Source organism: Corallincola spongiicola (genome assembly GCF_004284785.1).
GTDB classification, from domain to species: Bacteria; Pseudomonadota; Gammaproteobacteria; order Enterobacterales; family Neiellaceae; genus Corallincola; species Corallincola holothuriorum.
This window is the reverse complement of the sequence record NZ_SHLY01000001.1, coordinates 981,265-1,096,607: the sequence shown is the minus strand read 5'-3', so window position 1 is coordinate 1,096,607 and position 115,343 is coordinate 981,265. Positions and strand designations below refer to the sequence as shown.

The following is a 115,343-nucleotide window of genomic DNA, read 5'->3' as shown; positions in this document are numbered from 1 at the left end:
TCATAAGCTTGCTGGGGCGCTAACCCTTCCTCTATGGCTTTCATCTGTCTGGCCATAAATTGGTCTTCGCCAAGTATGTGGTAGGCCAGCCAATGAATGAGAAACTGCAGCAGGCGCTCTGCTTCTTGGATGTTGTCTTGAGTGACTTCAGTGTAAATAGCGTTGACTTCGTTGAGAAACTGGCCATGAACCAAGTGATGGTGGGCTATGTATTCAGGAATAAGCTTTGCTTCCTGCATCAGCGACTCTTCAGATTGAAAGTGCTCAATGGCGTAGCTAGAGAGTTGATTGTATAGCTTGTCAACATCCTCAATATCGATGACATCATCAGTTAACAAATTGCCAAACTGGTTGATTGTTTCGACCAACTGGTAATGCTGCGTGTCTACTTCAGGAACGTGAGTGACAAAATGCTGGTCCCAGTGAAACGATTTCATCTTTAACTATCTCGTTTTCATTTCAATGCTGAAAAAGTTGAACTATTTCTTCAGCATATCTTTTAGGTTGGCGAATGGGTTGTGGGTCGCGCTTTTTTCTTGCAGATCTTCGCCAGCTTGCACGCGGGTACCGTAGGTGTCGGCTTCGGTGTACTTCTCGTGTTCATGATCATGGCAGAACAAGCACAACAGTTCCCAATTTGAGCCATCGCTGGGGTTATTGGTGTGGTCGTGATCGACATGATGCACGGTCAATTCACGCAGGTTAGAGTATTGAAATTCACGTGCGCAGCGGCCACAGACCCACGGGAACAGCTTTAACGCTTTATCTCGGTAGCCTTGCTCTTGCTGAGCATAGTTTTTAGGGATGATTGCCACGATATTCTTCTCCGACCACGTTTTTGCTGAGTATACCTGTGTTGGGCGGGTATCGGATCAGCAGGCAAGCTGACCAGTTCACATTTCTAAGATTGGTTTTGCTGCTTGTGCGACAAAGGTGATGGCCGTGTTACTGAGTGCTACTTTGTGGCTGTTGCGGAAAGCTAAGCTTGCGCACTTGCTCTAGCTCGATGGTGACTCTCGCGATATCCCCGTGTTGCAAAAACTCGGCAAGTAGCGGAATCGCTAATACTTCAAAGTTATGCTTGGTATCCCGGTCAAAATACTGTGAAATCCCAGACGCACTTTTTAATAGCTCGGCGCCAGCCTGAATGAAGCGATCGTCACTGTGAATGCTGTTGCTATTGGGTGACAAGTAGCCTAGCTCGCCATTAAGTTTTGACTGTACTTCTGGCCTTGCCATGTAACGAATAAATGCCTCTGCATTCTGACGTTGGTCGGTGTTCGCTGCGATCATAAATACTTCCATCGGCGCTTCTTCTGCTCTAGCGATGCTGGCTATCTTGGGGAAGGGCATAAAACCAATATTATCAATGATATGTTGCGGCCACTTTGGCGCGACAAAGTTACCTATGAGCGTAAATGCGGCCTGTTGATGATAGAGGAGGGGAACGACTTCGTCCCAGTCGAAATCACTCGTAGCAGGGTTAAATAGATCGGCATCAATCAGTTGCTTCCAGTACTCAAAGACGGCAATAATTCGCTTATCCCGAAATGAGATCTTGCCGTTTAGTAGCTGTTGGTGAAAGGCCAAGCCATTCACTCGCAAATTGATATAGTCAAACCAAGCCGCCGCAGGCCACTGATGCTTGGTTCCGATAGCTAAAGGGGTGATACCGTCGCGCTTAATACGGGCACAGATCTCGATGAACTGGTCCCAGGTTTCAGGGGGAGGGCCATAGCGTTCTAGCAACGACTTATTGTAATAGATCCCCCAGTGATAGTAGGACAGCGGCAACGCATAAACTTCACCTTTGTCCTCGACGGCGTGTTTTACCTTGCTGAATTGGCTATCTAAACCCTCTGCGTTCCACAACTCGGTTAACGGATGAAGCACACCTTGGCGACTGAAAAAATAAAGCCTTTCGGATGCTTGCCAGTGGAGTATGTCTGGTGTGTCTTTCCCAGCGATCAACCATTGAGTGAGCATGTATTTGTATGCCGCGTCTTTTTTTAACACGGCTTTGACTGCTATTCCTGTTTCTTTGCTAAAGTCAGCAAATACTGTTTCATAAGTTGACCGCTGGTTTGGTGTCAGTAGCACTGACACCGTCAGGGGATCTGCAATCGCAACACTCACTGTCAGTGATAGCAGAAGTAAGATAAGTTTACGCATGTCGCTCCATTGTGCCCGCTCTCCCTGTTCTGTTTAGGTTATGACTTCTTACACTTTGCAGGAACGTCTGCATGTTTTAGCCAGTTTGATGGAACCTGTATTGCCATTATAGTTGCGCGAGCATACGGTGTACTCGGTGCCTCAGTCACACTCATAAGTTCGCAGCTAAGGATCATCTTTTTCCCTGACACGTTTTCAACTTTGGCGACTAATTTGATCGCTTCGTCTATCGGTGTTGGCGCTAAATACTGAATGTTGAGCTCTCCGGTAACGTACCAGATCGGTTGTCCTTGGCCTATTTCTCTGCCAGCTAATGCATAAGCGTGAGCCATCGCTGTGCAGATGCAATGGCAGTCAATGAGGGTGGCAATGATGCAGCCATTAACAAAGCCTGTTGGGCCAGCACATTGATGTGGTTGGGGCAGGTAAACGCATTCGCTGCTGCCATCGTCACGCCAATAGCTTTTTAGTTTTAGTCCTTCGCTGTTTTGCGGACCGCAACCAAAACAGTGATTGTGCGGGATAAGATCCTGAAATGCTGGCTTCATCGAAAAACCACTTCCTGAGTAATATCAGTTCAGCGTAGCAGGAGAATTCTGCCTCGTAGTTTTCACCAATAATAAAGCGTGTAAGGGGCGTTGTTAGTTGCATGCCAAAGGAGTCAGTCTTACGACCCCTTTGGCTAACAAGCACTCAGTTAACGGCGGCCTTCGATCCGAAGTGCATTGGGCACAAAGGTGCGGTCATCTAAGGTGACCGAAAAATCGCAGACCTGTTCCTGGTTATCCAAACCGACGGCGACATAGCGGCGCGCATTGAGATCGTGGAAAACATCTAATGTTGTCCACACTGTCGGTACTTCGTAGTAATTAATGCTGTGTGCCATAGCCACTCGGAACAGGGTCTCACTGTCGTCATAAAGATCGGCGACCACGATCTGCCAGCTGTCTTCATCCAGATAGTAAACACGTTTGCTGTATGTATGGTAATACTCTGGTTTCAAGGTCGCTTCGACGACCCAAACCCGGTGTTTTTCATAGCGGACTAATTCGGGGTTGATATGGCCGATAAATAAAATATCTTCGTCGCTCAGTTTGTCCGAGTGGAGCTTGTAACTGTTGTAGGGGATTAACATCTCCTTCTTGCCTTTGAGTGTCCATTGAAACTTGTTGGGGGCACCGTTATACATGTCGAAATCGTCACTGGTACGTAAACCGTCGCTCATACGTCCTGGCGTGTCATAGGCGACGCTGGGCTCGCGCTTTACCCGGCGTTTGCCAGGTTCATAGCTCCACGACTGACGGGGCTCATATGTCTGATCCAAGGTTTCATGTACCAGCAGAGATGAACCTGCTAAGCGAGCTGGTTGTATGACATCTTGTTTAAACTTGAATAGGATATTTTGATCTGTCAGCTGTTCAGGGCTGGCATCGTTTTGAGCATATATAAACTTAACCTGCTCCTGGGTCTGGATCATCGTGTATTGACCGCTCTCGGTTGGTATAGCCATGGTGCCTGAACGCTTCACGTTTTCTCCACGGAAGCGAACAATATGGTTCCAGATCGCTTCCAAGCCGTTCTCTGGCGTTGGAAATGGCACACCAATGGCTGCGCCCTGAATACCATTGCCGTCGGGAAGCAGCTCAGCATTAGCATCATTTTGCTTACTCCATTGATATATGTTTTCCGGATAGGATGCACTGCGACGAGTCGGGTAAACCATCATGGCAAAGGTGGCGGGGTAGGTATCGAACATCGCCTTTTGGCCATCACTAAGTAGGTGGCCATATTGATCGAAATTCTCTTCTGTCACCGTATAAATGGGCACATCTTCGGCAAATGGATCTGGATGAAAATCTCCCGTTTTGTAGTTTTTGGGCACGGTGAGTATGCCGCCGCTCCAAGCAGGGATTGAACCATCTGCGTTTCCTGATTGTTGTGCGCCGATCGGCGTTAGTTTCAATGCTTTCCCTGTCTCTTTACTGTCCAAAGTTTGTGCGGCAGTGGTGGCGAGGGCTGCGGGACTGATGATTAAACAAAGAACAGTACAAATAGAGCAACTGAAGTTGATATGAGTGTTCATGGTCTGATCCTCTCTCATGAACGTGGTTAACCAATATGGTTGTGTTTGACTAGGTCTGTCAGTTAACTGATTGCCATAGTCACCCTGCTGCCCGCATTTGCATCAGGTTTTAAAGGTTATCCATAACCGTTACCCGACAAGCCACGCGTGGCAGACTTGACTACTTTTTGTATACGTGATGACAGCAGCACGGCGAAAACATTGAGCAGAAAAAATAGCGATTCTGCTGCTCTGTATTCGCTTGCTGTTTCTACGACTGGCTCACCAAACAATGCCTGATGAGCGAAAGTGGATCCCATGAGTCAGAGCGCACCTGTGTTAGGTCGACTGACTGCGTGCGAAGAGCCAAGCGAAAAGAGATGGCCTGACTAATAAGTGAGCTAAGTATGTACCTTATTAGAGGGGGGGGCGAATAAAATTTATTTACATTTGTAACCGTGCTTCGTTATTCGTTATTAAATAAAACAATGGGTTAGTTGTATTTGTGCTGTTTTTTTAGATCAAATAGCTCCCATCTATAAGATTATTCCTTATCAGCGACCAGCTTGCTTACCTTCTTCTTAACTCGCCAAGCACTATCGAGATAGCTTTCTTGCTATCACCACTAATAAGGTGACCTTCTCTGTGAGAAATCTTATCGGTTACTTGTGTTAAAAACCTGCCTTGTATCTGGCATTCTCTGCAAACAGGGTATGGTCATCAACATGCACATCCACCAGCAATATTTCGTTGGGGGTGATAAATATTCCAAAGGTCTTACAGAGTTTGAGGCTATTTGTGTCGCGATAGATGGGCGATACGACCATGCGTTGTTGCTTTATTCGCTGCAGGGCGATCAGTGTTGGGAAGTAGGGACGATGACTCCAATTATAGCCAATACACTCGTTGCAGGTTTCAATACCTGATTCTGTGACTTCAAAATTTGCTGAGCGTTGAGTCCCCCCTGAATCACAAAGGTAGTAGCGCGCTACGCCCAGTGCGCGAAGGCGTTCGGCATCGATAGTGGTTGGGCGATTTGCCATCACACTGCTGCGCAGGCGATAGACAGCATCTTTCACTTCAATGTTATGCATCATCGTATCCGACAGTCGGATCGTTTTGCGGGAAAGATATGTTTTACGCAGCGTCGACATCTGTTCGTGGCAGCTCTGCTTGGCTAGCAAACCCGGCGCGGCAGGTTGAAATAACCAGCCTTGCATATAGTGAGCACCACATTCTAAGCCAAAATGGAACTCATCCTCGCTTTCTACCCCTTCGCAAACGATGCGACTGCCAGCGCGTTGAGCCAGTGTGGTGACAGAGAGAGCAACGTCGGCATGGGCACCGCCTTTAGCGGCCTGTTTGAATAACTGCATATCTAATTTAATGATGTCAGGTTGCAGTTCGATGATGCGATCAACCTGTGATGCCCCAGCGCCAAAATCATCGATAGCGATCTTCATTCCTGCCTGATGGTAGGATTTTACCAACCGTTTTAACGCTTCAATATCTCCCCCTTGCTCTGTTATTTCAATAATCACACGGGATGGGTCAATACCTAGCTTTTCGACCATGGCGACGGTCATACTGGTGTGCTGGCTAGACAGATGTTGCAACCATTCGGGAGAGATATTGAGGGTGATAAATCCGGCGTCTGACTGCTGCGCAAACAGGGTTAACGCTTGTTGCCGAAGATAGCGGTCGATCGTTAGTTTATTGGGGAAGCTTACCGTTGGATCGCTAAATAGCGGCCCGGCACTGATCATCTGGCCATCTCTGTTTTTAGTGCGCGCTAATGCTTCGTAGCCCGCTATTTCACCGCTGGCGACATGGATAAAAGGTTGGTACCAAGGAAAAAAGTGCTCCGGATGGAGCTGATGCCATGGGTCAGCTTGATAAGCCGACGGGCTTAGGGAGTAATTAACGGCTGTGTTTGGCATAACGGCGGCTCCTGCTGATTTTTGCATCAACCATTCCTTGGTGAATTAGTGAAGTACAGGCAAGCCAATGCATAACGTATGCCACATGCCTTTAATATATACTTTGCAGTTATCATCCGATCCAGATCGATGTCCGCAGGAAAAGTGTGACAATAAGTCGATTAATAATTATCCAGAACTGAACCAGAATGAGCCAGTTGCACCACTCTCGCTCAGAAGGCTTCACTGATATATCCCCATTGGGATAGTGGTTTTTTTACCGATTTGAACACAAGAGGAGTTGTGCATGCCCCATCTAAGGTTTCGTGGCGTGAGTGAGCAAGCTATTCAGAATATGAGTCAAGCTTTGGTCGATGATCTTTCGCAGCTACTTGGCAGTGGCCGTGACCATTTCACATTGGAGTGCGTGTCGTCGAGTTTTATATTTGATGGTGACAAGGTTTCTCCTGAGCCAATGGTGGAGGTGCTTTGGTTTCCTCGACCACAGACGGTACAGGATCAGTTTGCTCATCTAGTTACGCAAGCGCTACGTGATCAGGGGGAGACGCAAGATATCGCGGTGTTTTTTCAAGTGCTATCAGCCGAAGCTTACTATGATAATGGCGAACATTATTGAGCTGTCTTAATCGCCGTTCTAGCTAAGAGAAAGGGTAAGACCAAACGCCGCTGCGCCAGCGGCGTTTTATTTGCCTTACGTAGGGCCGTTTACTAATGGCTCAGCGCAGAATCATGGGATGACTTTACTGGCTTAGTTTGAGTCGTCTGTTTGTGCTCTTTGCAGCAACCCGCTAAATGCAGCCATTCATCGCCATCAGCTAAAATCACAAATTGTTCACCACGTAGGGTTTTGATCTCTGCGGCAACGGTGACCTGTTTTTGAAAAATCGCCAAATAGATAGCCAACGGGATCCCCATGACGGTAAGAGCCAATACCAAGCTCATCATCATTTGTCGGTGGGTGCGGCGCTCATCTCTGCTGATGAGGCTCAGATGGCAAATGTCTTCAGGAATACGAATACGACGGTGGCATAAAAATCCATCACTCACCTCGATGGCAGTGGATTCTTTTGGCATGTTTCGGTTCGACATGTGACTCGCCAGACCGGTAAAGTCACCAGATACAATGTTCATAGGCGTCCCAGCCCTGTTTTTTTTCTACCCCCAGTATGGTTCATCAGCCAAGTAGCGGCTAATAAAAAGTGTAAAAAACTGATGCTTTTTTAATCTAACGCATTAACAGTTTTTTATGGTGCGGTCTATCCCATCATTAGTCGCTGGCCGCTATCTCATACAGCTTGTAAATCGCACCTTACAACACAGCGTCCTGCTATCCGGCCCTGGTTACATGACACTTTGCGCTGATGCCTTACATTTACGTAAAGGTAAACTTTGTTGTTAAGTGAGTGGCGCACTCACCAAGCAACCGTGGAGGTGGAATGACCGAGGCAGGATATACAACGGCCGCGCGCACCAGTGAATTTGCGTTTGTCGCTCAAGAATCGTTAGCGATACCTATGTTCAGTGTGCTGGCGCAAGATGGTACTGCCTGTTGTGGGGCGGATCTCTCCGTGGTGGAGCAGACGGTGGCATTAAGGATCTATCAAGCCATGTTGTTCACCCGTGTATTAGATGAGCGCATGGTGGCGGCTCAGCGGCAGGGACGGATCAGTTTCTATCTCACCTCTACAGGTGAGGAAGCCGCTAGCGTTGCCAGCGCCGCCGCGTTATCTGATCAGGACATGTTGATGGCGCAGTATCGTGAGCAGGGGGCGTTGGCTTTGCGTGGGTTCAGCAGTGAGCAGTTCATGAATCAACTGTTCAGCAACGAATTGGATCTTGGGAAGGGGCGGCAGATGCCTGTTCATTATGGCTGCAAAGCGTTGCACTACATGACCGTATCATCGCCGCTGGCCACGCAGATCCCGCAAGCGGTTGGCTACGCGTATGGCCAAAAGCTGGCTGCTGGTGAACATGTCACTCTTTGCTACTTCGGTGAGGGAGCTGCTTCTGAGGGCGACTTTCATGCGGCGCTAAATTTTGCTGCCGTATTGCGTGCCCCAGTGATCTTCTTTTGTCGTAATAATGGCTATGCCATCTCGACGCCAGCGGAAGAACAATACGCCGGTGACGGCATCGCCGCTCGGGGTGTCGGTTATGGCCTGCAGACTATACGTGTTGATGGTAATGATGCCTTAGCGGTTTATCTTGCAACGCAAAAAGCCCGTGCCTACGCCATAGAACATTGCGCTCCGGTGTTAATCGAGGCGATGAGTTATCGCCTGGGCGCTCACTCCACTTCTGACGACCCGTCTGGGTATCGCTCGAAAGATGAAGAACAAAAGTGGCGTGAATATGACCCGCTAGTTCGTCTGCGTGCCTGGCTATACCGCCAGCAATGGTGGAGCGAAGCAGAGGATAAGGCGTTAGATGAATCTCTGCGCGCTGAAATGTTAGCGGCGATGAAAGTGGCGGAGAAGATCCCAAAACCGAAACTGCGGGAACTAGTGACGGATGTTTACGATACCCCCAGTGTCGAATTGCGACGTCAGCAAGAGGATCTTGAGCAGCACCTGAAGCGTTATCCAGAGCATTATCCAAGAACAGCAGGGAGAGCATAACGATGCAGATGAACCTGCTGCAAGCAGTTAATAACGCCTTGGATCTGGCGATGGCGAGTCAGGCGAAAATGGTCTGTTTTGGCGAGGATGTGGGTCACTTCGGTGGGGTATTTCGCGCCACCAGTGGTTTACAGGAAAAATATGGCCGGGAGCGTTGCTTTAACACGCCGCTGTGCGAGCAGGGGATCATTGGCTTTGCTAATGGTTTGGCGGCGCAAGGCAGCGTGGCTGTCGCCGAGATCCAGTTCGGCGATTACATTTTCCCTGCATTTGACCAGATAGTGAATGAGTCGGCGAAGTTCCGCTATCGTTCCGGCAACGAGTTTAATGTTGGTGGCCTAACGATCCGTACCCCTTATGGTGGTGGTATTGCCGGTGGTTTGTATCACTCGCAATCACCGGAAGCCTATTTTACCCACACGCCGGGGTTGAAAGTGGTGGTGCCGCGAAACCCTTATCAGGCAAAAGGCCTGCTGCTGGCAGCGATCCGAGATCCCAACCCGGTGTTGTTTTTAGAGCCAAAACGGATCTATCGGGCATCGGTGGGGGAAGTGCCGGAAGGCGATTATGAGCTGCCGTTAGGTAAAGCCGAGTTGGTGCGGGAGGGCTCCGATGTGACTTTGCTGGCTTGGGGCGCGCAGATGGAAGCAATAGAAAAAGCCGCAGAATTGGCGCAAGCCGAAGGTATTAGTTGCGAAATTATCGACCTGCGCAGCTTGCAGCCGTGGGACGCAGATACTGTTTGCGACTCCGTCATAAAAACGGGTCGCTTGGTGGTGAATCATGAGGCTCCGCGGACCTCAGGTTTTGGCGCTGAGATTGTGGCGACCGTGCAGGAGCGCTGTTTTCTGCATCTGGAGTCGCCGATCACCCGAGTCACCGGTTTGGATACGCCTTTTCCTCTGGTTCATGAAGCTGAATATATGCCAGACCATTTAAAAACCTTTGAAGCGATTAAGCAGGCTGTCCGCTTCTAAATCTGACAACCCATAACAAAAAGAATAACGGATTTAAGGATTGAGGAAAGACGATGTTTAAAGAGTTTATGTTACCGGATCTGGGGGAAGGGATCGTTGAGTGTGAGCTGGTGGAATGGCTGGTGAAAGAGGGCGATTTGGTGGTCGAAGATCAGCCCATAGCCGATGTCATGACCGATAAAGCGCTGGTGCAGATCCCTGCGGTGCATCCGGGCTGTATCAGCAAACTGTATTACAAAGTAGGTGAACTGGCCCGTGTTGGTGCCCCGCTATTTGCCATCGAAATAGAGCAAGCCGTTGTTGCTGATTCGGTTGCCAATGCAGTTGAAGCGATAGCGACCGAAGTGGCTGAAAAGGTAGTTGAGACACCAGAGGCAGGCGCACTGATTGAGGTTTCTGAACCTCAGAGCGGTAAAGCGGTTGCCAGCCCAGCGGTGAGGCGAATGGCAAGGGAGTTAGGGGTTAATATTGCAGAGGTGCCAGGCTCCGGGGAGAAAGGACGGGTATATAAAGAGGATCTGTTTGCATATAGTGGCAACAGTTCAGTTTCGGCACTGCCGGGGCAACTGGCGCGGGTCACTGGCCAAGGCGAGAGCAGCCACAAAGAGCCTCTGCGTGGGGTACAGGCGGCGATGGCTAAGCAGATGAGCTTATCGGTTACCACCATTGCCCATTTCACTATGAGTGATCAGATTGATTTGACCGAACTCACAGCAATGAAACGAGCGTTGGCGGCGGAGATTGAGCAGCCCAAGCTAACCCTGATGCCATTTATGATAAAGGCATTGTCGGTGGCGCTGGCGGAATTCCCTATCCTAAATAGTCACTTACATGAAGAGCCGCAAGAAATAGAGTTCTTTCACCACCACCATATAGGGGTGGCCGTGGATACGCCGCAGGGTCTATTGGTGCCTGTGCTGCGTCATGTAGAAGACTCTTCCGTATTGTCTTTGGCTCATCAATTAAGTGAATTATTGGCCGATGCCAGAGCGGGTAAGCTATCGCGCGCTCAGCTCAGTGGCAGTACCTTTACGGTGTCGAATGTCGGTGCCATCGGAGGTACGACGGCAACACCTATCATCAATTATCCCGAGTCGGCGATCCTCGCTGTGGGACGCATTCAACGCCTGCCGAGGTTTGATGCCAACGATAAGGTGGTGGCGCGGCAGATCGCCGATATCAGTTGGTCAGCAGATCACCGGATTATCGATGGTGCAACTATGGCCAAGTTCAGTAACCGTTTCATTCAGTTACTACAGCAGCCCAGTAATTTGTTGATTAACTTGAGGTAATCTAAGCTGGAAAAGGGATCCCCTGCAGCAGTGAGCGGCGATGGCTGAATTCGCCCTTAAACATTTTTATATCGCTGAAGAGCAGTCTATTTATCTGCTCAGTCAAAATGATGCCCGAAAGCTCAAGCAGTGGGTGCAGCTGTGTATGCGGCAACTGGAGCAGCTTGGCTATCAGCAGATAAGCTTGATCGGTAAAGGTGCTTACGGCTTTGTTTTTGCTGGCACTAGCCGTGATGGCGCGCAGAAAGTGTTTAAATTCTCGCGTATCACCTTACCGGAAAGCGTGCAGGCTAGATTGGAAGATGAAGCCTACATGCAGCAGCAGGTCGTGCATCCTCAGGTGCCTCGCATGTTGGCGTTTGAGCGCGTCGGCAAGCAATCGATATTGATGATGCAGCGTGCGCCTGGTGAAGATTTGGAAAAGGTCTCTCTGCAGTTAGGACCTTTGCCAGCACGCTGGGTGCTGCAGATCGCTGCACAGCTGGTACAGATCTTAAACGCACTACGGCAGCTCCCCCGAACTCAGGTGCACGGTGATATCAAGCCCTCTAATATTGTGTTTGATCGTGATTCTGAAGCCATTAGCCTGATTGACTGGGGCTCATCGGTATTCGCCCAGTTAGAGTCCGATGGGCAGCCGGCGGTGACAGATGTGCAATCATTGATGTCTGGCGATGTTAATCATAGCAATGCTCGGTTGGGTGACGTTTATTTTATTGGCGCGGAGCAGCTCAACGGTGCGCTCTCCAGCCCACGTTTTGATGAACAGGGCGTGGCTTCGACCTTATATGCGCTGGCGTCGGGGCAGTCTTGTCGCTTTGGCCATCGTGCTATACCTGCGTCATCTTTAGGTTTACCGCAAGAGTTTGCCCGTACGCTCGATAACTTATTAGCCGATGACGAGGTACTTAAGCGTCAAGCGGGTGATTACCTTCTGCAGCATATGGAGCGTATGCGGCGCCACTATTTTGCTTCAGATACGTGGCTGATTGAGCCTCCATTAGTACCGGTATGGCTGCGTGAAAGCGATGAGGCCATCGACACTGTCGTATACAGCTCCCGTCGTTCGTTCTTGATGGCGGACGGTGATAATCGTGAATTGATGTACATGGATGATGTCCAGCTAGAGAAGTACTATAAAAACTACTTGGTTGGGATGGGAGAGATTGAAAAAGCTTTTATCGCAGCGGTTTCTCGGCTGGGACAATACCCGGTAGTGGGCGGGCTGGCTCTGCATTGGAATGAGGAGGGCGTCGCGATTGATGCCAGTTTGAACCTATATGATGAGCGCTATCAGCGGGCGTTCCATGCAGCCGTCAATACCATGGTTAAGTTAGCGCGGGCATTGTGTCATCAAGGCACGTTTAAAAGCTGTATGTTTAACGCCAGAAATACACTGCATATTGATCGCAATCACCCCAGCCACCCATTTGTGCCATTGCCAGGAACCAGCTTAGCTTTTGAGATCCAACCGGCCCCCCCAGTGAATGAACGCAATCGCCACTCCTATTTTGAGGATGGCCGCGATCCAGATGAACAGTTAACCCTGCCGGACGCCATTATTGAAGCGGTTGAGCAGCTTAATCAGATCCATCACACCGGCTGCATCATTTTTGAAAGCTTGGATACACATTTACGAATACATAGCTATTACATGCTACTTGAGCCGGAGAAAGCGGACGACTTTACTGACTTATTAGCAGCCATCATAGACGCAGTGCCTTTGATTAAAGGCACCGGTACTGCGGGTTATATGAAGTTGCCCTATAAAAACACCCGGCAGTTTGAGCGTCAGGAACAGCAAGCAGAGCGATTTTATCCTAAGGATCCGCGCTAGGATCTTCCGCGTTCGGCCCTGCAAAGATGAAATTAGCCTGCCAAACCTCTATGATGCCGCCCAAGTTTAGCTAAGCGGTTATCAGGTTCGTTTTGAGTAAACAGCCCATCAGAAAGAAGCATGCAATTCACCGATTGCATGACTATCGGAAGTCGTTAAGTTCGCGGCCTTTTCGCAGTCGTGGTTGCAGTGTGGTGCGTTGTGACTATTGTCGCCTCGCCGCCGATTTCTGCACCTGTGCTTCGGTGCCCGATACTGATTCTGATGCCAGTTTTGTGCTGTTGATGTACGACGATGAAGTGCTTAAACCGAGTAACACCGCCCGTTTGATCGCTGATCTTGTGCCTGACACTCACGCATTTTTGTGGCGCCGCACTGAAGTTGATCCGGCATTGATTGCTTTGCTGCAGCAACCGCAATGGCAACCGTTTGTCGTCTTTCCTGGCCATTATGCTGAACCTGAACGGCCAGTGCATGAACTGTTGCCGAGCTTGGCGAAGGGAAAGCGCCCGCTGTTTATTATGTTGGATGGTAGTTGGCGTGAAGCATGCAAAATGTTTCGTAAAAGCCCCTATCTGGATGGCTATCCATTGCTATCGTTCAGTCCAGAGCAAGCGTCCGGTTACCAGATCAGAAAAGCGGCGCACAGTAACCAGCTGGCTACCGCCGAAGTGGCTGCCAGAGTACTTGCGGCGGCCGGTGAGCCCCATAATGCTCAGCTGATGCAGCTCTGGTTCGAGCTGTTCAGTTACCGTTATCAACAAGCTGTACATCAAATAAATCAGGGTAGGGAAGACGCACTTGAGCGCTTAGATGAATACATAAATAGTACGGAAAGCCTATAGTGTTTAGTGGCTTACGCTGTACTGCTATGATAATGCCATGATGCCTTATTAAATAAATCTACGTTGGGAAATTAGCCATGCAATCTGCTCACGCTGTCCATATCCTTGTCAAAACCCAAAAAGAAGCTGCCGATCTTAAGCAACAACTTGCCAAAGGGGGCGACTTTGCCAAGCTGGCGAAGAAGCACTCACTCTGTCCATCGGGCAAAAAGGGAGGCGATTTGGGCGAATTCCGCCGCGGTGAGATGGTCAAGGCATTTGATGATGTGGTGTTTAAGCGCGCTATTTTGGAAGTTCATGGTCCAATCAAAACCCCTTTTGGTTATCACTTGATCAAGACGCTCTACCGTTCGGGTCGTTAGTTTTCTTCTAAATAGGGCGTGACCAGCGCCCTATTTTTCACCAATGCAACAAGCTATTTCTCGTTGGACTGTGCAAACTAAGCAATATATCAAGCACCTAGCATAAGCAACTAGGCTCAATATAGAGAAGCGTTGTATGACGGTTAGAAGCATTCTCTGGCGCGCGACAGCGTTGCTTTCCTTACTCTTGCTGCTCAATGGCTGTGAGCCATCAGATTCCCCTGAAAAAGCCGGTGCCTCGGCAGATCTGGCGATGGATGGTGATGATCTTTTACCCCTCAGTGAAGTTAAGCCGATTGATATCGCCGAGCTGGCCGATAATGCATTCAAGGAACTCTGGCCGCAGCTAACCGATGCACGTAGTGGTGATTTGGATGAACTGCTAACCCGTGGCGAAATCCGCATTTTGACCACGTTTTCGCTGGGTCAGTACTATATCGATAAAGGCACCCAGCGCGGTCTGACGTTTGAATCTATCCGTGAGATGGAAGCTTTTTTCAAAAAGAAGCTGGGCAAGAAAAAGACCCAACTACTTAAATTTACCATTATCCCGGTACGTCGTGATCAGTTGATCCCGTTCTTGATGGAGGGCTATGGCGACATCGCTTTTGCCAATCTGACCATTACTGAGCACAGGGAACAGGTCGTCGATTTTTCTCTGCCGTTCTCTTCCCGTGTCAGAGAGATGTTTGTCACACATAGCGGTGAACCGCCGTTAACTTCCCTTGATGAGCTGTCAGGTCGGGAGATCCATGTCCGTTTTAGTTCCAGTTACTACGAAAGTCTGGTGGCGTTAAACCGTGATTTTGAGCAGCGCCGAATGCCCTTAATCCGTATTGTTCCGGTTGACCCCCGGCTGGAAGATGAAGATGTATTGGAGTTGGTTAACGACGGCATTCTGCCTGCAACGGTGGCCGACGAGCATAAACTCGATCTGTGGCGTCGGGTATTTAAAGGCCTGCAGGTACATGACGATATCCCGGTACGTGAGGGGGGGAAAGTGGCACTCGCATTCAGGCAAGATAGTCCGAAGCTGAAAGCGGTGTTGGATGAGTTTGCCCATAGCCATCGGGTCGGGACACTGATCGCTAATACTTTGTTGAAGCGCTATTTCGGTAATACTAACTGGGTAAAAACCGCAGAAGAGCGAGATCCTTTTCGCGGGATCCACGGGCTAACAAAGTATTTTAAAACCTACGGTGAGCAATACGAGATCGACTGGTTGCTATTGGCTGCTTTCGCCTATCAAGAGAGCCATTTCAATACCAAGGCGCGCAGTGGGGCAGGTGCCGTCGGGGTGATGCAGATCTTGCCTAGAACCGCCAAAGCGATTGGCTTTCCTGACATCAGCGGTACTCAAAACAACATCCATGCGGGCACCAAGTACCTTGCTAGATTAAGAGATCACTACTTCGATGATGAAAACATTGAGCCATTTGAGAAACTACTGTTTACAATGGCGGGATATAACGCAGGGCCAACACGTATTAATCGCTTGCGCCGAGAGGCTGAGCAGCGCGGCTTAAATCCGAATCGCTGGTTTAACAACGTTGAGCTGGTGGTAGCTGCCAAAGTGGGCAGAGAGCCGGTCCGCTATGTCGGTAATATCTATCGTTATTACGTGGCCTATAAGCGTTCGGTATATGATCTGAATGCACGTATGCAAGCGATCCAGGCCGTGCAGGAATAGTTAAATTTTCTTTATTGAGTAAAACATGAGTGATGAATTAGGCCGTTATAACCGCCTTAAAGTGATTAAACGCGTTGATTTTGGCGTGTACTTAGAAACCCGCACCTTGGGCGAAGTTTTGCTGCCTGCGAAATATCTGGAGCGAGATATAAAAGTAGGTGATCAGGTCAATGTCTTCATCTACCTCGACTCCGAAGATGCACCTGTGGCAACTACCGAGAAGCCCAAAGCTCAGGTGGATGAATTTGCTTTTTTGAAAGTTGTAGACGCCGGTCGTCATGGTGCGTTTTTGGATTGGGGGCTGCAAAAAGATCTGTTGGTGCCTTTCTCTGAACAGCGCGAAACCATGGAAGTGGGCAAGAGCTATCTGGTGCGGATCTTTATCGACGATATTACCCACCGTATTGCCGCCAGTAGCAAGGTTGATCGTTTCCTCGACCGCTGGCCAGCTCAATATGAACATGGTCAGGAAGTCACATTGACCATCGCCAATCAAACTGAATTAGGCTACAAAGCGATTGTGAATCATAACCACTGGGGCGTGATTTACGCCAATGAGGTGTTTCGCCGCTTGCATTATGGCAGCACGATTAAGGGCTTTGTCCGCAAAGTTCGAGAAGATGGCAAGATTGACTTGATGCTACAAAAGTCGAGTCAGTCGCAGGTGAGTGGCCTTGAAGGCGACGTATTGGAACGGTTAAAGAACGCGGGTGGTTATCTGGCCGCCAGTGACAAGAGTTCGCCGGAGACCATTAAACGTATGTTTGGTGTCAGCAAGCGGGTGTTTAAGCAAACCATCGGCTCTCTCTATAAGCAGAAAAAAATCACGATAGAAGAGCAGGGCATACGCTTGGTCGAGTGATCGACCAAGCAATACCTGCCTCTCGCTTTATTTCCCCAGCCAAGTCGTTTATGCCGGAGTCTCCATGGCACTAAAAGCCACGATCTACAAAGCCAACCTAGAGGTGGCGGATATGGGTCGTCATCATTATCAAAACTACCCACTCACCATAGCGCAGCATCCGTCAGAAACCGCCCGAAGAACCATGGTGCGATTGCTGGCGTTTGCGCTGAATGCCAGTGATGAACTGCAGTTTACCCGTGGTCTTTGCGTGGACGATGAGCCTGAACTGTGGCTAAAAAGCCTTTCGGATGAGATCGAGTTGTGGATTGAACTGGGGCTGCCTGACGAAAAGCGGCTGAAAAAGGCCTGCCGCCGCGCTAAGAAAGTGATCCTGTATGCTTACGGCAGTGCTTTTTCGGTGTGGTGGCCAGAAAACAAAAACAAGTTGGGGATGCTGAAAAACCTCGAAGTACATTACCTACCTGAAGAGGCCAGTCAGGCGCTGGGCGAACTGCTGCAACGTAGCATGCAATTACAGTGCAGCATTGATGATGGCCAAGTGTGGATGAGCACCAATGAAAACAGCGCCATGATCGAGCCGGAGCAGCATCAGTAGGCTGAACTTGCAGCTACTAAATTAGCTGAAAATTGTTCTTTTTTTGCCGTTGTTTCAATTAGTGATCGTGCAATAATCTCGCACTTTCGCTATCAACAAGGAAGTTAATAAGGCGTAATCGGTATGGCGACTCCTCATATTGTTTATAGTGATCAACTAGATATCTCACTCGGTGGATTAGAGAAGCTACATCCGTTTGACGGACGTAAATTCTCTAAAGCCTGGGAGCAGATCACTAGCATATTAGGGGATAAATTGGATGGCTTCTGTCACTTGGTGACGTCACCGGTTACCGATAAATCCCTAAGCACTTTCCATACTGATTTCTATCTATCTTTGGTTGCAGATAAGCGTTATCTCGCACAAGTGGTGGAGATCCCCATTGTCAGGTGGTTGCCATCCAGTTGGGTGATGGGCGGGATCGTAAAACCAATGCGCTATGCCACTCAGGCGACGATTTTGGCGACTGAGTTAGCTTTAGAGGATGGCTTTGCCATTTCCCTTGCTGGTGGTTTTCATCATGCATCCAAAGAGAACGGTGAGGGCTTCTGTGCTTTTTCGGATATACCTGTTGCAGTCAATCTGTTGACACAAAGAGGTAAATTGAATGATGGCAGTCGGATTGCAATAGTTGATCTCGACGCTCATCAAGGCAATGGTTTTGAACATGCTTTTTATGAGGATGAGCGTGTTCGATTTTTTGATATGTATAACTGCGATATCTATCCAAAAGATCGATTCGCGGAAAAGCGCATCGACTATCCAGTAAAACTCGCTTCTAAGACCGCGGATGCGGAATATCTGTCTCAGCTCAAAGAGCACTTAGCAATATTTATTGAACGCTTCGGACCTTTTGATCTGATCTATTACAACGCTGGTACCGACATTTTGGCTGGCGATAAATTAGGTCAATTGTCGGTATCGTTTGACGGTATTCTTGAGCGTGACGCTTTTGTTCTCGATATTTGCCAAAAGGCGTCAAAGTCTACAGTGATGGTGACCAGTGGCGGTTATAGTGCGGACAGCTATAAGCTAATCGCTCAATCGGTAATTAATCAGTTTGAGTTGTAGTGCTTCGGGCATTTTCAGCTTAAGTGTTGTGATTTGCTAACTGGGCAAAACTTCGGGGGTTTTGCTTATAAGTTATCGGGGGTATGCTCCTGATAACTCTTCCGCTGATAGTTAATCTGATGAAACTCCTGTTATCTTTTCTTCTGTTTACCACAATATCTTTTTCGGCTTTGGCCGAGGTTGACTTGGTTCAGGTTGTGAAATCTGAGCGAAAAATGTATCTGTTTGATGGCTCTCGGCTCATCAGGGAGTTTGATGTCGCTCTCGGAGCCAACCCAAAAGGGCACAAACAACAAGAGGGTGATGAACGCACTCCCGAAGGTCGCTACCAGTTGGATTACATCAAAGAAGACTCCTCTTTTTATCGCGCCATGCATGTTAGCTACCCAAATGAGCTGGATAAACAGACGGCCAAGGAGAGGGGCGTGTCACCGGGCGGTTTGATCATGGTTCATGGCCAGCGGAACCGACTCGGCTGGTTATCTTTGCTGTCGCAACGTTTTAATTGGACCAATGGCTGCATTGCGATAACGAATGATGAAATGGATGAATTTCTAACGCTGGTACCCGTCGGTACAGTCATTGATATTTCATGGGAGCCCCTTCCTTGATAGTGTTTTCTTATCGGGAAATAGGATGGCTTTAGTTTCAAATAACAGGCATTGAATAAGTTCTACGACTTCAAGGGTGGTGCGTAATATGGTTTTAAAGACGGATCCCAAGGTCAATGAGGGAGTTAAGGATTTTAGCGTTGAATTAGTGAAAATCTTGTTTAGCTGCAACCGTTCCATAACTGAAAAGTATCACATGGTTCTTTTGCATATCGCCGAGAATAAGGTTTGGGCCTGCTATCTGGTGGCGCTAATATGCGTGCTGCTACTGTTAATCAGCTCTTTATTTTGAAAGCTACCAAAGCTGATTTAGGCGTTAAAAGGAGCGTTGGCAAACATCTCGTCGATCAGCTCAGCCATCGGAATACTGCTATCGTTCGCCCGCACATAAGTGCGTAATCCCATCAACTGGATCTGAATATAGCGCGCCAACTGTTCGGGATCTGCTGATTCACTGATCTCATTGTGTGCCTTCGCCGCTCTTATCACTTCTGCGAATTCGGCTTCCACATCACGCAGCAAACGTTTTGCTTCTGCCAGCAGGTCTGCGTTGGCATCAGTCAGTTCGGCGATGGTTTTTGCTAGCATACACATGCCACTGGGTGCGACTTGCTGGCTTTCAATCACGGCTATTTTAATGAACGCTTTCAGCGCGTTAATAGGTGAGGGGGCGGACTTACATGCTTGCAGTTGCTGCAAGCTCATCGCAGCGTAATGCTGTAGCGCTTCTTTAAACAACCCTTCTTTGCTGCCGAAGCAGGCATAAATACTGCCAGGGCGCATATCAATGACATCCTGCAGATTACGCATTGATGTTGCGTGGAAGCCTTTTTCCCAATAAAGGTTGGTGGCTTTTTCTACCACGGCTGCTCTGTCGTATTTAATGGTTTTTGCCATAGCGCATAGTCTTTAATTAGAACATACGTTCAATTTTAACTTGAACGACCGTTCAAAGCTAGCTATAGTGACCTCCAATAAGTCAACGTCACCCCCCGAATTGGAGCAGCAATATGAGTCATTTTAAGATTCACGATATCGAGTCAGCGCCAGAAGCCAGTAAGCCTTTGTTGGATAAATCACTTAAAGCGTTTGGTATGGTGCCTAACCTCCATGGTGTATTGGCCGAAGCGCCAGGCCTGTTACAGGCATATCAGCAACTGCATGAGCTGTTTGCGAACTCGTCGTTTGATACTGAAGAGCTGACGGTAGTCTGGCAAACCATCAATGTAGAGCACGGGTGTACCTACTGTGTGCCTGCACACACCGGGATTGCACATGGGATGAAAGTAGACCCTGCATTGACGGAAGCACTGCGTAACCGTGATGCGATGCCAACGGCGAAACTACAGGTGTTACATGATACGACACTGAGTGTGGTGCGTAACCGTGGCCATCTATCTGAAGAAGAGATGACAGCGTTTTTTGCTGCAGGCTATGGTCAACGTCAACTGCTTGAAATTGTATTGGGCTTATCGCAGAAGGTGATTAGCAATTACACCAATCATTTGGCAAAAACTCCCGTTGATAAAGTGTTTGAAAAATTTGCTTGGTAGAGTGCCGACACAGGAAGGCTGCTGGATAGCCTTCCTGTGACTACTCAGCTTTACCGAGACAAGTCTTAGTTACTCTCTGGCTAAGAATCTGTTTGCCATATTTCATCATAATTGTTCCGCACATTGCCTTTTTGTTACCCCGGCTCTGCCTTTTTGACGGCGTTAAATAAGCATCGAAAGCACTTACACAACTGATGCAAATTTATGGAGCCATTATCATGAAAAACACTACTTTGATCGCCGCTGCCCTGACTGCTGCTTTAACTTCTACAACAGCCATAGCACAAGACGCTGAACCACAGTACACCGAAGCTAAACAAGCGGGCACGATATTTACCACCACAGTGACGGGTCTTGCCGCTGGCGGTCCTATTGGTGCGTTTGCGGGCCTGTTGGCGGGTGCCTGGGTCAACTACAACATTGAAGAGGCCGATAATGCCGTGGTGTTGAGTAATGATCTGGAAACCGCACAAGCGCAGTTAAGCCAAACAGAATCTCTCCTCGCACAGCAGCGTCAGCAGTTGGTTGCGTTACAAGCTAACTTGGCACAAAGCGAAACACTGACAGCACAATACGCGCAGCAGATGCTTGATCAGTTACAACTGACGATGCTGTTTAAGACCAATAAGAGTGATTTGACTGACTCCGCGAAGAATCGTTTGTCGCTGCTGGCGCAATACCTGACTCGTAACCCTGAGATGCAGATCCGACTTGATGGCTATGCCGATCCCCGTGGTAATGCAGACTATAACTTGCAGCTTTCTCAAGCACGTATTGATGCTGTTGCTCAACAACTGTATGACGCTGGTGTAGCGCCAGAACGCATCACCAGTCAAAGTCACGGTGCGACACTGTCATCGGCAACCAAAGGCGACTATGACGCTTATGCTTTAGAGCGCATGGTAAGCATTGAGTTGACCAAGGGTGACAATGTTAGCGTGGCAAAAATGAACTACCGCAAGTAGCCCCCAGTTCCCCCCGCAGTCGCCTTTCTGGTGGAGCAGGTAGCCAATCTCTTTTGGTTGCCGGTGGCTAACAGCCTCCCAACTGTTGGCCACTTTTGCGGAAGCAACACTGCTTCCGCTTTTTTATTTCATCGGCAAGAACAACGCGTTTTTAACACGGTTAACGTTAAGGGATGGATCCATGTTTATTGCACATCTACCGGCCGGATATCTGTTGGCCAAGTTTTTTATCAGCAAAGCAGAAGTGAAACGCCGACTTGATAGCACTGTGTGTTCCAACAGTGGTGAACGCGCTGATAAGCTGCTGAGTTACTCGTCTTGGCGCCGATTGTTTTTCGCGGCAGCATTAATTGGCGCTATCGCTCCAGACCTTGATCTTGTTTGGTTCTATTTAGTCGATAATGGCAGTGTGCATCACCATGCTTATTGGACACATTACCCTTTGTTTTGGGGCGCTGCCTTGTGCCTTTGTGGTTTGTGGTGTCGATACTCTTCTACACCATTTGCAAGGGTGCTTGGCATTTTTGCCCTTTGCGGATTTATGCACTTAATATTGGACAGCGTGGCGGGGGATATCCGCTGGTTGGCGCCGATGAGTGATATGGGTTTTTCTCTGGTAACTATTCCTGCTAATTATCGCGTTTGGTGGTTTAATTTTTTGTTTCATTGGACGTTTCTGTTAGAGGTTGCCATTACAGCTATCGCGTTGGGCTGTTTTTTATTGTCCAGATTGAGCGCCTTTCAGGCGACAGCTGAACGGCACCAGCAACGCGCTCATCGCAACGCACTGGTTCCTTTGCCTACTGAGCAGGGGGGAGATAGCTAATGCGATTTAGGATGAATTCATTGGTCATCAACAAGCTGCTGTTTGTGTCGTTTCTCTGTTTCATCTGCTGGATCATCTATTTGGCGAATACTGGCGGCCATAGCCTGTTTTTCACTATGGTTCGAAGCTTTCCATACGGAGATAAAGTGGGGCATTTTGGCTTGTTTGGTATGCTTACTTTGCTGGCGAATATGGCAACAAAAAACGCGATGTTTACCCTTGCCAACATGCGATGCCTTTGGGCATCTGCTGTCATCGTTGTTTTAGTGACCTTGGAGGAGTTAAGCCAACACTTTTTATCTCATCGAAACCTGGATCTTTATGATTGGCTGGCGGATATGGCGGGGATCAGCTGTTTCTCGTTGTTGAATCTCTATGTGGCAAATAAGTTTCGCTGTGGAAAAGATGTCAACCCGACAAAGTTGAATAGGGAGTAGTCTTAAAATCGGAGAATCTTTAGTACAAAAAGGCCGTTAAAACCTATAGTTATTCGTACCTTTTCTGAAATCAAAGAATAGCGACCGGTAGGCGATTATTATCGCCGCCCCTGATGGCCTTTTGCTGAGGATCTCCATTATTAACAGCATTTCGCAGACATGGCACACCTGGTGGGCTAATGAGCGCTTTAATTACAGCCTGCGCACACTGATCTCCTTGCTTGGGGTCGTCATCCCTTGTTGGTATTTTCAGGCGATGGATGCGGTGACACCCATGGTGCTTGGGGTGATCGCTGCCGCGTTGTCGGAAACCGAAGATAGCTTTGGAGGCAAGTTACGCCAGACCACCATGATGCTGTTCTGCTTTGCTCTGGCGTCGTTCTCTATCGAGTACTTATTTGATCGGCCCTGGTTGTTCGCTGCAGGACTCTGCATCTCCAGTTTTGGTTTTATTATGTTGGGGGCGATTGGTGGGCGCTATGCCAGTATCGGTTTTGCGTCACTGTTGCTGGCGGTCTATACCATGCTGGGAGCACACCTTACGCAGGATCTGCTTAGCCAACCAGTATTGCTATTGTTGGCCGCAGGTTGGCACCGAGGACTGTCTTTAGCTTGGCATGCGTTATGGCCGAACCAATCGGTGCAGCAGGGATTGGCACGTGTCTACCGTAAGCTGAGAGTGTACTTGCAGTTGAAAGCTCGGCTGTTTGAACCTGTCAGCGGTTTCTCTTCCCATCAACGACGGTTGGATTTAGCGCGCTTTAATAGTGAGCTGGTGACCGAGCTTAACCAGACCAAGGATAACTTGCTTAATCGGGTGAGGCAGGGGAGATCAGGGCAAGCAGCTTATCGTTTTCTCAAACTCTATTTTGTTGCTCAAGATATTCATGAACGGGCGGCGTCTTCTCATTATCGCTACGATGAACTTGGTGAGACGTTTCGGCATTCCGATATTTTGTTTCGCTTTCAACTGTTAATAAATCGCCAAGCAGGTGCGTGCCGTAAGTTGGCGAAGGCGATCCTGAATCGCAAGCGTTACGAACATGATGTTGAAGTGACACAAGCACTCGATGATGCCAAGCAATCACTTAATTACCTGCGCAGTCAGATGAACCCAGAATGGCGCGTTCAGCTGGCATCATTAAAGTTTTTATTAAGAAACCTGTCGACGATTGAACATCAGTTAGCCAACTCGAACAACCCTGATGTTGAGACTGATAACGATATTAGCCTCAAGGATTATGAAGCACATACTCTCGGTGAGATGTGGCGTCGGTTGTGGGGCGCGATGACGCCAAAAGCGCAGGTATTTCGTCATGCGGTACGCTTGTCGCTGGCGCTCACACTGGGCTACGGCATAGTTCAGGGGTTAGGTTTAGAGCGCGGTTACTGGATCTTGCTAACCGTGCTGTTTGTTTGCCACCCGAACTTCAGTGCCACCCGTAAGCGGGTGAGTGAGCGAATGGCCGGCACCGTGGCTGGCTTGCTGATCGGTGTCCCCTTGCTTTACTTGTTTCCTGGACAAGAGGGGCAGCTGGTATTGATGTTGATATTTGGTGTTGCTTTCTTTGCGACTCGAACCCTGCATTATGGTGTGGCGACCACCTGTATAACCCTGTTGGTATTACTCTGTTTCAGCCAGCTGGGAGAGGGCTTTGCGGTCATATTGCCGCGTCTGGGAGACACTTTGGTGGGCTGTCTGATCGCAGCGTTGGCGGTTCGCTATATTCTGCCTGATTGGCAGTCGAGGCACCTGCTTGGAAAAATGGCAGCGGCAGTGGATGCCAACCGTGGTTATCTTAGTCAGGTGATCGCGCAATATCGGATCGGCAAACGGGACAACCTTGCTTATCGTAGCGCCCGCCGTGCAGCGCATAATCGTGATTCCGAGTTGTCGGCAGCTATTAGTAGTATGTTGAAAGAGCCGGGGCGTTTCCGGAAAGCGGAGAACGAGAGCTTTCGCATGTTGGTACTAAATCATGCCTTGCTCGGCTATATTTCGGCGTTGGGCGCGCACCGTAATCGTTTGGGTGATCACCAAGTACATCTGCTGGTAAATCAGGCTCATGATTCTATTTATGACCGTCTCGTGATTGTCAGCCAGATTTTAAGTCATACGGTTCAACTGCCTATCCAAGAGGTGGAAAGTGGTCTGGAGCTTAGATTAGGACGGTTACGAGATAGTGGTGATGATGTCACCAGCATGGTGTTACAGCAGTTATTTATGATCCATCGAATGCTGGATGAGATGACCCAGCTGGCGATGGAGATTGCGGGGTGTGATCAGCGTACCTCAACGGTAGATACGGCTGAGGTTAACGCTTCTTAAACTGACTGATTTTTTTACATGTCAGTCATGGTTATGTTTTATTGTTAAGTTTAAAAAATTGATTTATATCAATTTTTTATTTTTGGTCTGTTTTTTGCGTTTAATTAACACGGTTATTGTTTGGCTCAATGTTAGCCAAAAGCGTTGTTTTGATAGGCAAAGGAAAGGACTGAAATATGAATATGCTGAAAAGATATGTAAAAGCAGGATTGGCCGCGGCTGCCATTTTTTTCTCAGGCTCTAGCGTTGCTAGTGTGATCACGCCAGACGCGGGTTGGTACGGCTTCTGTTTCGGTGATGTGGGCAGTTCAGCCTATGAAGGCTGTCAAAATCAGGGTGTTGGTACTGTTGGTAACATCATTGAATTGACGCTAACTGATGCTGCTTGGTTGAAAGTGACTGATGGCTTCAATATCGGCGATATGTTCGATGTTTATGTCGATTCTGCTTTAGCATTCACTACATCGTTGCCTGGTCAAGGCACTGAGCTTGTTGATCCTGATGCTCTGTTTGCCAGTGGTTATTACAGTGCAGGTAGTATGCTGCTGGAAGCCGGTAGTTATGCTATTGAGATATTCACGGCTGCATCACCTTTTGGTGGCGGCGGTGCCTATGTTGAAGTTGAGTCAGCTGTTGCTGTGCCAGCGCCAGCGACCCTTGCTATTCTTGGTTTAGCCCTTGGCGGTCTTGGTTTTGCGAGACGCAGCAAGTCATAGTTAGTTCTTGCAAAAAAAGCCCTGCGCATTCGCGGGGCTTTTTTTTGTCTATTTCTTTTGGCGCGGCAATTCGATGATCCTTAGCGCTGACTCTCGTTTTAATCTGTGTTGGAGGCGACAGACTGGTTACGCCCCTTAGCTTTGGCGATATACATCGCTTTGTCGGCATTGCTTAACAGACTTTCCAGTGATTCTTTCCCATCAAAATCTGCATAACCTAAGGATGCGGTTATGGTTTCATTTAATAGTTCGATATGAATAGACTCGATAGCTTGCCTGACCCTTTCTACTAACCCCTGAGCTTGCCGCTTATCGACTTTCGGCAAAAGGATAATAAACTCTTCTCCTCCATAGCGAGCGACATGATCAACAACTCGGGCGCTGGCAGTCAGCTGACTGGCTATGGCTTTAAGGACTTTGTCGCCCATGCTATGACCATACTTGTCATTGATGGCTTTGAAGTGATCGACATCGAGCAGTACAACAGTGAATGTTTCATGGTAGCGTACCGCACGCTCCCATTCCTGCTGAAGTAACTCCAGAATATGCCGGCGATTGGCAATGCCAGTCAATTCATCTGTGCGTGCTGCCAGAGCTTGCAGCTTTCTTGCTCGACGGTTAATGACGAGCTGCCAGGTTAAAATAGTAGCGATAATAAGCAGGGCGAGGATAAGTAATCTGAACTGCTCTCTATGGGCGGCTGCTTGCTCCAACTTCGCTTCTTTAACTTCATTTTGAGCTTGAAGCAGTTGGTTCTGTTGAACTTGGATCTGTGCGTTAAATTTGGCTTCCATGGCGGCGACTTCACGGTTCAGATCTTTATCAAAAATCATTGCGTTTAGTTCGAAACGCTTTTTCAAATGTAAGTAGGCGTCGCGGTAGGCTTGCTCGTTGTAGGCTAGTTCAGCCAGTAATTCATAACTGACCTCTTGTCCTGATAGGGTATTGTTCCGTGTATAGATCTCTGCGGCTTGTTGGGCGAAAGGGATCGCCTCTTTTGTTCTCTCCATGCCGTGAAGGTATTGCGCTTTATTTAATAAGGACTTTGCGATCCCTTCTGTATCGTCATATTCAAGAAACACCTCATGTGCTGACGTCGCGGCTTGCAGGGCGGCTTCAAAGTCCCCTTGCTTAGATTCAATTTTGGCGATCTGCATATCTGCGTAAGCGACGCCGAGCTTGTCATCTCCTTTAACTGACAAGGCACGAGCTTTGTTGGCGAATGTCAGCGCTTGCTCTAAGCGATCCATGTTGACGAGGGTGTTGGCAATATTATAAACGGCGATGGACTGCCCAATGATGTCACCTTGCTGGCTCAGTTCTTCATCAACCAGATGGTAGTATTGCAGCGCTCGATCGTATTGCTTCATATAGCCATAGGTGTTACCCATGGCGTTCATCAGTTGCAGGCGAAAGTGCTTATCGTCTTCGCCACTTTGTTCAAACAGCTCAAAGGCGCGGGCGACATCTTCAATACTTTTTGCGTATTTCCCCTGATAACTGAAAAGTTGCCCTCGGGAGGAGTAAACCCACGCACTTTGCAGCTTTAAATCGTGTTGTTCGGCAATCGATATGAGTTTGTTGTAGATAGATAGCGCCTGCTCGATCTTTCCTCGTCTTTCTAATGATCGTGCGTAGCAGCTTTCGATCTGTACGTGATAGCTTTCGTTACCAGGCTTTTGGATATCCAGTTCAGCGCTTTGGTAGATAGCTGTCACACGGTCGTAATTACTCATTACCATGAAGGCAATGCACTGTTTGGCCAGCACTTGTAGACGAGTTTCGTCATCTAAAGGCCGTGCCAGATAGGCGTCAGCTTGTTGTATCGCTAATTGCGGATCGGTTTCGACAAGCAGTTTCAGCTGCTCAATATCTGGTTTTGCATCCGTTGCGTAGGTCGCACTGCTGACCACGGCAATCAGTAGCGTTAGCATGGTGAGCAGGTATCGAAGCATGGGTGAACCTAATGTTAGCCTACATGATGCAAATAGATTTGGGTTGCACGGAAACGTCGCGGGAGATCAAACTTTATCCATTGCGTTCCGCTTATCGCCCACTATTTTCATGCTGTATTTTACACTTTCTGTGCTGATTGTCTGTTCCGCTGAGAACAGACAATCAGATAAGTCGCGCATTAACTTTCGGCTATGCCAATGCTTCAGTGTAGGTTAGTGGGGCAAAGAGATAGCAAATCTGACGCCGCTGTTATCAGACAAGTTCTCCGCATTTGCTTTACCTTGATGATGTTCCACTATCAGCCGAACAATATGTAAGCCTAAACCTAAGTGAGTGCTGTCGTCTGCGGCTTTTTTGTCTCGCATGCTCACCATATTGTCGAATAGCTGATGTTGCATCTTTTTGGGTAGCAGAGGCCCTTTGTTCTCGACGCAGATAAGAATTGATTTTTCAGTGCGTTGAAGCGTAATGAGTATCTCACTCTCTATCGGTGCAAAGCCGACCGCATTGTCGACGATCTTATCCATCATCTGGACGATAAGCTCGGGGGATATCAGTGCCACTAAGGGGGGATTATCTGTTTGCAGATTGATCTTATGGTTCTGATAAATATCGTTATATGCTGCTGTTAACTCTGTGAACATGATCGCCAGATCTAATTTTTCCATCTCAGCGTCACCGTGGCTAATGCTTTCTTCTAAACGGCTGGCTTCACTCATTGCCGTTAATAAGTGGCTAAGCCGGTTAGCGCCCTCTTTAGCGCGCAGTTGGTACATCTGACGATCGCTTTCATCTGTGCTCTTAGTCGCCCGTTCATCGGCTTGCAGTGTCAGGTTGTCCAACGATGAGTGCACTACCGCCAATGGTGTTCTTAACTCATGGGAAAGTTTTCTCGATAAGGTTTGTAAATAGTCAGTGTATTGCTGGACGCGCTCTAACAGTTCGCCATAACTGCGGCTGAGATCACCGATCTCATCGTTGGCACGACTGATCTGGAAGGCCCGCGTTTTCGAGTCGCCGTTGAATTGACCATTGCTGTCGAAAACCTGCTGGGTGGCTTGATTGAGCTTTCTAATTCGCCAGCTGAGCCAACTGGCATAGCCAAACAGGCCGCTGGCACCGATGAGCAGCGCTAGACTGCTAGCTAAGAAGAGCCGACCGAACGCTCGATCTGTCAGCGATAGATAGCTTTCGCTGCTTTGCTCTAATACCAGGACGCCCGCGGTCACTCCTTTTGGTGAGGGGATTGGTAGCGCGACGCTCAGCAGACTGCGATCTTGTTGGTTGGACTGTTGATACCAGCCTTTGGTTATATGGCCATCTTGGGCTTGAGAGAGATCACTGGTTTGCCATTGGCCAAATAGTGATGATTCGTTTTTTGGTGGCATTGGAGGGCGTTGTAGTATGGCTCGATATAGTGCCCGCAGTGCGCCGTGGCTTGGCGCAGAACCACTCGCCTGATAGCCACTAAGATCGATTTCTCCAGCTGTTGCCCGTTGCCATCCTTGGTTATCAACAACACGCATTTCTAATCCAGCGTGGGTAAACAGCTCTAATGCCTGGGTTAGTCTATTGTCTGTGGTGATCAGTCGTGGCGGGAGTGACTGAGCGCTGAACTCATAGTGACTTAGATGCTGTTGCTCCGATGCTAATGGTGATGCATTTACCAGATAGAGCCCTAATCTGCCGTTGACGAGTGATAACGGCATAGATAGCTCGATATTGTAACCTTTGCTGGTATCTAACCAATATCCGGCAATCTCTCTTTGGTAGCGAGTTCGGTTGCCTTGTTGGTAGCGCGCAATCATCTCGCCGGGAGCGCTGGCTGCGAGCAGATAGTCACGGCCATGACCGTTGCGGATCACCAGGTGATCACCGTTATTTGCTGTACCGCGGGTAGGATCAAAATACAGCCGTTGACGATCTTCAACTTCTAACAGCATATAAAGGCGATCTTTGCGGGTAAATAGCCTCAGGTTGGCGGCAAAATCATCATGTTGCAGGCGTCTGACGGGCATGCTCTGCCATTCGTCAGGATAGCCATCCATGATGATCCGCCAAGGTCGTTCAGGTGCAAACAGGGAAGGGTGTTCAGTTTGTTTCTTAACGGGCTCAGCGTCGCTCTCTAAAACTGTGCTTTCGTGTTGGTAGGTTGGCGTATCTAATTGCCAGTCTTGTTGCGCTAATAGTGCCACCACGGCCTGGCCTGTGGCTTCTAATGCCTGCAGCTGGCCGGCTCTCAATGCGGACTCGGTCTCTTTCACGTATTGGCAGCCTGCCCACGGGAGGGCCAACATAAACAGACTGGCCACCAGCAATTGGCGTTTTAACTTCATGACGCCGTGCGCCAGCGGTAGCCCATGCCATATGCGGTTTCTATGGCATCAAAGGAGGGGTCAATCTGCTGGAATTTCTTGCGGATCCGTTTGATATGGGAGGTGATGGTATTGTTGTCGAGTACCACATTAGCGGCATCCATTAGCTGCTGACGATTGCGAACATGGCCGGGATGCTTTGCCAATGCATGGGTGATCCAGAACTCGGTCAGCGTTAGGTCGATCATTTGGGTTTGCCACAATACGGTCATCCGTTCGCTGTCGATATTTAGATCGCCACGAACTAATTGGGCGTCGGGTTGAGTCGGCTTCTGCAAGGCATCGATGCGGCGAAACAGGGCAACGATACGAGCGAGCATATGCGGCAAGCTGATATCTTTGGTCAGGTAGTCATCAGCACCTAAACGCAGGCCGGAGATCACGTCCAGCTCGCTGTCGCGGGCAGTGAGAAAGACAATGGGGAGTGCGGGTGCCAAGCTGCGCAGATCACGGCAAAGATCAAAGCCGCCTTCTATCTCTTCTCCTAGACCAACATCGATGATCGCGAGATCTGGTAGACGTTGACGAAATGCGTCTAATGCTGACAGTCGGTCGCTGTATATTTTGACTTGATAGCCCATGCGTTCCAGCGCATCCCGATAGTTTTCTGCTATCGCAATTTCATCTTCTACGATAGCGATTTGGCGACCCATGCAACGACTCCCATGCTTGTTGATTGGCTCTATTAAACCAGAATTCCGTGTGAACCCAAGAGGTTGCCACAATTCGTCATAATGTTTCACTAGTTTGCCACCAGAACTGCCGGGAACTGCCCCTTATTACTGCCTAAATAGCATCAGGATCAAATTACGGAGTACGCAGATGCTGAGGTCAAACCTTCCCCCCCATCAGGTCATTCTTGATCGGCCATTGCCTTTAAAACGGCGCCACCCTCAAGTCAGTGGTCAGTTGTTCCATCGCGAGGTGGTTTCTACACCTTACAAGACAGCGAAGCGAGTTCTGGGATTTGTTGTCCTTGCGGGGGCCGCCGTGGTGTTGCTGTTGACGCTTGGCCGCGCCGAAGCCGCATCGATGGCAGGGCGCACGTCGACACCTGTTGGGCAGTCGGCGATATCAATTGAAGGTGATATGGATGGCCAAGCCAGAGCCTCGGCAGGCAGTGGCGATAGCTTGCCTGTGCTGTCAGCGCCACGTTTGAATGAAGATGATATCAAGGCACCGCAGCTGATGTTGCAGCAACCGGGAAGATTTACCCAAGCGGTGATGTTGAGTTCGGAACTGGATCTGGATATTAGCGGCATGATAGTCAAGGCGACGTTAAAGCAGCGCTTTAAAAATACCACTGACGATTGGCTGGAGGGGCTCTATCTATTGCCCTTGCCTGAGAACTCTGCAGTGAACCGGATGACCATGCAGGTAGGGGATCGCATTATTGAAGGTGAGATAAAAGAGAAGCAGCAAGCTAAACAACTCTTTGAGCAGGCGCGTAAAAGTGGCAAACGCGCCAGTTTATTGGTGCAAAGGCGACCTAATATGTTTAGCAATAAGGTGACGAACATTGCCCCCGGTGAAGAGGTGATTGTCACTATCAGCTTTTTGCAGCAGCTCGATTATCGTGATGGCGAGTTTCAGTTGCGTTTTCCTATGACCATTACCCCCCGATACTCCCCTGGGGTGCCTTTGGCTGATATCCCGGCGGAGGAGACCAACGCCAGTGTAGATCTGAGTGGTGATTTTAGTTGGGCGTTGCCGACGACGCAGGTGCCTGATGCTGTGCAGATATCTCCTTATATGTTTTCCCGCCAAGAACAGCAGGAGAAGCTGCTTAATCCGATCCAGATCCGAGCAAATATTGATCCCGGCATGCCGCTTGCTGCTTTGACTAGTGATTCCCACCAGTTAATAGTCAGTGAGCGCGAGGGGCAATATCGTGTGGGTCTGACATCGCCACAAGTCAGCATGGATCGTGACTTCTTACTGCGTTGGCAACCAAAACTCGGCAGTGAGCCGAAAGCAGCCTTGTTTACCCAAGAGGTGGATGGTGATAGCTACGGGCTATTGATGTTGATGCCTCCCGCTAATGTGAAGTCTGCCGACGGCCAAGGAGGCCCTCAGAGTGGGCAGGCGATGGCGAAAGAGATGATTTTTGTTATCGATACTTCCGGTTCCATGGCGGGTGAGCCGATCAGGCAAGCGAAACAGAGCTTAATGACAGCACTGACCTGGTTGCGGCCACAGGACAGCTTTAACCTTATCCAATTTAACTCCAGTACCAGTATGCTGTTCCCACAAGCGATGCCAGCGAATGATGCGGCATTGCAACATGCTCGTCAGTATGTGCAGCGCTTGGATGCTGGTGGTGGTACCGAGATGATGTCTGCGCTGCAAGCCGCATTGAATAATCAAAGTCAGGGAGATGAACAGGGTAGGAATGCCGTTCGTCAGGTGGTGTTTATTACTGACGGCTCAGTAGGCAATGAGCAGGCACTGTTCCAACATATTCACCAAAACCTTAGTCATAGCCGGTTATTTACCGTAGGTATTGGTGCCGCGCCCAATAGTTTTTTTATGCGTAAGGCCGCCGAATTCGGTCGTGGCAGTTACACCTATATCAGTAATGTTCAGCAGGTACAGGGACCAATGTCATCGCTGTTCAAACGTTTATCCTCACCGGTTGCCGACGGTATTCAACTGCAGTGGCAACAGGGTATTGATGCCGATGTTTATCCTCGCCGTATTCCAACTCTCTATCTGAACGAGCCGTTACTTATCAGTTTCAAAGCGAACAAGTTAGATGGGCAACTAGTAATTTCTGGTCATACCGCGAAAGCCCCTTGGCGCAGAGAGTTAAATTTGGCACGCAAGGGCGGCAGCGACGGTGTATCGACCCTATGGGCGCGTTCCAAAATAGAAGCTTTGATGGATGAGAAAGTCGCAGGAGCAGACAAAGATGAGATACGCGAGCAGGTGCTATCTGTCGCGCTCACTCATCAATTAGTGTCCTCCTATACCAGCTTCATTGCTGTTGAGAAAACGCCCGTAAGGCCCATGGATCAGCTGTTGACTAAGGCGCCTGTTCCAAATGTACAACCACAGGGGCAGGCAGCGCAGAGTTTTGCCGTGCCTAAAACTGCCACCGGCGCCGATTTTAAATTGTGGATTGGTCTACTGGTTTTTCTCTGTTCACTATTTGTGTTGATGCGTTTGAACCAGCAGCAGGAGCGCTCAGATAACCTGGAGGCTATCTGATGAGCATATTGACTAAGAGCTTTAAACTCGGGGTGTGTTGCATCGCATTGGCTGGGCTACTGATGGTCAGTGATGCTGTTTGGATCAAAGCTAAGGCGCAGTTAGCTCAATGGCTTATCGCCAGTGCGTGGGACGAACCAGAGGCTAAATCTGATGATGATATTTCAAAACGTCCCTGGCCATGGGCTGATACTTGGCCTATGGCCAGATTACAGATCCCACAACTGGGTATCGAACAGTTTGTGATGGCGGGACTGGATGGCGAATCTCTGGCATTCGGACCGGGAATGGCCGTGAACACTCAGCTTGAACAGGGGATGATGATTGCTGGACACAAAGATACCCACTTTGATTATTTGCAACGCTTGCGTCCGGGAGATCGTGTGCAGGTTCAGTTACATGGAGAGCGTTTGCTGGAATTTGAGGTGAGCGCGGTGGGGGTGTTAGAGCTTGGGCAGGGAAATAATCAATTGGTCGTGGCACCTTCTGAGCTAGCTTTGGTGACCTGCTATCCATTTGGTGTCCAGGTAAGTGATCCGCAATTACGCTATCTGGTGACAGCTAGAAGGTTAGAGTATGCAGAGCCGCTGGCGGTGGCAGGAGTGCTAGATAGCCTGGATCGCAGCTTTGTTAATGACTCGCGCGAAGATCATCCGTTGCATCAGTGGTTGCAAAGTAGAGCCGTTAAAATGTAGCTCACTTGCGGGTGGGCACTTCAATGGTAAATTGAGTGCCCCCTTGCTTTCTGCTGCTGACGGTGATGACGCCATGGAGTCGCAAACTCACCAAATTGTAAACCAGATAGAGGCCTAAGCCAGTGTGGCCAGTACTGCGCTGCGTGGTATAGAAGGGTTCAAACACTCTGGGGAGCGCCGCTTTATCCATGCCTAAGCCAAAGTCCTGATACTTAATCACCAGATTGTTGCCTTTATGGCTAACAGATATGTTCACCTTTCCATGCTTATGGCCAGGATAGGCGTGATGTGCACTGTTATATAACAGGTGGATCAGTGCCGAGGATAACGCATCTACATCGCACTCTAATATCAGTGCCTTGTCGCATTGAACATCGAGTTCCAGCTCCAGTTCTAAATCATCCTTGATCCGGAAATAACTCGATTGAATGACCTCCCAAATGGTCAGTGATTGCCAGCGACTATCCTCTTTTTCAAACGAGTTGGATTTAAAAATATCCACCAGACTGGAAGCTCGCTCTAAGCTGCGTAAGATGCTTTCTGCAGCATCATGTGCGCGAGTGAGCGATTGATTTAGGCGCTTTTTCGATAATTGTGCTTGTAGCAGTTGGTTGGTGAGTGATTGTGTCTCTTCCACCAACATAGAGGCCATGGTGATACCTGCCCCTAACGGTGTATTTAGCTCATGACCAATACCAGCAACCAGGCGGCCTAAACTCGCTACCTTTTCTGCTTTGTCTAATTTCAGGTGGGCATTTTTTAGTGCTTCGAGTGAGCACTCCAGCTCATGTTGTCGCTCAATCGATTCGAATAACATCTTTTGCCGATTAATCGCCTGGGATAACTGGATCCCTAGGGCTTCGCCGAACTCGCACACCAAAACATTCACTTCGGCAACCAGATAGCCAAACACCATGTGTTCAAAAGCAAGTGGGTGAACTAACCAGATGGTGTCGTTGCGACTCGGTGTTCGCCATCTTTGGCCGATATGCTCGGGGAGAAGTTGATCTGTGACGATAGATTTTTGATGCTCAGCCAGCGGGATGACTTCGCCATCAACCACTTGGTGCTGCAGCTTGGCGTCACTGCTATCATCGTCATCAAATAAACAGAGATAGAGCTGGTGAATGCCTGCTGAGTCTAGGTTTTGTGCTGCTTGGTCAAAAAGCAGTTTCAGATTGGTATGTTGATATAGTTGCTGATCGAAGGTGAGGCGCTGCGCATGCATGTCCCTGACCAAGATCTGCGCCCGCCGCTGCTTGAGGTATATGGATTCTTTAACTTTGTGGTGCTTGATTTTTGCACCGCAGCTTTCGCGAATAATTGCTTTGCTAGGAATATCTTTGGTGTCGTCTAACTGCTTGCCCGATATCTTCGCTAGCAAGCCTTTGGCGGCCGCTTGACCCATGGCGTAGGCCGGATAGCTGACCGTTGTCAGAGCTGGCTCCATCGCTTCAGCGTATTCGAAATTGTCAAAACCTGTCACCGCCATATCCGTAGGGACGGCTAATCCGCAATCTGTCAGCCCCTCAATGAAACCGTGCGCGCTCAGGTCATTGGCACACACCATCACTTCAGGTAGCGGTTTCCCACTCTCCACTAGTCCCTTAGCGATGGATCTTCCTGTACTGCGAACGAAGTCACCTTGCAGGATCCACTCGGGATTAAAGGGCACATTGTGCTTTTCCAGCGTATCGCAGAAAGCGTTAAAACGAGCGTTTGCTTCTTCATTGGCCACGGGGCCACGGAGAAAGCCCAACTTGCTGTAGCCTTGTTTGCTAATTAAATGTTTGACCACATTACATATCCCTTCCCGGTTGTCAGCTAACACGGATGGGACGCTGTCGAGTGCGCTGCCTATATTGATGATGGGAAGGTGTTTAAACAGGCCGACTAACTGCTCCGTGGCGTCATTTCCGGCTGAGTAGCCAATGCCACCACCATAGAAAATCACACCATCAGTGGTATGGTCGGGCAAAAATTCGTAGATCCAATTACGAATATTGTTTGCGTCGTTAGGTCCAGGGAGATAACCACCAACAACGGTCAACAGTTCGTAGCCATGAGAGCATAGGTAGTCTCTGGCACCGGCAAGCAGTTCCTGTTCTACTTTGAATACCATGGTTGGAAGAACCATGGTGATAGTTTTGTTTAATTCAGCCAAGTCGCAATTCTCGCATCACAGAGTCAACACTCCGTTTCGACTTTTTGCTACGTTATCTCTTAACAACAATGTAGTTGTTACCCCTGAAATTACGAGCTAGCCATCAGCAGAACCGGTGAGACCGGCTGGATGATATCGAGCGGTTATAAGTGGCTTATGCCGTTATTTTGCTGAGTTAACGTTACCAAATGCACTTTAACTTACCAGTGGTTCTCTGGTAGTTAGTGAGCTTGTTAACACAAAGCTTCATTTTAACGACGACAGATGTGATTACTCACCCGTTTTTATCTGATCCAATAACCGCGCTTTGGCGTAAAAGTGAATATGGCAACAAATTGTTGACCACGTTGAGCTGAGTAACTTGTAGGGGCGAAGGGACAATGAAGCAAATAGAAAAAATCCCGGTAGGGGTCAGTGCTTGTGTCGTTGGGCAAAAAGTACGCTTCGACGGCGGTCATAAACAGTCTGGTTTTGTAGTCCGAGATCTTGACCCCTATTTCGATTATCGTCCAGCTTGCCCTGAGATGGCAGCGGGGATGGGAACGCCTAGACAGACGGTGCGTTTAGTCGAGGATGGCGATTGGCTCAAGGTTCGCGGCAGTCGGGATCGCAGTTTTGATGTGACAGATGCGCTGCACAATGCTTCAGAAAAATTGTCCGATGGATTGGCTGATTTGCGTGGTTACATCTTCTGTGCCAAATCACCTAGCTGCGGCATGGAGCGGGTGAAAGTGTATCACCCGAACGGTCACACTTTGCGTCATGATGGTGTGGGAGTTTTTGCAGAGAAGATTTTAAAGAAATACCCGTATCTGCCCTGTGAAGAGACTGGGCGGCTGAACGATGTGTTAATCCGGGAAAGCTTTTTGACGCGGGTGTTCACCTTAGATCTGTGGAAGCGAAATGTAGAAGCCAACTTGACTAAAAAGTCGTTGCTCGACTTCCACGCTAAGCACAAGCTGATGCTGATGGCGCATTCGCCAGAACATTATCGAGCCATTGGCCCGCTGCTGGCTGATTTGAGCAGTGCCAATCTGGAGCAGGTGGCGTACCGCTATATTGTGCAGCTGATGCAGGGCTTGGCTGTGCCGGCAAGTCGGAAAAAACACACCAATGTATTGATGCATATTCAGGGCTATTTCAAACGGGCTTTGGAAGTGGGTGACAAGGCAGAACTGACACAGATGATACATAGGTATCGAGAGGGGTTATTGCCGCTGAGTACACCCAGAGAGCTACTAAAACACTATTTACGCAAGCATCGCGATGATTACCTTCAGGGGCAGCGTTACTTTCAACCCTATCCAGAGCATTTGACTGTGAGGACTGTATTCTAGTTTACCGCTTTCTTACTAAACCCTTTGTGTTAGACAAATCCCTATTTTGCAGGTCTATGGCCTGCTTTTTTTTATATTCTGGGTTGGCTGTTTTTGCCATCTCATTCATGCCACTATAGCGCGGTAATAATTATTAAAGGTTCGACTATTTAGAGCATTAGGAGTGTTAAGTGGAAAAGTTTGAGAATGTAGCCGTCACCGTTAAAGCCAATGTTTACTTCAATGGTCAAGTGACCAGCAGAGCTGTCACATTTGCCGATGGTTCGACCAAAACTTTGGGTATTATGCAGCCAGGTGAATATGAGTTTGGTACGGCCGAAGCGGAACTGATGGAAATCACTGCCGGTAAGCTTCAGGTACTACTTCCTAATGAAACTGAATGGCGTGCAGTGGTTGGCGGTGAATCATTTAATGTGCCTGCCAATGTGAAGTTTAAGGTTAAAGTGGAAGAGTTGGCTGATTACGTCTGTTCCTACTTGGCCGATTAAACTGCGCTTATTTGTTGTATCCATAAACCCGACAAAGTCCTTTTTGTCGGGTTTTTTATTTTGCACATTGGAGGGGATGGAAGTGCAGCTTGATAACCGAACGACACTGCTATTCGATTGGGGTGACACCCTGATGGAAGATACCCTTGGCGTGCCCGGCAAAATGTGTGAGTGGCCGCAAGTAAAGGCGATGCCTGGGGCTGAAAAAATGCTGCAGACACTGTCGCAGTCTTTCCAGATCTGTATCGCCACCGGTGCTGAACAATCAACCGAGGCTGATATTCGTAGAGCCTTTCGAAGGGTGGATCTAGACCAATATATTGATCACTATTTTTGTCGTCAGAACACTGGCTTGAGTAAGCCTGATCCTGCGTTTTACCAATTTATTCTGAATGAACTTGGATTGGCGGCAAGTGATGTGGTGATGATTGGCGATCATTGGGATAAAGATATATTGCCAGCAGCTGGCTTGGGGATGGCGGCTGTCTGGATAAACGTGCAAGGGCAAGCCGTTGATAGGACTGAGTTGGCAGGGGAGCGAGATCGGCTAATGATTAATGTTAAGCAATGCCAAAGCCTGAATGAACTCGCTCAATTATTAGCTATCTAGAAAAATAGAAAACGCGACAGTGGCCGCGTTTTACTTAATGAGTGATAGAGCAAGATAAAGGTTAAGGAAGCACTTTCTTAAACGGTTTTACGATAACGTTCTGGTACACCCCGGCATCGATATAGGGGTCGGCATCTGCCCAGGTTTGTGCATCGGCAAGGGAAGGGAATTCGGCGATCACTGTTGAGCCAGTAAAGCCAGCTTCACCCGGATCTTCACTATCGATGGCAGGCATCGGCCCAGCCACCAACAAGCGCCCTTGCTCTTTTAATGCTTGCAAGCGGGCGAGGTGGGCTGCACGCGCTTGTTGGCGTAAAGGCAGACTGTTATCAACATCCTGTGAAAAAATCACGTACCACATTATTCATTTCCTTCATTTTGTTCTGCGGGTTGTTCTTTGGGCAGGTGCTTAAATAGGTAGATCCCGGTGACGAGTGTGGCACACAAGGTTAAACCGAGTAGGCCGAAAACTTTAAAGTTCACCCAAACTTCTTGCGACATATAAAACGCCACGTAGATATTGGCCAGGCCGCAACCGAGGAAGAAGAACGCCCAACCTAGGTTTATCTTTCCCCATACCGCATCAGGCAAGACTAACTCTTTCCCCAGCATCTGCTTAATCAGTGGTTTTTTAAACGGATATTGGCTGATTAACAGAGCGGCAAAGAACAGTACATTGACCACGGTGACTTTCCACTTTATGAAGACATCGTCGTGGAGAATAAGCGTGAGCCCGCCAAATACGGTTACCAGCACAAAAGTGATCAGATGCATCTTCTCGACTTTGCGATGGCGAAACCAGCCATAAGCCAACTGCAGGCCGGTGGTAATGATCAATGATCCTGTCGCCCAGTAGATATCCTTGAGCTTATAAAAAGCAAAAAAGACGATCAGTGGGAGGAAGTCGATAAATTGTTTCATGCAAATAGGGCCTTGCTGGCTCAGCAGCGTTATTCAGTTCAATGCAAAAATGGCGTTTGATGACCATGTAGTCTGGCGCTAACGGCGCATGGTGGCAATGTTTAGCAAAACTAAGCGTAACCGTTTGTGTGTAACGGTTACGCTTCACTGCTGGATCCAATCGAACTATTTAACGGTTGCAGCTTTCATTGCCGAGATAAAGCTCGTCATTTCGGCGAGCAGTCGATCGGTATCATCGACGTTGTTTTCAATTACTTTCACCACAGCTGATCCGGAAATCGCACCAGCAGCACCTGCAGCGATAGCTTCTTGGACTTGAGCGGGCTCACTGATACCGAAGCCTAGCAGTGCAGGAGGCGCATTAAAGCGGTTGAGTGACTCTAGCAGTGCTGCCACTGGCATCTCTGCTTTGGTTTCTGCGCCAGTGACACCGGCACGTGACAGTAGGTAGGTGTAGCCTTTACCGTAACGGGCGACATTAGCTAAGGTGTCGTCGTCAGCATTGGGGGGAGCAATAAAGATTGCGTCGATACCAAATTTTTCCGCCGCTTCACGGAACGGGACGCTCTCGTGGCTAGGTACATCTGCAATGAGTACTGAGTCAACGCCTGCTTCGGCGCAGCGCTGATAAAATTGCTCGATGCCATTGGTATACACGAGGTTGGCATAGACCAATAATCCGATAGGTACCTGCGGGTACTTTTCACGAATAATGGCCAACATCTCAAAACAGACCAATGGATTAACGCCGCTAGCGAGTGCGCGCACCGTGGCTCCCTGGATCGTTGGGCCATCGGCAATCGGATCAGAGAAGGGGATCCCCAATTCTAAGGCGTCAGCGCCGGCAGCGATCAAGGTGTCGATAATCGACAAGCTTGTTTCACGATCGGGATCACCTATGGTGACGAAAGGAACGAATGCACCTTGGTTTTTGGCTGCCAGTTGCTCAAACAGCTGTTGATATCGATTGCTCATGAGATATCTCCTTTTTTCGCCAGAATGTCAGCGACGGTGAAGATATCCTTGTCGCCACGGCCTGATAGGTTCACGATCAGTAGTTGCTCTTTCTCTGGGTTTTCTTTCGCCATTTTTAATGCGTACGCCAGTGCATGGGCTGATTCCAATGCCGGAATAATCCCTTCGTGACGGGCTAATAGCTGGAACGCTTCAAGAGCCTCGTCATCAGATGCCCAAACGTAGGTGCCACGTCCCGTCGCTTTCAAGTGAGCGTGCTGCGGGCCAACAGAGGGGAAATCAAGTCCGGCTGAGATGGAGTAAGACTCCTCTACTTGGCCGAACTGGTCTTGCATCAGAATGGAACGCATACCGAAGAATATCCCCGGCTTACCATGCTCCAGCGGTGCGCCGTGTTCTTCGGTGTCGATACCTTTGCCTGCTGGTTCAACGCCTATCAATGCCACCTCTTTCTCATCGATAAAGTCGGCAAACATGCCGATGGCATTGGATCCGCCACCAACACAGGCGATTACTGCATCTGGCAGGCGCCCCTCTTTTTCTTGAATTTGGCGCTTTGCCTCTTCGCCGATCATGCGCTGAAACTCACGAACAACAGTGGGGAAGGGGTGAGGGCCTGCCGCAGTGCCGAGTAGGTAGTGGGCGGTCTTATAGCTGCCTGCCCAGTCGCGTAGCGCTTCGTTACAAGCATCCTTGAGGGTGGATGCGCCTGATGTCACAGGGATCACTTCTGCGCCCATCAGCTTCATACGAAACACATTGGGCTCCTGCCGTTCAATGTCTTTGGCACCCATATAGATACGGCATTTAAGGCCCATGAGGGCGCAGGCCAGAGCGGTTGCAACGCCGTGTTGTCCGGCACCTGTTTCGGCGATGATCTCATGTTTGCCCATATGCTTGGCGAGCAGTGCTTGCCCCAACACCTGATTGGTTTTATGGGCGCCGCCGTGCAACAGATCTTCCCGCTTCAGGTAGAGGGTAGTTTTGGTACCTGCAGTCAGGTTGCGGCACTTGGTCAAAGGCGTTGGACGGCCAGCGTAGTCTTTTAATAGATCTGAAAACTCTTTTTGAAACGCCGGATCTTTTTGTGATGCAATAAATTCCTGCTCAAACTGCTTCAGTGCAGGCACTAGCAATTCTGGGACAAACATGCCGCCAAAATCACCAAAATAGGGGTTTAATTCGCTCATCTTCTATCCTAATAATCTCTTAATACTTGTCTTAACTGGGTGAGTTTGACAGCACTTTTTTCACCTGGAGCGGTTTCTACGCCGGAGTTGAAATCCAGTCCAAAGGTGCCAATTGCCAGTGCTTTTTCCGCGTTTTCTGGAGCGAGTCCGCCAGCTAGAAAAAGCTCACTAACGTTGTCATAACCATTTAGAAGCTCCCAGTTGAAGCGTCGCCCGACACCACCAAAGCTCTCTTTGTGGTAGGTGTCGACCAAGTGACGGTCGACCGGCCAACTGCCGAAATCCGGTAACGCTTCGGCAATGCGATGCGCTTTCCAGATTTCACAGCCCTCCGGCAGTAGTGGTCGTAACTGCTCAACAATTGATGAATCTTCATCGCCATGGAGTTGTACGGCGCTGAGTGGTAATTCGTTGGCCAATGCAGCCATCTTTTCTGGTGATTCATTGACAAACACGCCGACAAATTTGAGGCCATCGACGGTCGTTATTTCTGCAGCTTGTTGTTCACTCACGGCTCTCGGTGAACCCGGAAAAAAGATCAACCCGCCGTAGGTCGCACCGTTTTCTTTCACCAGCTCGGCTTGAGTTTTATGAGTCAGGCCACACACTTTATGGTGACCAAAAATCAGGTTGCGACAGGCCATATCAACGTCTGGTTGTGACATCAGTGAACTGCCCACAAGAAAGCCATCAACATAGGTCGCTAGCTCACGCACTTCACTGTTCTGGTAGATGCCTGATTCGGAGATAACAATTCGATCATCGGGTACCTGAGGAGCAAAGAACTTGGTTTTATCGAGTGAGATGCTCAAATCACGGAGGTTTCGATTGTTTATACCGATCACCTTACTGCCGAGAGCGATGGCGCGGTTCATCTCCTCTTGATTTGATACTTCGGTCAGTACATCAACCTGCAGAGAATCAGCTACCTGATGAAGTGACTTATACTCTTCATCATCCAGTACCGATAGCATCAGCAAAACAGCGTCAGAGCCATGTAAGCGGCCAAGGTAGATTTGGTAGGGATCGACGATAAAGTCTTTATGCAGCACGGGCTGAGTGACTTGATCGCGCACCTGTTTTAAATAGGCCAATTTACCTTGGAAATATTTCTCATCGGTCAACACAGAGATAGCAGCAGCATATTTGGTGTAAACAGAAGCGATGTAATCGAGCTCAAATTCTGGACGGATTAGTCCTTTTGAAGGCGATGCTTTTTTGCACTCAAGAATAAAGCCTGCGTTTGGCTCTGATAGCGCGTCATAAAAAGAACGATCTGAGGGGGTCAGTTGATCGATAAATGTGTCTAGCGGGCGCTGTAGTTTAAGCTCGACTAGCAGCTCGCGCTTATCTTTGACGATGCGATCAAGCACGGTCTCGGTCATTACTGATCTCCATTTTGTTCATTGCTGACGGTCGCCAGCCCTTCGGCAATAGCGAGTGGCTTAGCACTGTCCATCGCTTCAATTGCCAGCAGTGCACCTTGTTTAAGGCTGCTGGCTAGTCCACTCACGTAGAGCAGGGCGCCGACATTGGCTGCCACGGCACTGCGTTGTGCTTCTGTGCCTTGGCCGGCTAGGATGGCACGGGTAATGACGGCATTTTGTTCTGGCTCGCCGCCTTTCAGGGCATCCAACGGATGCTGTTTCAGGCCAAAATCTTCCGCCGTTACACTGTATTCTTTGATGCCGTCGCTGGTGACTTCTGCCACATCGGTTGGGCCATGCAGCGCGATTTCGTCAAGGCCACTGCCATGGACAACCAGAGCATGCTTAACCCCTAAATATTGCAACGCTTCTGCGATCGGCTTGACGAGCGCCGGACTATAAACGCCGAGTACCATATATTCAGGTTGTGCCGGATTGATCAGAGGCCCAAGGACATTAAATAGAGTGCGGGTGGCCAGTGCTTTGCGGACAGGCATCGCATGTCGAATACCACCATGGTATTGCGGCGCAAAAATAAAGCAGCAGCCGACATTATCGAGGCACTTTCTTGCTGTGTCAGGGCTCATTGTAAGGTTGACCCCTAATCGCTCCAGTAGATCGGCAGATCCCGACTTGGATGATACCGAGCGATTACCGTGTTTGCAGACTTTCAGGCCGCAGGCCGCAGCGACAAACACGCTGGTGGTTGAAATGTTGATGGTGTGATGACCATCGCCGCCAGTGCCAACGATGTCAGCAACAGGGTAGGCAGGCTTCGGAAAGCTTGCCGCTGCTGCACGGAGAGCATCCGCAGCACCGGCTATCTCTTGCGGCGTTTCACCTTTGATCTTCAATGCGGTCAATAGCGACGAGATAACCACTGGGTCCATTTCGCCACGAATGATTTCGCTAAACAGTGCAGCGGTTTGCTCGCGGCTCAGATCCTGTTGTTGATAGAGAGATTCCAGCATGATGTTCTCCTTATACCTGTGCCGTTGCCCAAGTCAGGCTTTGAGCTAATAGTCGTGCACCGTCTGTGGTGAGGATCGATTCGGGATGAAATTGAAAACCTAACACCTTGCATTTGGCATCCATCACCGCCATTGGCAGAGACTGGTAATCAGCAATAACCTGCAGGTTTTCTACTCGCGTCGCTGCTAGTGAGTGATAACGTGCCACCGGCAGAGGTTGCTGCAAGCCGTTAAACATCGCTTCTCCGATATGGCTGATCGCGGACGATTTACCGTGCAAAATATCTCCTGCAGAGCCTACTTCACCACCATAAAACTGGACGATGGCTTGATGGCCGAGGCAGATCCCCAAAATAGGGAACTGGCCTTGGCAAAGGCCGATAAGTTCGAGCATACATCCCGCAGATGAGGGATTGCCCGGTCCGGGAGAGAGCACCAAGATGATCTGCTCCCCCTTGTCTGCATGTTGCTGCATCTTTTGGTGGATAAGCGTCGCCGCTAAATTATTGCGGTAGATAACCACTGGATGATCTAATGCGCGAAATTGGTCCACCAAGTTGTAGGTAAATGAGTCGAAGTTATCCAGCAGAAAGATCGTGGCTTTCTTTTCCGTTGCAGGGCTTAGATTATTCATGTGCCGCTCCTTCCGCTTGCTTGGCTGCCTGATTTAGCTGCTTGTTGGCGCTGACAATTGCGGAAATTACCGCTTGTGCTTTATTGCGAGTTTCGTCTGCTTCCGCTTGCGGTTGAGAGTCAAACACCACGCCCGCACCGGCTTGAATGGTGGCTTTACCATTTTTGACAAATGCACTGCGAATGACGATGCAGGTGTTCATGTCGCCGACGCCATTAATGTATCCGACTGCGCCGCCGTAACTGCCACGGCGTTTTCTTTCAGTATCTCGGATAAGTTGGGCTGCTCTGATTTTTGGTGCGCCAACCAGGGTGCCCATGTTCATGCAGGCCTGATAAGCGTGTAGCGCATCCATATCTTCCCGAAGCTCACCAACCACGCGGCTGACTAGATGCATGACGTGACTGTAACGATCGACTTTAAGTAGTTCGGCGACATGGCGGCTGGCGGGCTTGGCAATACGGGCAATATCGTTACGTGCCAGATCGACCAGCATAATGTGTTCAGCCAGCTCTTTTTTGTCGAGGCGGAGCTCCAATTCCATGCGGCTGTCGAGATCGGCATCGATGGAGCCGTCTGGGTTGAAGCCGCGGCGACGAGTACCGGCGATAGGATAGACCTCGACTTGACGATCTTCTTGCTCATATTTGAGCGCGCTCTCTGGTGAGGCACCGAACAACACAAACTCTTCGTCGTTAACATAGAACATGTACGGGCTGGGGTTGCTTGCTTTTAGCTCGCGATAGGCAAATAGGCTGTCTGGGCAAGCGATATGAAAGCTGCGAGATGGTACCACCTGGAAGATATCGCCGCAGTGAATGTTGTCTTTAAGCGTTTCTACCTGTTGGCAGAACTGTTCGTCACTGGTGTCTGTGGTGACGTCAATGGCGGCGCTTTCTGCCACCTTGCTACTGAGTTGGCTGGGGTTGAATTTTGTTAGCTGCTCTTTTAACGCCTCAATGCGGCGGGTTTTCAGATAAAACTGTTCACTGGCACCGTCACCACCAAATACGCAACCTGTGATCTCGCTTTGTTGGGTTTGGTGGTCGATAACAATCAGTGTTTCAGAGAGATAGAACAGGTAATCTGGGCAGTTGTTTTCACCGTCAGCGACATCCGGTAAGGGTTCGAAGCTGGCTATCAGATCATAAGCAAATGTACCGGCCAGGAAGATCGCATCATCGTTACTATTGCGTGTTTTGAGATGATTAACTGCCGCGCGAAGTGCTTCTAAAGGAGACAGGGCTTTTAAACGTTCCTCTTCGTCGAGGATCTCTCCGACTTCAGGGAAGTTCAGCACGGCACCATTATCTGTTTCAACGACGGCGACACTGTCAGGTAGCGCACTTAAAATTGTCGACAGTGCGTTGCGACCGTTGTCGCTTAATAGAGTCAAGGTAACTTGGCGTCCACTGCAACTGATTTTAAGGGCGGCGTCTAATAGCAGCAGGGACTTTAGATCCGCTTTACTATCTATTTCTGCTGATTCCAGCAGGACAGTGTTCTTTAATTCACCGTGATGGGTAAGTAATTCATATAAGGCCAATGGATCCGCGATGTAAGGCGCGGTGGTGGTGAGCGCTTCAACCTCACCTGATGCTAGATGGCTCATGCTTTTTCCCTGCTGACTCTCTGTTTTTGGCTATCAATTTACGATGTTTGCGTGACCGATTATCGTAAAATGACCCCACACTATACTGCGCAAAAATGACGCTGCAATCTCTACCTGTCTGGACGGGCCATTGATTCATGGTTGTTCCCGAACGGCAGACATAAAAAAACCCGCTCAATTGGCGGGTTTTAATGTTTCTGAAGACAATACAAAGCCGAAACACTACCCGCTATGGGAAGTGCCACCACCACACGTTGCTGATGTTAAGGCTTAAAATCATTAGGTATTACTCCTGAAACAGTGCGCTCAAGCATGCAATGTGAAATCAGCAGTGTCAACCCCCTATCAGGGTATGAGACAATATCGCTATAAAAATCACACTTTCAGCTACGTGAGCCTGTCTTTGATACACGATTTTCATTGCCACAGCACCGCCTCTGACGGCAGTTTGTCTCCGGCGCAGCTTGCCCATCGAGCGGTTGCCCATCGAGTGAGCCAAATTGCGTTAACGGATCATGATTCTGTTGCGGGGCTAGATGAGATGCAGCGCGAGATCGAATCTCAAGGTTTAGCACTGACGCTCACCAGTGGGGTGGAGATCAGTTGTGCTTGGGAAGGGATGGAGATCCATATTGTTGGCTTGAACTTTGATGTTAATCATCCAGCCATCAAGACCCTGTTGGCCGAGCAGAAAGAGCGGCGGTTAAAGCGGGCGCAAGGGATCGCAGACAAGCTTGCTCGTTGTGGCATCGATGATGCCTATGACAAGGCGGCGACCCTGGCGCAAGGAGGCTCTATCACGCGGGCTCATTTTGCCAGGGCGATGGTTAACGAGGGCGTGGTGAAGTCGATGGAAACGGCGTTTAAGAAATACCTGCGCAAAGGTAAACGCGCTTACGTCAATCCAGGCTGGTGTTCCATCGAGGTAGCGATTTCTGCATTACATCAAGCTGGCGGGGTGGCGGTGGTGGCACATCCAACCAAATATCGCATGTCGTGGAAATGGATCCGTCAGCTATTAACTTGTTTTGCTGAGTGGGGCGGCGATGCCGTTGAAGTGGCCATGACACAACAAACACCTAACGAAAAGCGCAATCTTGCTGATTTAGCGATAGAATTTGGGTTGTCAGCTTCTCAGGGATCAGATTTCCACCATCCTGGGAGCTGGGTTGAGTTAGGGAAAAACCTCTGGTTACCGGATGGCGTTAGTGGTGTCTGGGAACGTTGGACAACGCCGCGAGGCGAATAGGAAATATAAATATGAGTCAGTTCTTTTATATCCACCCTGATAATCCGCAGAGTCGGTTGGTCAATCAGGCTGTGGCGATCATTAAGCAGGGTGGTGTTATTGCCTATCCGACCGATTCAGGTTACGCCCTGGGATGCCACATCGGTGATAAGGCGGCGATGGAGCGGATCTGCCGGATCCGTAATATTGATAAAGCTCACAACTTCACCTTGATATGTCGTGATCTGTCAGAGTTGTCGTTGTATGCGCGAGTGGATAACTCCGCCTATCGCCTACTAAAAAATAACACGCCGGGGGCTTACACCTTTATCCTGAAAGGGACTAAAGAGGTACCTAAGCGCCTCCTAAATGCAAAGCGAAAAACTATCGGTTTGCGGGTGCCGGACCACATTATCACTCAGGCTTTGTTGGCGGCGCTGGATGAGCCGATTATGTCGACCTCGTTGATCTTACCTGGAAACGATATGGCTGAATCTGATCCAGAGGAGATCCGTGATCGTTTGGAAAATCAGCTGGATCTGGTCATTCATGGTGGATACTTAGGCGAAATGCCGACGACTGTGGTTGATCTCTCTGAAGATACTGTCGAGCTATTGCGTGAGGGAGCGGGTGATCCCACACCGTTTCGCTAATGGCTGAATCGACAACCACCATTCACGAACCTGCGGTACCTGTGCAGCAGACTTTACCACTCGCCAAAGTGCGTGGCGAAGTGATGTCAGAGGCACCGCTCGATCTCTATATACCTCCTGAGGCGCTAGAGGTATTTCTCGATGCGTTTGAGGGACCTTTAGATCTGCTGCTCTATCTTATTAAGCGCAAAAAGCTTGATATTCTAGATTTGAATTTAACAGAGATCACTGCTCAATATATTGAATATATAGAGTTAATGCAGGATATGAAGCTGGAGTTGGCAGCCGACTATCTGGTGATGGCTGCGTTTTTGACCGAGGTGAAGTCACGCTTGTTGTTACCTGTTCGCGCCAGTGATGAAGCGGATGAGGAAGATCCTCGGGCGGCGTTGATCCGCCGCTTGCAGGAGTATGAGCGTTTTAAGGTTGCGGCACAGGAATTAGATACCTTGCCTAGAGATGAGCGGGATTACTATCAGGCAGCGGCAGAGGCGCATGAGTTAGCTCAGCCGATGAAGATTGAGCCTCAGGTGTCGATGGCTGAGCTGTTCGTGGCATTTACCGACGTGATGAAGCGTGCCAGTGCATTTGAGCACCATCAGGTACAGCGCGAGGCTTTAAGTACCCGAGAACGGATGAGCCTGATTTTGGAAAAAGTGAGTCGCCAGCATTTTACGCCGTTTGATCAGCTGTTTGAGATCGAAGAGGGTCGTGCAGGTGTCGTTGTCACTTTTCTAGCCATTTTGGAGCTGGTAAAAGAATCGATGTTGGATCTGGTGCAAAATGCTGCTTTTCAACCTATCCATGTAAGAGCTGCTGGGGGCGTTGATAGTGCGGAAGATTAATGACGAACAGCTGAAACAGTTGATTGAAGCAGCGCTGTTCGTGGCTGATAAGCCCTTAACAGCAAAAGCGCTGCTTGAAGGTGTGTTGTGTGAATTTACCGTGTCAGGTAAACGGGTAAAAGCAGTGATTGACGCGCTGGTGCTGGACTATGCGCCACGGGGGATCAATTTAGTTGAGGTCGCCAGTGGCTGGCGCTTTCAGTCTGCAGAAGTTATTAGCCCCTGGTTAGGGCACCTATGGCCGGAAAAAACACCACGGTACTCGCGGGCGCTAATGGAAACCCTTGCGCTGATTGCTTATCGCCAGCCAATCACACGCTCCGAGATTGAAGCGGTGCGTGGTGTGACGGTCAGCAGTAACATCATACGGACATTGTCGGAACGGCAATGGATTAAAGTGGTAGGACACAAAGAAGTACCGGGGCGCCCGGCGCTTTATGCTACCAGTAGGCAGTTTTTAGACTATTTTGGGTTGAAATCACTTGAACAGTTGCCAGCCCTTGAGGAGAATCCGCTCTCCGACGAGCCGGTTGATGCGCAAATGCTCGAGCAGGTTGAAAAAACGTCGAATCCACAAGAGGTAATAGAGGCATGAGTGAGAAATTGCAGAAAGTCCTGGCGCGGGCCGGTTTGGGGTCTCGTCGTGAGGTAGAGCAGTGGATCGCTGCAGGCCGTGTGAGTGTTGACGGCGATGTCGTTGAGCTAGGCACCCGTGTAGAAGAGGATGCCAAGATACGTGTGGATGGCAAATTGATCAGAACTACACCGGCAGAAGAAACCACGTGTCGTGTGATCATGTACCACAAACCGGAAGGTGAGGTGTGTACCCGCAATGATCCGGAATCACGCCGCACAGTGTTTGATAACTTGCCAAAGATTGGGGCTGGTCGCTGGATCGCTGTTGGCCGTTTGGATCTGAACACCAGTGGATTGATGTTGTTCACCAATGATGGCGAACTGGCTAATCGCTTAATGCACCCGAGCTTTAAAGTGGAGCGTGAGTACGCTTCTCGCGTGTTTGGCGATGTGTCTGACGATAAACTTAAGGCGTTGCGCAAAGGCGTGATGCTTGAAGATGGCAAGGCCAAATTTGATAAGATCCAAGTGAAGGGGGGCGAAGGCATTAACCAGTGGTTTTATGTCACCCTAAGCGAGGGGAGGAATCGAGAGGTGCGCCGCCTTTGGGAAAGTCAGGAACTAAAAGTGAGTCGCCTGATCCGTGTTCGTTACGGCGCATTGACCTTGCCAAGAGAGTTACCACAAAGTACCTGGCGCGAGTTGTCGTTAGAAGAGGTGAACTATCTGCGGGAAGAGGTGCAATTGCCGAAAGAAGATCGCAGTAAGCCCTCAGTGAAATCAAGGATTGGTGAACAGGAACGTCTGCGCCGGGTGCGTCGCAGTGTCTCTAAACATCGTTCACAAGCGCATCGCCGAGTACGCCGTCGCTAACCCGATTTTGAACGGGAAAAATCAAAAAAAGGCGCTATCTAAGCGCCTTTTTTGTGATTTATTATCAGGTTATTTGGGTTGAGCATCAACGGATTGGCCACGAACATCTTGGCTATCGGGGCCCATCAAATAGAGATAAGTCGGCATGATCTCTGCTGGTGTTTTGAGTTTGTTGGCATCTTCCCCCGGATAAGCGGTCGAGCGCATACTTGTGCGGGTTGCACCGGGGTTGATTGCGTTAACGCGAACGTTGGTGTTGCTCAATTCATCAGCCAAAATCTGCATCATCCCTTCAGTGGCAAACTTGGATACTGCATAACTACCCCAATAGGCGCGTCCCTTTTTGCCCACCCCAGAGCTAGTGAATATCAGTGCTGCGTCATCGGCCTTTCTTAATAGGGATAACAGTGGTTTGGTCATCATCATCTGAGCGGTCACATTCACCTTCATCACGGTTTCCCAGCTGGCTAGGTCGATCTGCTCAAATGGACTGAGAACCCCTAACATACCTGCGTTGAGTAAGACGCCATCCAAGCGGCCAAACTGCTCTTCTATAGTGGTCGCCATATCGATGTAGTGCTGTTCTGTCGCGCCCTGCATGTCGAGGGGGACGATAGCCGGCTCAGGGCCATTGGCGGCAACGATAAGATCATAGGTTTGTTCTAATTTGCTGACTGTCTTTCCTAGCAGGATCACGACAGCACCATGGCTGGCGTAGGTGAGGGCAGCTTGGCGACCAATACCATCGCCAGCGCCTGTTACTAGAATAACGCGGTCTTTGAGTAGGTCATTTGCTGCTTGATAATCCAACATCTTTGTTTTCCGTTTTGTCTGCTTCGGGTCGGCAAGGGGCGCATTTTACCTTCCCCGGTGTGCTATCGCGACCTTTTTACGAAATTGGGATCTCAGTAACATTAAACAGGTGTTTGATGTAGCGATATTGTAACTCTTACGTTACCTTACAAACTGGTAGGAGCAGATCGCCCCAAGTGCTGATCTGTCGAAACCAAGCTCAGTATACCGAGCCATAACTATAAGAAAGGACCTTGGGGAAAAGCATGAGAAAACTAATAATAACCCTGGCCGTTGCATCCGCGTTGGGTGTAACTGGTTGCGACGATGAGTCACTGGATGATGCGCGCAACGATGCAGCGGGCACTCCAGTCATTAATGCTTCAAAAATATCTTATGATCCTGCGAATGGCGTTTTGCCGGTACCAAACGATCTGCTTTATACCGACACAACAGACGGTACATTAAACATTCCTGTTGCCGATCCATCTGATTTGAGTAACCCGCAGGTTGCTATTAACGCATTGGATGGTTGGAGTACTAACCAACCGATGGCAATTGAAGTGATCACTGATACCGATGTGACCATAGACCCAGCTTCGGCGGCTGCGCCTGGTACGGTGAGGATTTTTGAAACCATATTTGGTGGTCCTTTAGCACCCGATGAATGCGCGGAGGTTCCTACTGGTGCCGCTTGTATGGTGGTAGCTGAACTCTCTTTTGGCACAGATTTTATTACGACATCTTCAGGGAACAACTTACTGATCATGCCGCTTGTGCCCATGAAAGCAAAAACGGGCTATCTGATTACGACGACTTCACAGTTAATGGACTCAGAATCCCGTCCTGTTCAGGCATCTTCAACCTATACCTTGGTGAAACAGGATATTAATACGTTACCTTTGGGTAGTGCTTCGCAGTTGTTGCTTCAGGGGGCGGTCAATAGTTATGAAAATGCGATGGCTGCTTTCGGTGTTGATACGACGACGATTACCTATTCTGGTGCGATGACCACCCAATCGATTGAAGATGTGTCGGCACTGAATCGTCTGACTATGGCGGCAGATCCTGCGACGACTCCGGTTTTGATGCCGCCTACGACGACGGGACTAACCGTTGCAGACGCCCTTACTGGACTGGGTATCACAGATCCCAACACTTTGGCAGTGGCTTCAACTGCGTTGCTGGCGAATTCGACTCTCACTAATGTTCCGTATTACCTTGAATTTCCAAATTTCGGTAATTGTGACCTGACTGAACTGGCGACAACATCACAGTGTGATGCGATTAACTCTCATTGGTTGGCCGCCGGTGATAGCCCCATTACTATTCTAGGGGCTGTTCAGTCTGGCGCACTACCGGCAGAAGCTGTTCTCGCCAGTTGCCCCGATGCCGACTTGTCTAATGCTGCCTCTTTAGTAGGTTGCGAGATAAAAGACGCTGAAGGTAACCCAATTGGTTTGGATCCTGAACGTAACCTCACCAAGTACAACCCGTTGGCAGCCCCTACCGAGATGCAAACGCTGGATGTGTTAGTGACCTTACCTGATACCTCTGATGCTGCTAACGGTGTACGAGCAGCATTGGGTTTACCTGCAATTACTGCGGCGCCAGCGGCCGGTTGGCCTGTTGTTGTGTTTAGCCATGGTATTGGTGGTGCGAAGGAACAGAACTTAGCGCTTGCAGGTAGTTTTGCCCTACAGGGATTGGCAATGGTATCCATAGATGCACCATTGCACGGCTCCCGTGGTTGGGATGCGGATATGAACGGGGTGTTCGAGATTAGTGCCAGCTCAGGAATGATCGCGTTTGACCCTGTGAAGTATGCAAACGCGAATGTCTTGTTATACGTAAAGTTAGATAACCTGCTGACGACCCGTGATAATTTCCGCCAAAATATAAATGACCATTTGGCGCTGCGTATGGGCTTTAATTCATTAGCTCAAGTGGCCCCTGGGGTGTTTGATCCGACAAGAGTTTCGATCAGTGGTGTCTCACTGGGAGGTATCAACACTGTATCAACTGCTGCTGTCGGTGGACTGCCGCTGATTGATCCAACGACAGGCAGCGAGTTACCACCTTACTACGCCTTTAGCACTGTCATGCCAAATGTTCCCGCACAGGGCTTGGCTGGTGTGTTTGCCTACTCAGAAACCTTTGGCCCAGTGGCTAAAGCGGCGTTTGTGGAAAGCGATAGCTTTAAACAGGTGCTGTCTGATGCAACAGGCTTGAGTCTCGAAGAGTTGGCGGCACTAGAGGCCAGTGATCCAGATGCTTATCAAGCGCTAGTTGATCAGGTGTATCCTACGTTTATTGCTCAATTTGTTTTCGCTGCACAGACGGTGGTCGATTCTTCTGACCCGGTGGGCTACGCGCCAATTTTGGCGGGGCAGGGTGTGCCTGTGTATTTGGCGGAAGTGGTTGGTGACACTGTATTGCCAAATGACAATTCCGCATTCGGTTTGCCGTTGTCCGGTACCGAGCCTTTGATCCGCGTATTGGGTTTGCCAGGTGTTGATGCGACAGTGACAGGAGCACCTGCAACAGGCGCGGTACGTTTTATCGATTCTGCCCACGGTAGCGTGGCTGATCCGACAGTGAATCCGGCAGCGACCGTTGAAATGCAGACTCAGCTAGCTGTCTATGCTGCCAGTGGTGGCGCGATGATCTTAGTATCAGATCCATCAGTTGTGCAGCCTGTGATGTAGTTTGTAACTTTTTACAATTGCAAAGGCCCGGCATTAGCCGGGCCTTTTTCTATTTGGTATCTTAGGCACAAATAAGCGATATTGAAGCACGATCCAATTCTCTGAGTTCAAATGTTTAGTTAAGGAAGTCGATGGAATTTTTATATGAGTATGGTCTTTTTCTGGCCAAGGCAGTGACGCTGGTAATAGCCATTGTTTTAACCGTTGTTGGAGTGGTTGCCGCAGCGGCGTCAGCGAAAGGTAAGGATAAAAAAGGTCACTTGGAAGTGACTGATTTGAGCGAGCAGATAAGTGAGCAGCTGACTCACCTGCAAGAGAAAGTACTCTCTAAGCCAGCCCAGAAACTATTGGAGAAAACCCACAAGGCTGAAGCCAAGGCGCAGCAAAAAGCGGTTAAAAAAGCCGAAAAAGAGGGTAAAGAAGATACCCATAAGCGCGTTTTTGTTATCGATTTTAAAGGCAGTATGGACGCACGTGAGGTCGATTCGTTACGTGAAGAGGTGAGTGCGGTCCTATCCATTGCCAATAAAGACACTGATGAGTTGTTGGTACGCTTGGAAAGCCCAGGCGGCATGGTGCATGGCTATGGTTTGGCGGCGTCACAACTGGCACGGGTTCGCACTGCCGGTTTACCTATGACAGTCGCTGTCGACAAGGTCGCGGCCAGCGGTGGCTATATGATGGCGTGTGTGGCTGATAAAATTCTTGCCGCTCCATTTTCGATTATTGGCTCTATCGGTGTTGTTGCGCAAATGCCTAACTTCAATAAGCTATTGAAGAAAAATGAGATTGAGTTTGAGCAACACACTGCTGGTGAGTTTAAACGAACGCTGACTATGTTCGGTGAAAATGATGACCACGCCCGTGAGAAGTTCAAGCAGGATTTAGAAGAGATCCACGAACGCTTTAAATCATTCATTGCTCAGTTTCGTCCTGCGCTGGATTTAGAGCAAGTTGCTACGGGTGAGCATTGGCTTGGCGGACAAGCGCTAGAGCTCGGACTGGTGGATGAGATAGGTACGTCTGACGATTACCTGTTAAACGCAGTTAACACGGCCGATAATCAAGTGTTTAAAGTACAATATGCAACGAAGAAGAAGCTGTCAGAGAAGTTAGCCAAAGGTGTTGCCCATGGTGTCGATGGTGTTTTGGCGCGATTTTATGATCGTCTAAATGCAGGCAAATTTAGCTAATATCTTTTGTTTAGAAAGAAGAAAGGCTGCCATCACAGGGCAGCCTTTTCGTTTTAACAACGAAGAAAGAGGTTAGCGTTCTAAATGCACCTCTTCTTCTGCCAAACCTGCTTCCGCAGCATGATAGCGTTCTAAATCCATCTGCTTTTCTGACTTTCCTACGACGCATGTAACCATACAGTCGCCAGTTACGTTGACTGCGGTGCGGGTCATGTCTAATAGCCTGTCGACACCAATGATTAATGCGATCCCTTCAACCGGCAGCCCAACCTGTTGTAACACCATCGCCAGCATAATCAAACCGACGCCGGGAACGCCCGCGGTACCAACAGAGGCGAGGGTGGCAGTTAATATCACCATGAGGTAGTCACCAAGCGTCAGATCCATACTAAACACCTGGGCAATGAATACTGTGGCCACCCCTTGCATGATCGCTGTGCCATCCATATTGATGGTAGCCCCCAGAGGTACAGTGAAGGATGCCACCTTATTGTTGACGCCTAGCTTACGAGTGACAGTCTCCAGTGTTACTGGAATTGTCGCGTTGCTAGAGCTGGTCGAGAAAGCGAAGAGCACGGCATCACGCATCTTTATTAGAAAAGTCACGGGACTAAGGCCTGAAAGTGCTTTGAGAAGAACAGGGTAGGTAATTAGGGCATGAATAAGCAGCGTACCGAACACCACGAGAAAATATTTCATTAAATTGGCTATCGTTGAGAAATCTTGCACGATAAATAGTTTAGCCATTAAGGCGTAAACGCCATACGGGGCTAAATTCATAAGAATGCTGACCAATTTCATAATGACCGCATTTAAATCTTCGAAAACATTAGCCAAACGTTGTCCGGCTGGACCAGCAATCGCCATTGAAATGCCAAAAAGCAGTGCAAAGACAATTATTTGCAACATATTTCCTTCGGCCATCGACTTAATTGGATTTGAAGGGAATAGATTTATAAACACTTCACTTAAGGTTGGTGCTGCTTTTGCGTCAAAGGTTGCACCGCTGGTGAGGTTTACGCCTTCGCCCGGTGAGATAAGCAAAGCGATACCAATCGCGAGGCTGATAGCGATAGCGGTTGTGACCAGATAAAGGCTAATGGACTTGAAGCCTAGACGCCCCAATGTCGAAGCATCACTTAGGGAACAAGTGCCGCATACTAGAGAGACAAAAACGAGAGGGACAACCAACATTTTTAAACTGGCAACAAAGATCTTGCCAATTACATCGAATAGACCATTGGTGAAATAATGGTCAACAAAAGTGCTTTCGGGAAAAATATTGCGTAATAAAACGCCAGTTAATATTCCCAAAAACATGCCAATAAGAATTTTCGTGGTGAGGCTATATTTCACGGTTTGATTAAGCATAAATATCTATGAGTCTGGTTTTGATCACAAAAATTAGACTAACAGCTACTTAATGCCGATTAAACCACGTTTTCTGTTAATCACATGTTGCTCACATGTTTGCCTAGCCCTAACATAGGCGAAATTGAGATTGTTGTATTTTGCAGTATGTCTATCCAAAAAGAGATGGATAGCTTCTAGGGAGACAAAGATGAGAACGATGGCCCGCAAGAGCTGGTGGATATTGCTAGGCTCGCTATTCCTAGCCGCATGTGGCGGCGGTGATTCGCTTGATGGGAACGCAGACCCCGATAACCCAGTTGATCCAGTAGATTCTGTTATTACTGTAGAGTTGAGTTTTTGGGATTGCCCAGATCCAAATGCCAATTCGATTGAGGGGTGTACAGCAACTGATTCTCTCAGCATTGGCAGCCCTGTGGTTATCTATGTGCAGATAACAAATGACAGTGAAACTGGAACTGTTGATCGTCAATTGGTGAGCGTCAGTTCGGACAAAGGTGTACTTAGCCCTGAAGACGGCCAGGTGCTGACTAATAGTGATGGTGAAGCCTTCGTTCGTTTGCTTGCAGGTGCCGATTCTGGCCTAGCAACAGTAAGCGCTGAGTATGCTAACGAAACAGATACTGCCTTTGTAGAGATTGGTAGTGCAGTTGTGGCATTGTCGGTTTCTACTACATTGGGCCCTGACGAAGAGTTGGCGGATGGAGCTACCCTAGCTGTAACGGCTGAAGTTACAAGTGATGGCGAACCGTATGAAGAGCCTGTGACTGTGACCTTTTCGTCTGCCTGTGTGAACCTAGATCAAGCTGTGATTGATGAAGAAGTAACCTCTGTGGGCGGTACCGCAACATCCACCTACCGTACGCTTGGCTGTCAGGCGCAGGACACTATTTCAGCCAATGTAACAGTAGGTGCTAACACTGCGACCGACACTGTTACAATTCAAATTGCTGAGGCATCACCTGCGGGCGTTGAGTATTTTGGCGCTGATCCTGATTACATCAACTTGCAGGGTTCAGGGGGCACGACAGTCTCTGAAGTGACGTTTGTCGTTACTGATGAAACTGGCTCACCTCTGCAAGGAGTTGATGTTGATTTTGAGCTCTTTACCTCTGCCGGTGGCACTAATATTCCAACCGAAAAGCAATCCGCGCGCTCTGACGCTGAAGGGAAAGTCCGTACATCGGTAGTTGCGGGTACAATTCCAGGTTCTGCTCGTGTTCAGGCCACTTTAACTACAGATTCAGGAGTGGTCTTTACTACCGTCTCAGGATTGTTGAGTGTCGGTAGTGGCTTCCCGACTATCGATAGCTTTTCTTTAAGCTTCTCAGAGTTTAACCCACTATCCTGGAATACCGATGGCGTTGAGGTTGACGTTACTATTCGGGCTGCAGATCACTTTGGTAACCCCGTTCCTGATGGCTTTGCCGTTTCATTTGTGACTGAAGGTGGTGCGATTGAACCCCGTTGCCAAACGACAAATGGCGCCTGCTCTGTAAAATGGGTGAGTCAGAATTTCCGTCCTATTGATGGCCGCGTAAATGTGATGGCCTTTGCCCAGGGGGAGGAGAGTTTCACTGATACCAATGGTGACGGTCTGTTCAGTGGCGAAAGTGAATTCTTTATCGATGTGAATGGTAACGGTATTGAAGATGCTGCCGACTATGTGCCATATCTCGACTTGCCAGAAGCCTTCGTTGATGCTAACGAAGATGGTAGTCGTGGAGATGCTGAAGAGTTTATCGATTACAACGGCGACCTTGTCTATCAAATTGCCAATGGTCAGTTTAATGGCCAGCTTTGTAACGGTGTTGACTGTACAACCACATTATTGGATGTATTCCGTCAAGGTACTATTCAAATGGCAGGACGTGGCGAACCGGTATTGTATGCGTGCGGCTTTATGCGCAACGAGAGTGGCCAATTGTTAAGCAATGATCCTGATGATGCCATGTACCCCATTACCGATGACTATTCCAAGGCTATTCGTGATGAAATGTGCACCTTCGCTAACAGGGAAGTGATTCGATATACCAGAGATGTTGATGGTAACCTACAAGTAGACCCTAACGGTACAATTCTATCTGATACCGCATCCGCTCAATTTGGCGTCGCAGATCTCTGTATATTCGAAGGGTTTGCTCTGTATGAAAATGTTGATGGTGTAGAGCCGGGTTATATGGGCACACCAATGGCGTTTGGTACAACAGTAAATTACAAAGCGAATGATCCTGTAGAGTTGGTTGGTGGAGCAAGTGACCCACAACCAAATACAAATCAAGTCGTATATGCTCAGGGGCATGTGGTTGTGCCTGAGCGCTCACTGGATGGGGATCCGGATACTGAGACTAATTTCGGTTGCCCTAGCTCAGCAACGTTCGACTTTGGTTATAAGAGCGTTGGTACTGTCGAAGTGACAGCTACCTACAGTGACGGCTCAAATTACACATGGGTAGTGGACGTAAATTAAACCACGTACTTCGCTAATTTGAAAAAGGCGCCTGATGGCGCCTTTTTTATTAATGTCTTTTATATGGTGAACTAGTTATCGCTGAAACTGATAAACACTCCCGAGCTGCAGGTGTTGAGTCAGTGCATCCAGTGCTTCCCGGCTCTCAATAAGAAGTTGAGGATCGGCTAAGTCAGGAAATGACAGTTCGTCTCGATAATACTTATCTGCCCATTCATTAAGCTGTGCGAACAGTGTGTCACTCATCAAGCACTGCTGGTTTACTGCGGCTAACTCTTGTTCGCTTAAAGCAACTCTGAGCCTTAAACAAGCTGGTCCGCCACCATTTTGCATGCTTTGTTTCACGTCGAAGTAATGGACCTGCTTAATAGGTGTGCCACGAGTAACTAACTCGCTTAAGTAAGCGTGCACAGCTGGGTGTTCTTGACATTCGGTAGGGGCAATAATTGCCATGTCACCGTTAGCTTGGGTGATGATCTGAGTATTGAATAGATAGCTTTTGATGGCTTCTTGTACAGAAACTTCGCTCGTTTTCACTTCTATCAAATAAAGCGATGAGTCTCCGAACTTTCTTTTTATCTCTTCGATAACGAGGCTTGAATTGGCAAACGCTTGTTCATGGTAAAACAGCACGTTACCGTTACCAACGGCAATCACATCATTATGGAATACACCTTGATCAATGACGTCGGGGTTTTGTTGAATGAAAAGTGCATTGTTTTCATTTAGGCCATGTAAGCGCGCCACTGCCTGACACGCTTCCAAGGTATGGCGTGCTGGAAATTTACTCGGTGCTGGTTGACTAAGATCTGTGGCGTGCTTACCAAATACAAATAATTCTATTCCTGCTGTTCCATAATCACTACACAATCGTGTATGGTTTGCCGCACCCTCGTCACCAAATAGATCGTTGTCTGGTAGGTGTTGGTGGTGGGCAAAGTGCTGCTCAGAGTCGAAGATGCGTTGCAAAATACGCCCTGTTGTCGCCGGCTCTAGTGAGCGGTGGAACTTGTTCGCTAAGTTGGCAGGCGTAAAATGTACGCGTTTATCTGCTGTGTCTGCACTGGGTGAGACTGTGGCTGCATTAGCTGTCCACATGCTGGAGGCAGAGCAGCATGCCATCAGTAATGCTGGCGCTTGTTTCGCGGCTTGTTGGATCACCTGAGCATCACTGCCTGAGAAACCTAAGCGACGAAGGGTATAGACGTCAGGACGCTCCTGAGGCGCAAGAACGCCTTGTGTCATCCCCATATCATGCAAGGCCTTCATTTTGCTTAGACCTTGCTTGACCGCGGCTCTGGGGTTAGAAACTGCTGCGGCATTGTTGAGTGAAGCGACGTTGCCAACGGAAAGCCCCGCATAGTTGTGGGTTGGCCCAACAAGGCCATCAAAATTAGCTTCTACGTATTTCATTAAGGCTCCGGAGTTATGGGGCTGTGTTTTTATTGTTTTTTGAACTACCGCCCGATTATAGTGAAAACATCGCGGTAAACCTATGGTGACCCGATCGACAATATGACCTATTTATGTCGATTGATGTTGACAGAAATGCATCTGACGGGTTAACCCTCTATATATAGAAGTCCAATGGTGGACGATTGATGACAGGAAAGTATGTCTAAATCACTGGTAATTGTAGAGTCTCCAGCCAAGGCGAAGACTATTAATAAGTATCTGGGAAACGAATTTGTCGTTAAGTCCAGTGTCGGTCATGTACGCGATTTGCCCACAGGCAGCAAAGGGCGCGCGCCCGCGGAAAGGCAGTCAACAAAAGGTTTGTCTGCGGAAGAGAAGGCGGAGTTAAAGAAAAAGAAAGATTATAAAGCCTTAGTGACGCGGATGGGTATCGACCCGAAAAAATCCTGGGAGGCGCACTATGAAGTGCTGCCGGGTAAAGAGAAGGTCGTCAACGAGTTACGCAAGATCGCCAACTCTGCTGACACTATCTATCTGGCGACGGATTTGGATAGAGAAGGGGAAGCGATTGCTTGGCATTTGCAGCAGATTATTGGTGGCGAGCCTGAGCGATATCGTCGTGTCGTGTTCAATGAAATCACTAAGAATGCGATCCAAGAGGCTTTCTCAAAACCTGGTGAGTTAAATGTTGATCGTGTTAACGCCCAGCAAACCAGGCGTTTTCTTGACCGCGTTGTTGGTTTTATGGTGTCGCCGTTGCTGTGGAAGAAGATTTCACGGGGACTATCCGCTGGGCGAGTGCAATCTGTTGCCGTACGTTTGGTGGTCGAGCGTGAGCGCGAAATTAAAGCCTTCGTTCCAGATGAATACTGGAATATTCATGCCAATACTCTGACGAAAGCCGGAGCACAGCTTCAGCTTGAAGCGGCCAAATATAATGGCAGTAAATTAGTTTTAGCCGATAAAAAGGCCACTGACGCCGCATTGGCTGCGTTGAAGCCCGCTGATTTTGTCGTTTCGGAACGAGAAGATAAGCCGACAACCAGCCGTCCGTCAGCGCCGTTTATCACCTCGACTCTGCAGCAGGCGGCTAGCACGCGCTTGGGCTTTGGTGTGAAAAAGACCATGACTATGGCGCAGCGCCTTTACGAAGCGGGTTACATCACCTACATGCGAACGGACTCGACCAATTTGAGTCAAGAAGCGGTGGCTGCGGCGAGGGAGTTTATTTCCGAACAGTACGGTGAGAGTTACTTACCGGGCAAAGCGCTGGCGTATGGTAGCAAAGAAGGGGCTCAGGAAGCGCACGAAGCGATACGGCCTTCTGAAGTCACTCGCGTTGCCGATAGCCTTGGTGATATGGAACGTGATGCCGTTCGCCTGTATGAGTTGATTTGGCGTCAGTTTGTTGCGTGTCAAATGGTACCTGCGAAGTATGACGCTTCCACTATTCGTGTTACTGCAGCGGGCTACGAGCTTACCGCAAAGGGACGTACGCTGCGTTTTGATGGTTGGACTCGGGTTCAGCCACCAGCTGGTAAGAAAGAGGATGTGGTACTGCCCAGCGTTGCTGTTGGCGATATGTTGGCGTTGCAGTCTTTGGATCCGAGCCAACACTTTACTAAGCCTCCGGCGCGCTTCAGCGAAGCATCTTTAGTAAAAGAACTGGAAAAAAGAGGGATCGGTAGGCCGTCAACCTATGCATCGATTATCTCGACGATCCAAGATCGTGGCTATGTACGTGTTGATAAGCGCCGTTTCTATGCCGAGAAGATGGGCGAGATCGTTAATGACCGGCTGGTTGAGAATTTCTCTGACCTGCTTAATTTCAGCTTTACGGCTGAGATGGAGGATAGGCTGGATGAGATCGCTTCAGGCCAACAAGGCTGGAAGGAAGTACTGGATCAGTTTTATGCTGAATTTAAAGAACAATTAGATAAAGCCGAGTTGCCCCCGGAAGAGGGCGGGATGCGCCGTAACGAGATGGTGCTGACAGAGATTGAGTGCCCAACATGTTCTCGGAAGATGGGGATAAGAACGGCATCCACGGGAGTGTTTCTAGGCTGTGAAGGTTATAACCTGCCGCCAAAAGAGCGCTGTACTACGACGTTGAATTTGGTGCCCGGTGATGAGGCGGTTGCCATAGACGCCGATGATGAAGCGGAAGCGCAAGCGCTCGTTGCCAGAAGGCGTTGTGGCAAATGTGGCACGTCGATGGATAGTTATTTGCTTGATGAGCAGCGAAAGTTGCACATTTGCGGCAATGCGCCAACCTGCGATGGTTTTGATGTTGAAATAGGCCAGTTTAAGATTAAGGGCTACGATGGTCCGGTCTTAGAGTGTGATAAGTGCGGATCCGAAATGCAGCTGAAGTCTGGCCGATTTGGTAAGTACTTTGGTTGTACTAACAGTGAATGTAAGAACACTCGTAAGCTGCTTAAATCAGGAGAGGCGGCGCCGCCGAAAGAAGACCCTGTGCAACTGCCTGAGCTCAAATGCGAAAAGTCTGATGCACATTTTGTACTTAGAGATGGGGCTGCAGGAATATTTTTAGCTGCCAGCACATTCCCTAAATCCCGCGAGACTAGAGCGCCATTTGTTGATGAGCTACGTCGTTTCCGTAGCCGTATTTCGCCGAAGTTCCATTATTTGGCTGATGCGCCGGCAACCGATGATAAAGGGAATCGTTCGTTGGTACGCTTTAGCCGTAAGACGAAGACTCAGTATGTTACCAGTGAAGTAAACGGTAAACAGACGGGTTGGATGGCTGTGTACGAAGATGGTAAATGGCGTGAGCAAACCAAAGCGCCAGCAGCGAGAAAGAAGAAATCTTCGTAACGGGACGAGGGGCTTCGGATGCCCCCGTTCGCATCTCTAGATATTTAGATAATAAAAAAGCGGGCTGATTAAGCCCGCTTTTTTATGTTCATTTCTTAGTTTTGCCGGAGGGTTACCACTTTTTCTTCGGCTGGAACAACACGTCGAGATCGTCTTTCTCTTGTTCTTGACGCTTTGATATTTGCTGGTCACTCTCTTTCTTAACCGAGTTAGCAATATCTTCAGATAGTCTGTCGACCTCAAGAATCTTCTCCCTGATATATTCATCGGGGTTTGTCTGGTTATGCAGCAGCCTTTCAGCCTTATCCAGAAGCTCGCGTGCGGAGCCAAATTGGCGGAGTGCTCGAGCAGCAAGCGCTCTCTTAAGTGCATTCTCGACACTTATTTTTAGTTGGATACGGTCGAGGAACTTTTCCTCTTTGGTAAAGGTTGAAGGATCTATACGCCCTTTGTTGTGCTCTGAACGCAACACCAAACGTAACTTTTTGATCCCCTGAACAAACTGAACAGCGACTTTCTCGCTGTCTGGGTAGTTAAATGAAGCTTCATCAGGCTCAGTAAATTCTTTATTTATCTGCGCTATTAATGACTCTAACGCACGCATCCGCTTGTTTATCTCAATACTTTCAGAAGAGACCTCTAGTAAAGCGTTTAACGCCTCAATATTGCGTTTGTAAAGCATCAAAGTGACATTTTTGGTCATAGGCAGCTTAGATGCGTAGCTGAGCAACTCTTCCGTTTCGTCGATAATTGCTCTTTGTCGGGCTAATTCGGCACGTCTCTCAGCTTCTACTTTCTCTTTGTGCTGCTGAATCACGTTAACGCCGATCACCAGCAACAGCAGGATACCTATCAAAACTATAACGATGGTAAAGGTCATGATTAAGCCCGATTTAATTGTATGGGTACTAGCCCGGTTACTTTAACGAAATTCAAGAGATTAGGGTAGCTTCAAGGTGAAAACACTGCCGTCCGAATCGCTTTTATTCTTTAGTTCTATGTTACCACACAGATCGCCCCGTTTATGTGCGGCAGCAATCAGTCGTGCGAAGAAGAGGCCTAACCCCGTTCGCCCAGTTTGAATATTGAAATTGTCTTGAATAGGCTGGTTTAAGGTTAGCATCTCATCTGGATAACCTCCTCCATTATCAACGATTTGCATCACAAGGTAGCCATTTTCTTCCTGTGCTTTGATTTCAATTCTGTTCTTTGTGTAGCGCATCGCGTTGACGAGGACGTCATTGAGCAAGGATCCAATCAGATCCTGATCGAGATACCAGGCGAGATCTGACTCGATATCAAGTTCCACATCAATTTTGCGGGAGCTGATATAGAGTTGATTTCTGGATATTAGTTCTTCGACCAGATCTTCAATAAAAAACTCTTCGATATGCAGAGGTAACTGTTGTTGATCAGCGCGGTACAAGGCGAGCAGGTGGAGCAGATCACCGTTAAGTCGGGACGCTTCATAATGCAAGTTGGCAAGCTCAGGCCCATATTTGGGGTTTTCCTCAGTGATCTGCATCGCTAAAGTATCTAAGGATTGGATGAGCATGCACAGGCTGTTCTTCATGTCATGAACACTGGTCGCTAGCACTGATGCAAAATCAATGCTCGGTTTGTTTGCTGTGGTACTCATTCGCTCTCTCTTAAATTGGCGTAGCGTTGGATAAGCTGCTGCACTTTACCTGCTCTCGCATCGCTATCGGGCAGCCTTCTGCTTAAAGCTAAACAGCTTTTGCAGGTCAGCTTTTCGTTTCTTGTAAGTGTGGCGGTTTCTGCATGTTTCAGCAGTGCTTGCGCTAAATTAATCGCAATAGTAATGCTATTGGGGTGCTGTTGATGAGCGGTGTTGAAAAACCGAATAGCTTCTTTGAAGTTACCTTTTTTATACGCCTTCAATGCTAAGACATTGTCGGTGCACTTTTCTTCCGTTGAGTTTGCCACGATGTTTATTTGCGTCGCTATAGCTTCCTGCATTTCGGTTTCTTTTAGTTGTTCGCACACATCACTGATCTGCGTGAGAAAGGAAGTTTCTTGGATGCAGTTGAGTGATGGTAATAGCTCTTTTTTTAACCGCTGAAAGCTCTCTTTAGCCGCAGCGTACTTCTCTTCGAGAAGCGCGGCTTGGGTACGGGCAAGCGCGATGGACCAGAGCATAAGCATTGATGAGGGGTATAGCTTCTGGTCTTCTTTGAGCGCAGTCTGGAGTTCGGCTGCTACTTTCTTTTTGTTTAAGCCACTGCTTGTTTGGATTTTTTTGAGTAACACCTGTTGTCGTTGGATAAAGTCATCAGGGGTTTTCAATGCGGATGTTTTAGCCAATTTTGTGAGCAACCTGAAGTAACGTAACTCTCCATCAAGGTCACTGTTCTTTTGTGCAAGTCTGATAGCGTTACGCAACCGGCACAGGCTTCTGGGGCTGAGGTGGATAGCCTGCTGCAGTGCGGCTTGTGCGTCGCTCAGATCGCCACTCATCTCTAATGCTCGCGCTTTCAAATCCCAAGCTTGCACTGCGAGTGGGTTGGCTTCTAAAAGTGGATCTAGAGAGGTTAGGGCTTCTTCTGCTTTATTTTCTGCTAAGTCACATTCGACCAAGCCAAGCTGTGCCCAAAGCAGTGGCCGAGTCTCTACAGCAGCATTAAAAATATGTCGGGCTTCAGTCCATTTATGCTGAGCAACATAGATCTCTGTGAGATATCTAAGGCTGGTGGCTCTGGCTTTTGGCTCTGTTTGAATCAAGCGATTTGCTAATTGTTCAGCGAGGGGGTAGTTCTTCTCATCTAATGCTTTGAGCAGCGGCGAGAGTAGCTGTTTTTTTGCTAGCAGCCTATCGATACGTGTATGTAAGGTCGTTTTGGTAAATGGTTTTGTAAGGTAATCGTCTGGACGACACTCTAGTGCCCCCATCACCATATGCAGTGAATTCTCGGCCGATGCCATCAGATAAAGCGTATCTCGCCGTAATATCCCTAACTGGCTAAGTTCTTCCAACAGTTGCTGACCATCTTTGCCATCGCCTAGGTTGAAATCAGATATCACGACGTCGTGACGATGCTCACTGTAGAGCTCAAAGGCGTCTTCAGCGTTACTGGCTAAGTCAATCTGCTTAGCACCAAACTCTTCCAGCATCTTCTTGACGGTCATGCGGAACTCAGAAAAGTCATCGATGACCAAGAATCGTCTTTTCGAATAACGTTGGAAGTGTGCTGTCATTGAGTTGGCGTTTGCCAACGGCGGTACTCCCTTGAATGTTTAGCTAAAGGATTGGTCAAACTGACGTGATCGTAAAGTCAAATGAGCAGTATTTGAGGGAGAGATAACGGTTTTTTATTAAATTTCACTGTCATAGCGGCGTTTATGACATAGAATTTTAAATCATGATGGCAACAACCATGTTTGGCGGGCAATGAAACTACAGCAATTGCGTTATATCGTAGAAGTGGTTAACCACAACCTGAACGTTTCAGCGACGGCAGAGAGTTTATATACCTCTCAGCCAGGCATTAGCAAACAGGTACGAATGCTCGAGGATGAGTTGGGTATTCAAATTTTTGGCCGCAGTGGCAAGCACCTCACTCACGTGACACCTGCTGGGCAAGAGGTGATGAACATTGCCACCAGCATATTATCGAAAGTTGAAAGTATCAAAGCGGTCGCCCAAGAGCACACTCAACCGGATCAGGGGGTGCTTAATATCGCCACCACCCATACTCAGGCTCGATATGCCTTACCTAAGGTGATCAAAGGCTTTATGGATCGTTACCCTAAAGTGTCGTTGCACATGCATCAGGGAACGCCAAGCCAAATTAGCGAGGCCGCAGCCAAAGGGGAGGCGGATTTTGCTATTGCGACGGAAGCGTTGCACTTATATCACGATCTTGTGATGTTGCCTTGCTACCATTGGACGCGAAGTTTGGTCGTACGACCTGATCACCCTTTAGCGCAGTGCAAAGAGTTGACCATAGACGAACTCGCTAAGTATCCGTTAGTGACGTACGTGTTTGGATTTACCGGACGCTCTGAATTAGACACGGCCTTCAATCAGGCAGGGATCTCCCCTCGGATCGTATTTACCGCGACAGATGCGGACGTAATTAAAACATACGTACGGTTAGGGCTAGGGGTCGGCGTTATTGCGACCATGGCGGTTGATGAAAATGATGATAAAGACTTAGTCGCTTTGGATGCCAGCCATTTATTTGAGCGCAGCACTACTATGATTGGGTTTAGAAAGGGGACTTTCCTGCGTACCTATATGTACGACTTTATCGAGCGCTTTGCACCGCATCTAACCCGAGATGTTGTTGAACACGCGATGTTGATGCGAAATGTTGAAGAGGTTGAACGGCTATTCTCCAATTCAGAATTACCTGTTCTTTAAAAGGGGCGCTCCGTTAGGTCGGTGCATTTAGTTGCTTGATTAGGTCCACTAGGATGTGGGCCGTCATCCCCCAAATCAGTCCGTTTGACGAGTAGCTGCCGAATATCTCTAGTTGCTCATTGTTTATTGCGACTGTCTCCCCATGGAAAGCGTGTGGTTGAAGAATTTCCGATACCGGTAAGGAAAACAGTTCTGCTACTTCAATTGGATCGGGTGAAAATTGGTCGTGACTCAGCATGCCTAGAAAGGGTTGAACGAAAAATCCAGTGCGGGTAATACGTGATGGTAAGACACCCAGAACCTTGATAGTCGATGCTGATATTCCTAACTCCTCTTCTGTTTCACGTAACGCCGTCGCCATTAAATCTGCATCACCGGGCTCCCGTTTGCCGCCGGGAAAGCAAATTTGATTTGGATGATGAGGTATATCATCGGGCCGTCGGGTAAATACGATCTGCAATTGGCCATCAACCAATTGTAAAGGAACGAGAACCGCCGCTTCGATTTCACCGTTGTAGCTCTGTGAGGGCGGCGGCGGATGGAGTAAAAAACGGTTGAGTAGTGCTTCGAGTTTCATCTATGTGTCGTCAGCCTGAGAGGGAGACTTTGTCTCGCTAAGAATGGGTAGGATCTTAGCCAGCTTATCTAGAGTTTCTTGATACTCCTCATCACAATGAGAGTCTGCGACTAAGCCCCCGCCACCCCAACAGTACATCGTCTGTTTTTCACCGATGAGTGTACGAATAGCGATATTGGTATCCATACGTCCGCATGCACTTAAATAGCCAATGGCACCGCAGTATGCACTGCGCCTATGAGGCTCAAGCTGTTCAATTATCTCCATGGCGCGCACTTTGGGGGCGCCGGTAATTGAGCCTCCAGGGAAGGCGCCTTTGAGCAGATCGTAACAGTCAGCGTGATCAGCAAGTTCAGCTTCTATGGTACTAACAAGGTGGTGTACTGCAGGGAAACTTTCGACAGCAAAAAGGCTCGGCACGCGAACACTACCGGCGGTGGCCACCTTACTCAAGTCATTACGTAATAGGTCAACGATCATCAGGTTTTCTGCCTGATCTTTTTCCGCAGTTAGTAGGTCATTCACTGCTGCTTCATCTTCTGCGTCGCACAACTTACGGCGACGAGTACCCTTAATGGGCTTCGTTTGAATACGGCCATTATCGAGTAGCAGCAGGCGTTCAGGTGATAAACTGATTATCACTGTGTCAGGTAGTTTAATGTACGCTGAAAAGGGGGCGTTATTTGCTCTGTGTAATTTTTTAAATGCTTGCCATTCACTGCCTTGATAGTGCGCGTGCAGGCGCTGGGCGAGGTTGATTTGATAGCAATCCCCGCTACGTAGAAATGACTGCACCTGATGGAATTTCTCAGCATATGACTCGGGCGTCATATTAGAGTGCCAGTCGCTGATCAATGAAAATGGTTGCAGTTCAGTGGCTGCCTGGTTCGAAGATAAGTAAAGCTCTTTTGCTTCCTCGAGACCCGCTGCCGACCATGCAAACGCTGTTACTTTGCCGCTTTTTTTGTGGCGAATCAGCCCTTTGTCATATAAGCCCAAAGCAAGATCCGGCAGCGAAATATCATCGATTGCGGTGTTCGGGAGCTTTTCGATGTAGCGACCCAAGTCGTAACTAAAGTAGCCTAGCCAACCGCCACAAAATGGCAGATCACAGGATGGTAGCTCGGGCATAAATTCCTGTTGTAAGCAGCGCATCGCTTCAAATGGCTCTGCCGGACACGGGATATTGGCGCCTGCATTACTGGTTGCCTGACTACTGCCATTCTTGGCGATGAGTACGAGTCTGGGTGAGAACACGGCGATGTCGTATTGGGCATCTGTGTGGGATGAAGTGCCAGAATCAAGCAGCATCGACCATGGACGCTCAGCAATTGTTGAGAATACTTGCAGTAAACTATCGGCTTCGCCGGTAAAGTGATGAAGATGCAACAAATTATTCACTCTGGATCTGTTAAAACGTGCGCTAAACGGGGTAGTTTGGTGTCGCTACCGAGAGTATCATATCTTCAGAACCCCGTTATATTTGGCTGGATAATACCCTTGTCTAGCCGCGTAAAGAATCGATAGCCATAAAAATATAAAAGCGGCAATGTTGGAATGTGACCGCCAAACCTGCGAGGTAGCATACAAATGACTCTGATCCGGCAACAAGATTTTATCCAAAGTATCGAAGATTCCCTGCAGTTTATCTCCTATTACCACCCTCTAGATTTTGTGCAGGCAATGGAGAAGGCCTATCACGCTGAACAGAGTCAGGCGGCGAAAGATGCTATTGCGCAGATATTAATAAATTCCAGAATGGCAGCTGAAGGGCATCGGCCTATTTGTCAGGATACCGGTATCGTCACTTGTTTTGTCAAAATTGGCATGAAGGTGCAATTTGAAGGTGATATGACGGTTCAGGAGCTGGTTGACGAAGGTGTACGCCGTGCTTATAGCAACCCTGACAATCCGTTGCGTGCTTCTATTGTTAGTAACCCCGTCGGCAAACGTACAAACACCAAAGACAATACACCGGCAGTTGTGCATGTCGAAATGGTTAAGGGTGACAAAGTTGAAATCATGATCGCGGCCAAAGGTGGCGGTTCAGAAAACAAGTCGAAGTTTGTCATGCTCAACCCAAATGATTCAATCGCTGACTGGGTGATTAAGACGCTACCGAGTATGGGAGCCGGCTGGTGTCCCCCTGGCATGTTGGGCCTAGGTATTGGCGGTACTGCAGAAAAAGCAGCTGTGTTAGCGAAAGAGTCACTGATGGATCCGGTGGATATCCATGAGCTCCAAGCTCGAGGTGCAGAAAACGAAGAAGAAGCGTTACGTCTGGAGATCTTCGAAAAAGCGAATAAGTTAGGCATCGGAGCGCAGGGGCTTGGCGGGGTTACCACCGTCTTAGATGTGAAGATTAAGACTGCACCGACTCATGCCGCAAGCTTACCTGTGGCGATGATCCCGAACTGCGCTGCCACTCGTCACGCCCATTTCACCCTTGATGGCACAGGCCCTGCCAACTTAACACCGCCAGCGCTTAGCGATTGGCCTGACATTACCTGGGAGGTGGGTGATGAAGTGCGCCGAGTGGATGTTGACACTGTGACGGCTGAAGATGTGCAGAGTTGGCGTACGGGTGAGACTGTGTTGCTGTCAGGTAAGATCCTGACAGGGCGTGATGCAGCCCATAAACGACTCAAGGATATGCTCGATCGTGGAGAGTCATTGCCGGATGGGGTGGATTTCAATAACCGCTTTATCTATTACGTGGGGCCGGTCGATGCGGTGGGCTCTGAGGTTGTTGGGCCAGCAGGTCCGACGACGGCAACACGAATGGACAAATATACGGATCTCATGTTGGGTGAAACGGGCTTACTAGGCATGATCGGTAAAGCAGAGCGTGGCCCTGCAACGGTAGAGTCAATTAAGCAACATAAAGCGGTTTATTTAATGGCCGTGGGTGGCGCGGCCTATTTAGTAGCAAAAGCGATTAAGAAATCTCGCGTTGTTGCTTTTGAAGAGTTGGGTATGGAAGCCATCTATGAGTTTGAGGTGGAAGATATGCCAGTGACAGTGGCTGTTGATTCCACTGGGACTTCCGCTCATGTAACAGGCCCTGCAGAGTGGAAAGTTAAACTCCAGGATGTTTAATCATCAGTGGGCGTTGGTTTTTTGAACCTATTGTTCGCAAACGCGGCAATCGCTGCGTTTTGTGGCTTTTTATTGCACTTTTGTAAGCGTTAATAGTCGTATTTAATCAAAGGATTGACTAGTCTGAAGCATAGTCAATTCTTTGTTCTGTCATGTGTTGAACCACGGTAGGTAATTATATGGTGTTCCTAAGTTGGAAACGTGTTGCTGCAATGTTCATAAGTATTTGCAGCGTGCTCTTTGGCACTGTACACGCTGAAGAAACGGTTTCTGCCCACGCAGATGTTGTTCATCCGATTAAAGTATTTAGATTAACTTCACCAGGGGAAAGAAGTCTGCGGGTTTTTCAAGGGCAAACGGAAGCCAGTCAACGAACCTCTTTAGCATTCCGAGTCCCAGGTCAACTGATTGAGTTCCCCGCTTTGGCTGGTCAATCGGTTAAAAAGGGTGAACTGCTAGCGCGTTTAGATCCCATCGAATATAAATTAATTAAAGATAAGGCTGAAGCTAATTATCAACTTGCTTTGGTGGAGTTTAAACGTACGGAACGTTTAGTTAAGGATCAGCTGGTCAGTCAGCAGATGCATGATAAAAACAGAACGTTGTTAGCCCGGACAAAGGCAGCGCTTGAGCAAGCCCAAGCAAATGTAGGATATACCAGTTTGCGTGCGCCTTTTGATGGGATTGTTTCCCGTACGGCGGCGGAAAACTGGGACTATGTGATAGCTAAGCAACAAGTCCTCAATATTCAAGCGGATGGGATGACCGACGTGAAGATCCAAGTTCCACAAAATGTCGTGACTCAGTTATCGCGGGAATTTGTTTTAGATCTGAAGGCTCTCGTCCGTTTTGTTGCACAGCCCCAGTATAGCTATTTTGCTGCGGTTACTGAGGTTGATACAGAAGCTGATGCTAGCACTTTAAGTTATGAGGTGACTTTATCTTTACCGACGCCAACTGATTTTAATGTTTCTACTGGCATGACAGCTGAGGTTGAAATTGATATGTCACCTCTAGATCCACATGAATCTGAATACTATGTCTTACCGGTCACCGCGGTTGTGGGTGAAGGGGATAATCTTAAAGTGTGGCGTATAGCGCCTGAGACAATGACTGTTTCCGCTGTTGACGTCGAGGTCATCGGCCAGTCCGCCGCGGGTTTGAAGGTTAAAGGCCCGTTAACGAGCGGAGATATGTTGGCGCTGACCGGTACCCGTTTATTATCCGATGGTATGCGTGTTCAGGAATGGGTTCGCGAACGCGGGCTGTAAAGGAATGAGGATTAAAGCAATGAAATACATGACTTTTCAGCCGAAAGTTTTAGCGCATACCGTTTGCGTGCTATTGGCCACAGGTTTAATGGCCTGTACGCCTGCAGAGCAGGCGGTGAAGGCGCCGCAAAATGTTGAAGTGGTGCGTGTAAGTTCAGATATCGCCGGAACAGAGAGGGATTTTCCGGCGGTGATACAGGCGAATAACTTGAGTAACTTGTCATTTCGAGTTGAAGGTGAACTAAAGACCTTGCCCGTGACGTCTGGTATGAACGTCAAAAAAGGCGATCTGCTGGCGACATTGGATGCTGCAGATTATGAGCGCCAGGTAACCGACACTGAAGAAACGTACAAGTTAGCCAAGCTTAATTTTGAGCGGGCTCAGAAATTGATTAAAACGGGGGCCATTTCAGCGTCGGAAAGTGACAAGCTGGAAGCGGAATACCTGATTGCTAAGGCGAATCATGAGATCGCCAAGATTCATCTTGGCTTTACCCAGTTGCGGGCGCCGAAAGACGGCATTATTGGCAGAGTCATTGCCGATAACTTTGAGAATGTCAGAGTAGGAGAGGCGATCTTAACGCTACATGATGCAGAAACCTTGGAAGTGCAGGTCAACGTATCTGAGCAGCTATTGGCTCTGGCAAAACCGGATCGAGAGAGCCGGAAGGCGGCGTTTCAGGTGAGATTTGAGAGCTTACCTGGCAAGGTCTATACCGCAACCTCGTATGAGTTTGAAACAGAAAAAGATCCTCAGACTAAATCCTATTTAGCGAAGCTCTTAATGGATAATCCCGTTGATGTGCCAATTTTTCCAGGCATGAGTGCCGTGGTCACTGTCGACATGAGTGATATCGAACGGGATTCATTTCAGGGGATCAACCTACCTAGTTCAGCGGTTGTATTTCGCCCTGATAGTGACATCTATGGCAGAAATACATTTGTGTGGAAGCTGTCCGACGATGAGAAATCAGTGTCTATGCATGCGGTTGAAACGCGTAAGTTAGGAAGGACAGGAATTGAGTTGAAGAGTGGGGTCAAACCAGGGGACGTTATTGTGACATACGGACAGCAGCAGTTGTTTGAAGGCGCGCCGGTTAAAGTTGTTGCAGAGAAGGAGATCAAGGGATGACCATTGCTGAATATTCGATAAAAAATAAAGTAATCAGTTGGTTATTAACACTGATCTTTGCGTTAGGTGGATTTGGTGCCTATTTGGGTTTGGGTCAGCTTGAAGACCCCGAATACACAATTAAGGATGCGGTTATTGTCACCTCTTATCCTGGTGCTTCACCACAACAGGTAGAGGAAGAGGTTACTTATAAGTTAGAGATGGCTATCCAGCAGCTCTCTTATGTTAAGGAGATAACCTCGATTTCAACGGCTGGCTTATCGCAAATCACTGTAACGATGAAGAATAGGTATGGCAAAGAGGCATTGCCACAGATTTGGGATGAGCTGCGCCGAAAGGTTGGCGATGCCGCCCCGCAGTTACCACCGGGAGCCAGTGAGCCTTTAGTTAATGATGACTTCGGTGATGTTTATGGTGTGATGATTGCGTTTACCGGTGAAGGTTATAGCTATAAAGAGCTTAATGACTACGTTGATTTTGTGAAGCGAGAGGTTGAGGTCATTAATGGTGTCGGTAAAGTTAATTTAGCCGGTGTGCAAGACGAAGAGGTATTTGTTGAGATCTCTTACACCAAAATGTCTGCACTTGGGATCGCGCCAGATACAATTTTTGACCTGCTAAGTACTCAAAATATTGTCGCGCCAGCGGGATCGGTGAGTCATGAAGATGAGTACATCCGTATCTATTCTACCGGTGAGTTTACTAACGTCACAGAACTGGAGAATTTGATTATTGCTGGAGCCGGATCGGACAAGTTAGTTTATTTGCGCGATGTCGCTCGGGTGTACCGAGGCTATGAAGAGATCCCTACCAACATATACAACTTTCAGGGCCAACAAGCGATCAGCATGGGGATCTCATTTGCTTCAGGTGTCAACGTTGTTGATATCGGTAAAGCAGTGCGTGATCGTATGGCTGATCTGGAGTACACCAAGCCTCTTGGCATGGAATTGACCTACATCTATGACCAGCCAAGCAGTGTGGCCGTGTCTGTTAAAGGCTTTATCCTTAATTTGGTCGCTGCAGTTGTGATCGTAGTGGTGGTGCTGCTGTTCTTTATGGGCGTAAAGAGTGGCGTGCTTATCGGCTTGATCCTCGCGTTGACGGTTTTTGGCAGTTTTATTTTTATGAAGCAAATGGCCATTGATCTGCAACGTATCTCATTGGGCGCTCTGATTATTGCCCTGGGGATGCTAGTGGATAATGCTATTGTGGTGGTTGAAGGCATATTGATCGGTGTGCAGAAAGGGCGCACCAAGCTGCAGGCGGCTGTCGATATCGTTGAACAGACCAAGTGGCCATTACTAGGTGCTACCGTTATCGCGATTACCGCTTTTGCTCCTATTGGTCTGTCTGATGACTCTACCGGTGAATTTGCCGGCAGTTTGTTCTGGGTATTGATGATTTCACTCATGATGTCCTGGTTCACGGCGATTACCTTGACGCCATTTTTTGCCAATATGTTCTTTAAAGAAGCCGAACCGCAAGCTGAAGGTGAGGAAAGTAAGCCGCAAGAAGACCCTTACAAAGGCGCTGTGTTCGTCCTCTATAAAAAGGCGCTGGACGCCTGTATGCGCTTTAAGTGGTTCACGCTGGGGTTGATGGTTGCCCTGTTGGCTTTGTCTATTGTTGGTTTTGGTCACGTTCGGCAGGCTTTCTTCCCTCCTGCAACAACGCCTATTTTTCTTGTCGATGTCTGGCTACCTCAAGGCAGTGATATTCGTTACACGCACGATGTTGTGAGTGAAATGGAAGGCTGGATCATGGAGCAGCCAGAGGTAAAACAAGTCACCTCCACGACAGGCCAAGGTGCCCAGCGTTTCATGCTGACCTACGAGCCAGAAAAAAGTTACTCGGCATATGCTCAGATATTGATCAACACCAATAGCTCAGAAGAGATGCATCCAATGATGTCTCGTTTGCGTGATGAGTTCGCCGTTACCTATCCTCAGGCATTGATTAAGCTAAGAAATTTGGAGATCGGGCCATCCCCGGCCGGTAAAATTGAAGCTCGTTTTACAGGCGCAGATCCTGCGGTACTCCGAGAGTTAGGAGAGCAGGCGAAGCAGATTTTACGCAATGATCCTGTGGCCACTAATATTCGCGACGACTGGCGTCAACGCTCAAAACTTATTCGTCCTGCGTTCGATGAGTCGTTAGCGCGCCGCGCCGGAGTTAGCCGCAGCGACCTGGATAACACGCTTAATATGAGTTTCTCAGGTCGAAATGTGGGCTTGTATCGTGATGGTACGGATATGTTGCCCATTGTCGTGCGTTTGCCTGATGAAGAGCGGGTCGACATTACTAGTTATGAGTCACTGCAGATTTGGAGTCCTACGCTGCAGCAGTATATTCCAATCCAGCAGGTGGCTCCTCAGTATCAACTGATGTGGGAAGACCCGATCATTCAGCGTCGTGATCGTAAGCGTACATTAACTGTGATTGCCGATCATGATCTGTTAGGTGGAGAGACGGCGGCTCAGGTATTTGAGCGGGTTAAGGGGCCCATTGAAGCGATAGAGTTACCACGTGGATACTACCTGGAGTGGGGTGGCGAATATGAAGCATCAGGAGATGCATCATCGGCACTGTTCGGTTCGCTGCCGATGGGCTTCTTGAGTATGTTCCTGATCACCGTCTTCTTGTTTAATTCCTTCAAGAAACCTCTGGTGATCTGGTGCTGTGTGCCGTTGGCGATGATTGGTATTACCTTTGGCTTGCTGGTGTTGGATGCGGCATTTGGTTTTATGGCTCTGCTTGGTGCGCTAAGTTTGGTGGGCATGCTATTGAAGAACGGTATTGTACTGCTTGATCAAATTAACCTTGAGTTGGAGAGTGGTACCGAACCATACGAAGCGATATTTATGTCGGGTGTCAGCCGTGTACGCCCTGTGGCCATGGCTGCTATTACGACGATATTAGGTATGCTGCCTTTACTTGGTGATGCATTCTTCGTTGATATGGCGGTGACCATTATGTTTGGTTTAGGTTTTGCTACGGTGCTGACGCTGTTGGTTGTGCCTGTCATCTTTATGGTCTTCCATGGCATCAAATACCGTCCGTTGAGCGAACTGTAATCAGTTAATTGTGTGACGTTAGGAAGCCCGGCTAAAGCCGGGCTTTTTTATTGGCATTTTGCCCACTGTTTGCTTGGATATAAGCTGATATGGGGTTGTTCGAAAGGTGAGCTGTGAAACGTTTAATGCTAATCCGGCATGGAAAGTCTTCGTGGACTCTCGACGCTATTGGTGATCTGCTGCGGCCGTTAAATAGCCGTGGCTATAGTAACCTTGATGTGATGGTGGGGCGAAATATCTTGAGAGATAACACCCCTGATCATATCTGTTGCAGCCATGCGGTGAGAGCTTATTCAACAGCACTTGGGCTTTGTCACGGCTTGTCTATTACTATCGACAAGCTCAGTATATGCCCCTGGATATACACCGCCGCAGCCAATGAATTTTTATCACGAATGCAGTCTTATTGGGGAGATAATGAGCTGATATGGCTAATAGGTCATAATCCCACCTTGGAAAGTTTAGTCGCACAGCTGGTTCCTAATTGCAGTGTGAAGATGCCGACCTTATGCTGTGTACTGCTTGAATACGATGAAACAAGCGGCGTTTGGCATTTGCTTGATGCGGATTGTCCGAAAAGCAATTTTGTGTTTTCCCAAGTCTCTGAATGATCGGAGCTGTTTTAGAAGAGGAATGATGGATCAATTACGTATCGCGATGATCAGTACTGGCGATGAAGTATTGCAAGGGGATATTGTTGATACTAACGCCGCTTGGCTTAGTCAGTTACTGAATGACCATGGTTTGCAGATGAGTTGGCGATTAACCGTGGCCGATGATCTGGAAGCGCTGCAGCAGGCCTTTCTCTATGCTAGCCAACATGCCGAGGTAGTGATAGTCAATGGTGGTCTTGGACCAACAACGGATGATCTTAGTGCCGAAGCAGCAAGCCTTGCTTTGAATGAGCCCTTGGTTGAATTTGTTGACTGGACCCGCGTGATGGAGTCCCGTTATGCTCAGCGGGGACGGGTAATGCCAGAAAGTAATCGTAAGCAGGCGATGCTGCCTGGTTGTGCCCAGTTAATTGATAATCCGGTTGGTAGCGCTTGTGGCTTTCGCTTTCCTTTGGGTAGTGCTGAGTTATTCTTTACGCCGGGAGTGCCATCTGAATTCAAGTATATGGTTGAGCATTTTATTCTGCCTGTATTACAAGATATTGCCAGGTCAGAGGCGCCAACTATTGAGCGCTGGCTGACTTTTGGTTTAAGTGAATCTAAGCTCAGTGACGCTTTAAATCCTATCAAGTTGCCTGCCGGTGCGGTGCTTGGTTATCGGTCGGCAATGCCATCGATAGAAGTGAAGTTGAAATACAAGGCGGGTTCACCGCAACCAGATATTGCGTCGGCCAAGCAACAGATTACGGATCTGCTTGGGGAAAACCTGTTTTGCCATCATAACCAGGGGTTCGCCGCAGAGATCCAGCGTTTGATGTTGCGCCATGGTAAAACCTTATCTCTCGCGGAGTCGTGTACTGGCGGTATGGTCGCTGCGCAATTGGTAGAGCAAAGCGGTAGCTCTGCTTATTTTTTACGGGGCTATGTGACCTATTCGAATAGCGCTAAATCTGAAGACCTAGGCATACCTGAAGCCCTTATTGAGCAGCATGGTGCGGTGTCACTTGAAGTGGCAGAAGCGATGGCTAAGGGAGCGAGAAAACAAGCACGTACCGACTTTGCCGTTGCCGTCACAGGTATTGCCGGCCCCGATGGCGGAAGTGAACAAAAGCCTGTTGGGACCGTTGGTTTCTCCTTAGCAACCTCTCATGGCTGTTACAGCCAAATGTTGCGTTTACCGAATCGTGGTCGCACTTTGATCAGAGAAATCGCAGCGGCGATGGCGTTAGATATGTTACGTCGGTTTCTTAACGGCGAAACGGTATTAGGTGACTATGAGTTTATTCAGCGGGTAGAGGAGAGGAGACCCGGCTAACGCATTATGAGAGACACGACTTAGTAAAAAAACGGCCCGCAAGGGCCGTTCCTGTTTATATGGTGTAGATGTCGTTACCAACCACACTGACGACCAATGTTTTGCTGATCAAGCCAGGTTTTTAGGGGAGCGAAATAGTCTAGGATCGCTGTTGCGTCCATCTGCTTACTGCCAGTGACGATCTCCAAGGCCTCAGGCCAAGGTTTGCTTGCGCCCATGGCTAACATCGCATTGAGTTTTTCGCCGACCTCTTTGTTGCCGTATATCGTGCAGCGGTGAATTGGTCCTTCATTACCCGCCATTTCACATAAGGAACGATGAAATTGGAACTGCAGGATATGTGCGAGGAAATATCGCGCGTATGGTGTATTGCCGGGAACATGATATTTGGCACCAGGATCGAATGCATTCTCATCTCGCGAGATAGGCGCCTTTACGCCCTGATACTCTTCACGTAACTGCCACCATGCTTGGTTATACTGTTGTGGCGATACTTCACCTGAAAAGACCTGCCAACGCCACTTATCAACCAGCAAACCGAATGGGAGAAATGCCACTTTATCCATCGCCATCTTCATCAGCAGGCCAAGATCTTTATCCGCGCTGGGTATCTCTTCCGCGGTGAGTAAGCCAGTTTGACGCAGATACTCTGGGGTAACGCTTAACGCAATAGTGTCCCCAATGGCTTCGTGGAAGCCATCGTTCGCACTGTTTTGGAATAGCGTTGATTGCTCTTTGTATGCACGTTGGTAGAAGTTGTGTCCCAACTCATGGTGAATAACCGCATATTCTTCACCTGTTTTCTGGATACACATTTTAATGCGAATATCCTCTTGGTCGTCCAGATCCCAGGCAGACGCATGGCAAACTACATCACGATCAGCAGGCTGGGTGAATAGCGAACGTTGCCAGAACGTATCAGGCAGCGGCTCAAAACCTAGAGAAGTAAAAAAGCGCTCGGCCCCTTCAACCATTTTTAACTCGTCGTAGCCGTGGACAGCGAGCTGCGTGGTGAGGTCGAAGCCTGGATCGGCATCTTCAGGTGCTGCGATATTGTAGATGTTGCCCCAGGTTTGCGCCCACATATTACCTAGTAAGTGCGCTGGGATAGGTTGATCGGGGGATACTAAGTCTGTGCCATAGGTTTCACCTAGTTTCGCTCGAACATGACAGTGTAGTGCTTCGTATAGCGGTTTAACTTGTCCCCATAGACGATCCATCTCTACTGAAAAGTCTGTCGGTGACATATCGTAGTTACTGCGCCACATCGTCCCTAAGTCGTTAAAACCTAACGCCTTGGCACCTTCATTAGCCAAGGAAACCTGGCGCTCATATAAAGGCTTCATTGGAGGTGATACGTCGCGCCAGCCTTGCCACAGAGCAAGTAGTTCGTCGGCATCACGTGAGCTAGCCATGATGTTGCTCATTTCAGGTAAAGTCAGGCAGTTGTCTGCGCTGAGACAATATTTTCCTTTGCCATACATGCCATTGAGATCCGCAGCCAGTTTCGCTAACTCGGCATTTTTGTCTGCATCAACCGGGGCGGGGAGTACGATGGAAAATTTTAATATATCGAGTTTGCGCCGGGTTGAGGCAGCTAGGTCAATGCCATCAAATTTAGCAGCCTCATGGGCCAGCCGCACTTGCGCCGCGGTATAACGGCTATTTGCGTCAGCAGCTAATGAAGCGGTGTCTTCAGTAATAAAGTTTTGGTAGATCCATTCAGCTCGATATAGCTCTTTGCGTAATGTCGCCAATTCATCTTCGGCATTGATAAGGAAGGATGCAGCAAGTGAAGCGGGATCGATCTCTATCTGCTTAGGCTCGACAGCTTGCTCTCCGCATGCTGCCAGTGCACTGGCCAGTGTGATCGCGAGTAAACCCCGGCGAAATTTCTCTGGGTTTGACATGTTTAGTCCTATTTTTATTTTATCTAAGGTCCCTGGAGTGGACGCAGACATGTTAGAGAAGGCAAGCAGATAAAAAAAGACCCAGCAGTAAGCGACAGAACAGTTTGCTGGGCCCAGGGAGAGATATTGTGCGTAAAAAGTAATTTACGTAAAACATTGGATGCCTTTCAGCGCCTTTAGTTCCGGAAATTAGCAAATATTCTCAGTGCGTTTATATGCGTAATAAGTGCATGGAAAACCGGTTGTTATTACTGATTTATCTTGGTGAGCAAAGTTCTGGTCAGATCAGTCGCTTGACACGCGCACGGCTTAAACATACATTTGAAACAACTGTTTGAATTCGGGGTTGGTATTAGTGCGGCTTGATACGAAAACAAGAATTTTAGATGAAGCAGAACTGCTGTTTGCAGAGCGCGGCTTCTCCGATACGTCGTTAAGACTGATCACCACGCGAGCTGAAGTCAATTTGGCCTCAGTTAATTATCATTTTGGCTCAAAAAAGGCGCTGATCCGTGCAGTTTTGGAGCGTTATCTCCAAACATTTATGCCAGCTCTTGATGAAGCGCTTAGCAACTTGCTTAAACAGCAACGGCGCCCTGAAATGACCGAGGTGTTTGAGGCGTTTGTTGAGCCCTTGCTGCTATTAAATGGTATTAGGGAGAAGGGCACAACGTTGTTTATGCAGTTGCTAGGTAGAGGCTATAGCGACACGCAGGGGCACTTGCGTTGGTATTTGATTGCTAATCACGGCGCAGTGATTGAAAGGATCAGTGAAGCGGTGCGCGCCGCGTATCCGGAGTTGTCTGCCAGTGATCTGTTTTGGCGTCTGCATTTCACCCTTGGTACGGTTATTTTTACGATGGCGTCGCAACAAGCTTTGAGCGAAATATCAGATGCTGATTTTAATCAGTCTGTTGATATCGAAGATGTCATTCGACGGGTTATACCCTATATCGCAGCTGGGGTGAGTGCTCCTATTCCAACGAATCTTCGTAATGAAGATAACCACGTTACTTTTTTGAAGGTCTGAAGTCATGTCAATTCTACTACTCATCATTATCGCCATTGCTGTGGTGCTTGGCGTGCCCGATTTTCGTAAGCAATTAGTTACTCGGCCTGTTTTCCGGGTTTTTAAACGTATCTTGCCACCCATGTCGACCACCGAGCGTGAGGCGATGGAGGCCGGTGATGTTTGGTGGGATGCAGAGCTGTTTAAAGGTAAGCCTGATTGGCGACAGCTGCACAATTACCCGAAACCTTCGTTAAATGACGAAGAGCGCGCGTTTTTGGACAACCAAGTTGAGACCTTGCTGGCGATGCTCGATGACTACAGCATTGTTCATGAGCAAAAAGATCTGCCACAAGATGTTTGGGATTATCTTAAGCAAGAGGGCTTTTTTGCACTGATCATTCCCAAGTCATTCGGTGGTCGTGAATTCTCTGCGATAGCCAATTCTACTATTGTTTCAAAGATTGCATCACGTAGTTTGAGTGCCGCGGTGACAGTGATGGTGCCGAACTCGTTAGGCCCTGGTGAGTTATTGATGCACTACGGCACACAGCAACAGAAAGAGCGCTGGTTGCCAACCTTGGCTGATGGCCGTGACGTGCCATGCTTTGCGTTAACCGGTCCGGAAGCTGGTTCTGATGCGGGTTCTATTCCTGATTTAGGTATCGTTTGTAAGGGTGAGTTTGAAGGTAAAGAAACCTTAGGAATTATGCTCAACTGGAATAAGCGATACATCACCTTGGCACCGGTGGCGACGGTATTAGGTTTGGCATTTAAGTTAAGAGATCCCGATGGTCTAATGGGCGATCAGGAAGATCTTGGTATCACTTGTGCTTTGATCCCAACAGATCATCCTGGTGTTGAAACTGGACGCCGCCATAATCCGTTAGCATTGGCCTTTATGAATGGTCCGACAACGGGTAAAGATGTGTTTATTCCCCTTGATTGGATCATCGGTGGGCCAGATTACGCAGGCCGGGGTTGGCGTATGTTGGTTGAGTGCCTATCCGCTGGGCGTGGTATCTCTTTGCCTGCCTTGAGCGCCGCTTCAGGCCATCTGGCTGCGAAAATGACCAGTGCTTACGCTTATGTTCGCCGCCAATTTGGGATGTCGATCGGTCGCTTTGAAGGTATCCAAGAGCCGTTGGCGCGTATTGGCGCGTTTGCTTATAGTCTCGAAGCACATCGCCGAATGACTGCGGGGGCGATTGATTTGAACATTAGTCCGTCGGTTATTACCGCTATCTCTAAGTATCATATGACGGAGATGGCGCGAAAAGTGGTAGATGACGCCATGGATATCCATGCGGGTAAGGGCATACAGATGGGGCCTTTGAACTACCTCGGTAATGCCTATATGGGGATCCCGATTTCGATTACGGTGGAAGGGGCGAATATTCTGACCCGGAATCTGATGATCTTTGGTCAGGGGGCGACGCGTTGCCATCCTTATGTCTTCGCTGAAATGGAGGCCGCAGCTAACCCTGATGAAGGGGAAGGGTTAAATCAGTTTGATGGTTTGCTGGTAAAACACGTTGCTTACGCAGCGGGTAATTTCACACGGGCAGTGTGGCAAGGCATAACCGGGGCGCGTTTCAATGCTTCACCGGTGGCCGGAGAGACCAGCCGCTACTATCGTGATCTGACCCGCATGAGTACCGGCTTGGCTGTGGTGTCCGACATGGCGATGTTGGTACTCGGCGGTGAGCTTAAACGTCGGGAGATGATATCTGCTAGGTTGGGCGATATTCTTAGCCATCTGTACATGGCATCAGCGACATTGAAACGGTTCGAAGAAGATGGGCATCAGGTCAGTGATCTGCCGTTCGTGCATTACTGTTTGCAGCACCATCTGCATGCGATCGGTGTTGCATTTGATGGTTTCTTCGCTAATTTTAGTAACCCGATATTATCGACCATCTTGAAGCGCATTATTTTCCCTTGGGGGATCCGTTACAAGGCGCCGAAGGATAAAGTGGCTACGCAGATATGTAGCTCAATGCTCAAGCCTGGCGTGTTAAGAGAGCGCTTATCCCACCTTTGCTATGTCGGTGCCGGTGAGGACGACGCAACGGGCGTAATGGAACGTGCCTTTGTCGCTATGTTTGAATCTCAGTCTTTGGAAAAGCGTCTTGGTAAAGCGCAGCGCGCTGGACGTCTACCTAAGCGGATACCATTTGCTGAATTAATCGAGCATGCGTTTGCCGCCAAACTGATTGATGACAAGGAAGCGGCACAGTTACGGGAAGCGGAAGCACTGCGTTACCATGCTATTCAGGTTGATAGCTTCAATGAGATGGGCGCTACGCAATCTCCAGCTGTTCCATTTAATGCAGACGCCGCTTAGCTCTTGCGGTTGTTCAATAGATAAAAAGAAGGCCGGTCTGAGACCGGCCTTCTTTTTGTTGAAAAGTTAAACCGAATTAAGCGGTCAAAATCTTCATTGTATTGGTGCTTCCCGATGTATTGGCGATATCACCTTTGGTCATAATGACCAGATCTCCAGGCTCGAGTAGACCGCGCTCTAGCAGTGTATCGAGTGCTCCACGTACCAAGGTGTTTTCATCATGCTGTGCCATATCAAATGCTACTGGCTTAACACCACGGTAGAGCGCCATCACGTTGAGTGCAGCTGAGTGGCGGCTCATGCCATAAATAGGCAAATTAGAGGTAATACGGGACATAATGAGTGGTGTACGGCCGCTGTCTGTCAGAGCGACAATCGCTTTGACGCCTTCCATATGATTCGCAGCGTACATAGCAGACATCGCCGCGGTTTCTTGAGAATTTGTAAAAATCTCATTGATACGGTGACGACTAACGTTTACTCGAGGATGTTTTTCGGCGCCGATACAGACGTTAGACATCGCTGTGACTGTCTCTTCCGGGAACTTACCGGCGGCCGTTTCGGCAGAAAGCATTACGGCGTCTGTGCCATCAAGAACGGCATTGGCGACGTCCATCACTTCTGCACGAGTTGGCATCGGGTTTTCAATCATCGATTCCATCATCTGCGTTGCGGTGATCACCGTACGGTCGAGTGCACGAGCTCTGGATATCATCCGTTTTTGGCAGCCCACCAGTTCAGGATCACCGATTTCAACACCGAGATCACCACGGGCAACCATGACACAGTCTGAGGCAAGAATAACGTCATCTAGCGCTTCTTCTGTGGCAACCACTTCAGCCCGCTCTACTTTTGCCACCATATGCGCTTTTAAACCGGCCGCTTCGGCCAGTTCTCGAGCGTAATTCATATCTGCACCTGAACGCGGGAAGGATACCGCGAGGTAATCAACACCGATCTTGGCTGCAGTGACGATATCGGCCTTATCTTTATCGGTAAGAGCGGCAGCAGATAATCCACCCCCTTTCTTGTTGATACCCTTATTGTTGGATAGAGGACCGGCTACTGTGACGACAGTGTGTACTTTGTTTCCTTCGACGAGCGTGACTTCCAGCTGGACGCGGCCATCATCTAATAGCAGCAGATCGCCCGCGGTAACATCTTGAGGTAGTTCTTTGTAATCGAGTCCTACAGCCTCTTTGTTACCTTCACCCTTAGGCAGATCACTGTCTAAGGTAAATTTGTCGCCGATAGTTAAATGGATCTTACCCTCTTTGAAGGTTGACACACGGATCTTCGGGCCTTGCAAATCACCTAGTATTGCCACATAGCGGCCGAGTTTTTTGGCTATCGCACGGACGTCATCGGCACGTTTGATATGATCTTCAGGACTACCGTGAGAGAAATTCATTCGAACAACATTGGCGCCTGCACGGATAATTTTTTCCAGGTTGCCGTCACGGTCTGTTGCTGGACCAAGTGTCGTTACGATTTTTGTTCGTCTAAGCATTGAAGGCTCCGAGATAACTGGTCAAGAGTACGTGGTGAATAATGGGGCAAAACACCATGAGATGATTTGCCCTTAGCCGTTAGCACAGTATAGATGTAAAGAAATTACAATTTTGTGCTGCGGTGGAATTGTTTATGAAAGATAGTAGGTTAATCGTATTCAGCTTTGTTAAAGCGAGATTGTTTCAGGCTCTCTTTCACTTTACGTAGATTGTCTCTGAATCGAGGGCCGCGGCGCAAAGTAAAGCCTGTTGCTAATACGTCAACTAAACAGAGCTGTGCCAATCTGGATGCCATTGGCATATAGATGTCCGTATCTTCCGGTACATCCATAGCAAGGATCAGGTTGGCTTCTTGTGCCAAGGGGGAGTCTTTGCTTGTAATGGCGATAACTGTGGCACCGCTTTCTCTGGCCAGCTGGGCTAACTCAACCAGGCTCTTCGTGCGCCCAGTGTGTGAAATCAGCACAATAACATCACCTTCGGCACTGTTAATGCAGCTCATACGTTGCATCAGTACATCTTCGAAGAAGACCACAGGAACGTTAAAGCGGAAAAATTTATTGGTTGCATCATGTGCAACACTGGCTGACGCGCCCAAACCAAAAAACGATATCTTGTTGGCTTGGGTTAAGATATCCACTGCGCGGTTAATCTGCGTTGCATCTAAGCTATTGCGAGCCGTATCTAGGCTGGCCATGGCAGTTTCGAAAATTTTTGAGGTGTAGGCGTCAGGCCCATCGCTCTCTTCAACGTGACGGTTAACGTATGGGGTGCCGTTGGCCAAACTTTGCGCCAGATGGAGCTTAAAGTCGGGGAAGCCTTTTGTGTCCAAGCGTCGGCAGAAACGATTGACTGTTGGCTCGCTGACATCAGCCAGTTTCGCCAGTGCTGCGATGCTGGAATGGATAGCGGTTTGTGGGGCCGCCAAAATAACTTCTGCTACTTTGCGTTCTGATTTGCTAAAGCCGTTTAAATTTTTGGAGATTTTTTCAAGGGTGTTCATACGTTATCAGCCATGTTGGGCCTATCGGCGTCGCTCATTAATTAATGTTTAGAATGAGAGCGACAAGCTTTAAAGTTTTTTTCTTACAAAAATGAAACTCTCTGTAACTCGCTCACTATAGGAATTTATAGGCATTTGGCGCTACTGCTAGGCACGTGTTGTTTGATCACTGTCAAACAACTTTGACTGTTTGGGGTAAATTTACGACAACAAAATTTTCATTTTGCTCGTAAAAAGCAGGAATCTCACAGTGAATTTAATCTAAAATACGCCGTCGAAACTAAGAATAAGAAATAATCTAGGAGCATCAATGACCTTAGCCCAACCCGATCAGCCTGTAGACTTGGTGCTGTTCGGTGCCCGTGGAGATCTGGTTCGCCGCAAATTGCTGCCGGCGTTGTACCAGTTAGAAAAGGCCAATGCTATTGCGACAGATACCCGTATTGTGGGCGTGACACGTGGCGATTATAGTCGTGAACAGTACGTAGAGCTGGTTCATGATGCGCTTTCAGAGTTTATGAAAGAATCGATAGACGATGAGGTGTGGTCGCGTTTTCGTGTCCGTTTACATTATCTTAAGATCGATCTGACTAACCTCGCTGATTATGACCAGTTTAAAGCGTTTCTCGATCATGAAAAACGCGTAATGGTGAACTATTTTGCGGTGCCGCCGTCCGTGTTTGGGGAGATTTCGAAAGGACTGCATACGTCTGGATCCATCGGTGCTTCTACACGTGTCGTGGTAGAAAAGCCGATAGGTCATGACCTCGAGTCATCAAAAGAGATAAACGATGCGGTGGCGGCCTATTTTGATGAATCGCAGATATATCGTATTGATCACTATCTAGGTAAGGAAACCGTTCTTAATTTACTGTCGCTGCGCTTTGCCAATTCATTGCTGACGACCAACTGGGATCACAATACCATTGACCATGTGCAGATCACGGTAGCAGAAGAGGTCGGGATTGAAGGGCGCTGGGGTTATTTTGATCAAGCTGGTCAAATGCGGGACATGATCCAAAATCACCTCCTGCAAGTGCTATCTTTAATTGCGATGGAGCCGCCAGCAGATCTTGATGCAGAGAGTATCAGAACAGAAAAGCTGAAGGTGTTAAAAGCGCTCCGCCCGATCACCGCGCGAGATGTGGACGAGAAAACCGTCAGAGGCCAATATGGTCGCGGCTTTTTGCGCGGAAAACCTGTGCCTGGATACCTGGAAGAGGCAGGCGCAAATGCGGATTCAGCGACGGAGACATTTGTTGCGGTTAGAGCTGACATCGATAACTGGCGCTGGGCAGGTGTTCCTTTCTATCTGCGTACCGGTAAGCGTATGCCAGGTAAGCTCAGTGAAATCGTGATCCAATTTAAAGAATTACCGCATCATATTTTTAGTAATTATGACCATGTACCAGCGAATAAGCTCACCATCCGTTTACAACCGGATGAAGGTGTTGAGTTGAAGATGATGAACAAAGTGCCGGGTTTGGATGCGCGAATGAAGTTGCAACAAACGACACTTGATCTCTCTTTTTCTGAAACCTTTAAAGACGAACGTATCGCTGACGCTTATGAACGTTTATTGCTGGAAGCGATGATGGGGAATCAAACCCTATTCGTTTGTCGGCAGGAAGTTGAGGAAGCGTGGAAGTGGGTGGATGGTATTATTGATGCATGGCAGTTGAGTAGTGATGCTCCTAGGAGTTATCAGGCAGGCTCGTGGGGGCCTTGTACTGCCATTGGGCTGATGACTAAGGATGGTCGAGCCTGGAACGAATAAATGAAGCGACCGACCTGTTTGTTGATGCAGGTCGGTCTTTTTTTCGCTTAGATCCGTTTTGATCTGGGCTTCAAAATTTTTGACCTGATATAGCTACAGGTTTTTACATTAGATCAGAGGAAAACTGCAACATGGCAGAGCAATACTTGGGCCTGATCGCCGACGTCGGCGGAACGAATATTCGATTGCAATTGGTTGATCTGGCGACGGGTACACGTAGCGAATTACGCAAATACCTATGTGCTAATTACCCCACCATTGTTGATGCCATTCAGCAATATCTAACGGATGCTGGTCAACCGCCAGTGACCCATGCTTGCATTGCTATCGCATGCCCAACGAATAACGATTGGATAGCGATGACCAACCATAGCTGGGCGTTTTCGGTGAAAGAAACACAAGCGACTCTGGGATGGCATGCACTGCATCTGATCAATGATTACACAGCCATCTCAATGTCGTTGCCACATTTGACTGACGAACAAAAAGTTCAGGTGGGTGGTGTTGAGGCCAAGTCAGGCGCACCTATTGCGGTATTCGGACCAGGCACCGGCTTGGGGGTTGCGCATTTGGTACAGCATGACAACTTCTGGATGAGTTTGCCTGGCGAGGGCGGTCATGTAGATTTTGCTCCTATTGATGAGATAGATGCGCACATATTGGCATTTTTGAGTAAAAAATATGAGCACGTCTCAGTTGAGCAGCTATTGTCCGGTCCAGGCATTGTGCAGATGTATCAGGCTATCGCTGATATGAAAGGTGAGGCTGCTGTGTTCACTGATGCTGCAGAAATCAGTCAAGCCGGTATCGATGGTAGCTGTGCTGTCGCCCAATTAACTATGGAGCAGTTCTGCCGTGTTATGGGTAGTTTTGGTGGCAACTTGGCTCTCAACTTAGGTGCTTTTGGTGGTGTATTTATTGCTGGTGGTATTGTGCCGCGATTCATCGAGTTTTTGAAAGCCAGTGAGTATCGTCAGCGCTTTGAAGCGAAAGGGCGTTTCCGAGAGTTTAATGCTGGGATCCCGACGTTTGTCGTGACGGAAGAGCAGCCTGGCTTAGTTGGTGCCGCGGCCTATCTAATGCAAACTGTATAATTCTCTCTGAAACAGTTTGGGCTTGACTGAACCTCCGGTTAAGCCCACTCATCCAAGTTTAGTTTTTCTCTCGGCTTAGTTCACTTCCTCCTTCGTTTAGCCGTCCGGCCTCATCAAGTCAAAGTTATAGGGATCGCGTGTAAGAAACGTTGATGCTGAAGATCGCCAATGCTTGATTAACAGGCAATAAAAAACCGCGCTGTAGCGCGGTTTTTAGTCTGGAAGGGATGCTTACTTAGTGATGTGAGCAGCCAGGTCCAGAACCTTGTTTGAATAACCGATTTCGTTGTCGTACCAAGATACAACTTTTACGAACTTGTCGGTCAGAGCAACACCAGCTTTCGCATCGAATACTGAAGTCTGTACTTCACCGATGAAGTCTTGAGATACAACCTGATCTTCTGTGTAACCCAGAACACCTTTCAGAGCACCTTCAGAAGCTTCTTTCATCGCAGCACAGATCTGCTCGTAAGTTGCAGCTTCTTTCAGGTTAACAGTCAGGTCAACAACTGAAACGTTAGCAGTTGGGACGCGGAATGCCATACCAGTCAACTTGCCGTTCAGTTCTGGAAGAACAACGCCTACAGCTTTAGCTGCACCAGTTGAAGATGGGATGATGTTCTGAGAAGCACCACGACCACCGCGCCAGTCTTTCGCAGAAGGACCGTCAACAGTTTTCTGAGTAGCAGTAGTAGCGTGAACAGTAGTCATCAGACCGCTTTCAATGCCCCACTTGTCGTTCAGTACTTTAGCAACAGGTGCCAAGCAGTTAGTAGTACAAGAAGCGTTAGAAACGATGTCTTGGCCAGCGTAAGATTCGTGGTTAACACCCATTACGAACATTGGCGTAGCATCTTTAGAAGGACCAGTCAGAACAACTTTCTTGGCGCCAGCTGTGATGTGCTTACGAGCTGTTTCGTCAGTCAGGAAGATACCAGTTGCTTCAGCAACAACATCAACACCGATATCACCCCAAGCCAGAGCTTCAGGATCACGCTCAGCAGTAACACGAACAGTCTTACCGTTAACGATAAGGTTGCCACCTTCTACTTCTACGGTACCGTTGAAACGACCGTGAGTTGAGTCGTACTTCAGCATGTAAGCCATGTAGTCAACATCGATTAAGTCGTTGATGCCAACAACTTCGATGTCATTGCGCTCACAAGCAGCACGAAATACGAAACGACCGATACGTCCAAACCCATTAATACCGACTTTGATAGTCATAGAAATATTCCTAAACAGTTCAGGGGATAAAATTTGGTAGTAAAATTACAAAAAGCAGTCCCATCGTCAAGTAAATCAGCGTTTTTTGTTGCGCTGAGTCAAGTTTGACAATGAAATATAATTACACCTTTAAGTTGTAGCGATTAATATAGCGACCTAACTATAGACTATTGATCTGTGTTGGCTAGGTTCGACAAAACAAAAATCTCCTTGGTTTTTACGTTGGCACATAAGGCCAAGCCGATTTAGACTTACCCGTATATTTTTAACCGGCCGTTCGGTTCGACAATCAACAAAAAGGTTTGTTCGATGAATCAGGAACTTATTGAAAAGCTCTCGTTACTCAGAGGGGTTGAATCCAATTATGTGGATGCTTGGGGTAACCCCGCCACCGTTGATGCAAGCAGTAAAGCAGCGCTTTTATCTGCGATGGGGTATGCGACGGAGGATGACGCTAAGTTAGAGCAACAGTATCAAGCGAACCTCGCGTCGGTTTGGCAGAACATGCTGCCAAAGGTATTGGTTGTACGTAAGTCGGAAAGCTATCCGCTTGAATTACATCTGCCTATTGATGATTTGAAAGTGCCAGTGAACTGGACCTTAGAACTCGAAGAAGGTGAAAAGCTTAAAGGTACCTTCACACCGCTTGATGGTCAGCTGGTTGGCTCAGAAACGATTGAAGGCGTTGAATACAAGGCGCTTAAGGTATTTTTGAAATTAGATGCCCCAATCGGTTATCACACCTTAGTTTTACGTAATGCAAAACGTAAAAAGCTGGCTGATACACGTTTCATTATTGCGCCACAGGCTTCTTTCATTCCTAATGAAATTGCATCTGGCAAGAAGGTCTGGGGCCCTAGCGTCCAGATGTATTGCCTGCGTAGTCAGCGCAACTGGGGTATTGGTGATTTCACCGATTTAACCTATTTGGTAGAGAATGTCGCCAAGGGCGGCGGTGATTTTGTCGGCTTGAACCCTATTCACGCGCTCTATCCAAACAATCCAGAAAGTGCTAGCCCCTATAGCCCATCTTCTCGTCGTTGGCTCAACGTGGTTTATATCGACGTCGAAGCAACACCTGAATATAACGCCAGCTCAGAAGCTCAGGCATTGGTTAATAGCAATGACTTCCAGTGGCGTCTAGGCGAATTACGCGGCAAAGATTGGGTTGATTACACTGGCGTCACTCAGTTAAAGCTTAAAGCCCTCCGTTTGGTCTTCAATACTTTCAAAGAAACAGTGCTGGGCAGCGGTAATGAACGTGAGCAGGCGTTCCAAGCCTTTGTCGCAGAGGGTGGCGAAAACCTGAGAGAGCAGGCGTTATACGATGCTCTGCAGGAGTATTTCTACGCCGACGGTATCAATGCATGGGGATGGCCGAGTTGGCCTGAAGAGTTCAACGAGTACCATAAGCCCGCCGTTGCTAAGTGGGCTAAAGCGAACCCTGATGAATTGAATTTCTACCTCTATTTACAGTTCTTGGCTGATGAACAGCTTGCGGCTGTTGATGAAAAGGCCAAAGGCCTTGGTATGGCGATGGGCTTGTATCGCGATTTGGCCGTTGGTGTTAGTGAAGGTAGTACTGAGATTTGGGCAAACCGTGATCTATATATCGCTGGTGCCGCGGTTGGCGCTCCACCTGATGTACTGGGTCCTTTAGGTCAAAACTGGGGTCTACCACCGATGGATCCTGGTAAGCTGATTGAGCAACAATATCAGCCTATGATCGATCTGTTCCGCTCTAATATGCGCTCATGTGGTGCGCTTCGAATCGACCACGTGATGGCTTTATTGCGCTTGTGGATGATCCCAGCTGGTAAAGACGCGAAGGGTGGGGCATATGTTTACTACAACATTCAAGATCTGCTCGGTATCTTGGCATTAGAAAGCCACCGCAATCATTGCGCTATTATTGGTGAAGATTTGGGTACTGTGCCTGATGGTATCAGTGAGACCCTGCAAGAAAATGGTGTGCATTCATATCGAGTGTTCTTCTTCGAGCAAGCTGAAGATGGCGGATTTATCTCGCCTAATCACTATCCTGTGCAGGCGATGGCTACGTTAACGACACACGATATGCCGACACTGATTGGTTTCTGGCATTGCGATGATCTGAAGTTAGGTAAAGAGTTGGGTCTTTACCCAGACGATAATGTACTGCAGACACTTTACAACGATCGTCATGAAAGTAAGCAGAAGATCTTGGATAGCCTGAAAGGACATCAGTCGCTGCCAGACTACATCTCGAACGATGTGAACTGGGTCGGTATGACCAGAGACCTGAACTATGGAATGCAAGTTCATATGGCGAAGGGAAGTTCTTCACTTCTCAGTTTACAGTTAGAAGACTGGTTAGAGATGGATAAGCCGGTTAACGTACCTGGAACAAGTACTGAGTATCCAAATTGGCGTCGTAAGCTCAGCAAAGATCTAGACAAGTTGTTTGCAGAGCATGATGTACAAGAGCTCATGAGCAAGCTGTCAGATGCGCGCCGTGGAGCCAGCAACTAAGGAAATTTAATCGCTTGCGATTACAACAGATAGCACCCCAGGAATATCCTCTGGATCTGGGGTTGCCATGGGACCAGCCCCTTGAGGGCTGGCCCGAACATCTCCTTGTCGAGATGGCCAGAGGTATTTCTCGTAACGTCGTTCGATTTATTCGCTGTAGAGAGCGTATCTACGCAGTAAAAGAGATAAACGAGAAGTTAGCGAAGCATGAATTTCAATTTCTTCGTGACCTGCAGGAGATGGATGCCCCTTCCGTCAAGCCTGTTGCGTTAGTGACTGAGCGCAGCGGTAAACCGAATTACGCTCTCGTCGTCACCCACTATTTAGATTTTTCTCAACCCTATCGCATCATGATGGCAGAGCAGCCATGGCATATCAGCTATGATGTGTTAATAGACGCAATGGCAGAGCTGTTTGTTTGGCTTCATCTTCAAGGTGTCTTTTGGGGGGATTGCTCCCTTTCTAATACTCTTTTTCGCCGAGATGCGGGCCGTCTCGCGGCTTATTTTGTTGATGCAGAAACGGCCGTTTCCTATGACCGGATTTCTGACGGTCAGAGAGAGCTGGATTTGATGATTGCCCAAACCAATGTTGCTGGTGAATTGATGGATCTTGAAGCTGGCTTTGGTTTGCCTGGCGGTGTTGATCCGATCAAAGTGACAGAAGACATTTTGTCGAAATATCATAAGCTTTGGTCAGAAGTTAACCAGCAAATTGAGTTTGGTGCCGAAGAACAGTACCAAGTCGAGCGTCGAATACAGAGATTGCATGATCTTGGTTACGATGTTGAAGAAATAGAGTTTGTTACCAGCGGTGAAAACGATAGGCTAAGATTACTGACAAAAGTCGTTGAACCTGGACACCATATTCGCAGACTGGAATCGTTAGTCGGAATAAAAGTTCAGGCAAATCAGGCAAGGCGCTTGCTGCATGAAATTACCCGTTTTATGCATCAATATAATCATCGGCGTGAAGAGCGCGGTAAAGATAAAGTGTCTGAAATGGTGGCGGCACATATCTGGTATGAAGAAGAGTACCTCTACATTTTGGATATGTTTCCCGACGAATATCGATCGCGAGATGACGATGCTGAGCTATATCATCAGTTACTCGAACATCGTTGGTATGAATCAGAAAACCGTAAGCAGGACATAGGTATGAGAGAGGCTGTGCGCTCTTTTATTGCAAATGTTCTGGAAAAGACCTAGGAAAGTACGCCCAATAAGAGGAACAGGTTTACAGATGCTTATTCAACAGTTACAGCAGGCTCGCTGCGTTAACCCTTTTGAAGAACTTGGTTTGAAGCCTGATCCTGATGGAAAGGGCATGTTACTGAGAGTGTGGCTACCTAATGCCGTCAAAGTCGTTGCCAAGGAACTCTCGACCGATAAGTCGCTGGGTGAAATGACAGTCGTACATGAAGATGGTCTTTTTGAATTGGCGATGCCACGTCGGAAAAAGTTCTTCTTTTACAAACTCGATGTCACCACTGACAGTGGCGAATACACTAATGTTTACCCTTACCAATTTCAGGAAGTAGCTTACGCTGAGATTGGCGAAGCTTATTCGACGCCTGAAGCCCATTATAATCGTATGGGTGCCCACCCCATGGATGTTGATGTCGGCGGTGGCAAAAGTGTTCACGGCGTGCGTTTTGCCGTGTATGCACCAAACGCATCCAGCGTATCTTTGATTGGTGAATTCAATTATTGGGACGGGCGCTGTCACCCTATGCAGCAGACAACGAACGGATGCTGGGTGCTGTTTGTGCCGGAGATTGATGCTGGCTACAAATATAAGTACGAGATTAAAGATCCGTTAGGCAATCGTCTGCCCCATAAAGCTGATCCTGTTGGCTTCTATGCGGAGCAATACCCATCGCATTCTTCTGTTGTTTATGATCATGATGCTTATCAATGGAATGACCAACAGTGGATAGAGGACAACCTCGATGATAAGCGTTTTCGTCCATTGTCTATCTATGAAGTACACCTGGGTTCATGGCGGCAGAAAGTTGAAGCTGATGGTCGCGCTCGTTCGTTAACCTATCGTGAGCTTGCCGAGTATTTGATCCCGTATGTGAAAGATATGGGCTTTACCCATATTGAAGTGCTTCCTGTTTCTGAGCATCCATTCTCTGGTTCCTGGGGGTATCAACCAGTCGGGCTATTCGCCCCGACATCGCGTTTTGGTACACCTGATGATTTTAAGTATCTTGTTGATCAGTGCCACCAGAATGGTATTGGCGTGATCGTTGACTGGGTGCCTGCACACTTCCCTGAAGATAGCCATGGTTTGGCTCGTTTCGATGGGACGCATCTTTATGAATATGCGGATCCACGCAAGGGTTGGCATCCAGATTGGAATTCATGCATTTATGATTTTGGTCGTGATCATGTTCGCCAGTTTTTGATCTCTAATGCGCTTTTCTGGCTGGAAAAATTCCATGTTGATGGCCTGCGTGTCGACGCCGTCGCATCGATGCTTTATCTGGATTACTCCCGTAACGCCGGCGAATGGATCCCTAATGTTGATGGTGGCAACCACAACTACGAAGCGATTAGCTTGCTGAAGTGGTTCAACGAAGAAGTTTATAAGAAGTATCCTCACGCCATGACATTGGCTGAAGAGTCAACGGCTTTCGCCGGGGTTTCGCGCCCAACTTTCGAAGGCGGGCTGGGCTTTGGCTTTAAATGGAATATGGGTTGGATGCATGACAGTCTGCATTACATCAGCAAGGATCCAGCTTATCGCAAGTATCACCATGGTGAGCTGACCTTCTCAATGGTTTATGCCTACGATGAGAATTTTGTATTGCCTTTGTCCCATGATGAAGTGGTGCATGGTAAGGGCAGTATTTTGCGGAAAATGCCAGGTGATGAGTGGCAGGCTGCGGCGAATATGCGCGCTTATATGGCCTTCATGTACGCCCACCCGGGTAAAAAACTCAATTTTATGGGTAATGAACTTGGCCAGGCTGAAGAGTGGAATCATGACAGTTCTGTGCAGTGGCACCTACTGGACTATCCAAAGCACAGCGGTATTCAAAATCTATTTAGAGATTTGAACCATGCTTACCGTGATACGCCAGCTATGTATGAGCTGGACACTAGTCATGAAGGCTTTGAATGGGTGGACCATGAAGATGCCGATAACAGCATCGTGTCATTTATCCGTAAAGCGAAATCGATAGATGAAGATGTGATTGTTATTTCTAACTTCACTCCAATTCCTCGTGATGGTTACCGTTTGGGAGTTAATCTGCCCGGCCGATACCAGGTTATTGTCAATAGTGATAGCGAGTATTACTGGGGTAGTAACTACGATTGTGGGGAATTTTTCGAAACAGAAGAGATGCCGTGGCATGGTCGTGAACAATCTCTGATGATTAACTTGCCAGCACTGTCTACACTTTATCTGAAAAGGGTAAAGTAAAATAACTCGCAGTATTGAGGCCACCCTAGGGTGGCCTTTTTTATTTTGGGGAGGCGAATATGGATATGGCCGCTAAACGATCTAAAGATACAAAGGCGTGCTTGTCGACAATGACGACAGGGGTGCCGCAGCCGTTAGGAAGCTCGTTGCAACAGAATGGTTGCAACTTCTCTGTGTATGCTCCGGATGCTGAAAAGGTTGAATTGTGTCTGTTTAACGAGGCGGAAGAGGAGGTTTGTCGCCTCTCCATGCCTGGTAAAACAGGCGCTTTCTGGCATGGTTTTGTGCCCGGACTATTGGCCGGAGCACTATACGGTTATCGCGTGCATGGTCCAGATAATCCCAAACCCGGCACTGCTTTTGATGGCACCAAGTTGCTTATCGATCCTTATGCCAAGGAGCTTAATCGCCCAGTCATTTGGCATCCAGATCTGTATCAGGGTGACAGTCAATTTATGGTGCCCAAAGGGGTTGTCATTAATGATGATTTTGACTGGCAAGGCGTTAGCAAACCCAGGATCGCAGACCATGAGCGGATATTGTACGAGTTGCATGTAAAAGGTTTTACCAGGCTAAAATCCAAGTTACCTAAATTACAACGTGGTACCTATTTAGGTTTGGCTCACGCGGAAACTTTAAAGTACCTAAAGTCGCTAGGGGTAACCTCATTACAGCTGATGCCAGTGGCGAGCTATATGAGTGAGCCAAGGTTGCAGGAGATGGGGTTAAGCAATTTCTGGGGTTACAACACGATTAACTTTTTCGCTCCTGATGCCAGGTATGCTGCGGATAGTCCGGTGGTTGAGTTTAAGACCATGGTTCGTGAGCTGCATAGAAAGGGGATAGAAGTAATACTGGATGTTGTCTTTAATCATACCGCTGAAGGGGGTGTAGGGGGGCCAACCATCTCCTTTAGAGGGCTTGATAATCGTGGTTTTTATCTGTTTGAGCACCAGCACGGTGAGCCCGATTATGAACGTAGTGTCAACAACACGGGATGTGGTAATAGCGTTAATTTCGATAATCCCGAAACCCTGACCATGGTGCTTAACGCCTTACGTTATTGGGCGACAGAGATGCAGGTTGACGGTTTTCGTTTTGATTTGGCGGTCAGTTTGGCCAGAGAGCATGGTCAATACAAACACAGCTCCGCCTTTTTTAAAGCTATTTATCAAGATCCTGTATTAAGTGAATGTGTGCTGATTGCTGAGCCTTGGGATATAGGGGAGGGGGGATACCAGCTCGGTCAGTTCCCCGAGCCTTGGCTGGAATGTAACGATCGTTATCGCGATACGCTACGCGCCTTTTGGCGCGGAGATGCTGGTTATATTGGCGACTTCGCCACTCGGGTTGCAGGCTCTAGGGATATTTTTTGTAAAGGCGTCAGGCCTGTCAATGCGTCAGTGAATTTCATTACTTATCACGATGGTTTTACCCTCGAAGATACCGTTTCTTATGCTGAACGGCATAACTTGGCTAATGGCGAGAACAACCGTGATGGTCATAGCCATAATTTGTCATGCAATCATGGTGTTGAAGGTGAGACAGACAAAGCCGATGTATTAGCCGCGAGGCAGCAACACAAACGCAATTTGTTGGCTTCGTTACTGCTTTCTGTCGGCACGCCGCACCTACTTGCGGGCGATGAAATCGGTAGAACACAACAGGGCAATAACAACGCTTATTGCCAAGATAATGCGCTTAACTGGCTAGATTGGCGCTTGATTGACGAACAGGGCTCATTATTGCGTTATGTGCGTAAATTGATCCAGTTGCGGAAAAAATTACCGATACTGACGGCGCTTAACCTGCACGATGATCACTATTGGCACAACAGCTATGGGCATGAACTGCATTGGCATAAACCCGAAGGGGGGCTGCTGCATGAAGCCGATTGGCATGAGCCTGCCAATTGTGTGTTGGGGTTAGAGGTATTTGATCACGGCAATACGCATCACCCTGATACACAACGCATATTTCTAATGTTTAATGGCAGCCAATATCCGATCAGCTTTTTATTAATCGAGTTACCTAAAGGTCAGTATTGGTATCGAACGTTGGATACGGCTTCGGATGAGGGCTTAGCAAACAACCGGAGGATCCGCGCGCAACGCTATCTTTTACAGCCGCACTCCATCTCTTTACTGGAAAGGAGATTTATCAACGGCAGTTGAGTCTATATAATCGACCCTCTTTTGCCGACATCAACCGCTTTACCGGTCCTAAACAAGGAACTTTTTGCATGAGCGATCAACAACCACTTTGCGATATAGGCTTTATCGGCTTAGGCGTGATGGGGAAAAACCTAGTTCTAAACCTCGCTGACAATGGCTACAAAGTAGCTGCATTTGACCTTGATAAAGATAAGGTTGATGCAGTGCTGGCGGCAGAAGCATCGGAAAGAGCTGAGGGGATCGAGCAAAGGGTCTTTGGTTGTTCAGAGATGAACGAGCTGGTGACGAGGGTGAAAAAGCCCCATCTATTCATTCTGTCGGTGCCAGCCGGAGAAGCTGTCGATCGTGTTTGTAGTGCGCTGCTCGCTGCAGGTGTTGGTGCCGAAGATGTCATCATCGATACTGGCAACAGCTTATGGACTGATACGGTTCGGCGCGAAGCTAGCTATCGCGGTCAATTTGTGTTTTTCAGTACCGCAGTGTCTGGTGGCGAAGTCGGGGCTCGTTTTGGTCCGTCGTTGATGCCTAGTGGTGATAAGAAAGCTTGGGCGATGATTGAACCGGTACTAGAAGCGATCTCTGCCAAAGTGGACGCCAATAGCGGATTACCGCTGGAGCGCACCCAGCCGGGTCAAGTGATCACTGAAGGTGAGCCTTGTGCAACCTACATTGGACCTGCAGGCGCGGGCCATTATGTGAAGATGGTGCACAATGGTATTGAATATGCGGATATGCAGTTAATTTGTGAAGCTTACCACCTGCTCCGTGATGCTCTGGGCATGACTGCTAAAGAGATTGGTGAGATTTTTCAGACTTGGGACAAAGGTGTCCTAAATAGCTATCTGATGGAGATCAGTGCAGAGGTATTGCTGCAGGACGATCCGGAGACGGGTGCGCCTTTGGTTGAAATGATCCTGGATAAAGCGGGTCAAAAGGGCACAGGGTTGTGGACCGCTGTCAGTAGCTTAGAGCAAGGTACGCCAGCCCCCACCATCACTCAGGCTGTATTTGCTCGAGCTTTGAGTACGTTGAAGTCTGAACGTGTCGCAGCAGCAGAGGTGTTGCAAGGACCGAAGAGTGAACCGGTATCTGAAGCGGAAAAGCAGGCTTTTATTGAGTCACTCCATGACGCCCTATATTGCTCAAAGATCTGTGCTTATGCGCAGGGATTTGCATTGATGGCGTCAGCGTCTGACGAACACGATTGGGGCCTGGATTTTGCTGCAATCGCTAAGATCTGGCGGGCGGGGTGCATTATTCGGGCAGTATTCTTGCAGTCAATCACGCAAGCGTATCAGGCCAAACCTAAGCTAGCTAACTTGCTGTTAGATCCTTTCTTTCAACAACAGGTTGAGCAAAAGCAGATGAATTGGCGTCGAACCGTTGCTAAGGCGACGTTGATGGGCATACCTTGTCCGGCGTTTAGTTCTGCTATTAGCTATTTTGATTCTTATCGTACCGCGGTACTGCCAGCGAACTTACTACAGGGGCAGCGTGACTTTTTCGGTGCGCATACATTTGAGCGGACGGATAAACCGAGTGGAGAAAAATTCCACCTTAACTGGTCCAGCCCTGCACGGGATCTGACGCAAGTTTAGCGGCTAGATAATTGAAAAAAGGAGGGCTAACTTTAAAAGTTAGCCCTTTTTCTTTGCGCATCATATGAATAACGCTACCATTTCGAAGAGTCTCTACAGGTAGTGATAATGAAGATTTGGGATATTAATCCGGGCTATTTAGGTCGTCAGCAGTTGTTAACAGAACACACTGAGCTGCACTCTCTTGCGCAAGTGATTGAGTCGCAACTCGATGGTGTTGGAAAAATGAACTCAGCGGTGTTGCGTTGGGCTTACCATCCGGCGGCGGTCGCCCTTCGTCACGCTATCGTGGTTGAAGAGATGAAAATGCGCGATATCGAGCATAAAACGCCTATCGCCGTGCCGTCCACTGCCTGTGAGTGGCCGGCATTAGAGGGGGATTGGACTGCTGCTACGCAATATGCGGAGTTGGCAGATAAAGGTGTTGCGGGGCGGATCCCTTTGCCAATGTCTTCCGTACAGTTATGGGAGCAACATGCTTACTCGGTGATGGCTCGCGATTTACCGTTATTTAAAGAGTTACAGTCCCAGGTTGAGAGTAAAGCTATTGCCTTTGATGAATTAGCTGATCTATTGGTGGAGACATTGCGACGCCCGTGTCATCAACATCATTGGGACAAAGTCGTCATGGGTATGTGGGAGCCTTGTTTAGCGGCTTCTGAAGCATTTGACTATCGTTCCAGCTTTGGACGTCCCGATCGATTGCTTCGCGGTATACAATATTTGTCGGCTCAGTATCAATGGCCAGAACTTTGGCAAGCAACAGCACTGACAGAACTAGCATGTGCAGTGAGGGTGAATTAGTGAGTGATGGTGAAAAATGGCGGGAGCAGTTAACGCCAGAACAGTTTGCAGTTTGTTGGGAAAAAGGCACAGAGCGCCCATTTAGCGGTGCATTGCTGCATAACTCCGAAACGGGGATTTACCACTGTGTTTGCTGCAATAGTGCGCTATTTGACTCAACATCTAAGTTCGACGCGGGTTGCGGTTGGCCAAGTTTCGATAAGGCGTTAGAGGGAGCGGTACGATATGAACGTGATAAGACCCACGCGATGATCCGTACCGAGATATTATGCAGTCAATGTGGATCCCATCTGGGTCATGTGTTTGATGATGGTCCCCAGCCTACCGGTCAGCGTTATTGTGTTAACTCGCTGTCTTTGGATTTTGCGAAGGGGTAAAGGTTAAATTTTGGGTTCCGGCAGGCTAAATTTCCCCTCTTTTAGGGTGTCGTAAATCTCTTCTGCTCTTTGATCTAGTGCTCTGCGTTGCTCTGTGTTGACCCTTAAATATCTACTGTTTGCTTCGATATCTATAGATTCAACCTCAGCCAGTTCGCCTATCTTCATCCATAGGTAGGCGAGTTCATTTTTCCGTTGCTGGGTAAAAATGGTCGCTAACATAGTGATGATGCTGGCTTGGTATTTTGATTCCCCTTGGCTCAGGTAAAGCGCCTTGTATAGCTTGTTAACTGCGACTTGTGGCTCGCTCTTGCTATATGCGCTTGCGAGGCGCATTTGCATGTCAGTGCGCTCTAGCAAGCCTTTTGCATCTTGCTCTAACAAAAGTTGATGCGCTTTCTTATCACCGTGTCTGCTCCAGTGGTAATAGAGTAGATCGGAAGTTGTATCCCCTTCGGTTTCTGCACTAACTTTCTCTATCTGTGCCAGTGCCGCGAGATAACCATTGACCCGCTGTGTCGTCTGCTCTTTGTTATTACTGTGCTGGATCTGTGAGGCGCGCTCGATACAGTCTCGATAATCTTCTAGATGCATCAATAGTTGGTATTTATTGTCACCTGAGGGAGAGACTTGGACTTGATAGCGCTGCTTAATGAGATCGGCGCGCTCATATCTACACCAGCCGTCCTTATTGAGGTCGTCACATAGTTCTGGGAATTTTTTGCATATGCCCCTTACACTCCCTAAGTCCTCACAGGAAGAAAGTAGCATTACGCAAGCGATGACTAAAAACTGACGAAAATACATGGCGACTCCGAGCTGAATACGCCGCAACATTATGGCATATCAACTCTAAGTAATTGTTAATGTTTTCCTTACTTAGGAACCTATTCTGTTAACTAAGGTCAATTATGTTTCAACAACGAACAATTATTGACCCAAACAATAGGGATTTGTCACCCGCTATCGCTAATTCTATATTGATTGGTGATATCATTGGCTTATAAGACAAATAGTAGACCCTTTGGGTCTTTAAATGAAAAAAGTCGTGTTCTTCTGCGAAGGACGCGAGCTTTTTGTTATCCCTAATCTAAGCTTGTTCAAAATAGCTTTTTCACGTTTAGTCCTATCGAGGAGATAAGCTGCATGCCTGGTTTTGAGTTATTCGGTCCCGAAGAGCAGAAAGAAGTTAAAGACGTAATGGAGCAGGGGTTCACCTTCCGTTACAACTTTGATGCCATGCGAAACGGTCATTGGAAGGCACGCGATATGGAGCAGATGCTCCAGGAAAAGATGGGTGTTAAACACGCGCACCTACTATCCAGTGGTACCGCTGCGTTACAGACCGCTTTAGCTGCATCGGGCATTGGTGCCGGTGATGAGGTGATTGTACCGCCGTTCACTTTTGTTGCTTCCGTCGAAGCTGTCATTATGGCCGGTGCTGTTCCCGTCTTCGCAGAAATTGATGAAACTCTATGCTTATCTCCCGAAGGGATTAAGGCCGCCATTACGCCACGTACTCGCGCGGTTAATTTAGTGCATATGTGTGGCTCCATGGCGAAGATGGACGAAATTAAAGCCATCTGTAAGGAACATGATCTGGTTCTGATGGAAGACGCTTGTCAAGCCATTGGTGGTAGCTACAAAGGTCAGATGCTAGGCAGTATCGGTGATGTAGGTTGTTTCTCTTTTGATTCGGTGAAGACCATTACGTGCGGTGAAGGTGGCGCGGTTATCACCAACAATGAGGCTATCTATAATCATAGCCACATGTTTACCGACCATGGTCACGATCATGTGGGTAGTGATCGTGGCGCTGAAAGTCATCCCATCATGGGCTTGAACTTCCGCATCTCAGAGATGAATGCGGCCGTTGGTGTGGCGCAGTTACGTAAGCTGGACAAGATTGTTGAGATCCAGCGCCGCAATAAGAAGCTGATCAAAAGTGCGATGGCGGATATTGCTGATATCAGTTTTAGAGAGATCCCTGACGAGTCTGGTGATTCAGCGGGCTTCTTGAGTTTTATGCTTCCTACAGAAGCGCGTGCGGTAGAGATTAACCAAAAATTAGCTGAAAACGGCGTAGATGGTTGTTTCTATTGGTATGTGAACAACTGGCATTACTTGAAAAACTGGTCGCATATTCAAAATCTAAAGTCACCCGCCAAATTGGCGATAGAACTTTTACCAGAGCGTCCTGACTATACTCAAGTCTCCACGCCTAAGTCTGACGCTATCATGAGTCGCACGATTTCGATGTTGATTAAGCTGTCTTGGAGTGAAGAAGAGATCGCGCAACGTATAGAGAACATTAAGAAAGCTTTTGCCTAAAACGGTGACGGAGCCTACACCATGAGTTTTAAGAATTTTAAAGTTGTACCAAAAATGATTTTTGGCCGCGGGTCATTTGCTCAGCTGGATGAGGTTTTGGCTGAAGAGCGTAAGCAAGCCAATGACTTCGTTGTGTTTCTTGTTGATGACGTGCATAAAGATAAGCCGCTAGCTGACCGTGTGCCGGTAAAGCCACAAGATAAGCTTATTTGGGTTAATGTCGATGATGAACCATCCACCAAACAAGTGGATGAGTTAACACTGGAAGTGCAGGCGCATAGCGATTCTCTTGCTGTCAGCGTGGTTGGCATCGGTGGTGGCTCTGCCATGGATTTAGCTAAGGCCGTGGCGCTGATGTTAACCAATGAAGGTGGCTCTGCTAAGTATCAAGGGTGGGATCTGATTGAAAACCCTGCTGTACATCATATCGGTATTCCTACGCTATCTGGTACCGGTGCTGAAGCATCGCGCACCACGGTACTGTGCGGACCTGAACGTAAGCTCGGCATGAACTCTGATTACACTGTATTCGATCAGATCATCATGGATCCCGAGTTAATTAAAGATGCGCCGACAGATCAGTGGTTTTATACCGGTATGGATTGCTATATCCACTGTATCGAGTCGCTGGAAGGTACTTACCTGAATGAGTTTTCCAAAGCTTACGGTGAGAAGTCATTAGCACTTTGTCGTCAGGTCTATTTGGATGATCATCCTGAAAGTGATGATAAGTTGATGATGGCGTCGTTTATGGGCGGCATGAGCATCGCTTATAGTCAGGTTGGCGCATGTCATGCGCTGTCTTATGGTTTGTCGTATGTGCTTGGTTATCACCATGGGATAGGCAACTGTATTGCCTTTGATGTACTTGATGAGTTTTACCCTGAAGGGGTGAAAGAGTTCCGGCAGATGATGGAAAAGCATAACATCACACTGCCGAAAGGGATCTGCAAAGATCTGCCTGACGAAACCATCGCAAAAATGGTTAAAGTTGCCAAGAGCCTGGGGCCATTGTGGCACAACGTTTATGGTGATGGCTGGGAAGAGAAGGTGACTGACCAGTTGCTAACCGATCTGTATCGTCGCATTTAGTGAGCGGTATTATTCTTATTTGAGCCACGGCATGAAAAGTGTCGTGGCTCTCTTTCTATCAGGTAGATGAAAATGAGTGTAACCGTATTAATCCCTGCGCGTTATGGCTCTAGCCGGTTTCCTGGCAAGCCGTTGGCAATGATCCATCATAAACCAATGATACAACACGTTTATGAGCGTGCTTTGCAAGCCAAGTTAGTTGATGAAGTGTATGTCGCTACTGATGATGACTTGATTAAAAATACCGTAGAAGGGTTTGGCGGCAAGGTTGTCATGACCAGTGCCGAAGCTGCATCGGGTACCGATCGTATTGATGATGCGGCAACTCGTTTAGGCTTGGTTGATGACGATTTGATTATCAATGTACAAGGTGATCAACCGCTAATTGATCCCGCATCAATAGATCAGGTCGTTGCGCTGTTCAACGATGGGGCTGCTGATTTTGAGATGGCTACCTTGGCCTATCGCATTACCAATCTCGCAGAACGAGATGATCCCATGCACGTTAAGATGGTATTTGATAAGCGTTTTAATGCCCTCTATTTCTCGCGTTCATGTATTCCGTTCAACCGCGATGGCGATGAGGATTATCCGGTTTATAAGCATCTAGGTGTTTATGGCTATACCCGTCGTTTTGTTAAGGCTTTTGGCAAATGGCCGGTTAGTGAACTGGAGCACTTGGAGAAATTGGAGCAGCTAAGGGCACTAGAGTTTGGTGAAAAAATCAAAGTCGCCGTGGCTGCCTCTGATTCGCCAGAAGTGGATACATTGGAAGACATCCGTAAATGTGAAGATGTACTGAACAGCCAAGAGTAGCCGTTAACTACCGCAGATGTAAAAAAGCCGAGCATGTTTTGCTCGGCTTTTTATTAACGTTGAATGACTGTTTAGCCGCCCCAGGTATCTCTTAGCGCGACAGTGAGGTTAAACACCAGTCCATCTTCGCTTGAGTCTTGGTTGTCGGCACAGAAGTAGCCTTCACGCTCAAACTGGTAAGCTTGTTCAACTTTGGCCATTTTAAGCGACTGTTCAGCAAATCCTTGCTTAATTACCAAGGACTCCGGGTTTAATACTTCATGGAAGTCGTCGGCTGCAGCAGGATTAGCTACCGAGAACAAACGGTCGTAAATGCGAAACTCTGCAGGCACGGACTGTGTTGCAGATACCCAGTGGATAACCCCTTTAACTTTACGACCATCCGCTGGATTAACACCCAAGGTCTCTGGATCGTAGGTACAATGGATCTCTTGGATTTCGCCCTTGTCGTCTTTGATAACCTCATCTGCACGCACCACATAGGCATTACGCAGACGAACCTCTTTTCCGAGTACCAGACGTTTATATTTCTTGTTGGCTTCTTCCCGGAAATCTGCACGGTCAATAAAGATCTCTTTAGTAAACGGCAGTTGGCGGACACCCATGCTTTCATCTTTGGGGTGCACCGGCGCACTGAGCATTTCGTTATGCTCTGGAGCTAAGTTACTGATAACCAGTTTTACTGGGTCAATCACTGCCATAGCCCGTGGGGCGCTGTGCTCAAGATCTTCACGGATACAAGCTTCTAACATGCCGATTTCAATCATGTTTTCTTGCTTGGTGATACCGATGCGCTTGCTGAACTCTTGAATCGACCCAGGTGTGTAACCGCGACGACGTAAGCCTGCAATAGTCGGCATACGTGGGTCATTCCAACCGGATACCAGCTTCTCTGTCACCAGCGAGTTAAGCTTGCGTTTAGACATTACTGTGTATTCTAGATTCAGACGAGAGAACTCATACTGACGCGGGTGGCAGTCGATGGTGATGTTGTCGAGTACCCAGTCATAAAGCTGGCGGTTATCCTGAAATTCTAATGTACACAGAGAATGGGTGATCCCCTCCAACGCATCAGAGATGCAGTGGGTGAAATCGTACATAGGATAGATACACCATTTGTCGCCAGTCTGGTGATGATGGGCAAACTTAACTCGGTAAAGCACTGGATCACGCATACACATGACCGGTGATGCCATATTGATCTTGGCTCTAAGGCAGCAACTACCTTCTGCAAATTCACCTGCACGCATCTTTTCAAACTGGGTAAGGTTTTCTTCCGGTGAAGTGTCACGGTATGGACTGTTCTTACCCGGCGCCGTTAGCGTGCCGCGATATTCACGGATCTCATCAGGTGATAACTTATCAACGTACGCCAAGCCCTTTTCAATTAGCTCGACGGCATACTGATAAAGTTGATCAAAGTAGTTTGATGAATAGCAAATCTCGCCATTCCATTGGAAGCCTAACCAATTAACGTCGTCCATGATTGAATGAACGTAATCGATTTCCTCTTTCTCTGGATTGGTATCATCAAATCGCAGGTTACATTGCCCTTGATAATCTTGCGCAATACCGAAGTTCAGACAGATCGATTTAGCGTGCCCAATATGCAAGTAACCATTGGGTTCGGGAGGAAATCGAGTGTGTACCGAATTGTGTTTACCTGACGCCAGATCTTTGTCGATGATCTGACGAATAAAGTTACTCGGTTTGGTCGTGACGGCATCCGCCTCTGACATGGAAAAGACCTCTAATGCTCAAAGTGACAGTTTAACCGGTCTATGATCCATGATTGTGGGCTTTAACTCAATAAAAATAGGGTAATGGTGCCGAATAGTGGTTAGAAGTTTGTAAAACGACGATGGCAGATCCTATCTGCCATCGTCAATCAGCGATTATTGAATGTTGATATCGAGCTCTTTCACCAGTTCAGGCTTAATCAGCGTGGTTTCTGCTTTTATTGGGCTGAGCAGTTCGGTTTTTGCTTGGAACATCCGTTTGCCTTCAGCAACCTGTGCTTTTCTGGCGCGTTCATACCAACCATCTCGCATAACGTGCAGCAACGGCATATGTAAGCGCTGAGACTTGCGTTTCGCCTCATATTCGACGTTTATTTCTCGTAATGCGTCATCAAATGCTCTAACAAATGCAGCGAGTTGTTCATCTTCATGATGCCCCACCAGCTCTAAGCGGAGCAGGTAGCGACTCTCTTCTGTATAGGCCTCAGCTTTGAAATGCTCCGCCAATACACCGCTGCTGATACTGGCTTTTTGCACCGCGTCTATCACCTGATTGACACTCAGCTTTTCGCCGGTGATATTGGTCATACCGCGTCCCTTTCTAAGGAAACGTATCTTAGGCGCGTTTTTATAGAAGCCCTCAACCGTTATTACGTCATTGATATCATAGCGGTAGAGTCCACCCGTGGTGGTTAGGAAAATATAGTATTCACCGCCAGTTTTAAGGCCATCGATGGTGATGAAGTTCCATTGGCTTGGATCATTCGGTGCGTTGAGTACGTCGTCTGCTTGTACAAATTCATAGAAATTAACATCTAATGCCAATGGCCCTGCACAGCCCCTGTCTGACAGCGGTACTGAGCAACGAGCTTCACTGGATAAGAAACCCCAATCGCGAATTTGCTTTGGTGTGTTGCCGTCCGGATCGAACCAGCTGGGAAATTTATCCAAATAGTGACCAACGGTACCGCCTTTCCAACAACCGATCAGAGCCAACTCAGGCCAGTAATCACCAGGAAGTAATCGTCCATCTCGCTTGTCATGCTGTTGCTGTAAAAATGCAGCACGGTTTGGGTTGGGTTCAATCTTGGCTTCTAATGCCTGGCGTAATTCTGCCGCCATTTTGAATTTATTGTTGAGCGTACCTTGGCGGATATCATCTATTAGCAGCTGACCATATTCGTCAGCCTTTTCGCACATCTTCAGGATGGAGGAGGGGTTAGCGGTTGCCAGTAGTGAAACCTTTTCACTGAGCGCAAAACGCATTAATGCGTAGTATTTTGACTCGTAATCCTCAATTTCAAACACTTCATAGGGGATGGCATATATCTTTTGCACGATCCCTGGCATCTGCCGGTAAATGTGGCCGGAGGTAGAGCCGAAGCTCAATCCTGATTCGGTATAGCCCTCAATGGCAGGGGAGACTAAAGAAACAATTTTTCCAGCATAAAGATCAGGGTGTGCCCGTTTAGCGTGATACATCCATGCTCGCATCATGTCAGATGATGCGGCGCGCTGACAGCTTGGGGTCACAGGAATGAATTTAGCCTTACCTGTGGTGCCACTGGTTTGAGCGAACATCACTGGCGATTCGGCAGTAAGAATATTGCTTTCACCAGCCGTCATTCGTTCGATTTCTGGGCGGATATCTTCATATGAAACGAGAGGTAATGCCGCTTGGTATTCGGCGATGGTGTTAATTTTCGAAAAGCCGTAACGTTTACCGTATTCGGTTTCGGCATTTTGCTTGATGATCCTGTTGAGTAAGGCTTTTTGCGTATCTAAGCCTCCTTCAGCAGATTTACGAAAACGGCTGGCAGATATTTTTGCCAAGAAATGAATGATGTAACCGATCATAGTGCTTGTCACTCCTTTAATTTGTGCCGTTATTTATGCTGTTTCGAGATATCTCTTCCAGCGTACTACTTCCGGTTGAATGCCAAAGCCTGTGCCTGCTTGTAAATTAGCCATCCCGCCGGCACCTAACTGAACAATGGGTTGCATAGGGTCATCTTCCAGCAATAGTTGCCCGAAGCAGCCTTCACGCCACTTTAAGGTAGGAACGAGGTTGGCGAGCACTAAACCCGCAGATGACAGTATGCTGGTTTCACCCACTTGGGCGCCTAATTGACAATCAATACCGTTGTCGGCCGCTTTCTTGGCAAGCGCCAGTGAATTGCTGATGCCGCCACATTTTGAAATGCGTAAATTGAACAGGTGGCACGCCTTTTCATCGATAAGCGTTTGCGCGTCTGCGCGACTGCAGATCGATTCATCGACCATCACGGGGGTGATGTTGGCAGAAGTAAGTTGCGCCAGTCCGTTGATATCTTGAGCAGGCAAGGGCTGTTCAATGGATTCCATTTGGTATTTTGACAGTGCAGAAAGCTGCCGTTCTGCTTCGTCTGCTGATTGCCAAGCAGCGTTAGCGTCGCCTCTGAGTGACATTGAATCACCAAGCGCTGCTCTGACGGTGGTAAGAATTTTGTGGTTATGCTGCAGGTCTGAGACCAGTTTGACCTTGCATGCCTTGACGCCGAACTGCTTAATCATTGCCGCATTGGCTGCAACATTCTCTATTTTTTCACTAGCAATTACCGCGCTGTAACGTTGCGGTTGTTGCGGTTGGGCACTGAATAGCTGTAATACCGATTGCTCTGTACCGCGAGCATAGAGATCTAGCAGCGCCAGTTCTAATGCGCAAAATGCTGCGTGTTCGTTGCGCGGTAGTGTGGTCAGAGCGGATGCAATCCAAGTCTGCAATTCGCTAAAATTAGTGAACTTAAGCCCCTGAACTTTAGGAAACCAACGTTCATTCAACGCAGAGACCACACTGTCGATGGATTCGCCACTAACATACTCGCGAGGGCAGCACTCTCCATAGGCTTTTATACCGTTCTCGTCGGTCAGACAAACGATGACATTACGTGCCAGTGAGCGAGAAGCTAACGCGTGCTGTACTTCGAACTTCATTGGAATGGCGAGAATTGATATTTCCGCCTGTTTAATTTGCATTCTCAACTCCTTGTTGGCTTAACCATTGGGCGATTAGACGGCTAAGTTGGTCTGGGGTTTCAAATTGAAGTGAATGGATCTGGTCTTTATAGTCTGTTTGCTCAATTGATGAGCGACTTCTGTTTAAAAGTTCAACGATCCCCTGGTTGTCGACAATATCGTCGTTTTCTGCGAGGTGAAGTTGAATAGGTAATGAGAAGCTGTCTATTTCCGCGGCGATATAGTTATCGATGGTTCGCGTCGCCCACAGGAAGCTGGCACTGACACGGCTATTTCTGAGCGGGTCATTGCTGATATATTCGATGAATACGGGATCGTCAGTGAACATTGAAGGACTAATTAGTCCTGGAAATAACCGCTTGTCGCAGAGCCAAGCACAAAAACCAATTTGCATTTTTTGCCATACTGAATAATCCACTTTGGCGACTAAGCCGGGAGTAATCAGTATCAAGCCGTCGATATCGTCTGGATAGCTCATAGCGTAACGCAGTGCCAGCTTCCCTCCCCATGACAGGCCAATCAGATAACGTTTCTTATAACCGCTGGTGCGCTGTTCAACTAAATGCTGCAAATCTTCAATTAGTTGCTGTTCCGATGCTGCGTAGCCTGGACTTAGCCCCATATCTTGTCGATTGGTACCACTACCTCGACGGTCTGGCATGATAACGTCATAGCCCATACCGGCTAATCTGGCACCCACCAAATGAAACCAACCAGCGTGACTTTCTATGCCATGTAGATAGATAAGCGCAGTGTCGCTATCTGTTGCTGAAATATGCTGAAAGTAATTTAGCGGCTGCTCTTGGGCACCGATAAATTGTGCGGGTTGTCTATGGGTTAGCCATTGTTCAAGCTCTGCCTTTAGGGCTTGATTCTCTATATCAGTATTAGCGAGAGCCATGGGCGTCACCATGAGTGCGAGTATAATATAAACTGGATACAGGAAAAGATTCATAGGCTATTCAGTGCCTCTGATATGGGTTCTTTACTGGTCTCTTGCTTACTTAATAGTGGCGAAGAATACTTTTGCCACCAGTTTTTTGCGTTCTGTTGAGACCAAGGGTGTATGCGCTGCAGTGGTTCCAGTATTTCAATGATCTCAAAGATATCTCTGGGGCGCTGTGCTGGTTCTTGGCTGACACATTGCATCACCAACGCTGCTAACTTGGCTTCAATCGGACTGGGGACTACCTCAGTGATCGGTACTGGTTTCTCTTTTAATGCGGCTAAGGCGATTTGCAGCGCGTTGGTGCCAGTAAACAGATCTTTTCCCGAAAGCATATTGTAGGCCACAGCACCTAACGCATAGATATCGGTTCTGGGATCGCAGATTTTAGGATCTTGTAGTCGTTCTGGCGCAATGTAAGAGGGCGTACCAGCAATTGATTGTGTTTGTGTAAGCTGAGTTGCTTCCGGATCTGAGATGTCTTTGACTAAGCCAAAGTCGAGCACTTTGACATGGTCAAAAATTCCGCCTTGCTCTGACAGCATGATATTGGGCGGCTTGATATCTCGATGAATGAGACCGCGGCTATGCGCTTCAGCAAGTGAACCGCACACTTGTAACAAAATCGCGATCACTCGCTCCTGCGGCATCGCACCAAATTCACTGATGTAATCGGCGAGGGTAAAGCCGCGAACATACTCCATGGCGTAGTAGAAAGTCCCGTCAGGGCTTAGGCCATAGTCATAGACTTGTATTGTATTTGGGTGACCAAGTAGTGCCGTTTGTTGTACCTCTAATTCGAATCGGTCAATGACCTCTTCAGAAAGTAAACTACGTTTCAGAACTTTAAGCGCTGTCGGTCGGCGCAATAGGGCGTGCTGCGCTAAATAGACGCTGCCAATACCACCTTCTCCAATTTTCTTTTCTAACTTGTACTGTCCCAATTTTTCAAAAGCGTTTACCTGATCATCCAGACGCCGCAAACGCATTTGGTAAATCACCATGGCGATGGCACTGAGCGTCAGTAGAGCAAACATCATTAATTCGGTGAATAAGAGTGGTGAAAGCAGCTGCAGCATCTCCTCTTTATTTACCTCTACAACTAGACCGATATTGAGCTCATCCACCCAAATCCAAACGCCAAGCACATCTTCATCGCGGTAGCTGCGGTAATGCTCGAATTTTGTCGCGTTGCCGATCGATAAAGCATGTTGAACAGGAAATATTGGCAGTTGACTCTTGCTCACCGGATCGACCAACTTAACATTGAGGATCGTTGAATTGATCTGGTCGTTGAGCAGCAATCCTCGCTGTTTTATCTCTGCCAAAAGCGGGCTTTCAGAGATCATCAAACCGTCGCTATTGAAATAGTACATCTCGATCTGTTCGTCACTGCGATACAGTGAAGTGATGGCATTAAACTCAATGGATGCGTCCAGCAATTCCACCAGATAGTAATACCCTCGGTTTTCCATCTGCTCTATACGCGTCGCTATCAGCAAGATTGGGGGAAGATTTTGGTCTGGCAAAAAGTCGTCTGAATGCATCACTTCACTCAGTCTGAATGTGCTTTCACTGACAACTTCGATGAGCCTGACCGATGCCCTTGGCAACTGCTGGTTTATATGGCCTCGATTTGTGGATGCAACGACATAGCCGTCTTTGTTGATAATCAGAAAACCTGCAGAATCAGAAAATGACAATTCTTGGTCAACGATTTCACTTAACGACTTTTGTAATTCAGCTTTTTTTGTCACCGAGGCAGATTCTATCTGTTGTAGAAGCTTCAATACTCGGTGACGTGACGCGATCCGCGTGGCGAGATTGGTCTCTGTTTTCAGCCAAAATTTCAGTGCTGCGCTTTGCGAATCCAGTTGTTGCTTAATTTTTGATTCAAAAAGATCTTCGGCGGCTTCGATAAGGTGAAAACGCAAGAACAAGCCGAGTGCAATGAGAATGATGCTGGTGATAGCGATATGTCGATAAAACGCCAACCTTCTCGGTCGTTGATAGTGCGTATTGTCTATCTTCGCGTAGGTACGCACCAAGCGTTGCTGCAGTTGTTTTGGAAGAGGAGGCTTTGCCAAGCTATATTTCCCTATAAAAATAGATGGTTAGCTTACAAAACCTGAGTTTAGCCGAAACCGCTCAATAGGGCGAGTTTTCGGCTAGATGGGCGTCACTATTTGTTCTTGTTACAGCAATCTTCTTTAGTGCAATGGCCGTAGAGGTAGAGGCTGTGATTAGTGAGATCAATGTTGTGGGACTTTGATATCTCCCGTTGGCGTTGTTCGATGGTTTCATCGACAAACTCTACAACTTCGCCGCAATCTAGGCAGACTAGATGATCATGATGATGGCTGGTGGATAATTCAAAAACAGACTTACCGCCTTCAAAATGGTGGCGAGCAACAATACCTGCGTCGTCAAACTGGTTAAGTACACGATAAACGGTCGCCAAACCGATCTCTTCACCGTGATCAATCAACTTTTTGTAAAGATCTTCAGCGCTTACGTGTTGATTGTCAGGGTGCTGCAACAGCTCAAGTATTTTAACCCGGGGCAAGGTTACCTTAAGTCCGGCTTTCTTGAGTGCTTGGTTTTCGTCGGTCATCCCAAATCCCATATTCTTATGAAGCACAATCGCTGTGCATTTATCTGTCTGATTATATGTTTATCCGCCCTAAAATAAACCACAAATCCGGTAACTTATTCTGTTTCTCTTGAATTATGGGGTACGTCTATAATATCTTGATTGTGGTCAGACCAGTGCGAGTGAAAAATGAGAGCAGTATTTAAACGACCGCAGTTACTGAAAACGTTATTAAACCTTTGGCCACCTTTTCTTTTTTGTGGCATTCGGATTGAATCACTGAGCGATGATTACCTAAAGTGCCGTGTTGGCTTGAGGCTCAGTCGTTGGAATCGGAATGCTAACGGTACCCATTTTGGCGGCAGTCTGTTTTCGATGTCAGATCCTATTTATGCACTGATGTTAATGGGGCTATTGGGTGACCGCTATCTGATTTGTGATCAATCAGCTGATATCAATTTCATTAAGCCCGGTAGAGGCCGCGTTTATGCCGATTTTGAGCTGACACAGCAACGTATCGATGAGATCCGCGAAGCCACTGCTGCTGGTGCCAAACATCTGCCTGAGTTTGTGATTAACGTGATTGACGAACAGGGTGATCTCGTTGCCAAACTGCGGCGCACCCTTTATGTGCGTCATAAAAAGCCCAAGTAGTTTTAGCTAGGGATGGACACAAAAAAGGCCGCGTTTGCGGCCTAGAGACAGTTTGCTACAGACTTGCTTTTAAGTTAAGCAAAAGAGTCCAAAGACATCTCTTCACTGATCTGTTTGCACCATTTTTCAACACGTTCCTGGGTGAGCTCAGGCTGACGATCTTCATCGATCCCTAAACCTACGAAATGGTCTTCGTCCGCCATCGCTTTGGACGCTTCATAGTCGTAACCTTCGGTGCTCCAATGGCCGACGATGGTGGCGCCTTTCGCTTCGACGATATCACGGATAGTTCCCATGGCGTCGAGGAAGTACTCTGCGTAGTCTTCTTGATCGCCACAGCCGAAGATGCCGACGATTTTATCACTGAAATCTACCTGCTCAAGCTCGGGAAAGAAGTCGTCCCAGTCGCATTGGCTTTCGCCGTAATACCAAGTCGGAATGCCTAGTAGGAGGAAATTGTACTTATCGATGTCATCGCGGCTGACTTTAGCAATGTCATGTATGTCAGCGATCCCTTTACCCAAATTCTTTTGGATCATCTTGGCCACGGCTTCCGTGTTACCAGTATCGCTTCCGAAAAAGATACCTACAATCGACATGAATATTTCCTGTACGCTTTG

The 115,343-nt window shown here is 48.2% G+C and carries 95 protein-coding genes and 1 other annotated feature (1 of these 96 running past the window's edge); of the genes, 54 read left to right on the top strand and 41 right to left on the bottom strand.

Annotated elements, in window-relative coordinates:
* The 7 genes from EXY25_RS04790 to EXY25_RS04760 all read right to left on the bottom strand — a co-directional run.
* Window positions 1-437: the 5' end (the start) of a GGDEF domain-containing protein gene (locus EXY25_RS04790; RefSeq protein WP_130565897.1), read on the bottom strand. It extends 670 nt beyond the left edge of the window; only the first 437 of its 1,107 coding nucleotides appear in the window; its start codon is at window positions 435-437; its stop codon lies off the left edge, out of view.
* Window positions 438-479: 42 nt separating this feature from the next.
* Window positions 480-815 carry a YajD family HNH nuclease gene (locus tag EXY25_RS04785; protein ID WP_114337940.1) on the bottom strand — a complete coding sequence of 112 codons (336 nt, stop codon included), beginning with the start codon at window positions 813-815 and terminating at the stop codon, window positions 480-482.
* A 130-nt stretch (window positions 816-945) separates the two neighbouring features.
* The gene (locus EXY25_RS04780) at window positions 946-2,172 is read right to left on the bottom strand and encodes an ABC transporter substrate-binding protein (protein ID WP_130565896.1); all 1,227 of its coding nucleotides are present in this window, start codon (window positions 2,170-2,172) and stop codon (window positions 946-948) included.
* A gap of 38 nt (window positions 2,173-2,210) precedes the next feature.
* Entirely contained in the window at window positions 2,211-2,720 is a 510-nt protein-coding gene (locus tag EXY25_RS04775; protein WP_130565895.1) for a PaaI family thioesterase, read from the bottom strand.
* 149 nt (window positions 2,721-2,869) lie between these two features.
* Complete coding sequence (locus tag EXY25_RS04770; protein ID WP_130565894.1) at window positions 2,870-4,255, bottom strand: DUF1329 domain-containing protein; 1,386 nt, start codon at window positions 4,253-4,255, stop codon at window positions 2,870-2,872.
* 116 nt (window positions 4,256-4,371) lie between these two features.
* On the bottom strand, window positions 4,372-4,554 hold the full coding sequence (locus tag EXY25_RS04765) for a hypothetical protein (protein ID WP_130565893.1): 183 nt from the start codon (window positions 4,552-4,554) through the stop codon (window positions 4,372-4,374).
* A gap of 351 nt (window positions 4,555-4,905) precedes the next feature.
* A complete protein-coding gene (locus tag EXY25_RS04760; protein ID WP_165419262.1) occupies window positions 4,906-6,174 on the bottom strand; it encodes an EAL domain-containing protein in 1,269 nt (422 codons plus the stop codon).
* A 286-nt stretch (window positions 6,175-6,460) separates the two neighbouring features.
* On the opposite strand from EXY25_RS04760, the gene EXY25_RS04755 reads away from it, so the two are divergent.
* The gene (locus tag EXY25_RS04755; RefSeq protein WP_114337944.1) at window positions 6,461-6,790 is read left to right on the top strand and encodes a DUF1904 domain-containing protein; all 330 of its coding nucleotides are present in this window, start codon (window positions 6,461-6,463) and stop codon (window positions 6,788-6,790) included.
* A gap of 92 nt (window positions 6,791-6,882) precedes the next feature.
* Here the strand turns inward: EXY25_RS04755 and EXY25_RS04750 are convergent, their stop codons facing one another.
* On the bottom strand, window positions 6,883-7,305 hold the full coding sequence (locus tag EXY25_RS04750; protein WP_130565891.1) for a hypothetical protein: 423 nt from the start codon (window positions 7,303-7,305) through the stop codon (window positions 6,883-6,885).
* Window positions 7,306-7,610: 305 nt separating this feature from the next.
* Between EXY25_RS04750 and EXY25_RS04745 the strand changes: the two genes are divergently transcribed.
* From EXY25_RS04745 to EXY25_RS04695, 11 genes are all read left to right on the top strand, one after another.
* Window positions 7,611-8,792, top strand: a complete 1,182-nt coding sequence (locus EXY25_RS04745) for a thiamine pyrophosphate-dependent dehydrogenase E1 component subunit alpha (RefSeq protein WP_114337947.1) — start codon at window positions 7,611-7,613, stop codon at window positions 8,790-8,792.
* A 2-nt stretch (window positions 8,793-8,794) separates the two neighbouring features.
* A complete protein-coding gene (locus EXY25_RS04740) occupies window positions 8,795-9,769 on the top strand; it encodes a transketolase C-terminal domain-containing protein (protein WP_130565890.1) in 975 nt (324 codons plus the stop codon).
* A 53-nt stretch (window positions 9,770-9,822) separates the two neighbouring features.
* Window positions 9,823-11,061 (top strand): 2-oxo acid dehydrogenase subunit E2, encoded by a 1,239-nt coding sequence (locus EXY25_RS04735; RefSeq protein WP_130565889.1) that lies wholly within the window; start codon window positions 9,823-9,825, stop codon window positions 11,059-11,061.
* Window positions 11,062-11,101: 40 nt separating this feature from the next.
* Window positions 11,102-12,898: a protein kinase domain-containing protein gene (locus EXY25_RS04730; protein WP_130565888.1), complete on the top strand. Its 1,797-nt coding sequence runs from the start codon at window positions 11,102-11,104 to the stop codon at window positions 12,896-12,898.
* A 92-nt stretch (window positions 12,899-12,990) separates the two neighbouring features.
* Complete coding sequence (locus tag EXY25_RS04725; RefSeq protein ID WP_246019499.1) at window positions 12,991-13,743, top strand: tRNA-uridine aminocarboxypropyltransferase; 753 nt, start codon at window positions 12,991-12,993, stop codon at window positions 13,741-13,743.
* 77 nt (window positions 13,744-13,820) lie between these two features.
* The gene (ppiC, locus tag EXY25_RS04720) at window positions 13,821-14,105 is read left to right on the top strand and encodes a peptidylprolyl isomerase PpiC (protein ID WP_114337952.1); all 285 of its coding nucleotides are present in this window, start codon (window positions 13,821-13,823) and stop codon (window positions 14,103-14,105) included.
* Between the two features lie 136 nt (window positions 14,106-14,241).
* Window positions 14,242-15,795, top strand: coding sequence for an MltF family protein (locus tag EXY25_RS04715; protein ID WP_114337953.1), 1,554 nt, complete (start codon window positions 14,242-14,244; stop codon window positions 15,793-15,795).
* 25 nt (window positions 15,796-15,820) lie between these two features.
* Window positions 15,821-16,657 carry a CvfB family protein gene (locus EXY25_RS04710; protein WP_114337954.1) on the top strand — a complete coding sequence of 279 codons (837 nt, stop codon included), beginning with the start codon at window positions 15,821-15,823 and terminating at the stop codon, window positions 16,655-16,657.
* A 64-nt stretch (window positions 16,658-16,721) separates the two neighbouring features.
* A complete protein-coding gene (locus tag EXY25_RS04705; protein WP_114337955.1) occupies window positions 16,722-17,255 on the top strand; it encodes a YaeQ family protein in 534 nt (177 codons plus the stop codon).
* 123 nt (window positions 17,256-17,378) lie between these two features.
* A complete protein-coding gene (locus tag EXY25_RS04700) occupies window positions 17,379-18,326 on the top strand; it encodes a histone deacetylase family protein (protein WP_130565887.1) in 948 nt (315 codons plus the stop codon).
* 197 nt (window positions 18,327-18,523) lie between these two features.
* Window positions 18,524-18,937, top strand: a complete 414-nt coding sequence (locus EXY25_RS04695) for a L,D-transpeptidase family protein (RefSeq protein ID WP_246019498.1) — start codon at window positions 18,524-18,526, stop codon at window positions 18,935-18,937.
* Between the two features lie 309 nt (window positions 18,938-19,246).
* Here the strand turns inward: EXY25_RS04695 and EXY25_RS04690 are convergent, their stop codons facing one another.
* Window positions 19,247-19,834, bottom strand: coding sequence for a TetR/AcrR family transcriptional regulator (locus EXY25_RS04690; RefSeq protein ID WP_130565885.1), 588 nt, complete (start codon window positions 19,832-19,834; stop codon window positions 19,247-19,249).
* 113 nt (window positions 19,835-19,947) lie between these two features.
* Between EXY25_RS04690 and EXY25_RS04685 the strand changes: the two genes are divergently transcribed.
* The 6 genes from EXY25_RS04685 to EXY25_RS04660 all read left to right on the top strand — a co-directional run bounded on the left by EXY25_RS04685 (window position 19,948) and on the right by EXY25_RS04660 (window position 25,763).
* A complete protein-coding gene (locus EXY25_RS04685) occupies window positions 19,948-20,490 on the top strand; it encodes a carboxymuconolactone decarboxylase family protein (protein ID WP_130565884.1) in 543 nt (180 codons plus the stop codon).
* Window positions 20,491-20,708: 218 nt separating this feature from the next.
* Window positions 20,709-21,455 (top strand): OmpA family protein, encoded by a 747-nt coding sequence (locus EXY25_RS04680; protein ID WP_165419261.1) that lies wholly within the window; start codon window positions 20,709-20,711, stop codon window positions 21,453-21,455.
* 181 nt (window positions 21,456-21,636) lie between these two features.
* On the top strand, window positions 21,637-22,281 hold the full coding sequence (locus EXY25_RS04675) for a metal-dependent hydrolase (RefSeq protein WP_130565882.1): 645 nt from the start codon (window positions 21,637-21,639) through the stop codon (window positions 22,279-22,281).
* Window positions 22,281-22,718, top strand: a complete 438-nt coding sequence (locus EXY25_RS04670; RefSeq protein ID WP_246019497.1) for a VanZ family protein — start codon at window positions 22,281-22,283, stop codon at window positions 22,716-22,718. Before EXY25_RS04675 ends, EXY25_RS04670 begins: the two co-directional genes overlap by 1 nt.
* A gap of 121 nt (window positions 22,719-22,839) precedes the next feature.
* On the top strand, window positions 22,840-25,047 hold the full coding sequence (yccS, locus tag EXY25_RS04665) for a YccS family putative transporter (protein ID WP_207232104.1): 2,208 nt from the start codon (window positions 22,840-22,842) through the stop codon (window positions 25,045-25,047).
* 176 nt (window positions 25,048-25,223) lie between these two features.
* Window positions 25,224-25,763: a PEP-CTERM sorting domain-containing protein gene (locus tag EXY25_RS04660; protein WP_130565881.1), complete on the top strand. Its 540-nt coding sequence runs from the start codon at window positions 25,224-25,226 to the stop codon at window positions 25,761-25,763.
* 98 nt (window positions 25,764-25,861) lie between these two features.
* Here the strand turns inward: EXY25_RS04660 and EXY25_RS04655 are convergent, their stop codons facing one another.
* From EXY25_RS04655 to pdsR, 3 genes are all read right to left on the bottom strand, one after another.
* Window positions 25,862-27,718 (bottom strand): GGDEF domain-containing protein, encoded by a 1,857-nt coding sequence (locus EXY25_RS04655; RefSeq protein WP_130565880.1) that lies wholly within the window; start codon window positions 27,716-27,718, stop codon window positions 25,862-25,864.
* A gap of 213 nt (window positions 27,719-27,931) precedes the next feature.
* Entirely contained in the window at window positions 27,932-30,055 is a 2,124-nt protein-coding gene (locus EXY25_RS04650) for an ATP-binding protein (protein ID WP_130565879.1), read from the bottom strand.
* Window positions 30,052-30,747, bottom strand: a complete 696-nt coding sequence (gene pdsR / locus EXY25_RS04645) for a proteobacterial dedicated sortase system response regulator (RefSeq protein WP_130565878.1) — start codon at window positions 30,745-30,747, stop codon at window positions 30,052-30,054. Before pdsR ends, EXY25_RS04650 begins: the two co-directional genes overlap by 4 nt.
* 169 nt (window positions 30,748-30,916) lie before the next feature.
* Between pdsR and EXY25_RS04640 the strand changes: the two genes are divergently transcribed.
* Together EXY25_RS04640 and EXY25_RS04635 are read left to right on the top strand one after the other, a co-directional pair.
* Entirely contained in the window at window positions 30,917-33,304 is a 2,388-nt protein-coding gene (locus EXY25_RS04640) for a marine proteobacterial sortase target protein (RefSeq protein WP_130565877.1), read from the top strand.
* On the top strand, window positions 33,304-33,999 hold the full coding sequence (locus EXY25_RS04635) for a class GN sortase (RefSeq protein WP_130565876.1): 696 nt from the start codon (window positions 33,304-33,306) through the stop codon (window positions 33,997-33,999). Before EXY25_RS04640 ends, EXY25_RS04635 begins: the two co-directional genes overlap by 1 nt.
* A 1-nt stretch (window position 34,000) precedes the next feature.
* Here the strand turns inward: EXY25_RS04635 and EXY25_RS04630 are convergent, their stop codons facing one another.
* A complete protein-coding gene (locus EXY25_RS04630; RefSeq protein ID WP_130565875.1) occupies window positions 34,001-36,163 on the bottom strand; it encodes a sensor histidine kinase in 2,163 nt (720 codons plus the stop codon).
* 380 nt (window positions 36,164-36,543) lie between these two features.
* Between EXY25_RS04630 and EXY25_RS04625 the strand changes: the two genes are divergently transcribed.
* From EXY25_RS04625 to EXY25_RS04615, 3 genes are all read left to right on the top strand, one after another.
* Window positions 36,544-37,500, top strand: coding sequence for a YbgA family protein (locus tag EXY25_RS04625; RefSeq protein ID WP_130565874.1), 957 nt, complete (start codon window positions 36,544-36,546; stop codon window positions 37,498-37,500).
* A 170-nt stretch (window positions 37,501-37,670) separates the two neighbouring features.
* On the top strand, window positions 37,671-37,988 hold the full coding sequence (gene ppnP, locus EXY25_RS04620; RefSeq protein WP_114337972.1) for a pyrimidine/purine nucleoside phosphorylase: 318 nt from the start codon (window positions 37,671-37,673) through the stop codon (window positions 37,986-37,988).
* A gap of 76 nt (window positions 37,989-38,064) precedes the next feature.
* Window positions 38,065-38,598, top strand: a complete 534-nt coding sequence (locus EXY25_RS04615) for an HAD family hydrolase (protein WP_130565873.1) — start codon at window positions 38,065-38,067, stop codon at window positions 38,596-38,598.
* A gap of 61 nt (window positions 38,599-38,659) precedes the next feature.
* On the opposite strand, the gene EXY25_RS04610 is transcribed toward EXY25_RS04615, so the two are convergent.
* The 8 genes from EXY25_RS04610 to EXY25_RS04575 form a co-directional block, all read right to left on the bottom strand.
* On the bottom strand, window positions 38,660-38,959 hold the full coding sequence (locus tag EXY25_RS04610; RefSeq protein ID WP_114337974.1) for a YciI family protein: 300 nt from the start codon (window positions 38,957-38,959) through the stop codon (window positions 38,660-38,662).
* Window positions 38,959-39,519 carry a septation protein A gene (locus tag EXY25_RS04605; RefSeq protein ID WP_130565872.1) on the bottom strand — a complete coding sequence of 187 codons (561 nt, stop codon included), beginning with the start codon at window positions 39,517-39,519 and terminating at the stop codon, window positions 38,959-38,961. The genes EXY25_RS04610 and EXY25_RS04605 overlap by 1 nt, the downstream gene beginning before the upstream one ends.
* A 165-nt stretch (window positions 39,520-39,684) precedes the next feature.
* On the bottom strand, window positions 39,685-40,494 hold the full coding sequence (gene trpA, locus EXY25_RS04600) for a tryptophan synthase subunit alpha (RefSeq protein ID WP_114337976.1): 810 nt from the start codon (window positions 40,492-40,494) through the stop codon (window positions 39,685-39,687).
* Window positions 40,491-41,684 carry a tryptophan synthase subunit beta gene (gene trpB / locus EXY25_RS04595; protein WP_114337977.1) on the bottom strand — a complete coding sequence of 398 codons (1,194 nt, stop codon included), beginning with the start codon at window positions 41,682-41,684 and terminating at the stop codon, window positions 40,491-40,493. The genes trpA and trpB overlap by 4 nt, the downstream gene beginning before the upstream one ends.
* A gap of 8 nt (window positions 41,685-41,692) precedes the next feature.
* Entirely contained in the window at window positions 41,693-43,069 is a 1,377-nt protein-coding gene (gene trpCF, locus EXY25_RS04590; RefSeq protein WP_130565871.1) for a bifunctional indole-3-glycerol-phosphate synthase TrpC/phosphoribosylanthranilate isomerase TrpF, read from the bottom strand.
* Window positions 43,069-44,082, bottom strand: coding sequence for an anthranilate phosphoribosyltransferase (trpD, locus tag EXY25_RS04585; RefSeq protein WP_130565870.1), 1,014 nt, complete (start codon window positions 44,080-44,082; stop codon window positions 43,069-43,071). Before trpD ends, trpCF begins: the two co-directional genes overlap by 1 nt.
* A 10-nt stretch (window positions 44,083-44,092) precedes the next feature.
* Complete coding sequence (locus EXY25_RS04580) at window positions 44,093-44,716, bottom strand: aminodeoxychorismate/anthranilate synthase component II (RefSeq protein WP_114337980.1); 624 nt, start codon at window positions 44,714-44,716, stop codon at window positions 44,093-44,095.
* Window positions 44,709-46,328, bottom strand: coding sequence for an anthranilate synthase component 1 (locus EXY25_RS04575; RefSeq protein ID WP_130565869.1), 1,620 nt, complete (start codon window positions 46,326-46,328; stop codon window positions 44,709-44,711). Before EXY25_RS04575 ends, EXY25_RS04580 begins: the two co-directional genes overlap by 8 nt.
* 160 nt (window positions 46,329-46,488) lie before the next feature.
* Window positions 46,489-46,584, bottom strand: a sequence feature (Trp leader region).
* A 63-nt stretch (window positions 46,585-46,647) separates the two neighbouring features.
* Here EXY25_RS04575 and rnm point away from each other — a divergent pair.
* From rnm to rluB, 5 genes are read left to right on the top strand one after another with little or no spacing between them, the layout of a single operon-like run.
* Entirely contained in the window at window positions 46,648-47,577 is a 930-nt protein-coding gene (gene rnm / locus EXY25_RS04570; protein WP_281275290.1) for an RNase RNM, read from the top strand.
* An 11-nt stretch (window positions 47,578-47,588) separates the two neighbouring features.
* Window positions 47,589-48,209 (top strand): L-threonylcarbamoyladenylate synthase, encoded by a 621-nt coding sequence (locus tag EXY25_RS04565; RefSeq protein ID WP_114337982.1) that lies wholly within the window; start codon window positions 47,589-47,591, stop codon window positions 48,207-48,209.
* A complete protein-coding gene (locus tag EXY25_RS04560; protein WP_130565868.1) occupies window positions 48,209-49,054 on the top strand; it encodes a segregation and condensation protein A in 846 nt (281 codons plus the stop codon). The genes EXY25_RS04565 and EXY25_RS04560 overlap by 1 nt, the downstream gene beginning before the upstream one ends.
* A complete protein-coding gene (scpB, locus tag EXY25_RS04555) occupies window positions 49,041-49,649 on the top strand; it encodes an SMC-Scp complex subunit ScpB (RefSeq protein ID WP_130565867.1) in 609 nt (202 codons plus the stop codon). The genes EXY25_RS04560 and scpB overlap by 14 nt, the downstream gene beginning before the upstream one ends.
* Window positions 49,646-50,503 carry a 23S rRNA pseudouridine(2605) synthase RluB gene (rluB, locus tag EXY25_RS04550; protein ID WP_114337985.1) on the top strand — a complete coding sequence of 286 codons (858 nt, stop codon included), beginning with the start codon at window positions 49,646-49,648 and terminating at the stop codon, window positions 50,501-50,503. Before scpB ends, rluB begins: the two co-directional genes overlap by 4 nt.
* Before the next feature lie 69 nt (window positions 50,504-50,572).
* On the opposite strand, the gene EXY25_RS04545 is transcribed toward rluB, so the two are convergent.
* Complete coding sequence (locus tag EXY25_RS04545; protein WP_207232103.1) at window positions 50,573-51,316, bottom strand: YciK family oxidoreductase; 744 nt, start codon at window positions 51,314-51,316, stop codon at window positions 50,573-50,575.
* Between the two features lie 245 nt (window positions 51,317-51,561).
* Here EXY25_RS04545 and EXY25_RS04540 point away from each other — a divergent pair, with 245 nt between their 5' ends.
* Both EXY25_RS04540 and sohB read left to right on the top strand, forming a co-directional pair.
* Window positions 51,562-54,003: a VolA/Pla-1 family phospholipase gene (locus EXY25_RS04540; protein WP_130565866.1), complete on the top strand. Its 2,442-nt coding sequence runs from the start codon at window positions 51,562-51,564 to the stop codon at window positions 54,001-54,003.
* A gap of 131 nt (window positions 54,004-54,134) precedes the next feature.
* Window positions 54,135-55,196, top strand: coding sequence for a protease SohB (sohB, locus tag EXY25_RS04535; RefSeq protein ID WP_130565865.1), 1,062 nt, complete (start codon window positions 54,135-54,137; stop codon window positions 55,194-55,196).
* A gap of 72 nt (window positions 55,197-55,268) precedes the next feature.
* Here sohB and EXY25_RS04530 read toward each other — a convergent pair whose 3' ends face one another.
* Window positions 55,269-56,567, bottom strand: a complete 1,299-nt coding sequence (locus EXY25_RS04530) for a dicarboxylate/amino acid:cation symporter (protein WP_130565864.1) — start codon at window positions 56,565-56,567, stop codon at window positions 55,269-55,271.
* Window positions 56,568-56,757: 190 nt separating this feature from the next.
* Between EXY25_RS04530 and EXY25_RS04525 the strand changes: the two genes are divergently transcribed.
* Entirely contained in the window at window positions 56,758-59,037 is a 2,280-nt protein-coding gene (locus EXY25_RS04525; protein WP_130565863.1) for an Ig-like domain-containing protein, read from the top strand.
* 75 nt (window positions 59,038-59,112) lie between these two features.
* On the opposite strand, the gene astB is transcribed toward EXY25_RS04525, so the two are convergent.
* Window positions 59,113-60,450 (bottom strand): N-succinylarginine dihydrolase, encoded by a 1,338-nt coding sequence (gene astB, locus EXY25_RS04520; RefSeq protein WP_130565862.1) that lies wholly within the window; start codon window positions 60,448-60,450, stop codon window positions 59,113-59,115.
* Between the two features lie 201 nt (window positions 60,451-60,651).
* On the opposite strand from astB, the gene topA reads away from it, so the two are divergent.
* Window positions 60,652-63,291, top strand: a complete 2,640-nt coding sequence (gene topA, locus EXY25_RS04515) for a type I DNA topoisomerase (RefSeq protein WP_130565861.1) — start codon at window positions 60,652-60,654, stop codon at window positions 63,289-63,291.
* Between the two features lie 112 nt (window positions 63,292-63,403).
* Here the strand turns inward: topA and EXY25_RS04510 are convergent, their stop codons facing one another.
* From EXY25_RS04510 to EXY25_RS04500, 3 genes are read right to left on the bottom strand one after another with little or no spacing between them, the layout of a single operon-like run.
* Window positions 63,404-64,171, bottom strand: coding sequence for a DNA repair protein (locus tag EXY25_RS04510; RefSeq protein ID WP_130565860.1), 768 nt, complete (start codon window positions 64,169-64,171; stop codon window positions 63,404-63,406).
* Window positions 64,172-64,231: 60 nt separating this feature from the next.
* A complete protein-coding gene (locus tag EXY25_RS04505) occupies window positions 64,232-64,930 on the bottom strand; it encodes a sensor histidine kinase (protein ID WP_130565859.1) in 699 nt (232 codons plus the stop codon).
* Window positions 64,927-66,525 (bottom strand): tetratricopeptide repeat-containing response regulator, encoded by a 1,599-nt coding sequence (locus EXY25_RS04500; RefSeq protein WP_130565858.1) that lies wholly within the window; start codon window positions 66,523-66,525, stop codon window positions 64,927-64,929. Before EXY25_RS04500 ends, EXY25_RS04505 begins: the two co-directional genes overlap by 4 nt.
* Before the next feature lie 175 nt (window positions 66,526-66,700).
* Here EXY25_RS04500 and cysB point away from each other — a divergent pair, with 175 nt between their 5' ends.
* Entirely contained in the window at window positions 66,701-67,675 is a 975-nt protein-coding gene (gene cysB / locus EXY25_RS04495) for an HTH-type transcriptional regulator CysB (RefSeq protein ID WP_114337995.1), read from the top strand.
* 13 nt (window positions 67,676-67,688) lie between these two features.
* On the opposite strand, the gene EXY25_RS04490 is transcribed toward cysB, so the two are convergent.
* Together EXY25_RS04490 and pabB are read right to left on the bottom strand one after the other, a co-directional pair.
* Window positions 67,689-68,252: a CoA pyrophosphatase gene (locus tag EXY25_RS04490; RefSeq protein ID WP_130565857.1), complete on the bottom strand. Its 564-nt coding sequence runs from the start codon at window positions 68,250-68,252 to the stop codon at window positions 67,689-67,691.
* Window positions 68,253-69,653 carry an aminodeoxychorismate synthase component I gene (gene pabB / locus EXY25_RS04485; RefSeq protein WP_130565856.1) on the bottom strand — a complete coding sequence of 467 codons (1,401 nt, stop codon included), beginning with the start codon at window positions 69,651-69,653 and terminating at the stop codon, window positions 68,253-68,255.
* 189 nt (window positions 69,654-69,842) lie between these two features.
* On the opposite strand from pabB, the gene EXY25_RS04480 reads away from it, so the two are divergent.
* The 6 genes from EXY25_RS04480 to EXY25_RS04455 all read left to right on the top strand — a co-directional run bounded on the left by EXY25_RS04480 (window position 69,843) and on the right by EXY25_RS04455 (window position 78,760).
* A complete protein-coding gene (locus EXY25_RS04480; RefSeq protein WP_130565855.1) occupies window positions 69,843-71,351 on the top strand; it encodes a fumarate hydratase in 1,509 nt (502 codons plus the stop codon).
* A 179-nt stretch (window positions 71,352-71,530) separates the two neighbouring features.
* The gene (locus EXY25_RS04475) at window positions 71,531-72,622 is read left to right on the top strand and encodes an efflux RND transporter periplasmic adaptor subunit (RefSeq protein WP_130565854.1); all 1,092 of its coding nucleotides are present in this window, start codon (window positions 71,531-71,533) and stop codon (window positions 72,620-72,622) included.
* Between the two features lie 19 nt (window positions 72,623-72,641).
* Window positions 72,642-73,754, top strand: coding sequence for an efflux RND transporter periplasmic adaptor subunit (locus EXY25_RS04470; RefSeq protein ID WP_165419260.1), 1,113 nt, complete (start codon window positions 72,642-72,644; stop codon window positions 73,752-73,754).
* Window positions 73,751-76,831 carry an efflux RND transporter permease subunit gene (locus EXY25_RS04465; RefSeq protein ID WP_130565852.1) on the top strand — a complete coding sequence of 1,027 codons (3,081 nt, stop codon included), beginning with the start codon at window positions 73,751-73,753 and terminating at the stop codon, window positions 76,829-76,831. The genes EXY25_RS04470 and EXY25_RS04465 overlap by 4 nt, the downstream gene beginning before the upstream one ends.
* 113 nt (window positions 76,832-76,944) lie before the next feature.
* The gene (locus tag EXY25_RS04460) at window positions 76,945-77,442 is read left to right on the top strand and encodes a SixA phosphatase family protein (RefSeq protein WP_130565851.1); all 498 of its coding nucleotides are present in this window, start codon (window positions 76,945-76,947) and stop codon (window positions 77,440-77,442) included.
* 25 nt (window positions 77,443-77,467) lie between these two features.
* A complete protein-coding gene (locus tag EXY25_RS04455) occupies window positions 77,468-78,760 on the top strand; it encodes a CinA family nicotinamide mononucleotide deamidase-related protein (protein WP_130566053.1) in 1,293 nt (430 codons plus the stop codon).
* Between the two features lie 74 nt (window positions 78,761-78,834).
* Here the strand turns inward: EXY25_RS04455 and EXY25_RS04450 are convergent, their stop codons facing one another.
* Complete coding sequence (locus EXY25_RS04450) at window positions 78,835-80,670, bottom strand: M2 family metallopeptidase (protein WP_130565850.1); 1,836 nt, start codon at window positions 80,668-80,670, stop codon at window positions 78,835-78,837.
* A gap of 355 nt (window positions 80,671-81,025) precedes the next feature.
* Between EXY25_RS04450 and psrA the strand changes: the two genes are divergently transcribed.
* Both psrA and EXY25_RS04440 read left to right on the top strand, forming a co-directional pair.
* Window positions 81,026-81,700: a TetR family transcriptional repressor PsrA gene (gene psrA / locus EXY25_RS04445; RefSeq protein ID WP_114338083.1), complete on the top strand. Its 675-nt coding sequence runs from the start codon at window positions 81,026-81,028 to the stop codon at window positions 81,698-81,700.
* 4 nt (window positions 81,701-81,704) lie between these two features.
* Window positions 81,705-84,026, top strand: coding sequence for an acyl-CoA dehydrogenase (locus tag EXY25_RS04440; RefSeq protein ID WP_130565849.1), 2,322 nt, complete (start codon window positions 81,705-81,707; stop codon window positions 84,024-84,026).
* Between the two features lie 76 nt (window positions 84,027-84,102).
* On the opposite strand, the gene pyk is transcribed toward EXY25_RS04440, so the two are convergent.
* The gene (gene pyk, locus EXY25_RS04435) at window positions 84,103-85,536 is read right to left on the bottom strand and encodes a pyruvate kinase (RefSeq protein WP_114338006.1); all 1,434 of its coding nucleotides are present in this window, start codon (window positions 85,534-85,536) and stop codon (window positions 84,103-84,105) included.
* Between the two features lie 149 nt (window positions 85,537-85,685).
* Entirely contained in the window at window positions 85,686-86,540 is an 855-nt protein-coding gene (locus EXY25_RS04430) for a MurR/RpiR family transcriptional regulator (protein WP_114338007.1), read from the bottom strand.
* A gap of 310 nt (window positions 86,541-86,850) precedes the next feature.
* On the opposite strand from EXY25_RS04430, the gene zwf reads away from it, so the two are divergent.
* Window positions 86,851-88,317, top strand: coding sequence for a glucose-6-phosphate dehydrogenase (gene zwf, locus EXY25_RS04425; RefSeq protein WP_114338008.1), 1,467 nt, complete (start codon window positions 86,851-86,853; stop codon window positions 88,315-88,317).
* 131 nt (window positions 88,318-88,448) lie between these two features.
* Complete coding sequence (locus tag EXY25_RS04420; RefSeq protein WP_130565848.1) at window positions 88,449-89,411, top strand: glucokinase; 963 nt, start codon at window positions 88,449-88,451, stop codon at window positions 89,409-89,411.
* A gap of 231 nt (window positions 89,412-89,642) precedes the next feature.
* On the opposite strand, the gene gap is transcribed toward EXY25_RS04420, so the two are convergent.
* On the bottom strand, window positions 89,643-90,638 hold the full coding sequence (gene gap / locus EXY25_RS04415) for a type I glyceraldehyde-3-phosphate dehydrogenase (protein ID WP_114338010.1): 996 nt from the start codon (window positions 90,636-90,638) through the stop codon (window positions 89,643-89,645).
* A gap of 309 nt (window positions 90,639-90,947) precedes the next feature.
* Here gap and malQ point away from each other — a divergent pair, with 309 nt between their 5' ends.
* The 7 genes from malQ to msrB all read left to right on the top strand — a co-directional run bounded on the left by malQ (window position 90,948) and on the right by msrB (window position 101,537).
* On the top strand, window positions 90,948-93,149 hold the full coding sequence (gene malQ, locus EXY25_RS04410; protein WP_130565847.1) for a 4-alpha-glucanotransferase: 2,202 nt from the start codon (window positions 90,948-90,950) through the stop codon (window positions 93,147-93,149).
* 14 nt (window positions 93,150-93,163) lie between these two features.
* On the top strand, window positions 93,164-94,357 hold the full coding sequence (locus tag EXY25_RS04405) for a DUF4032 domain-containing protein (protein ID WP_114338012.1): 1,194 nt from the start codon (window positions 93,164-93,166) through the stop codon (window positions 94,355-94,357).
* A 34-nt stretch (window positions 94,358-94,391) separates the two neighbouring features.
* A complete protein-coding gene (gene glgB / locus EXY25_RS04400) occupies window positions 94,392-96,584 on the top strand; it encodes a 1,4-alpha-glucan branching protein GlgB (RefSeq protein WP_114338013.1) in 2,193 nt (730 codons plus the stop codon).
* Between the two features lie 59 nt (window positions 96,585-96,643).
* On the top strand, window positions 96,644-98,758 hold the full coding sequence (gene glgX, locus EXY25_RS04395) for a glycogen debranching protein GlgX (protein WP_246019496.1): 2,115 nt from the start codon (window positions 96,644-96,646) through the stop codon (window positions 98,756-98,758).
* Between the two features lie 68 nt (window positions 98,759-98,826).
* Window positions 98,827-100,356: an NADP-dependent phosphogluconate dehydrogenase gene (gndA, locus tag EXY25_RS04390; protein ID WP_130565846.1), complete on the top strand. Its 1,530-nt coding sequence runs from the start codon at window positions 98,827-98,829 to the stop codon at window positions 100,354-100,356.
* Between the two features lie 108 nt (window positions 100,357-100,464).
* A complete protein-coding gene (locus EXY25_RS04385) occupies window positions 100,465-101,160 on the top strand; it encodes a pyrimidine dimer DNA glycosylase/endonuclease V (protein ID WP_130565845.1) in 696 nt (231 codons plus the stop codon).
* Window positions 101,139-101,537, top strand: coding sequence for a peptide-methionine (R)-S-oxide reductase MsrB (msrB, locus tag EXY25_RS04380; protein ID WP_130566051.1), 399 nt, complete (start codon window positions 101,139-101,141; stop codon window positions 101,535-101,537). The genes EXY25_RS04385 and msrB overlap by 22 nt, the downstream gene beginning before the upstream one ends.
* 3 nt (window positions 101,538-101,540) lie before the next feature.
* Here msrB and EXY25_RS04375 read toward each other — a convergent pair whose 3' ends face one another.
* A complete protein-coding gene (locus EXY25_RS04375; protein ID WP_165419259.1) occupies window positions 101,541-102,344 on the bottom strand; it encodes a DUF2989 domain-containing protein in 804 nt (267 codons plus the stop codon).
* Between the two features lie 339 nt (window positions 102,345-102,683).
* Between EXY25_RS04375 and EXY25_RS04370 the strand changes: the two genes are divergently transcribed.
* The 3 genes from EXY25_RS04370 to kdsB all read left to right on the top strand — a co-directional run bounded on the left by EXY25_RS04370 (window position 102,684) and on the right by kdsB (window position 105,776).
* Window positions 102,684-103,868 (top strand): DegT/DnrJ/EryC1/StrS family aminotransferase, encoded by a 1,185-nt coding sequence (locus EXY25_RS04370; RefSeq protein ID WP_114338019.1) that lies wholly within the window; start codon window positions 102,684-102,686, stop codon window positions 103,866-103,868.
* Between the two features lie 21 nt (window positions 103,869-103,889).
* Window positions 103,890-104,960, top strand: coding sequence for a 3-deoxy-alpha-D-manno-octulosonate 8-oxidase KdnB (gene kdnB / locus EXY25_RS04365; RefSeq protein WP_114338020.1), 1,071 nt, complete (start codon window positions 103,890-103,892; stop codon window positions 104,958-104,960).
* A gap of 72 nt (window positions 104,961-105,032) precedes the next feature.
* Window positions 105,033-105,776, top strand: a complete 744-nt coding sequence (kdsB, locus tag EXY25_RS04360) for a 3-deoxy-manno-octulosonate cytidylyltransferase (RefSeq protein WP_114338021.1) — start codon at window positions 105,033-105,035, stop codon at window positions 105,774-105,776.
* A gap of 71 nt (window positions 105,777-105,847) precedes the next feature.
* Here the strand turns inward: kdsB and glnS are convergent, their stop codons facing one another.
* From glnS to fur, 6 genes are all read right to left on the bottom strand, one after another.
* Window positions 105,848-107,515, bottom strand: a complete 1,668-nt coding sequence (glnS, locus tag EXY25_RS04355) for a glutamine--tRNA ligase (RefSeq protein WP_130565843.1) — start codon at window positions 107,513-107,515, stop codon at window positions 105,848-105,850.
* Between the two features lie 156 nt (window positions 107,516-107,671).
* A complete protein-coding gene (locus EXY25_RS04350; protein ID WP_114338023.1) occupies window positions 107,672-109,372 on the bottom strand; it encodes a GH3 auxin-responsive promoter family protein in 1,701 nt (566 codons plus the stop codon).
* 33 nt (window positions 109,373-109,405) lie between these two features.
* A complete protein-coding gene (locus EXY25_RS04345; protein WP_130565842.1) occupies window positions 109,406-110,530 on the bottom strand; it encodes a mandelate racemase/muconate lactonizing enzyme family protein in 1,125 nt (374 codons plus the stop codon).
* Window positions 110,520-111,431 carry an alpha/beta fold hydrolase gene (locus tag EXY25_RS04340; protein ID WP_165419258.1) on the bottom strand — a complete coding sequence of 304 codons (912 nt, stop codon included), beginning with the start codon at window positions 111,429-111,431 and terminating at the stop codon, window positions 110,520-110,522. Before EXY25_RS04340 ends, EXY25_RS04345 begins: the two co-directional genes overlap by 11 nt.
* Before the next feature lie 50 nt (window positions 111,432-111,481).
* On the bottom strand, window positions 111,482-113,563 hold the full coding sequence (locus tag EXY25_RS04335) for a serine/threonine protein kinase (RefSeq protein WP_130565840.1): 2,082 nt from the start codon (window positions 113,561-113,563) through the stop codon (window positions 111,482-111,484).
* Between the two features lie 95 nt (window positions 113,564-113,658).
* Window positions 113,659-114,090, bottom strand: coding sequence for a ferric iron uptake transcriptional regulator (fur, locus tag EXY25_RS04330; protein WP_130565839.1), 432 nt, complete (start codon window positions 114,088-114,090; stop codon window positions 113,659-113,661).
* 168 nt (window positions 114,091-114,258) lie between these two features.
* On the opposite strand from fur, the gene EXY25_RS04325 reads away from it, so the two are divergent.
* Window positions 114,259-114,723 carry a DUF4442 domain-containing protein gene (locus tag EXY25_RS04325; RefSeq protein WP_130565838.1) on the top strand — a complete coding sequence of 155 codons (465 nt, stop codon included), beginning with the start codon at window positions 114,259-114,261 and terminating at the stop codon, window positions 114,721-114,723.
* Between the two features lie 74 nt (window positions 114,724-114,797).
* Here the strand turns inward: EXY25_RS04325 and fldA are convergent, their stop codons facing one another.
* Window positions 114,798-115,322, bottom strand: a complete 525-nt coding sequence (gene fldA, locus EXY25_RS04320; protein ID WP_114338029.1) for a flavodoxin FldA — start codon at window positions 115,320-115,322, stop codon at window positions 114,798-114,800.
* Window positions 115,323-115,343 lie beyond the last annotated feature (21 nt).

Excerpts from the sequence above, each read along its gene's own strand:
- EXY25_RS04745 (WP_114337947.1), top strand. The coding sequence starts at position 7,611 with ATGACCGAGGCAGGATATACAACGGCCGCGCGCACCAGTGAATTTGCG.
- EXY25_RS04480 (WP_130565855.1), top strand. The coding sequence starts at position 69,843 with ATGACTCTGATCCGGCAACAAGATTTTATCCAAAGTATCGAAGATTCC.
- EXY25_RS04540 (WP_130565866.1), top strand. The coding sequence starts at position 51,562 with ATGAGAAAACTAATAATAACCCTGGCCGTTGCATCCGCGTTGGGTGTA.
- gndA (WP_130565846.1), top strand. The coding sequence starts at position 98,827 with ATGAGCGATCAACAACCACTTTGCGATATAGGCTTTATCGGCTTAGGC.
- EXY25_RS04685 (WP_130565884.1), top strand. The coding sequence starts at position 19,948 with ATGAGTCATTTTAAGATTCACGATATCGAGTCAGCGCCAGAAGCCAGT.
- EXY25_RS04450 (WP_130565850.1), bottom strand. The coding sequence starts at position 80,670 with ATGTCAAACCCAGAGAAATTTCGCCGGGGTTTACTCGCGATCACACTG.
- EXY25_RS04545 (WP_207232103.1), bottom strand. The coding sequence starts at position 51,316 with ATGTTGGATTATCAAGCAGCAAATGACCTACTCAAAGACCGCGTTATT.
- zwf (WP_114338008.1), top strand. The coding sequence starts at position 86,851 with ATGACCTTAGCCCAACCCGATCAGCCTGTAGACTTGGTGCTGTTCGGT.
- trpA (WP_114337976.1), bottom strand. The coding sequence starts at position 40,494 with ATGAGCAATCGATATCAACAGCTGTTTGAGCAACTGGCAGCCAAAAAC.
- pdsR (WP_130565878.1), bottom strand. The coding sequence starts at position 30,747 with ATGGGTCGCCAAATCGCTATCGTAGAAGATGAAATTGCGATAGCAGAA.
- EXY25_RS04765 (WP_130565893.1), bottom strand. The coding sequence starts at position 4,554 with ATGGGATCCACTTTCGCTCATCAGGCATTGTTTGGTGAGCCAGTCGTA.
- EXY25_RS04615 (WP_130565873.1), top strand. The coding sequence starts at position 38,065 with ATGGAAGTGCAGCTTGATAACCGAACGACACTGCTATTCGATTGGGGT.
- EXY25_RS04455 (WP_130566053.1), top strand. The coding sequence starts at position 77,468 with ATGGATCAATTACGTATCGCGATGATCAGTACTGGCGATGAAGTATTG.
- EXY25_RS04750 (WP_130565891.1), bottom strand. The coding sequence starts at position 7,305 with ATGAACATTGTATCTGGTGACTTTACCGGTCTGGCGAGTCACATGTCG.
- kdsB (WP_114338021.1), top strand. The coding sequence starts at position 105,033 with ATGAGTGTAACCGTATTAATCCCTGCGCGTTATGGCTCTAGCCGGTTT.
- EXY25_RS04350 (WP_114338023.1), bottom strand. The coding sequence starts at position 109,372 with ATGATCGGTTACATCATTCATTTCTTGGCAAAAATATCTGCCAGCCGT.
- glgX (WP_246019496.1), top strand. The coding sequence starts at position 96,644 with ATGGATATGGCCGCTAAACGATCTAAAGATACAAAGGCGTGCTTGTCG.
- ppiC (WP_114337952.1), top strand. The coding sequence starts at position 13,821 with ATGCAATCTGCTCACGCTGTCCATATCCTTGTCAAAACCCAAAAAGAA.
- EXY25_RS04530 (WP_130565864.1), bottom strand. The coding sequence starts at position 56,567 with ATGCTTAATCAAACCGTGAAATATAGCCTCACCACGAAAATTCTTATT.
- EXY25_RS04420 (WP_130565848.1), top strand. The coding sequence starts at position 88,449 with ATGGCAGAGCAATACTTGGGCCTGATCGCCGACGTCGGCGGAACGAAT.
- glnS (WP_130565843.1), bottom strand. The coding sequence starts at position 107,515 with ATGTCAGAGGCGGATGCCGTCACGACCAAACCGAGTAACTTTATTCGT.
- EXY25_RS04470 (WP_165419260.1), top strand. The coding sequence starts at position 72,642 with ATGAAATACATGACTTTTCAGCCGAAAGTTTTAGCGCATACCGTTTGC.
- EXY25_RS04705 (WP_114337955.1), top strand. The coding sequence starts at position 16,722 with ATGGCACTAAAAGCCACGATCTACAAAGCCAACCTAGAGGTGGCGGAT.
- EXY25_RS04730 (WP_130565888.1), top strand. The coding sequence starts at position 11,102 with ATGGCTGAATTCGCCCTTAAACATTTTTATATCGCTGAAGAGCAGTCT.
- EXY25_RS04690 (WP_130565885.1), bottom strand. The coding sequence starts at position 19,834 with ATGGCAAAAACCATTAAATACGACAGAGCAGCCGTGGTAGAAAAAGCC.
- EXY25_RS04385 (WP_130565845.1), top strand. The coding sequence starts at position 100,465 with ATGAAGATTTGGGATATTAATCCGGGCTATTTAGGTCGTCAGCAGTTG.
- EXY25_RS04735 (WP_130565889.1), top strand. The coding sequence starts at position 9,823 with ATGTTTAAAGAGTTTATGTTACCGGATCTGGGGGAAGGGATCGTTGAG.
- EXY25_RS04650 (WP_130565879.1), bottom strand. The coding sequence starts at position 30,055 with ATGAAGTTAAAACGCCAATTGCTGGTGGCCAGTCTGTTTATGTTGGCC.
- pyk (WP_114338006.1), bottom strand. The coding sequence starts at position 85,536 with ATGCTTAGACGAACAAAAATCGTAACGACACTTGGTCCAGCAACAGAC.
- EXY25_RS04715 (WP_114337953.1), top strand. The coding sequence starts at position 14,242 with ATGACGGTTAGAAGCATTCTCTGGCGCGCGACAGCGTTGCTTTCCTTA.
- EXY25_RS04710 (WP_114337954.1), top strand. The coding sequence starts at position 15,821 with ATGAGTGATGAATTAGGCCGTTATAACCGCCTTAAAGTGATTAAACGC.
- EXY25_RS04490 (WP_130565857.1), bottom strand. The coding sequence starts at position 68,252 with ATGAAACTCGAAGCACTACTCAACCGTTTTTTACTCCATCCGCCGCCG.
- EXY25_RS04635 (WP_130565876.1), top strand. The coding sequence starts at position 33,304 with ATGAGCATATTGACTAAGAGCTTTAAACTCGGGGTGTGTTGCATCGCA.
- msrB (WP_130566051.1), top strand. The coding sequence starts at position 101,139 with ATGTGCAGTGAGGGTGAATTAGTGAGTGATGGTGAAAAATGGCGGGAG.
- fldA (WP_114338029.1), bottom strand. The coding sequence starts at position 115,322 with ATGTCGATTGTAGGTATCTTTTTCGGAAGCGATACTGGTAACACGGAA.
- astB (WP_130565862.1), bottom strand. The coding sequence starts at position 60,450 with ATGAAATACGTAGAAGCTAATTTTGATGGCCTTGTTGGGCCAACCCAC.
- EXY25_RS04375 (WP_165419259.1), bottom strand. The coding sequence starts at position 102,344 with ATGTATTTTCGTCAGTTTTTAGTCATCGCTTGCGTAATGCTACTTTCT.
- kdnB (WP_114338020.1), top strand. The coding sequence starts at position 103,890 with ATGAGTTTTAAGAATTTTAAAGTTGTACCAAAAATGATTTTTGGCCGC.
- EXY25_RS04640 (WP_130565877.1), top strand. The coding sequence starts at position 30,917 with ATGCTGAGGTCAAACCTTCCCCCCCATCAGGTCATTCTTGATCGGCCA.
- EXY25_RS04670 (WP_246019497.1), top strand. The coding sequence starts at position 22,281 with ATGCGATTTAGGATGAATTCATTGGTCATCAACAAGCTGCTGTTTGTG.
- EXY25_RS04740 (WP_130565890.1), top strand. The coding sequence starts at position 8,795 with ATGCAGATGAACCTGCTGCAAGCAGTTAATAACGCCTTGGATCTGGCG.
- EXY25_RS04770 (WP_130565894.1), bottom strand. The coding sequence starts at position 4,255 with ATGAACACTCATATCAACTTCAGTTGCTCTATTTGTACTGTTCTTTGT.
- gap (WP_114338010.1), bottom strand. The coding sequence starts at position 90,638 with ATGACTATCAAAGTCGGTATTAATGGGTTTGGACGTATCGGTCGTTTC.
- EXY25_RS04345 (WP_130565842.1), bottom strand. The coding sequence starts at position 110,530 with ATGCAAATTAAACAGGCGGAAATATCAATTCTCGCCATTCCAATGAAG.
- EXY25_RS04465 (WP_130565852.1), top strand. The coding sequence starts at position 73,751 with ATGACCATTGCTGAATATTCGATAAAAAATAAAGTAATCAGTTGGTTA.
- cysB (WP_114337995.1), top strand. The coding sequence starts at position 66,701 with ATGAAACTACAGCAATTGCGTTATATCGTAGAAGTGGTTAACCACAAC.
- EXY25_RS04680 (WP_165419261.1), top strand. The coding sequence starts at position 20,709 with ATGAAAAACACTACTTTGATCGCCGCTGCCCTGACTGCTGCTTTAACT.
- trpB (WP_114337977.1), bottom strand. The coding sequence starts at position 41,684 with ATGAGCGAATTAAACCCCTATTTTGGTGATTTTGGCGGCATGTTTGTC.
- topA (WP_130565861.1), top strand. The coding sequence starts at position 60,652 with ATGTCTAAATCACTGGTAATTGTAGAGTCTCCAGCCAAGGCGAAGACT.
- sohB (WP_130565865.1), top strand. The coding sequence starts at position 54,135 with ATGGAATTTTTATATGAGTATGGTCTTTTTCTGGCCAAGGCAGTGACG.
- EXY25_RS04505 (WP_130565859.1), bottom strand. The coding sequence starts at position 64,930 with ATGAGTACCACAGCAAACAAACCGAGCATTGATTTTGCATCAGTGCTA.
- EXY25_RS04440 (WP_130565849.1), top strand. The coding sequence starts at position 81,705 with ATGTCAATTCTACTACTCATCATTATCGCCATTGCTGTGGTGCTTGGC.
- EXY25_RS04575 (WP_130565869.1), bottom strand. The coding sequence starts at position 46,328 with ATGAGCCATCTAGCATCAGGTGAGGTTGAAGCGCTCACCACCACCGCG.
- malQ (WP_130565847.1), top strand. The coding sequence starts at position 90,948 with ATGAATCAGGAACTTATTGAAAAGCTCTCGTTACTCAGAGGGGTTGAA.
- EXY25_RS04565 (WP_114337982.1), top strand. The coding sequence starts at position 47,589 with ATGAGTCAGTTCTTTTATATCCACCCTGATAATCCGCAGAGTCGGTTG.
- EXY25_RS04605 (WP_130565872.1), bottom strand. The coding sequence starts at position 39,519 with ATGAAACAATTTATCGACTTCCTCCCACTGATCGTCTTTTTTGCTTTT.
- fur (WP_130565839.1), bottom strand. The coding sequence starts at position 114,090 with ATGACCGACGAAAACCAAGCACTCAAGAAAGCCGGACTTAAGGTAACC.
- EXY25_RS04475 (WP_130565854.1), top strand. The coding sequence starts at position 71,531 with ATGGTGTTCCTAAGTTGGAAACGTGTTGCTGCAATGTTCATAAGTATT.
- EXY25_RS04370 (WP_114338019.1), top strand. The coding sequence starts at position 102,684 with ATGCCTGGTTTTGAGTTATTCGGTCCCGAAGAGCAGAAAGAAGTTAAA.
- rluB (WP_114337985.1), top strand. The coding sequence starts at position 49,646 with ATGAGTGAGAAATTGCAGAAAGTCCTGGCGCGGGCCGGTTTGGGGTCT.
- trpCF (WP_130565871.1), bottom strand. The coding sequence starts at position 43,069 with ATGACCGAGACCGTGCTTGATCGCATCGTCAAAGATAAGCGCGAGCTG.
- EXY25_RS04655 (WP_130565880.1), bottom strand. The coding sequence starts at position 27,718 with ATGCTTCGATACCTGCTCACCATGCTAACGCTACTGATTGCCGTGGTC.
- EXY25_RS04760 (WP_165419262.1), bottom strand. The coding sequence starts at position 6,174 with ATGCCAAACACAGCCGTTAATTACTCCCTAAGCCCGTCGGCTTATCAA.
- EXY25_RS04610 (WP_114337974.1), bottom strand. The coding sequence starts at position 38,959 with ATGTGGTACGTGATTTTTTCACAGGATGTTGATAACAGTCTGCCTTTA.
- EXY25_RS04580 (WP_114337980.1), bottom strand. The coding sequence starts at position 44,716 with ATGAATAATCTAAGCCCTGCAACGGAAAAGAAAGCCACGATCTTTCTG.
- EXY25_RS04780 (WP_130565896.1), bottom strand. The coding sequence starts at position 2,172 with ATGCGTAAACTTATCTTACTTCTGCTATCACTGACAGTGAGTGTTGCG.
- EXY25_RS04755 (WP_114337944.1), top strand. The coding sequence starts at position 6,461 with ATGCCCCATCTAAGGTTTCGTGGCGTGAGTGAGCAAGCTATTCAGAAT.
- EXY25_RS04525 (WP_130565863.1), top strand. The coding sequence starts at position 56,758 with ATGAGAACGATGGCCCGCAAGAGCTGGTGGATATTGCTAGGCTCGCTA.
- glgB (WP_114338013.1), top strand. The coding sequence starts at position 94,392 with ATGCTTATTCAACAGTTACAGCAGGCTCGCTGCGTTAACCCTTTTGAA.
- EXY25_RS04560 (WP_130565868.1), top strand. The coding sequence starts at position 48,209 with ATGGCTGAATCGACAACCACCATTCACGAACCTGCGGTACCTGTGCAG.
- EXY25_RS04510 (WP_130565860.1), bottom strand. The coding sequence starts at position 64,171 with ATGACCTTTACCATCGTTATAGTTTTGATAGGTATCCTGCTGTTGCTG.
- EXY25_RS04775 (WP_130565895.1), bottom strand. The coding sequence starts at position 2,720 with ATGAAGCCAGCATTTCAGGATCTTATCCCGCACAATCACTGTTTTGGT.
- EXY25_RS04430 (WP_114338007.1), bottom strand. The coding sequence starts at position 86,540 with ATGAACACCCTTGAAAAAATCTCCAAAAATTTAAACGGCTTTAGCAAA.
- EXY25_RS04675 (WP_130565882.1), top strand. The coding sequence starts at position 21,637 with ATGTTTATTGCACATCTACCGGCCGGATATCTGTTGGCCAAGTTTTTT.
- EXY25_RS04340 (WP_165419258.1), bottom strand. The coding sequence starts at position 111,431 with ATGGCTCTCGCTAATACTGATATAGAGAATCAAGCCCTAAAGGCAGAG.
- EXY25_RS04625 (WP_130565874.1), top strand. The coding sequence starts at position 36,544 with ATGAAGCAAATAGAAAAAATCCCGGTAGGGGTCAGTGCTTGTGTCGTT.
- EXY25_RS04660 (WP_130565881.1), top strand. The coding sequence starts at position 25,224 with ATGAATATGCTGAAAAGATATGTAAAAGCAGGATTGGCCGCGGCTGCC.
- EXY25_RS04325 (WP_130565838.1), top strand. The coding sequence starts at position 114,259 with ATGAGAGCAGTATTTAAACGACCGCAGTTACTGAAAACGTTATTAAAC.
- trpD (WP_130565870.1), bottom strand. The coding sequence starts at position 44,082 with ATGCTGGAATCTCTCTATCAACAACAGGATCTGAGCCGCGAGCAAACC.
- EXY25_RS04700 (WP_130565887.1), top strand. The coding sequence starts at position 17,379 with ATGGCGACTCCTCATATTGTTTATAGTGATCAACTAGATATCTCACTC.